This is a genomic window from Gudongella ferriphila, assembly GCF_046224405.1.
GTDB lineage: Bacteria > Bacillota > Clostridia > Tissierellales > Tissierellaceae > Gudongella.
Map to the genome: position 1 here is coordinate 57,672 of NZ_JBJXRK010000004.1, position 115,343 is coordinate 173,014.

Here is a 115,343-nt window from a genome sequence, read left to right on the forward strand (position 1 = left end):
GCAATCTTGTTCTCAAGCATTATTCCAACATAATTCCCTGCCGCAAATCCAAGACAATAGGCAAGAAGGTTCATTGGATTATCAAGTGAGTTTACAACCTTTCCAAGGACAGTGACATATATTCCCACCTCGAAGAATCCGATTAATGCTGACTGAAACTTTCTGCCCTGCATGACCATAAGGGTTCTCACTGTAGCCAAAGACATGTCCAGCATTCTTGCAAAGAATATCAGCAAATATCCCATAAGTAATTCCATCAAATAATTCTCCTTTCAAACAAATGCAAGGGAAGGCTTAACCTTCCCCATTTATCAATACTCTTTAAAATACTGATCAACTGCGTTTACGATTCCTTTGACAACCTGGTTCTGGTAGTGGTCTGAGACCACCAGGGAAAGCTCCTCTGGATTTGTCATATATCCTGTTTCAACCAATACAGCCGGCATTTCTGTTTCCCTTAGAACCACAAGCTCAGGTCTTTTAATTATTCCTCTCCCGGTTCTTCCAGTCTGTTGAAGTATGCTGTTATATATAAATTCAGCAAAGGGGAACTGGTCGTCTATCTTCTTGTCGCTTCCATATGAAGGACAATATAGTATTTCCAGACCCTTTATGGACGTGCTCAGGGTTGCATTTGCATGCATGCTTATAAAGAGGTCTGCATTGTTTTCATTTGCAATTCTAGGTCTGCTGTAAAGATCTATAAATACATCTGTTTCCCTTGTCAAAATTACATTGTAGCCTCTTGCAACCAGAGCGTCCCTCAGCTTGAGGGTTGTTTGAAGGTTTATGTCCTTCTCCTTAGTTGATCCGCTTACTGCTCCAGGATCCTTACCGCCGTGACCGGCATCCAAAACAATTGTTATATTCTGTGGCAGCACTTCCTCGTTTCTTATTGCCTGTATGCTTATGACCTGGTCTCCAGGTCTTGAAAGCACACTATACACAACCCCTCTTCTAAAGCGTATTGTGATTACAGTGTCATTTCTTCCTCTTTCAACGGAAATATCCCTTACAAGCTGGTCTCCAATCTGCAGGGTTCCATCCGGTAGATCTGTTGCCGTTACAGGCAATGTCACTGTAATTTCTTTTCTAAGTTCATGGTAATTCACTTCATACTGTGTTGGGAAAAGATTCCTGAAATCAAAGCTGCTTTCAGTCCCCCTATTCTTGTATTGAAGTGCATCCCAAGCATTCTCCTCAGGCAGGATGACCAATCTGTCCCTTTCTGGCAGGACAATTATTCCAGGATCCCTTGCTCCCTCCATTACATCCAGTACGACTCTGACAACGTCCCTGTCAGGTCCGTAGTTTTTGTCTCCAACATACTGGGAAGCCCTTACTCTCTTGATGAAGCCAAACTGGAAATCGTACTCCTGGTATAGCTCTCCCACTATCTTTGAATCCATTATATCAACCACAAGCCTTGTTGGATCTGTTAACTTTGTGACCTTATAGTCAGTTGGATCTATTCCATATATGACAATTGCATTTCTTCCGTTCACTATCTCCTGTCTTATCATTTTTGGACCCTTATCCACATCATCACGGTCATCTTCATTATCCTCGGGCTTTTCAACTGCTTCAGGCCCTTCAGGGGCTTCCAATCGATCGTCCCCAAATAGGATAAATGCCTCCTTATCCTCTTGAACTAGTCTGAAGTCCTTCTGTTCAACCAAGGTCATCACAATTCGAGTTGTATATGGACTGATTGTAAATTGTGAGTACTGGAGTCTTGTAAGTACCTCTCCATCCACAAAGAAATCTCCGGGACGGTCTCTGCTTCCCTCAACATCCAACCTGGCGTTTTCAATGTCCACCACCAGCTTGTTTGATGCGGGAAGGAACATCGTGGTGTATTTTATGTCTCCATCGGTTTTTATTCTTATTCTATGGTCTCCATTTGTTCCTTTTTCGGCTGAAATGCCTGAAATGGTAACCATATCCTTTCCTTCATTCCCCTTAGGGGTGTTTATCAGGGCAGTGTAGCTTGCTGCATCCCAGCCTACCTCATAGCCCATGATTTCTGAAACAAACCTTACCGGTACCATGGTCTTTGCTTCGTTAAGCGAGGTATAGACAACCAGCTTGGGGATTGAATTCTCCTCAAGACTCATGGGGCTTCCGTTTAATAGAACCACATTGCTGTCAATTGTTAGGTCCAAACGGTTTCCCTGGTGGATTACTGATGCCGTCTTTGTTGCAGCATCCCAGTCAACCTGGGCTCCGAAGCTTTCAGCCACGAATCTTATGGGCACAAGGGTCCTATCACCCATTATAAATGACGGAAACTGCGAATTTGCAGGCCTTCCATCCATCACCACTGCCACCTGAGGTACCGCCATTGGGCTGCCGTTAACGTTTATATCCACTATGCTGTTTCCAAAGGAAATTGAAAACAGGGTTATAAAAAGCATAATCATTATTGCTGTCAAAATAGTCCGTCTCATAAGTATCTCCCCCGCTTCAAAAAATACAACTCTACCTAGGATATTTATATCATTTTAAAGGCTTTCATACAATATCGTCGGGGACAATGTAACCATAATGTAATATGGTCCCTTACACCTCAAGAGCCCTGTAAAGCTCGTCGCTTCCAGGAGATTGTATCTGGGTCCTGCTTCCATTTGAAACACTGTAGATTTCTGCTTCTGTAACCTCTGCAATCACTGTTGCCGGTATCTGAATCTCTTCAAGGGCATGAACCAGTTCATCTGCCCTTTCCCTTGGCACAACCATTATCATACTGCCGCTGGATATAAGCTTTCTCACGTCAATCTCAAGGTGTTCACAGATTCTCCTGGTGATATCCTGGATGGGAAGCCTGTCCTCATAAAGGTCAATCCCCTTGCCTATTGCCTTCCCGGTTTCCCAGATCGCTCCGTAGATTCCACCTTCTGTTATATCATGCATGTATTTCACACCATAGTCCTTGGCAAGGAGTCCCTCCCTTACGACACTCAGGTACCTTCCAAGGTCCAGTGCCTCCTGAATCTCACCTTCTGTGAAATGGTCCAAGAGAATCTCCCTAAGTTCACTGGCAAGGATATGGGTTCCCTCAAGTCCTATCCACTTTGATATGATAACCTTGTCGCCCTTTCTTATGGATTCATAGGTATACAGGTTTTCCCTCTTCATTCTGGCTATTACAGTTGTACTTAGAACCATTCTGTTCACTGCGTCGGTAACTTCCGTGTGGCCTCCTATTATTTCAACGTTCACATCAGCTGCTGCCTTCCCCGCCTGCTTCATAACCTGTTCAAGCTCATCTTCACTTGTCCCCTCGGGGCACAGGATGGTCAACAGCAGCCCCACTGGCTCCGCTCCCTTTGTTGCAGCATCATTGCAGGATACGTGCACAGCCAGGGCTCCAAGCTCCTTTGTTGCCCCTGTTATGGGATCTGTGCTCACTACGCAAAGGTCTCCTCCAAGATCCATTACCCCAGTATCCTCACCTATACTTGCCCTTACAAGGACCTCCTCACGTCTGAGGGATATATTTTCAAAAACAATTTTTTCAAGCAATTCATTTGGTACTTTTCCTATCTCCAACCATCTCGCCTCCCTAACCCTATGGTAACAGATAAATCCCAAAATTAAAAGCCCTGACTTAGGTCAGGGCCTCTTTTCCTAGGAGTTGAAGATTTCCTCGTTCAATCCTCCTTCAGATTTTGCGATAATTGTTGTACAAACGGCATCACCGGTTACGTTGATGGCTGTTCTAGCCATGTCCACAAGTCTGTCTATTCCCATGATCAGTCCGATACCCTCAAGTGGCAGTCCAACTGATTGAAGCACCATTGTAAGCATTATTGCTCCCGCACCAGGAACTCCAGCTGTACCTATGGAAGCCAGGGTAGCTGTCAGAACTATTGTAAGCATCATTGGGAGTGTCATTTCAATCCCATACACCTGTGCTACAAACAGTGACGCAACACCCTGCATTATTGCCGTTCCATCCATGTTTATGGTCGCGCCAAGTGGTACTGTAAATGAAGAAACCTCCTTTGATACTCCCATGTCCCTCTCGGTTATTTCAAGGGTTACAGGAATTGTTGCTCCTGAGCTTGCAGTTGAAAATGCAACTGACATTGCAGGAAGGAACTTCTTGTAGAACTTCCTAAGGCTAAGTCCAGCAAAAATCTTGAACATTGACCCGTATACAACAGTTGCATGGATCAATAGGCCGATGTATACCGTACCTATGTACTTCATTAGGGGTATCATGGCCGAGTAGCCAACTGTGGAGAAGGTCCTTGCTATAAGTCCAAACACACCTATTGGCGCGAATATCATTATAATCTCAACCAGCTTCATGATAAGGTCGTTCAGCTTTTCGAAAAGTGTTGAAAGATACTCTCCCTTTTCACCTAGCAATGAAATTCCAACCCCTGTTAAAAGTGCGAAAACTATGATCTGCAGCATGCTTCCAGCTGCCATTGCACCTACGATGTTGTTTGGAATCATCTCGTAGAATATCTGTACCAGCGGCACTGTCTCCCTTGCAGTTACCTCAACCGCCTCAACAGCTCCCATGTCAAGACCGATTCCCGGCTTTAGAAACACTCCAAGAGTCAGTGCAATCACAATGGCAATTGCTGTTGTCGTCATGTAGAACAGGATCGTCTTTGAGCCTATCCTACCAAGCTTGGTAACATCCCCCATGTTTGCGGCACCATTCACCAGTGAAATAAATACCAGTGGAACTACCAGCATCATTATGCCCCGCAGGAACACCTGTCCAAGGAACAGGAATATTCCATCAACAAGTACTGTGTCCTTCAAGGTTCCCGACGGCATAGAATATACCAAAATACCTACAATAATACCTGCTACCAGTGCCATCAGGACCTTTGTGGTCAGTCCATATTTACCTTTTTGCATATTTTTTCCCCCTTCCATTATATTACATCTATTATATGATTAATACTTTAGAATGTCAAAGCAAAAAACAAGGCAGAGACCAGTCTCTGCCTAAAATCACCAAATTTATGCAATTATCTCTCTTTAATTCTTTCTGTCAGCAGCTTGTTTACCAGCTGTGGATTTGCCTTTCCCTTTGTGGCCTTCATGATTTGTCCAACTAGGAAACCAATGGCTCTGTCCTTTCCGTTCTTGAAGTCCTCAATGGATTGAGGATTCTTGTCCAGGGTCTCCATGACGATCTTCTCAAGCTCCCCTTCGTCTGAAATCTGTATCAGACCCTTCTCCTTGACAATATCCCCCGGTGCCTTTCCGGTTTCAAACATCTCCCTTAAAACCTTCTTGCCCGTATTGTTGTTTATCTTTTCTTCCTTCACAAGGTTTATAAGCTCTCCCAGGTCCCCTGATGAAATTGGCATATCTTCAAAGTCCTTGTCCTCATCCTTAAGTCTCCTGAGGACATCTCCCATCATCCAGTTTCCAAGAAGCTTGGCATCCTTCACATGCTCCAAGGTCTCCTCAAAGAAATGGGCGAGCTCCTGTGATTGGGTGAGGACGCCTGCATCGTACTCACTTAAGCTGTATTCCTCCATAAATCTCATTTTCTTTGCATGGGGAAGCTCAGGTAGACTCTTTCTTATCTCCTCGATCCAATTCCTGTCCACAGGGACTGGAGTTATGTCTGCCTCGTTTGCAAATCGGTAGTCATCAGCTGTATACTTCCTTCTCATGATGATGGTCTCACCAGCTACCTCATCCCATCTCCTGGTTTCCTTTACATTTCCTTCAGCCTCATTGAGAAGCTTCATATGCCTTGCTTCCTCATACTCTATGGCCTTAACCGCGGATCTGAAGGAATTTAGGTTCTTCACCTCTGTCACACTGGTCTTTACGCCCTTTTCCTCATCCACAACGTTGATGTTGATATCACATCTTAAGGAGCCCTCCTCCATCCTGACATCTGATATCCCAATGTATTTAAGGGTATTTCTAAGCTTCTCAAGAAACAGCTTAGCCTCTTCAGCAGAGTTCATGTCAGGGTTTGAGACTATCTCAACCAGGGGAACCCCAGACCTGTTGAAGTCCAAAAGGGATGTTCCATCCTCTGTATGAAGCTGCTTGCCTGTATCCTCCTCAATATGGATCCTATCCAGGGTTATCCTCTTGGGGCCTGCCTCCGGCTCTATCTCAAGATAGCCTCCTGAGCACAGGGGATGGTCTGACTGTGAAATCTGATAGCCTTTTGTAAGGTCCGGATAGAAATAGTTCTTCCTGTCCATTCTTATTGTATCTGCAATTTGGCAGTCAAAAGCAAGACCAGCCTTAAGGGCATACTCAACAGCCTGTTTGTCGATTACAGGCAGTGCTCCTGGGAGACCTAGACAAACCGGGCACACAAGTGTATTAACATCTGCTCCATACTGGTTTTTGCAGTTGCAGAACATCTTCTTTTCCGTTGAAAGCTCCACATGTATCTCTAGACCTATCAAAGTCTTAATAGCCATTATCTCACCACCCTTTCATAGCCAAGGCCGGCTTTGAGTATTGTTGAGTCCCCAAATCTTGGACCTGTTATTTGCAGCCCTACCGGCAGTCCATCAACATCTCCCATGGGCACGGAAATTGCGCAAAGACCTGCAAGGTTTACCGGTACTGTATAAAGGTCCGCCTTGTACATATCCACAGGTGAATTTATCATTGAATCAATCTCAAATGGAAGCATTGGAGCGGTCAAGGACAGAATCACATCGTGATCCCTGAAGGCATTCTCATAATCCTGCTTTATAAGGGTCCTTACCCTCAGTGCCTTCTTGTAGTTTTCAGTCTGGTACCCGGCACTCAAGGAATATGTCCCAAGCATTATCCTTCTCTTTGTTTCCTCACCAAAGGCTTCAGTCCTTGAGTTTGTGTAAAGTTCATCCAGCGTTTCGTAGTTTTCAGTCCTGTATCCAAAACGGATTCCGTCAAATCTTGATAGGTTTGTGCTAACCTCAGAGGACATGATTATATAGTAGGTTTCAAGTGAATATTCAAGGGATGGAAGAGAAACATAGTCGATTATGGCTCCTGCATCCTCAAAAACCTTCACCGTCTCCCTGAATCTTTCCTGGATCTTTTCATCACCTGTGATCCTCAGGTTCCTATACTGCTCAGGCAAAGCAACCCTGAGCCCCTTTAGGGAGTCCACTCCCTCTATGGAAATGTCCCTGTCCGCCTTTTTGGAGGATGTTGCATCCAGGGGATCATACCCTGATACGCTTGTCAGCATCATATGGGCATCCTTAACGTCCCTTCCAAATACTCCAATCTGGTCAAGGGAATTTGACATTGGAACAACCCCATACCTTGATACTATTCCGTAGGTTGGCTTCATCCCAACTATTCCACAAAAGCTGGCCGGCTGCCTTACAGAGCCTCCGGTATCAGATCCAAGGGCCAGTGGTGCCTCATGTCCTGCAACCGCTGCAGCAGATCCTCCTGATGATCCACCTGGAACCCTTGACAGGTCCTTGGGATTTCTGGTGTTGCCATAATAGGAGGTCTCAGTTGACCCTCCCATGGCAAACTCATCCATATTTGTCTTTCCAAGGATTACACCATCTGCTTCCCTGATTTTCTTAACCACTGTCGCATCGTAGGGAGGATTGAAGTTTTCTAGCATCCTGGATCCGCAGGTGGTCCTGAGGTCCTTTGTGAGTATATTGTCCTTAAGCCCCACTGGCAACCCTGCAAGAGCTCCCAGGCTTTCTCCCCTTTGTAGCTTCTCATCAACCCTTTTTGCTGCCTCCCTTGCCCCATCCCTGTCCAGGGTGATAAAGGCATTCAGGTCCTTTTCCATCTTATCTATAACATCCAGATGGGCATTTAGTATCTCCGTAGAGGAAATTTCCTTTTTCAGGAGCCTTTCCTTCATCTCCCATCCTTTTAAGCTGGTTATATCCATATTCTCCCCCCTATTCTACAACCTTAAGTATCTTGAAGTATCCGTACTGGGACTCAACAGTGTTTTCCAGAACCTCTTCCCGCGATAGGGTCTGGCTTTCACCGTTCTCCTTCATGGTTCCCTCTTCGTCATTGATTGTGAAGGTTGGCTCCACATTTTCCGTGTCCACCTCTTTGATCTTTTCAACAAAGCCCATTACCTGTCCGAACTTTTCCTCGAATTCATCAAGCTCCTCGTCCGTGAATTTAAGCTTTGCCATGCCTGCAATATGAACAATCTGGTCTCTGGTAATCACTGCATCTCCTCCTTAGCTCTATTTCAATATATTCTTAAGCTCTTCCTCCCCGATTATTGGGATATTAAGGTCTTGTGCCTTTTTAAGCTTGCTTCCGGCATCTTCTCCAACTATCACATAGTCCGTCTTCTTGCTTACAGATCCCGTGACGGTTCCACCCAGCCGGATTACCTCTTCCTTGATTTCATTCCTGGTCATACCCTCAATAGTCCCTGTTATTACGACGGTCTTTCCGGTGAATACCGATTCCTCCGCCACCTCCATCTGCTGATGATGGGGGGCAACCCCCTCATCAAGGAGCTTATCTATTCCCCTTCTGATCCTTTCATCCTGGAAAAACTCCACAATGGATTTTGCGACTATCTCCCCAATGTCAGGGATTCCCACCAGGTCTTCCTGGGTGGCCTTTATCAGTCCCTGAAGGGAACCGTACTTCTGTGCCAGATCCCTGGCGGTCTTGATTCCAACATTTGGAACTCCAAGGGCATAGATGAATGAATGGAGACTTACACTTTTGCTCTTTTCAATTGCATCCACAAGGTTTCTTGTCTTCTTCTCCTTAAAGCCCTCTAGCTCTATTATATCACTGTATTTCAGCTCGTAAATATCCGGCAGGTCCTTTATGTGGAGCTTTTCAACAAAAAGTTCCGCTGTCTTCTCTGAAAAGCCCTCGATATTCATGGCATCCCTGCTGGCAAAGTGCACAAGCCTTGACACCAGCTGAGGCTTGCAGGACAGTGAGTTTGGACAGAATATATGGACCCCGTTCTGGTACAGCTCACTTCCACAGGCTGGACAATGTGTGGGCTTTTCAATTTCACTCACAGGCTCCTCCGTTGGCATGCTCCCCAGAATCTCTGGTATGACATCGTTGGATCTCCTGATAAGAACTCGTCCGTTCAGCTTGACGCCCTTCCGTTCAATATCATCGTAGTTGTTGAGGGTTGCCCTTTTAACTGTCACACCTCCGATATCAACAGGCTCCAATATGGCTGTCGGAGTTACCTTTGCAGTCCTCCCAACATTCCATTGCACCCCTATTACCCTTGTGGTGCGCTCCTCGGCCTCGAACTTGTAGGCTATTGCCCATCTGGGGAACTTGTTTGTATACCCAAGAATTTCCCTGGTTTTTAGGTCGTTTAGCTTTACAACCATTCCGTCAGTCAAAACGTCCAGGCTTTTTCTGCTTTCCTGCTGGCTATGAATTTCCTCCATCATCCTATCTATGGATCTATAAACCTTAATGTATGGGAAAACTGGAAGCCTGTTTTCCTTGAGGAACTCTATCATTTCAATATGCGTACTGAAGCTTTTTCCCTCGATGTGTCCTGTGTTGTAGAAGAAGGCGGAGAGCCTTCTCTTCTCAGTCACCCTGGGGTCAAGATTTCTCAAGGCTCCAGCTGCTGCATTTCTGGCATTTTTTAAAGGTTCATCGGCGGTTTCATTGTAGCTCTCAAGAACTGACAGGGGCATTACACCCTCTCCCTGAATCTCCACCTTTCCCTTGAAGTCAATCCTCAGTGGGATTGACTTTATTGTCTTGAGCTGGGGAAGAATGGCCTCACCCTGGATACCATTACCCCTTGTGGCACCCTGCACAAGCCTTCCTTCCTGATAGGTCAGGTTTACAGTGAGACCATCAAATTTGAATTCCAGTACAAATTCAGGCTCAGGAAGCTTATCCTCATTGTCCCTGTTGTATTCACTTATTGTCCTTGCTATCTTTTCAGCCCAGGCTCTCAGCTCTTCCTCGCTCTGGCTCTTGTCAAGGCTCCAAAGCCTACCCTGGTGAATGTGCTTCTTAAACCCTGGCAGAACCTCTCCCCCCACACGTTGAGTAGGTGAGTAGTCATACTGTATACCAAGCTCCTTCTCCAGCTGCACCAGCTGGTCATATAGCTTGTCGTACTCTGCATCACTGATTTCCGGACTGTCCAGGGTGTAGTAGCTGTAGTTGTACCGGTCAATGAGCTGAATGAGTTCATCCAGTCTCTCTTTGTCAGCCATGCCAATCTCTCCTTTTATCATATTATTGTTATTGGCGCCATGGACAGCATAAGGGTCTTGAGACCACCGCCATCAAAGGCAATCCTTATCTTCTTGTCGTCATTCATCTCTTCAATGCTCACTATCATTCCACTTCCGAATTTATCGTGCTTGACCTTGGTTCCAACGGCAACTTCAACATTGGAGGTCTTCTTTTTCACCGGTTTTGGTACAAAGTTGTCCTTGTTGTACTCCATGGTCCTCTTTACTTCCAAAGGATCCTTCTTTATCTCCTTTTTCTTTTCCTGTGAGGTATCAATTTCCAATGTATCTCCCATTTCATCCAAAAAGCTTGAGGGAATCGTATAATCGGTTCTGCCGTATATTGTCCTTGCCTTGGCACTGGTTATGAAAAGCTGTTCCTCAGCCCGTGTCACTGCAACATAGCAAAGCCTTCTTTCCTCCTCAAGCTCCTCAAGGGATTCCATGCTCCTGGAGATGGGGAATAGCCCCTCCTCCATGCCCACAAGGAAGACAACGGGAAACTCCAGCCCCTTGGCACTGTGAACGGTCATCATTGATATGACATTTTCATCATCGGTGGTCTTGTCCACATCAGAAAGCAGGGATACGCTGGCCAGGAAATCCTCCAGTGTACCTTCGGGATTCTTGTTCTCAAAATTCAAGGCTACAGACAGGAAGTCCTTGATGTTTTCGATTCTTGTCTTGGCTTCGATTGTACCTTCCTTTTCAAGCTCCGCTATATATCCTGTGGATTCCATGGTCTCCTGGATAAATTCCTTTAATCCCATGAGTTCCTTCTTTGCCATAAGGATATTCATTGAGTCGGCAAAGGGTGAAATGGAGTTTATTGCCCTGGCGGAAAGTCCGGAAACGCTGCTTCTTTCCAAAACTGCACTGTAGAGGGATTCCCCCTTCTCCTCTGCATGGGCCTCCATTTTATCTATTGTCGCCTTTCCGATTCCCCTTTTGGGAGTATTTATGATTCTTTTCAAGGCAATATTGTCATTTGGGTTCTGAATGAACTTAAGGTATGCGATTATGTCCTTGACTTCCTTTCGGTCGTAGAACTTTAGTCCTCCTATGACCTTGTAGGGAAGCTCCTCCGCCATAAATGCCTCCTCAAATGGTCTGGACTGAACATTGGTCCTGTAGAGGATTGCCATATCCTTCAGTTTATAGCCCTTGTAGAGGAGATGGTGAATCTTCCTTGCAACAAAAAAGGCCTCCTCTTCAGAATACTCCAGCCTGGTGTATATGGCAGGATTTCCTTCATTCTTGTCGGTCCACAGATTCTTGTGCTTTCTCTGTGTATTTCTTTTTATAACCTGGTTTGCCACCCTCAGGATTGCTTCGGTTGAACGGTAGTTCTGCTCAAGGAGTATGACCCTGGCTCCTGGAAAGTCCTTCTCGAAATCCAGGATATTGGTTATGTCGGCATGCCTCCAGGAATAGATGGCCTGATCAGAATCACCAACAACGCATATGTTGTTGTGATGTCCTGAAAGGAGCTTTACAAACTGGTATTGGATCTTGTTTGTATCCTGGTACTCGTCAACAAAGATGTGCTTGAACCTCTCCTGGTATTTTTTCAGTATGGGAGGATTGTTCTTAAGAAGGTCTACTCCCTTTATGAGCAGGTCGTCAAAATCAAGGGCATTGTAGAATCGTAGCTTCTTCTGGTAGAGGGCGTATGCCTCTCCGATATTTCTTTCCCTGAAGTCTCCATAGTTGTCATTGATATATTCATCAGGGGATACCTGAGTATTCTTCAGTTCACCGATTTTTGCAAGAAGGCTGTTTTCCTTGTACATCTCCTTGTCAAGATTCAATTCCTTCATGCATTCCTTTATAAGGGTCTTCTGGTCGTCCCTGTCGTATATGGAGAAACTTCTGTCATAACCGATCTTCTCAATGTCACGTCTAAGCATCCTTACGCATATGGAGTGGAAGGTTCCCATCCACATTCTGTCAACATCCACGGCTATAAGGTTTGCCACCCTTTCCTTCATTTCGTTGGCGGCCTTGTTTGTAAAGGTTATCGCCAGTATTTCGTAGGGAGATACCCCTTTCTGGTCCATAAGATAGGCAATTTTGTGGGTTACCACCCTGGTCTTTCCACTGCCTGCACCGGCCATAATAAGTAAAGGTCCTTCCACGTGAAGAACCGCCTCCCTTTGCCTATCGTTAAGTCCTTTTAAATAATCCATTTGTCACCATCCTAACTATTCTCTCTACAATTATATAGTATTGACTGGAAGATTTCCACAAAAAGAACCGGTTCCTGGTCTTAAATGAAAACCCGGCTCCGGTCCCTCTAAAAATGGGTAAGCAATTCTTACTCTCTTCCTGCAATCCTGATCAGGGCATTGACAACCCTTGGATCAAATTGACTTCCTGACCCATTTCTCATTTTCTCAATTGCATCTTTCCTTCTCTGCTCAAGGGGTCCCTCTCCACCGTTCAGGACTCGTTCATATACCTCAGCAACCGCAAGAATCCTTGATAGGAGAGGAATCTGCTCTCCAGCTAGTCCCCTTGGATAGCCTGATCCATCCCAATGCTCATGATGACTGTAGATGTATTCCGCAAGATCAACTGTTTCATCAAACATGTTCAGCAGCCGGTAGCCTACTACCGAGTGCTGCTTGACTATTTCAGCCTCCTCGTCAAGTGCTGCATCAGTGGACAGAACATCCTTGTCCAAGGTTATCTTACCGATGTCATGGAGATAGCCTGCTCTTTTAAGCCTGCTTAGCTCGGCTTCCCTCAAGCCCAACTCCGCGCCGATCTCTGCTGCCAGTCTGCTTACGTTCATGGAGTGGCCCTTTTCCCGTGGATTGCTTGAATACAGTGTTTCCTGAATATTGCTTATCATACCCTTGTTGACAGCTCTTCTATTTATGGTCTTGTCCTTGTACATCATGTTCTCAGCATTTGCCATTATCTCCTCCATGGATTCCTCAGGTGTCGTCTTTGTATCGTATCCAAGGGAGATGCTGCATTTAATTGCCTCCACTGTAGTATTTGAAAACCCTTTTCTTATTCTTGACACAACTTCTCCCGCACTTTTTCTGTCTGTTCTTGGCAGCAGGATTACAAACTCATCCCCGCCAATTCTCGCCACCGTATCCTGGGATCTGGTGGAGTGGACCAAAATCTCAGAGGCCTTCCTGATCAGCCTGTCACCAGCTGTATGTCCGAATATGTCATTGGTCAATTTAAGCCCGTTTATATCGGCAAAAATTATTGAAATGGGAAGCTTGTCCCCAACATCAAGCCAATCCATCACATCCTCAAAGCCAAGTCTATTAAGGAGTCCAGTAAGATTGTCGTGGTAGGTCAGGTGTTTTATCTTGCTCTCCCGTTCCTTCCTTTCTGTTATGTCCATAAAGGTTACTACGGCACCAATCACCCTACCATCCTTTACTTGGGGAAAGGAATGATACTCAACGGGGAAGGATGTTCCGTTCCTCTTCCAGAAGACCTCATCCTCAGAGGTGACGCCCACACCATCCCTAACAGATTTCAGTATTTTGCAATAGTCCATGTGATAGGGCATGCCACCTTGGTGACTGTGGTGAATCTTACTGTGCAGCGTCTGTCCTATGAGGTCCTCCTGGGTCCTGTAGCCTAAAAGCTCAAGGCTGCTTCTGTTGCAGAAGGTGCAGCGTCCCTCAAGGTCGATTCCAAAAATGGCCTCTGCAGTTGAATCCAGTATCAGCTGAAGATGGTCCTTGTTCTCCTCCAAGGATGAGTAGGCACGGTCAAGTTCCACTGTCCTTTCACTGACCGCATCCTCCAGATTGTTTATCAGGTACTGCATCCTGCCTGCAACCATGTTGAAGCTTTCAGATATCCGTCCAATCTCGTCCTTTCTGACTATCTCAACCCTCTGGGTCAGATCCCCTGCAGATAGCTTTTCAGCTGCTGAAAGAAGGTCTTCTACAGGCCTGAACATCCTGTTTGTTATAAGATTATAAATGATTCCTGAAATGACCAATGCCGAAAGTACCAATAACAGGGTCAGGGCCAAGCTCTCGTTTACCCTTTCCATCAGAAGACCTTCCGGAATGGCTGTCATTATGACCCATTCCAGGCCATGGAGGCTCAGTTCCCTGATATTTACAAGGCGGTCTCCCCCCGCTGATTCATAGGCAAAGCTGGCTGTTCCAAGCTCCCTGTATTCCCCATATGCATCAAGGATCTCACTGTTTCCCAGGTCCTCTATTCCAATCCTTTCAAAGCTGCCGTCCTCTAGAACATTAAAATTGTCAGCCCCCATTGAATTGGCAATCAATCTGCCTGACTCCTTTTCAAATATTATTGCATCACCCTGAAACTCCTCCACCGTTCCACTAAGGTAGGAGCCTATTTCACCAAGGAGCATATGTGTTCCCAATACTCCCTCAAAGCCGCCTTGGCTGTTGTATATGGGCCAAGCTGCGGAAATGGAGAGGTCATCCATGACAAAGTGCCTGTAAATTGGAGAGAAGGTTGGAATGCCTGATGCCTCCGACTCCCTGTACCAATCCCTGGTTCTCGGGTCGAAAATCCCAGCCTGGACGACCCTTTCTCCAGGGGTGTAGTCCTCACCTACGGAGTAGTACCAGGACTCACCTCCGGTTGTTGCATTGTTTCTCATGATCTCAATCTCGCCCATCTCATTCCGCCTGGCTCCGTAATACTCACCCTCGGCACTACCATAGCTGAAGCTGTATATGTGTTCGTCATGGGCCTCCAGGACACCTGCAAAAAACCTTTCCCTGGCCCTTGTATCAGCCAGGTCATAGCCGCCGTTTTCAAGATGAAAATGGTTTACTTCATTGACATGATAAGGCCCAATCATAAATGAACCTATCTCATTGTAGATGGAAGTGCTTATGCTGTTTGAAATTCTCTCCGTGATCTCCCTGGCTGAAGCATGCCAGTTGAAATAGACCAGGAATCCAACCAGACCCATGGTTATGGTCATTGAAGCTATGAATAAAAAAATAATTATTCTCTTTACGGAAATATCATCTCTTTTGGACATCACAAGTAAAACCACCCTTTTACCGTATTTGTCACAACAAATGTCAATACTTAAACGTTTTACAAACCCTTTAGGTTATATATACACCTCTTCCCATTAAATTATTGAACTAATTACAATTTCAAAAAAAAAGCCACACCTGTTCAGGTTTGATTCTGAATAGGTACGGCTTGATATATGTCTTCTATTCCACAGCAGGTACTCGTTTCCAGCTGTTTGCTGCAAAACCCATTGCCAGATAGACCACCGAGCCCGCCAGTCCTGCAATTATCGGGGCCTCAACCCATCCAACATCAAATCCCAGGACCAGGATCACGTTGACCGCGAAGCCTGTGAGCATGGAAGAAAAGCATGCTTTCAGGTCAGCCTCCACAATGGTCCGCATAATGATCGGTCCCACAAACATGGAGATCAGTCCACCGGTTCCTATGTAGGCTATCTGGTTGAGCATCCCCTGGGGTGCTACAAATGTAAGGAACAGTCCCCACAGGGCTGTCAGTCCAACAACCACACGATTGATCAGGTCGCTCTTTACCTCCTGCTTTTTTCCCAGGGATACATACATGTCATAGGACAGTGATGATGCCAGTGCCTGAAGAATGGAGCTGATTGTGGAGAGCATTGCAAAGAGAATGAATAATGTTATGATTCCCCCAACTGCAGGTGAAAGAAATGTATTCAAGAATACAGGCATTGCACTGTCTGGATTTACAAGGGTTGGGTCCTTGTAGAACATGTACATCCCCACAAAGGGTATAAGGCTAAGTATGATTCCCATTGGTGCCATGTAAAGTGCCATCTTGTGTATCTTTATATCCTCCTTAAGGGAGAGGAATCTCACTGACATATATGGCAGTGTGGTTGTAAACAGCAAGGCATAAACAAATACAAGGTATACGCTGAACCGGGTATTTCCATAGGGTGCCGAGGTGGTTGGATTTACAAGCTCCGAGTTCATCTGACCAACCGTACGTATCATTTCGGCAAGGGATACATCCTGAAGGATCACACCAAAAACTATCACTGAGGCTATGAGCATTCCTATGCACATTATGGTATCAGTAAGTGCCACGGCAAGAAGTCCTCCCATGATGGTAAAAATTGCCACCACAGTGATCAGCAGTATGGATGCATAAACTTCCGGTATGTCCAGCCACTGGGATGCCACAAGGCCCACTGCCCGGATCTGTCCGATCATGTACACGGAAAGAAATATGAAGGTTGCAAGTCCTGCAAAAAAGTGTACAAGTCTTTTCTGACCGTCAGTCCCTCTGTGGGTTGATGCAAGGTACTCGGGTACGGTCAAGCCACCGCTTTTTTCTGCGTTTTTTCTCATGAAATTAGCGAAGAAAAGGGTTCCAAAGACAATTGCCGGAGCAAAGAAGAAATTGGCAAGAATCTCTATGGAACCAAAGGCATATGCGGTTCCCGGCGAGCCAATGAATCCCCAGCCGCTGTAGCCGGTTGCCATAAGGGTTCCCGCTCCAACAAAGGCACCTATCTGCTTGCCTCCTAGAAGAAAACCCTCTCCTCCCTGGGCTGCCTGTGATTTTATCTTTTTGTTTGACCATACCCCAACACCTATCATCCCTGCGGCTGCCAGGATAAATACCATCCAGTTAAATATCACTTGTATCACCTCGGTTAACCACTACCATCTCTCTGTAAAGGTACACCGCCAAAGGTACCACCATGATTACTATGCATCCAATAAAAAATTCGTTTATTGCCCATGATCCTGTCATAATTCGTTCCTCCTTATCCACAATTTTCATATGGGGATGGGTTAAACACCCATCCCATTATCATCTATTTTCCTTCAAAGGTTACAAGGGTTGGGTCCTCAACCTGATTTGGGAAGTAATCCTGGCATTCCCCTTCTCTGTAGACATCTGCTGTTGCACAGTGGAGTCCTCCACCAAATGCATAGGCATCTCTGAATGGAACTGGGATTACGTTCATTCCAAGCTTGTCCATCTGGTCTTGCTGAGCCTTCTCACTTTCCTCCACAAGCACCGTCTTATGGTCAATCACTAGACAGTTCATTGACAGCCATACGCTCGAGTAGCAAAGCTCTGGTGGCTGCTCGTGGGCAGGCATTGCCGCTTCAACAATCTCCCAGTCATTTGCCTCAAATATCTTTCTTTGCTCCTTGGGAAGCTTTCTGTGTGGATTGTTGAGTATCAATCCTGGCTTCAGGGGAACAAAGGTTGCATCTATATGGATTGGATATGGGTCTCCTGGGAAGTTTACAGCATGCACTCTCATGTCAGGATACATTCTTCTAAGCCACTCCATCCCCTTTCTGTTTGTTGTAAGCCCGTGCTGTACAAAGAGGTCCTTGCCTAATCTCAGAACATCCGCAGCATCAAAGAGAATCTCATGTTCGGTAGTAACCATGTGGAGCTTGGCAGTTCTCTCAAGGAGTATCTCCTCGGTTACCTTGTCATCAAAGTAGTGCATATCATAGCTGGCATCCCCAAGCTCAGGTCTTGGTGCAGCTATCCATTTGAACTCAGGGTCCTTCTCGAAATACTCTCTGAGGTTCTTTGAATAGGCGTAATGCTCAAAGAATCTGGATCTGAAGGACATTGGTGCAGATATGATGTCGCTTCCAATTGTAAGCAGTACGTCTCTTGGTGGCATGCAGCCGAACATGCTTCCTGTCATGAAATGTGGTGTTACAACCGCCTGGTTCCACTGCAGGGCCTCCGGTCTGTCAACCTTGATGCCAAGGCCCTCAAGGACCTTGACAAGGTTCTCAAGCTGCTCATTTGCCTTTTCCACGGTATCAAGTGGTCTTGGGCCCGTCATTCCTCTCATTGGGGAATCAAGGGGCACCTTTGCCTTTGATGCTGGCTCCGATGGAGGTATGCAGCAGTTGTCTGCTCTACCTACAATCACGTGCTTAAGTGGGTCAAAATCGTTCCATGAATTTACAATCTTCATCTTTTCTCCTCCTAAAATTTATGTATTATTATTTTTGGGTAATAAAAAACCCGTTCCAAAGAATATATATATTCCAAGGAACGGGTTATATGCCGTGTTACCATCCTAATTCGCCTATATCTCACGATACAAGCCTCATCAAGTACGCACATGTATAAATGTGTTATACTCTATCACTATAACGGGTGAACCCGTTGCAGCCTACATAAAATCGGTGCAATGCTCTGAGGCCCTCTTCACTTCAGTAATATCCTGTCCCCTTCCACCAACCGGGACTCGCTGAAAGACTTTCTTGAAGCTACTGTTCTCATCAAAGCTATTTGTTGGATATTCAATTATTAGTTGAAATTATATACCATGTTTTTATTCTTGTAAAGGGTTACTTTTAAAAAAACATTTTAACTCAACGGTTCCGGTTCTTTTTGCGTTATTTTAACTTTCCTCTCACAATCATATCCCCAACATCAAGTAGTTTAGCTATATTTCTAGTACTAAGACCTGTCTTTTCATATATTTCATTTATAATATCTTCCAGTAAATCCTTCTTTTTCTTTAACTGATCCAAGGTGTCCAAGCCATGTTTCATAAAATGTTTCTCTATAATAGACTGTGCATGCTTATACATAATTTCCTGCTGCTCTTCTTTAATATCCAGGTATACATTAAAATCACTAACTTGATGAAATTTTTCGAAGCTCGTAATTTTATTTGAAAAAAACTCCATTACTATCTTCTTCTGGGTCTTGCCCAATATGAATGTTTTCTCCCCTGTGTATTCATTATAGCTGCTCCATTGGTATTCCCCAGGGCTTGATACAATGCCAGCCTTTACAGGATTATTGTGTATATATCTGACAACCTGTACAAGATATGTATCATCCTCTACGGGCTCGCTTCTAAACCTGTCTTGAAAAACATGTCCAATTCGATCATTGATAAGATTATAATTGCTGGCATACCTGATATTGATTCTTTTGAAAAAATCTGTCAGGCTATTAATCTCTGTCTTAAGTAGCAGATGAACATGATTGCTCATAATACAATAAGCTACTATGGAGACCTCCTCTTCCGAAGCAATTTCATTTATTGTTTTTATGTACAGCTTCTTGAGGTTGTCGTTCTGAAAAACATTCTCCTTGCTGTTTCCTCTTGCCATTGCGTGGTAATAACCTGTGCTGCTTTGTCTTCTAGGTTTTCTTGGCATCATTTCACCTCCCAAATTTATATTATCATTCAAGTAGAAATAACGCAATGGTTCCGGTTCTTTTTGTGTTATTTTGAAAACCCTGGATAAAGAAATCCAGGGTTTTCAAAGATAGGGGAAACTACTCTATTGTAAGGCTGATATCCTTCTTGTTTTCAAAGGATGCCCTTATTGCAGCTATTATGTCTCCATGTGAATCATTAAGGCTCATTGTTGCCGCTGATGTTACATCCGCAAGCATTGACTTCTCATCATCAGAAAGAGCATCATACTTGGCCTTGTCCTGTGCATCCTCCGATCCATCCTTCAAGGGTCTTCCGTTTCTGTCGGATGTGTACTTTTGGAACCACTCTTCAATTTCATCAATCGTCATTCCAATAAAGGTCTCTTCGAATCTGTCCATATGCTCAACCCATGTTTTTCCGTTACCCATAACATAGGAGTCTCCTCTTTCCCTCTTTGTCATCCATCCATCGATTTCAGCAAAGAAGTTCTCCTCTGTATCAGGAGTCTTTCCATCTACAACCTCGTCATGGTTCTCATCCCAGTTGTAGCCGCCCTGACCTGGGAATCCGCTGAAGTGTGGCATTCCTTCCCCATCGTAGTTAGGTGTTGCAATTTCCATTTGATCGACATGAAGTGCAACAAGCCTTCCTTCATCATCAAACAGCGAATTTGCCACCACCTGGTTTATGCTCCATACCTGTACGCCTTCATTATCAGCACCAGGTCCCTTTCTGCCCATGCTTGCAATTCCTAGACCGTATGCTGAAGCCTCCTGGATCTCAAGCGGCTTTCTGTTCTCATATGCCTTCTCAATGGCCGCTACGATGTCCCCGTGTGAATCATTAAGGCTCATTGTTGCAGCTGATGTAACATCTGCAAGCATTGCCTTCTCATCATCAGTTAGAGCGTCATATTTAGCCTTGTCCTGTGCATCCTCCGATCCAGCCTTCAAGGGTCTTCCGTTTCTGTCGGATGTGTAGTTCTCAAACCAATCCCTGACCTCTTCCACTGTCATACCGGCAAAAGCCTTCTGGAATCCGTTCATATGCTCAGTCCATGTTTTTCCATTGCCCATTACATAGGAGTCTCCTCTTTCCCTCTTTGTCATCCATCCATCGATTTCAGCAAAGAAGTTCTCCTCTGTATCAGGAGTCTTTCCATCTACAACCTCGTCATGGTTCTCATCCCAGTTGTAGCCGCCCTGTCCTGGGAATCCGCTGAAGTGTGGCATTCCTTCTCCATCGTAGTTTGGAGTTGCAACCTCCAGCTGATCAACATTCATCTCTAGTATTCTTCCCTCACCGTCAAAAAGAACACTGGCCAGAACCTGGTTTATACTCCACACCTGAACCTCTTCATTGTCGGCTCCAGGACCCTTTCTCCCAAGGTTGGAAATTCCAAATCCAAGATATACATCTGAAGCTGTAACCTCTCCTGCCTCTTCAGGTTCCTCTTCAACCGGTGCAGGATATGTATCTGGATCAATTGCATTGTTCACAGCGTAGATGATACCATCGCTTGTGTATGTAGCTCCAGAAACAACATCAACCTCGGTGGAGTTTGCCTCCACTATTGCAGCTGGTATCCCCTCGATTGCAGGATCGCTGATTCCAGCAGTTTCGCTGTGTGAAACCACTTCAACACCTGTTATTGTGTCACCTGCCATCATAACCTTGACTTCAATCGGTCCACCAAATCCCTCTCCTACACCTGTAAGAGTAACGGCATCAGCAGGCTCCTCCTCCTGAGGAGTGGATGAACACGCCGCCATGCCAAATGCCATGGCAAATGCCAATAGTAAAACCAACAGCTTTTTCAAATGACTCATCTCCTTTTATTGTAATTAAATTAACGTTATCTTATTATCAAATATATCATATCCTGGTAAAGCGTTCAACTTTTTTTGTGGTTCAAATGTTGATATTTCAACGTATGTGACATATGTTCAAAAGAGATGCCCATATTTCAATGGTTCCATCTGTTTATTTTTTCCATTTAATCTTTAAATTCTGTGAAAAAAGCCGCCACTTAATTTCAAGCGGCGGCAATCTTTTAAATATCCAGAAGATTTTTCTTGTACAGGCTATAAAGCATTCTCAAGTTATCCATTTTAATGTATATATCCTTTTGCAGCTGTGATGCAAGATCGTAGTTTTCCTTATCAAGTGCCTCCTTTATCTGGGTGAACATGGAGGTTCTGTTCAGGCTGTCCTTCATCAGCTCAACCCTCAGGTCACGGATTGCAAGCCAGTTGGATATATCCAGATCCGATGCGTTTGCAGGATCATGAAGAAGCCTATAGCCTCTGATTTCCCTCATCAGGTCCGGCATTATCCTGTGCTGAATCTCTGTAACCCACTTGTTGAGAACCGCCGACTGGTAGCTTTCAATAATGCTGCCCCTAAAGACATCGCCATTCTTGAGAATTGCCAGCTTATCAGGATAGATGTGAAAAGCCTTAATGTTCTCATAGACGGTTGCAGGAACCTTTCCAAAAATCCTGTCCCTTTCCGCATCCGTATAGTCCTCGAATACATTTACCTCACTTCTGTAGGCTCTTCCCTTCTGCAGATAGATTCCATCATCCTCCGGAGTCTTTGACAATTCCTCCAACAGACTGTCCTCATCCCTGTTTTCCTTCAGTACATGATTTATTCCATCGTCCATAGCCATAAGCATTGAGCTCATGCAAAGGAAGGAGTTTGTATGGGGATTTGGACTCCTAAGCTCAAACCTGGTTGCCAGGGGATTGTTTTCATCCCGGATAAGACCTATTAGAATGGTCCTGTTTCTGGAAGGAACATCCACACTTCTTCCCAGGGATGTAACTATGCAAACAGGAGCTTCAAATCCAGGCTTTAGCCTCTTGAATGATTCGTTTGAAGATGTTATGAAGGGGTTCATTATCTCGTAGTTTTTCAATATACCCATCAAGGCTCCGTAGCCAACCGGGCTCATAAAGTGCTTCCTATATGGATGGAAGAGATTTATCCTTTTCCCCGACTTGAGCTCCACGGCAACTCCCATATGGGTGTGCTCTCCACTTCCCGCAACTCCAGGAATGGGCTTTGCCAGAAAGGTTACATCCATTCCATTTGCCCTGAAGATTTCCTTGATGATGTGCTTTATGAATATCTCATTGTCCCCTGTCTGCATGGTTGTGGAATACTTCCAGTCTATTTCAAGCTGCTCCATGATTCCTGAGAAGCTTCCGTCATGCTGAAGTCTTGCCTTGACTCCACCGACCTCCTTGTGTCCCATTTCGGGCTCCATTCCATATAGCTCCATAAGCAGCAGGGAATCCTCAAGAGCTGTTCTGACGGCTCCCCTTGTCTTTGCCCAATATTGCTCATTCAGCTCCTGGGAGGTGGTCAGCTCCTGCAGCTCCCTGTTTGAATCAGGTGTCCTGACCCAGAACTCCAGCTCAGTTGCAGCTGTGACATGAACCTTCTTTATGTCATAGGGGCTGAAGCCATAGGCCTTGGTCTGCTCTGGGTTGTCCTTTAGGAGCTGCTCCATGTGGTCTTCAAAGTATCCCGTGGCATCCTTCAGTATGTGTCGTGAGTCAACAGGTATTCCATCATGGTAGAGAAAGCATGGAATTTTAAGGGTTCCAACAGGCCTTCCTGACTCGAGGTGAACATTCTCGTAATTGTAATCCACAAACCAGTTCGCTTCAACGTCTGATTTCATATCTATCTTTGCATTGTCAAGGGTAGCGATCTCAGGAAGATATACGGAGGAACCATCGGTCTGAACTGCTATTCCGTGAAGGAAAAGCTCGATATCATCCCTGAATACCTTAACTGGAATCTTTTCTTCTGTTTCATGTCCTATCAAGTCCACGCCACCAAGGGAGACGAACCTGATCTGGGGATTGTCTTCAAGAATCTTGAATAAATCCTCCTTGTTGTGGTTTTCCTTCTTAATTACATAGCACAAATCTTCTCTCATTTTATCATCTCCGGTAGACATATTTTAAATACTTCATTATTTTATTACTACACAGTGTGATTGTCAAGATTTTTGCTTTATTATGCGAAAGGACCTCCGAGGAGGTCCTTTTAATATTATTCCAAATCTATTACACTTGTGCTGTTTGTAAGGGTATCGATGTAGAGGATTTTTTTTCTAAGATTCTCTCCTTTTCCCAAAAGCAGCTTCACGGCCTCTGCCACCTGGTAGGAGGCAATCAGCGCCGGAGTGAAGGATGGGTTCCCAAGGTCCTTCTCAACTCCCTTTGCGTCCGGGTCGGAATAGATTGTTGACAGGGTGTCATCTCCTGGCATAACCACGGATACCTGCCCATACCATCCCCCTATTGCACCGTGCACAAGGGGTATCTGGAGCTGCTTGCATATATCCTGGAGTAGAAGCCTGGTCCTTGCATTGTCCACTCCATCAAGAACCAAATCCGCACCATCCAGAAGCTCCCGTCCATTCTCGGCAGAGATCCTGTCATGGACTGCAGTGATTTCAACCTGGGAGTTTATTCTTTCAAGCTCCCTTTTAGCCTCATATGCCTTTGGGTTTCCAAGGTTGTGTTCATTGGAAAATCTCTGTCTGTTAAGGTTGCTCTCCTCAAACACATCTCCATCGATTATGATAAGCCTACCGACTCCAAGCCTTGCGGACAGCTCCGCCAGGTATCCACCCAGACCTCCCGCACCAATGACGGCGACGGTTTTTTTCCCAAGAAGCTCCTGGTCCTCCTGGGAAATCAATGACTTGTTTCTATCGTATCTGTTTTCCAGGTTCAAGCTGCTGACCTCCTTTACTTGTCACCGTAAAGATCCTTAAGAAGATATTCCAGGGCCCCAATTTCTTTCAGGAATTTCTCTGAAGGTAATCCGGTTTCATAATCCCATCCCAGCTCATCAAAAAAGTTCTTCCCAAGAAGCTGGTTGTCAATTTCAACTCCTTCAAGGGGACCTGCCTCCAAAGGCGGTTTTCCCACCGCTCTCTGTGTAATCTCCATATCCTTGGGTGTGATGCCTTCCCTCAGGTTGAATGCGTGTCTCATTGCATATATCCTCAGGCCTGCCTTGAAGCTTTCTGCCTCTCCAAAGGGGAAGCCTCCAATCGCCTCTACATAGCTGTCCACAATTCCCTCAGGTGGTGTTCCAAACCTTGAGAACATGCAGATTCCTGCAACGTTCATAACCTCCCTTTTTGATGTAAGGTCAACGTCCTGGTCACCGGTTCCGGTGTAGTCGTATTTTGGCCTTGTTTCCTTTCCTCCCATCTGAATGTTTCCAAGTCCGCCCTTTACGTGTCTTCCTGGTGTTGGGTCAAACTGGTAGGTTCTGGCAAGACCAGGTGCAAATCTCGGGTCGTGCATGGGCAGCTCAATACCAGATGCGGTTTGAAGGTATTCATGTCCCTTCTTGTACTGGTCAGCTGCATAGGCCGATCCATTTGCAAGTATTTCCCCACAGCCCTCTCCATCAGCGATTTTCTGGGTCAAGGCAACTATGGCCTCTCCGTTTCCCCACTTAAGGTCTATCCCATCAAGCTCCTCTTGTGACAGAACGCCCTCCTCATAGCACTCCATTGCCCAGGCTATTGTCATACCTGTTGAGATGGTGTCAATACCATATCTGTTGCATATGTCATTGGCCTTTATAAGTGCATCCACCTCATCACACAGCAATGTTGAGCCAAAGGCTGATGCAGTTTCATACTCCGGTCTGTCGGTTGTTCCAACGGGCCATCTGCCTTCCCTTACCTCGTACTCCGCTCCGCAGCCCAGTGGACAGCTTGAGCAGGCATACTTCTTGGTCTTGTACTTGTCCATGGCTTCCGCACCAAGTGCCTGTGCAGCTTCCTCACCATAGTCTATTATGCCTACGCCCTTCCAGTTCATGACAGGGCTGTCTCCACTCAGTGCAGCTGCAGGGGTTCCTCCTCCTGTTCCCATGTCGCTGAACCTTTTTGTACCCTTGTTTTCCTTCATTGTCTTAAGGACCAGCTTGTTGACCTCCTTAAGCTTCTCCGGATCTCCCACAGGAACATTGCCGGTACCCTTGACCAGGATGGCCTTCAGGTTCTTTGAACCCATGACGGCTCCTCCACCGCCTCTTCCAGGCGCCCTATGCCCATCGTTTATTGGACATGCAAGAAGGGATTGCCTCTCCCCGGAAGGTCCGATTGCAACAATCTTTGCAGCTGGCTGGTCGTGCTCCTCCTTCAAGGCCTCCCAAACCTCTTTTGTGTCCATTCCCCAAATATGCTTTGCGTCCTTGATTTCCACCTCTCCATCCTTGATCCATATGTATACCGGCTCTTCTGCCTTGCCACTGATAAAAAGTGCATCAAATCCAGCCTTCTTCAGTTCAGGACCGAAAAAGCCTCCTGAGTTTGAGTCGTTCCAGCCTCCTGTCACTGGAGACTTATGGACCATGGTGAACCTGCCACCGTACATTGCACCTGTTCCATTGGTAATTCCGGTGATAAATCCAAGGATGTTCTCCTCTCCAAGTGGATCCGCACCTGCCGGCATCCTGTCATAGAGAATCTTGGCTCCAAAGCCGTAGCCTCCTATGTAGTCCCTGACAAACTTTTCATCAAAGCCTTCTGTGGTAATTTCCTTTTTGCTTAAGTCCACAAATAAAAATTTTCCATTGTAACCATTCATATTTATCACTCTCCATACAATTATTATACAAAATTTGTCCGTTTGTTGCAATTTTCAGTAAGTTTTAGATAGTGGAAGGTGGAAAGTGGAAAGGGATGATGGAGTCTCATTCGCCTTATTATTACCACAGCCCTCAGGTGTTTACACGCAGTTCTAGATTCAAGTCCGATTAAAATCATCAACTCGTTTTCTCCACTGATTCCTATGCCGCTTCGCTTGGAGGAATCAAATCACTACGAAATCCTCTTTGGATTTTAAAGTCGTTCTTTCATATGAACCGCTTTGCAAAGCACCTATCGGGCTAATGACACCCTGTCATAGGTGCCGGCTATTTTCATACTAAGCGTAAGGAAAGTATCTTTGACCCCAGAGCCTGACCTAATCAATTGTGTATTGAGATTTGTGAATTGCCAGTACCCGACAATATAAATATCTAGAAATCCAAGATTTCTAGATATTCCATTGAGAGTGTAAGAATTGTCCTAATCATTCGCTTTCATTGACTCAACCATTTCAATGTTTCTTATCTTCCTTCCCATAAAGAGATTCACTATCAGTGAGAACACCAGAGTTATAGCTGCAGAAAGCACATAGCTCATCAGCCTGATATCCCTACCAAACATGGAATCCGGATCCTCAATGGTCTTGATGATAAACTCATGCATATAGGTACCAAGCAGCAATCCCACAAGAACCCCGATCAGGGTGAGTATTGTAATCTCCCTGAAGATATGGGATGAAACCTCCTCATTGTGGAAACCTAGAACCTTCAAGGTTGCCAGCTCCTTTTTCCTTTCATTAATATTTATATTGGTCAGATTGTACAAAACGATAAATGCAAGCAATCCGGATGCAACGATGATTACAAAGACAATGTAATCCATGCTCCTTATGAGATTGTCAAAGCTCCTTCTGGTCTGGCTCACCAGTTCAGCATTAAGAACTGATTCCTCCAAGAGAAGCATTTCCACAAGGCCGTCTTCCTCCTCAGCAGTCAAATCATCAGTCCTTACAAGGGCACTGTTGACAGGTGAAGCTCCAAAAACAGACTCATACTGGGCTGAATCCACATACATATAGTTGCCCAGGTAGTTCTCTGTAATATGGGTGACCCTTAATTCTCCCAGGTTTTCATCTGAATCCTCATATATAATGGCTTCACCGACGGATATGCCAAGAACCTCAGACAGCTTTTCTGTTATTATCACATACTCTGTTCCTGGTACAATGATTTCCCCTGATTCCCGATTCCTAACAAGGATAAAATCCGATAGCTGCTGTGAGTCGCTAAATACTATGGCATTCGCATCCAGGAGATCATTGCCATACCTTATGGCTCCCTTATCGGAATATATTCCCCCATAGGATTGAACATTCCCAAGATCTAGGACCAACTGATCAAGGGAACCTTCCTTGAAGTCCTCCTCATCAAGCTCCAGCCTTACTTGATACCTGAAGATATGGTCAAATTGTGTGCCTGCAAAATCACGAATTGAGTCCCTCATGCCAAATCCAAGCATCAGCAAGGCTGTACATCCTGATATTCCAACAACTGTCATATAGAAATGCTTCTTATACCTGAATATGTTTCTGGCTGTGGATTTCATATTGAAGCTCATTTTACGCCATACCGGTCCAACCCTTTCCAGGAGAATCCTCTTGCCTGCCTTTGGTGCCCTTGGAAGCATAAGGGTTGCAGGCTTCTCACCAAGAGCTTCATTTGCTGCATAAACGGTGACTGCAACCGTACTCAAAACGGCTATTCCAGATGCCATAAAAGCTATCCTGGCATTGTATTCCGAAACAAAAGGCGGCAAATGGAACATCACTCCGTAGGCATTCCAAATAACCCTTGGAAGCAATCTAAATCCCACCAGTTGGCCTGCGGCACTGCCAAGGATACTCGCCAAACCGCAATAGACAACATATTTTCCGATAATGGACATCTTCCTGAAGCCGAGAGCCTTCAGTATCCCGATTTGAGTTCGTTCCTCCTCCACCATTCTGGTCATTGTCGTCAATGAGACCAGGGCAGCCACAAGGTAGAAAAATATCGGGAAAAATTTGGCGATGGCGGCTACCTTCTCTGCGTTCAATTGGAAGTTTGCAAAGCTCATGTTTGATTCCCTATCCAAAACATACCACTCAGGCACCTCCAGGTCTGCAAGCTCCCTTTCAGCATCTACAAGGTCTGCATATGCCTGGGCAAGCTCCTCATCAGCCTTGTTCTTCTCAGAGAAATATTCCTCTTCCCCGTCCTTGAGCTCTAGAAGTCCATCATTATATTCCTTCCAACCATCCCTTATTTCAATTTCCGCATCAGCTATTTCCCTTTCTGCATCCCTTACCTCCTGTGCAAGGGTCACTCTGGCATCGGCAAGCTCCACCAGTCCATCCTCGTATTCCTTCCAGCCGTCTGAAAGCTCAACCAGGCCTTCGTTATACTCCTTCCAGCCATCATCAAGCTCCATTCTTCCATCGGCCAGCTCCTTCTCTCCCTCTCTTATCTCTTTTTCTGCATCCAAGAGCTCCACCCTTGCATCATCAAGCTCTTTTCTCCCATCTGCAAGCTCCTTTTCACCTTCCTCAATTTCCTTCTGGGCATCCCTTAGCTGGGCTCTTCCATCGTAGTATTTGTCCCAACCGTTATCCAACTGTCTTCTGGCATACTCCAGCTCCCTTTCCCCTGAAAGGATCTGATTCCAGGCTCCAATAAGCTGATCTGGGTTTGGAAGCTGGGCAAGCTGTGCTTCAAGACCCTGAAGCTCTTGTTCCAGAGACCTCAGTTCCTGTTCCATGGCTGCGATTTGTGAATCCAAAGTCCTTATTTCAAGCTCAATGGCTTCAATTGCCTCCTGGTTGCTTTCCGGATCTTCAATTAGAGCCTGTAGCTGCAACTCCAGCTGGCCCTTGCCTGCCCTAGCTTTATCAAGATTGTCCTCAAGTAGTGAACTCCCGATTTTTATCTGCGACATGCCTTCCTCAAGCTGGTCCTTGGCTCCATCAATCGTACCCCTTAGAACAGCTTGTCCGGAAGCCGTACCCACCAACTCCTGGGAGGAGAAGCCCTGTATGCCGAAATTATCTGCAATCTGAGACACTCCTGCAAGCAGCTGGTCCTTACCTTCCTGAAGCTCCACTACCCCGGCTGCGTACTCGTCCTCGCCAGCTTCAAGCTCTCTTCTACCGCGCTGCAGGTCTCTTTCACCCTTGGCAAGTTCTCTTTTTCCATCCTCCAGCTTTTCAAGGCCCTTCTGGTACTCATCTTCCCCATCCTGGTACTTCTTGAGTCCATCCTCGTATTCCCTTTTTCCATCCAGGAATTCCAGATAGCCTTCGTAGTAATCCTTTTCTCCGTCCTGAAGCTCAACAAGGGCATCGGCAAGCTCCTTTTCACCATCCTTAAGCTCAATAAGGGCATCAGCCAACTCCTGGTCTCCATCAGCTATTTCCCTCTCTGCATCCGCAACCTCGTCCCTTAGGGTAATTCTTGCATCGGCGAGCTCATTTTCTCCGTCCTGGAGCTCAATCAATCCATCGGCAAGCTCTTTTCTCCCGTCCAGGATTTCAGCCCATGCATCGGCGAGCTCCTGTTCAGCCTCTGCCTTCCCATCATTATATTCCTCCCAGCCATCGGCAAGCTCCTCCTCTGCCTTCATTAGGACTTCCTCATATCTTACAAGGGATCTCTCTTTAGATATATCCTCAAGCTTTTGGACCAAACGCTTAATCTTAACATCATATTCATTTGAAAATGGACTCATTTGAAGGGCACCCTCCGCTGTGATATATAGGTCCGTCCAGTTTTCCAGTGCATAGCTTGAATGATCTGTGTATATGATTGCCCCCAGTCTACCGCTTCCAACATTGGTCACTTCACGCTCCGTGGAGAAATGGAAGGTGTTTCCCACAACTCCCACAACCTCATAGGTGAGTACCTCAAAGTAGTCCCGGATGTCATCATAGTCCTCATTTTCCGGTGAAATGGCTATTGTTGATCCCAAAGGTATGTCAGCCAGGTATGTCCCGCTTCTTTCCACCAGAACTTCATTGGCCTTTTGGGGCATCCTTCCCTCAAGAAGCTCCAGCCTGTTGATGTTTGCTTCTCCATCCATCAAGGGCAAGCCATAGATTCGGGTAACCAAGGTCCCATTCTGGGATGTATCCATAATCATATCCATTACATATGCGGGCATGACTTCGTTGACCTCCTCCAGGTGTAGAACCCTTTGAAGATCATCATCTGTGATACCCATGGTACCCTTTATGAAGATGTCAGCCATATTGTTGCTGTCATAGTACTCATCCACTGAATTGTGCATATCCGGTGTTGTTACAAGCAGTCCTGACAGAAAGCCCACACCCAGGGCAACTATTCCGAATATGGCTGCAAAGCGTCCGAAGCTTTGAATAAATTCTCTGGATACAATCTTCCCGTAAGCGTTTTTCACTACCATTCAATCCTTTCAATGGGCAAAGGTGAAGGATTGGTGCTCAGTTCAGACACCTTTCCGTTCTTTAGGTGAATAACCCTGTCAGCCATCTGGGATATGGCCTGATTGTGGGTAATAAGGATAACGGTCTTTCCAAACTTCCTGCAGCTGTCCTGAAGAAGCTTCAATATATTCTTTCCTGTTTCATAGTCAAGGGCACCGGTTGGCTCATCACATAGGAGTATCTTGGGATTCTTTGCAAGAGCCCTTGCTATTGAGACCCTTTGCTGTTCCCCACCTGAAAGCTGTGCGGGGAAATTGTCCATGCGCTCCCCTAAACCAACCTGGGACAGCACAGTGGCAGGATCAAGGGGATCCCTGCAAATCTGGGATGCAAGCTCAACATTTTCAAGGGCCGTAAGGTTCTGGACCAGGTTGTAGAACTGAAACACAAACCCCACGTCATACCTTCTGTAGTCAGTGAGCTGGCGTTCATTAAGGCTACTCACAAGGAGACCATCAAGCATTATGGTCCCACCATCACAGGAATCCATCCCACCGAGGATATTCAGCACAGTTGTCTTGCCGGCACCTGAGGGGCCTACGATAACACAGAATTCTCCCTTGTTTATGGTGAAGCTGATATTGTTGGCAGCTTCAATCTTGTGGTTTCCCATGTAATAGTATTTAGATACATTTTCAAGCAATACAAAGTCCTTCATCAGTTGCTCCTCTCAGTCTCCATCAGCCCTGCTGCCTTGTTGATTATTCTTATCAGATGGAGGGCTTCCTCACTTCCGATCCCCTCAATGAAAAGGTCAAGATTATGGTTTACTGCATCCTTCTTCATTTCCAGATGCTCCTTACCCTTCCCAGTTATCATAACATCCACCCTACGCCTGTCCTTTTCGTTTGACCTTGTAACCACAAAGCCCTTTTTCCTTAGAGCTGTAAGTGTCGCTGTAGTCCTTGGCCTTGACATATGTAGCTTTTCGCTTATCTCCGAAGGACTTGTTTCCATTTCGTCACTCCCTGCAAGATAATACAGGACATAGAGCTCCCCTTGCAGGAACTCCACAAGCTGGGAAAAAGCCTCCATGTAGTATACCTTGCCAAGTGCTTCTATAAGCTGGTTCTTAAGTCTGTAATCATCCATCCTCATCCCCCCATAGTTAACCCCATTAATTATTAATGCTATTAATTATATCACGGTCAGTCCATGCTCATGTAAAATATTATGTATTTTTAATAAAATAATTTAAACTCTGTCCTGATACTGTATAATTAGATTATACATTCCTAGGAGGTGCCCACTTGAAGCTCAACAATAAACGTACTTTTTTCATAGGTCTTGCATTTATGTCCATTGCATCATTCTGGCAGCTTTACGATAATATCATCCCACTGATTCTCCAGAACACATTTGGTGTGGGGGAAACCTTTACGGGGACCATCATGGCCCTGGACAATCTGTTGGCACTTTTCCTGCTGCCGTTTTTCGGCGCCCTGTCTGATAGGGTTGACACAAGGTTTGGAAAGAGGACTCCTTTTATTGTCCTGGGCACAATAGGTGCAGTTTCCTTTATGCTCCTGATCCCTATTTCAGATAATCTCCAGAGCTTTCCCCTCTTCTTCATTTCCCTTGGGGCAGTTCTTTTGGCCATGAGCACCTACAGGTCCCCTGCTGTTGCCCTTATGCCTGACCTGACTCCAAAGCCCCTAAGAAGCAAGGCAAACGCCATAATCAACCTTATGGGAGCTGTCGGTGCAATCTTCGCCCTTGCAGTCATTGCCATCCTGGTTCCAGATGATCCAAACCCCAGCTATTTCAGTGTCTTTCTGGTAATAGCACTTTTGATGGTCTTTTCTGTCATTGTTCTTGTAAGGACAATCAATGAGAAGAAGCTGTCAGCAGAGATGAAGGAGTTCAATGATTCACAGGATCTGGAGGATGATGAGGCCAATGGTAAGGGTGGGGATATGCCTCCTGATGTGAAAAGGAGTCTCTATTTCATTCTTGCTTCCATTTTCCTGTGGTTCACGGCATACAATGCTGTCACAACAGCATTTTCAAGATATGCAGGACGTGTTTGGGGGCTTCAGGGTGGAAGCTTTGCAAATGCCCTCTTGGTAGCAACGGGAGCAGCAATTCTTAGCTATATCCCAATCGGTATAATCGCCAGCAGGATAGGGAGAAAAAAGACAATAATTGCAGGCATCCTCTTTATGAGCACTTCATATTTCCTGGGCTTCCTATTTGTAGAGTATTCTCCAGCAATTAACGCCGTGTTTGCCCTAACAGGAATTGGTTGGGCTGCCATAAGCGTGAACTCATACCCAATGGTTGTGGAGATGAGCAAAAGCGCAGATGTTGGCAAGTACACAGGTCTCTACTACACATTTTCCATGTCAGCCCAGATTTTCACTCCAATACTTTCAGGCTTTTTCCTTGAAAATGTTGGCTACAGGACACTGTTTCCATATTCCGTATTCTTTTCCCTGGCATCCCTTGTAACCATGTTGATGGTTAAGCACGGGGATTCAAGACCACCAAAGAAGGGTAGCACACTTGACCATTTCGATGTTGACGATTAAAGGAGGATTCCATGTTGATAGCACTCATAGGGGGATTGCTGGCCTTATACCTTTATGCTATAAAGCCTAATTCTCCCAGCAAGAAAAACCTAAAGCCCTTTCTTGGAAGGTACTATGCCCACAGGGGATTGTTCGACAACAGTTCAGATGCACCTGAAAACTCCCTTAATGCAATCTCCCTTGCAGTGGAACAAGGCTATGGGGTTGAATTTGATGTTAGAATTACAAGGGACAAGATTCTAGTGGTGATACATGACAACAGGCTCCAGAGAGCTGCAGGGATGAATAAACTAGTGACTGAAATGACCTTTGATGAGCTTAGGGAAATTACATTGTTCCACTCCCAGGAGGAAATTCCAACCCTCCATGATGTGCTAAATCTAGTTGATGGAAGGGTTCCCATCATTGTTGAACTAAAGCAGGATGGAGGCGGAGACACAACAATATGTGATGTCGTGTCCCCAGTCCTTGATGATTACAATGGGGACTACATGGTTGAATCCTTTAATCCAGTACTTATGATCTGGTACAAAAAAAATAGACCCTCCGTTATCAGGGGTCAGCTGTCCACAAATCATCTGAAGGAGGGCAAGAAGGGTCTGCTTCTTAACCTGTCCCTTCAGTATCTTCTGTTCAATTTCCTGGTTAAGCCGGATTTTATTGCCTACAATCACATTTATGGAAACAACCTGTCTCTTTTCATAAACACTAGGCTCTTCGGAATAACCACTGTTGCATACACTCTTAAATCCCAGAAGGAGCTGGACAGAAACAGGACTCGCTTTGATATCCTTATATTTGACAGCTTCATTCCAGAATAGGATAAACAGTTATAAATAAAGCATATCAAGATGCATTAAGGGAGCTTTTTATGATACTCATCAACGGAAATTTCTTAATACAAGAATGATACAAAAAAATAGAAATTTCCTATTCGTAATAAACAGGAAAAGGATTTCTCAGCTGAGAAATCCTTTATGATTATTCCTTTTCAATTAGACCAAGCTTTTCAAATACAACCTTGTAGCCGTCTGCTCCATAATTAAGCGACCTGTTGATACGGCTGATTGTTGCGGTGGAAGCGCCTGTTTCCTCTTCAATCTCATTATAGGTCTTGTTGGCCTTCAAGAGCTTAGCAACTTCAAGTCTCTGCGCAATTGCCTGAACTTCCTTTATTGTACAGATATCCTCGAAAAAGCGGTAACATTCGTCCATATTCTCCAGCTGCAATATAGCCTCAAACAAACTGTCTGCCTGCTTACTCTTGATTTTTGAGTTATAGACCATTTTATCCTCTCCTATCTTTGGTTTAATATACTTATATATTACTGTATAAAAGTGGACTTGTAAACAAAAAGCTGGGATTTTCACCCAGCTTTTTTTTATCTAGAACAATCCTACGATCTCACCTGACTCTAGAATATCTATGTTGTCCGCTGAAGGAACCTTTGGAAGTCCTGGCATTGTCATGATATCTCCTGTAAGGGCCACTAGGAATCCTGCTCCCTTTGAGACCTTTATGTCTCTTACAGTTATCTTGAAGCCTGATGGTCTACCCAAAAGTGTCGGGTCATCTGACATTGAGTACTGGGTCTTTGCCATACAGATCGGCATCTTGTCAAAGCCCATCTTTTCGATGTTAGCAATCTGCTTCTGGCATCCCTTTGTAAAGTCAACGCCGTCTGCTCCATAGATTTCTCTTGCAATTGTCTCTATCTTCTCCATTATTGGCGCGTTTACATCATAAAGTGGCTTGAAGTTCGCTTCGCCCCTCTCTACAACCTCAACTACCTTCTTGGCAAGCTCAGCTCCACCTTCTCCACCTTTTGCCCATACCTCTGAAAGAACAGCAGTTGCACCAAGCTCTTCACACTTGTTCAGGACGAAGTCAAGCTCTGCCTGTGTGTCTGTTGGGAAGTTGTTTACTGCAACAACAGCTGGAACTCCAAATTTCTTAACGTTCTCGATGTGCTTTTCAAGGTTTTCAAAGCCCTTTGCAAGCTGGTCAAGATTCTCAGTTCCAAGCTCATCCTTCTTTGCTCCCCCGTGGTGCTTAAGAGCTCTTACAGTTGCTACGATTACTGCTGCATCCGGTTTAAGGTCACCGAATCTGGCCTTGATGTCAAAGAACTTCTCAGCTCCAAGGTCAGCACCGAAGCCAGCCTCTGTAACTGTGTAATCTGCAAGCTTAAGAGCAAGCTTTGTAGCAAGCATTGAGTTACAGCCATGAGCTATGTTTGCAAATGGTCCGCCATGGATCAATGCAGGTGTATTTTCAAGAGTCTGTACAAGGTTTGGAGCTATTGCATCCTTCATAAGAAGTGCTACTGCTCCCTGTGCGTTTAGATCCTTTGCATGTACTGGACTACCGTCGAACTTGTAGGCTACAATTACATCTCCAACTCTTCTCTTAAGGTCCTCAAGGTCCTCTGCAAGACAGAATATGGCCATTATCTCTGATGCAACCGAAATATCAAAGCCGTCTTCCCTTGGCATTCCGTTTGGCTTTCCACCAAGTCCTACAACAACATTTCTCAAAGCTCTGTCATTCATGTCCATAACTCTCTTCCAGACAATCCTTCTTGGATCTATCCCAAGCTTGTTTCCCTGATGTATGTGGTTGTCCAGCAGTGCTGAAATTAGGTTGTTGGCAGTTGTGATTGCGTGGAAGTCACCTGTAAAGTGAAGGTTGATATCCTCCATGGGAACTACCTGTGCGTATCCTCCACCTGCTGCTCCACCCTTAACTCCGAAGCTTGGTCCCAAGGAAGGCTCTCTCAATGTTGTAATTGCCTTTTTTCCGATTTTGTTAAGTCCCATTGAAAGACCAATGTTTGTTGTGGTCTTTCCTTCTCCTGCTGGAGTTGGATTTATTGCGGTAACAAGAATAAGTTTTCCGTTTGGCTTATCCTTCATGCTCTTGAATACATCCAATGAAACCTTAGCCTTGTATTTACCATAGTTTACTATGTCATCTTCTCCAATGCCTAAGTTTGCCGCTACGTCCTTTATTGGAATCATATTGGCCGCCTGTGCTATCTGAACATCTGTTTTCAAAAAAATTCCCCCTCTTAATTGTAGTATGTCCAACTCTTATATTTATACCCACCAGAGCATAAGTTTATAGCTGGAATGTTTTTAATTTGGAATGGAAAAAGCTCATACTACTACTATTATAGCAGATATGAGCTGAATTTGAAATATTTTTAATTGTTAAATAATTTACTAATTACTTGAACAGACCAATGTCCCGTCTATAACCCATGTCCTTGAAGGAGATCCCTTCGATCGCCTGGTATATCTTCTCCCTGGCATGGCTCATTTCTCCAGTGCAGGTAACTGAAAGCACCCTGCCGCCATTGGTTACAAAATGCTCACCTTCTATTTTTGTTCCATTGTGAAATACCATGATATCCTCATCAGGATAAGGCAGGCCATAGATTCTGTAGCCCTTCTTATAGTAGCCCGGATAGCCACCTGATGTCAATACCACAGTCATGCAGGCTTCCTCCTTCCAGGTCATGTGGTCTTCCTTAAGGTCTCCAACTATTGAGTGGATGAAAATCTCCAGCAGGTCTGATTCCAGCCTTGGAAGGACCACCTCTGTCTCTGGGTCTCCGAATCTTACATTGAATTCAAGTACCTTAGGGCCTTCCTGGCTTATCATAAAGCCGATGAAAAGAATCCCCGTGAAGTTGTGCCCATCCGCTTCCAGCCCCTCTTCTATCCTGTCAAGCACCTCCAACCTTATCTTCCTGTTGAACTCCTCATTGAAAAATGGGCTTGGTGAATAGCAGCCCACACCTCCTGTGTTGGGTCCCTTGTCATCCTCGAAGATCTGCTTGTAGTCCTTTGCACTTTCCATTGGAAATAGCCTGTTGTGGGATACAAAGCATAGAAGGGAAGCCTCAGTGCCCTCAAGAAATTCCTCAATTACAACCCTTTGTCCCTCATCTCCGAAAATCCTATCCACCAGTACCTCCTTAAGGGTCTGTTGGGCTATTTCCTTGTTTTCACATATCACAACACCCTTGCCAAGGCAAAGGCCATCAGCCTTAATCACCAAGGGATATGAGAATTCCGAGAGTCCTTCAATTGCCTTGTTGTACTCTGTGAATGTCTTGTACTTTGCCGTGGGTATATTGTGCCTTACCATGAAATCCTTAGCAAAATCCTTGCTTCCCTCAAGCCTTGCACTGAAGGCGTCGGGCCCAAAAACGCTGATACCTTCCTCCTCAAACATGTCAGTTATCCCAAGAACCAAAGGCTCCTCAGGGCCAACCACCACAAGGTCTATTTCAAGGGTCTTTGAAAACTCCAGAAGTCTTTCCAGATCATTGGACTGGATTGGAACATTTGTTGCCACAAGGGAGGTTCCACCATTTCCAGGTGCACAATAAAGCTCCTCAATTTCTCTTGACTGAGCCAGTTTCCAGCAGAGGGCGTGCTCCCTACCTCCGCTTCCTATTACCAATACCTTCATCAAATCCCTCCTAATGTCTGAAATGCCTGATTCCAGTGAATACCATGGCCATCTTGTTCAGATCTGCTTCCTTTACAACCTCCGAATCCCTTACAGAGCCTCCTGGCTGAATTACCGACGAGATTCCAGCCTGGGCCAATGCTTCAATTGAATCCTTGAATGGAAAGAAGCCATCTGAAGCAAGCACCGCTCCCCTTGTCTTCTCTCCAGCCCTTTCTATTGCCTTCTGAACAGCCCAGAACCTGTTGACCTCACCAAGGCCAATTCCCAGGGTTGCTCCATTTTTTGCTATGACAACCCCGTTTGATGATATGTGCTTGGCAATCTTCCATGCGAATACCATGTCGTCAAGCTCATCCTCCTCGGGGAATCTCTTGGTGGTTATCTCCATATCATCCTGGAGAAGAAGCCTGTTTCTATCCTGCAGGAGCATGCCGCCCTCAACCTGCTTTGTCATGGGCTTGGTGTAGCTTGATTCTGACAGCTCCGGTATCTGCAAAAGCCTTACATTCTTTTTTTCCTTAAGTATTTCAAGAGCTTCATCTGAAAATGATGGTGCTATGATTATCTCAAGGAATATTTTCGACAGCCTTTCTGCAAGCTCCCTTGTTACCTCCCTGTTAAGGGCCACTATCCCCCCAAATATGGACTCTGTATCTGATTCATAAGCCTTTTCAAAGGCCTCCACAATTGTTTTTCCAACTCCTGCACCACAGGGATTGCCATGCTTGACCGCAATGGCTGCAGGCTCGTCAAATTCCTTCACAATTGAGATAGCTCCGTTTCCATCATTTATGTTGTTGTAGGACAATTCCTTCCCATGAAGCTGCTCTGCACCTGCAATGGTTCCCTCGGTTTGGTTGTAGTCAGTATAGAAAGCAGCCTTCTGATGTGGATTTTCACCGTATCTTAGCTGATCCTTCTTCTTATATGGCAAGGTAAGGTACTCAGGGAAGGTCTCCTGGCAAAGCTCATTGAAGTACTGGGCTATGAGGGCATCGTAGTAGGCTGTGTAGTTGAAGACCTTCCTTGCCAGCTCCAGTCTTGTTTCAGGCTTTGTGTTGCCCCCTTGCCTAAGCTCAAGGAGTACCTGGTTGTAGTCGGCAGGGTCTATCACAACGGTGACATCCTGGAAATTCTTTGCAGCTGCCCGTATCATGGAAGGTCCTCCTATGTCAATGTTCTCAATGGCCTCCTCCATGCCTACACCCTTTTTTGCAACAGTCTCCTCAAAGGGATAAAGGTTGTTAACAACCATATGGATTGGGAATATTCCCATTTCCTCGATTACCCTTCTGTGCTCTTCCTTGTCCCGCCTAAAAAGAATGCCCCCATGTATTCTGGGATTGAGGGTCTTGACCCTTCCATCAAGTATTTCTGGAAACTTTGTGATCTCATCTATCTCCCTGGCTTCAATCCCGTTCTCCAACAGGAGCTTGTAGGTCCCTCCAGTGGATATTATCTCCCAATCCATCTGGATCAATTTTTCCGCAAATTCGACTATTCCTCTCTTGTCGTATACGCTAATCAATGCTCGCTTCATGGTTACCTCCATTGTTTTCATTTCCAAGCTTAAGGCACATATCTCCAAGGGCCTTAACTAGGATTCTATGTTCCACCTGGAGCACCCTTTTCTTAAGTGTCTCCACAGTATCATCCTTCCTAACGGGAACCACTTCCTGCAAGAGTATGGGCCCTGTATCAGTTCCCTCATCAACAATGTGAACAGTGGCTCCAGTCTCCCTGTCTCCAGATTCAAGAACAGCACTGTGGACCCTTTCTCCATAGAAGCCTTTGCCACAGAATTTAGGAATAAGGGAGGGGTGGATATTAATTATCCTATTTCTGAATCCATCAATAAAAAGTGGTGACAGTACCCTGAGATAGCCTGCAAGAACAACCAGTTGGACCCCCTCTTCCTCAAAAAGCTCCATAAGCCTTCTGTCATAGTCCTCACCCTTAAAGATCGAAGGGCTCACAAACTCGCTCCTTATGCCCCCTTCCGCGGCTCTTTCAATGGCATAGGCATCCTTCTTGTTTGAAATCACAAGAACAATCCTGCCCTTTATGTCACCTTCCTGGCAGGCATCTATTATGGCTTGCAGGTTGGTACCCCCTCCGGAGACCAGAACACCAATCCTTACACCTTCCATATCTCTACTCCCTTTTCTCCTTCAACAACCTCTCCAAGGACATAGAACTCCTCATCCTTTTCCACAAGATGATGTGCTATTCTTTCCGCCTCATCAGGATCTGCCACAAGGACCATGCCAACACCCATGTTGAAGGTCCCATACATCTCCTCCTCTTCAATCTGTCCCCATTCCTGCAGAAGCTTAAAGATTTTCGGAGTCTTGATCACTCCTGTATCCACCTTTGCCATAGTCCCTTCAGGCAGCATCCTTGGAATGTTCTCGAAGAAGCCTCCGCCTGTGATATGACTTAAGCCTTTAATATCAAATTCTTTGAGCAATGGAAGAACCTGTTTACTGTAGATCCTGGTTGGTACAAGAAGCTCCTCACCAATTGTCTTTTCCAGTTCCTCCACATAGGTATCCACTGAATAACCCATCCTGTCAAAGACAATTTTCCTCACAAGTGAAAAACCGTTGCTGTGCAATCCGCTTGAAGGCAGTCCCAGAATCACATCTCCTGGACGGATGGTTTCTCCAGTTATGATTCTGCTCTTGTCAACCGCCCCTACAACAAAGCCTGCAACATCGTATTCCCCTTCCTGGTAGAATCCAGGCATCTCAGCCGTTTCACCACCTACAAGGGCGCAGCCCGCCTTGACGCATCCATTGGCTACGCCTTCAACAATACTGGCCATCTTTTCGGGAAGGAGCTTACCGGTTGCGATATAATCAAGAAAGAACAGTGGCTTGGCTCCTTGACATAGGATGTCGTTGGCACACATTGCAACGCAGTCCTCACCTATGGTATCGTGCCTGTCCATCATAAATGCCAGCTTCAGCTTTGTTCCAACCCCATCTGTACCTGAAACCAAAACCGGCTCCTTCATTTCACTAATATCCAATTGAAACATTCCTGAAAATCCTCCAAGGTGTGAAAGCACCCCCGGTATATGGGTTTTTTCGATAAATTTCTTGATCATCTGGACCTCTTTATATCCAGCTTCCTTGTCAACTCCAGAATCCTTATACGTTAAAGACATGAACAGCCCCTCCTAAAATTTCTATTCCACCTTGGCAACAGGGTAGTTGCCCGAGAAACATCCCCTACAGAATCCGTTTTCTTCACCTGCAGCCTTGATAAGACCTTCCAGGGATATGAAGTATAAGGAATCCGCACCAATCTCTTCCCTGATCTCTTCTACACTCATATAGCTTGCAATAAGATTTTCCTCTGACGGGGTATCCACACCCAGATAACAGCTGTGAGTCACAGGAGGTGAAGAAATCCTCACATGAACCTCCCTGGCCCCTGCATCCTTAAGCATTTTGACCGTCCTTTTGATGGTTGTACCCCTTACTATGGAGTCATCAACTAGCACCAGGCTCTTACCTTTTATATTTTCCCTCAATGCATTCAGCTTGATCCTTACACCCTGCTCCCGTATTTCCTGGGTGGGCTCTATAAAGGTCCTTCCCACGTACCTGTTCTTTATTATCCCTTCAGTGTAGGGAATTCCAGATGCTTCTGCATATCCAATGGCTGCAACAATTCCAGAGTCAGGTGCACCGATAACTATGTCCGCCTTTGTTGGATGCTCCCTGTACAGCTGCTTGCCTGCTTCAGACCTTGAAATATAAACGCTTTTGTCATCGATTATGCTGTCAGGTCTTGCAAGGTATACAAGCTCGAAAATGCAAAGGCTTCTTTTTTGAGAATCCTTATGGATGGTAGTAAGTCCATCCTTGTCTATCATCACAATTTCACCAGGCTCCACATCCCTTACCAGCTCTGCCCCAATGGTGTCAAAGGCAACTGTCTCCGAAGCCACTATGTAGTCATCTCCGATTTTACCTATTGACAGGGGCTTGAGCCCGTGGGGATCCCTTGCGGCCACAAGTCTGTCATTGGTCATTGCAACCAGGGCGTAGGAACCCTCCACATCCTTAAGGGCATCTATCATTGCCTGATTGAAATCATTCTTATGGTACTTGGCTATAAGGGTTGCAATCACCTCAGTATCAAGGTCGGTCTGGAAGATCGCTCCTGCATCCTCCATATCCTCCCTTATCTTCATGAAGTTCACTATGCTTCCGTCAAGGCAAATTCCAAGGGCTCCCCTTCTGTAGCCAACCACTAGGGGCTGGGCGTTGGCCTTGTTCTTGGCCTCGAAATGGGCTGCATATCTTACATGACCGATTGCAATGTTTCCCCTCAGCCTATCTATTGTCTCATTGTTGAATACCTCATTTACAAGCCCAAGTTCCTTAACATAGTCCACAAATCCGTTGTTGTTTACAGCTATACCTGAGCTGATCTGACCCCTGTGCTGGATTGCATAAAGACCGTAGTAGACATAAGGGGATACGTGTTCATTTGTACTGCTGAAAACTCCGACAACACCACTCATCAAGTAACCTCCCCTTATCCGTTAAGCTGCTGATCTGCAGCTATGGTATCCTGAGCCATCTTCACCTTGTAGGCCTTGAATTTTTCTCTCAGCTCCGGATATTTGACAGATAGTATCTGCAACGCCAAAAGACCTCCGTTTTGTCCACCGTCTATTGCAACTGTGGCTACCGGGACTCCCTTGGGCATCTGAACCACTGAAAGAAGTGAATCCAACCCATCCATTGTGGATGACTTTGCAGGTATTCCCACTACAGGAAGGGGTGACAGTCCTGCCAAGACCCCTGCAAGATGTGCAGCCTTGCCTGCAATTGCAACTATTACCTCCGTTCCGTTCTCTTCAGCCTTTTCTGCAAACTCCTTGGCAACATAGGGTGTTCTGTGGGCTGAAATAACCCTTAACTCATGCTCAACACCAAAATCCTCTAGAACCTGGATTACCTTGTCTCCGATTGGCTTATCTGATATGCTTCCCATAATTACGCTTACCTTCATATCCTGAATCCTCCTTTAATTTTCTCGGTTAATTTATACCCAATAAATATAAAAGCCCAGGCGGGTAGGTTTAAGAAACCTACCCGCCTGGGCTTTTCTCCCTTCGGTGTGATGCCATTTTGGCATCTGTACCGCTTGGACCAGCTGAGAATATCTCACGGAACCCTAGGTACACTTTCTCATAGACAATGATTTACGGTCATTGGTAGAAACGTCCTCCCCCTATCAGAGGACATATATGAGTTTAGTCTTTTAGCATTATCTGTTCAAGCTTAAGTGGTTCAATGTACTCATCTCCCATAAAGGCCCTCATATTTCCGCCGGATATCTCATCTATCAGGGCAATATGATTGTCCTCTCCCACTCTGCCGAACTCAAATTTTATATCGTACAACTCAAGATCCTTCTTTGCAAGCTCTTCCTTTACAACAGCTCCTATTTCCTTTGTAAGGTCAACAAGAACCTTGTACTCCTCCTTGGTCATAATACCCAGCATCTCCAGTGCTTCGTCGGTTATTAGAGGATCGTTTCTGTCATCATCCTTAAGTGTGACTTCAACATATGAGTCAAGCTTCTGACCTTCCTCTGCATACATTCCGTATCTTCTCAGGAAGCTTCCCACGGCCCTGTATCTGCAAATAACCTCAACACCCTTACCGAAAAGGCTTGCAGGGAGTACTGTCATGGTGTTGTTGTCTATATCTGAATCCACAAAATGTGTAGGTATCCCCTTTTCATTCATCTTCTTGAAGAAAAATGTGGTCAGTCTAAGTCCAGCCTTGCCTGCACCCTCTATGCTCAATCCAACTGTGTTTGCGCCGGGATCGAATACCCCGTTTTCACCTGTTACATCATCCTTGAACTTCAAAAGGTAGTTCCCATCCTCAAGCTTGTATACATCCTTGGTCTTTCCCTTATAAACAAATTCCATAATTTTTTCCTCCTAGATAAGTGTGAATTTCAGTACGAACAACAGGGCAAGTACCCACATAACCTTTGAAACTTCCTTAGTACGTCCCGTTAACAGCTTAAGTATTACGTATGAAACCATTCCGAATACAATTCCATCTGCAATGCTGTATGCAAACGGCATCATGACAATTGTCAAAAATGCTGGTATGGCCTCTGTAAAATCTATGAAATTGATCTTTGTGATAGGTGTCATCATAAACAATCCAACAATAACCAATGCAGGTGCTGTTGCAGCTGCAGGAATCATTGTGAACAGGGGTGCAAAGAAAAGTGCTATGGCAAACATTCCTGCAGTTGCAAGGGATGTAAGACCAGTTCTACCACCCTCGGCAACTCCGGCTGCACTTTCAACATATGTTGTTACTGTACTCGTTCCAAGACATGCTCCAACGATTGTTCCTACCGCATCGGCCATTAGTGCCTTTCCAACTCTTGGAAGTCTGCCGTTTTCATCCAGCATACCCGCCTTTGAGGATACTCCCGCCAGGGTTCCCACTGTATCGAAGATATCCACGAACAGGAATGTGAACACAACAACCAGCATCTCCAGGGAGAAAATCTCCTCAAATCCAACAAACTTAAAGGCAACATCTGCCACTGATGGCGGAAGGCTAACAATGCTGAATCCCTCTGGAATAACTGTAACTCCCATAGGGATTCCTATTACTGTGGTTGCTATGATACCAATCAGTATAGCTCCACTTACTTTTCTTGATAAAAGATATCCTGTAATGATAATTCCAATGATTGCCACTGCTGCAGGACCTGAAGTCAGTTCTCCAAGGGCGACTATCGTTCCCTCACCTGTCCGTACGATGCCGGCACCGCTTAGTCCGATAAATGCTATGAATAGACCGATTCCAACTGATACTGCATGCTTAAGGTTTAGAGGTATTGAATCGAATATTGCCTCTCTAGCCTTCAATACTGATAATAGTATAAATATTAATCCTTCGATCAAAACTGCTGTCAATGCAAACTGCCATGATTTTCCCATGGGTCCAAGTACGATTGTAAATGCGAAGAATGCGTTCAGACCCATTCCAGATGCAAGGGCAAAGGGGTACTTTGCATAAAGGGCCATTATAAGTGTTGCCACTATTGCTGATACAGTTGTAGCGGTGAATACTCCTCCTGGATCCATTCCCGTAGCCGATAGCATTCCAGGGTTTACTGCCAGGATGTAGGCCATTGTCATGAATGTTGTGATACCCGCTAGAATTTCTGTCTTTACATTAGTGTTGTTCTCTTTGAGCATAAAAAACTTTTCCAACGAAAGTTCCTCCTTAAAATTTTTTCGTGGAAAAAAATATAGCCCAGGTGGGTAGGTCTAGCGAAACCTACCCGCCTGGGCTTTTATCCCTTCGGTGTGACACGCAATGTATCTGTACCGCTCGGACCTGCTGAGAAAATCTCACGGAACCCTAGGTACACTTTCGCTCATAGTGTGGTGATTAACGGTCACCAACTAGAAACATCCCAACCGTATTATGGGACCTATATGAGCCATATTTAATTCACACTTTGAGTTTAACAGTTTGGTCTCCCTGTGTCAACCAGATAATATAAAACATATTCTCCATTCAAATGTCTCCATTTAGCCGTTTACAGCGGCGCTACAAAGCAGTGCCCCGTGTTTCCAAGGCTTCTATGGGTTTCAGACTTTTACTGTCTTATTTCAATCTGAAGGTTGAATATCTGTGATTGTCTGTAAAGATAAAATCCAGGCCTGTCTTGTCTGAAATTACCTCCAAAGTCCTTGGGGTGTAGAAGGATATGTGACTTGCATCCCTTATATAGAACCAGTCCAGGAAGCCTTCCCTGTCCTGTGGATGAAAAAGGGTCATAATGGCAAGTATTCCATCCTCCCTTAACAGCCTCCCAAACAGACTAAAATACTCCAGTGGATCATCTAAATGCTCCACAACTTCAGTTGAGGTTACAAGGTCATAGTTCTTATCCATATACACCCTATGGGTTGAATAGAACTTGTCGTAAATATCCATGTCATAGCCGTAATCCCTTTCCATTATGGCTGAAAGCACGGGCTCTGGACCGCTTCCAAAATCAAGTCCCTTACTTCCCTCACCAATGAAGGGAACTACACTGGCATCAACAAAATCCTTGAGATACCTGACATATTTCCTATCATGTATTGAATTGTTGTGGTTCTCGTAAATCTCAAATTCCTCATCCGGACCTACATGGATTGATGAATCCTTCCATATGAAATCACAGCTTGCACACTGATGGAATATCATTCCGAATTTCTCGTGGTGAAACTCCTCAGTTTGGCTATGGCAAATTTTACATCCTTTATCCATTTATCCTCCCTGTTTCTTATTTGGTCTTTTTGATCCTTCTAAGAGCAATGGTCTTCAATTGTGGTTTATTGAACATCCTGTCCATCTGCCCTGCCGTGTAGGCCAGCTTAATTGTGTGAACATCTATGGATTTTGAAGCGAGAAGTCCTATCTCCTCCCAGGATTCCTGGACAAGGTCAACCTCCTCTTCCCTCACGCTCAATTCTTCCACCGTAAGAAGATGTGAGATTATACAGGTTGTCATAATATCTATTGCATATGAATAATCCTCAAAGAAATCCTTAAGTACCACCAAGGCGTGAAGTCCTGTTATGCAGTGAAGGACAACTATACTGTCAGTATCCCTGTAGGCAGGAACCAGAAGGTCCAAAAGGGCTCTGATCTTTTCCTGGGGTTCACCTTCCACCAAAAAACCTAGCTTGTTATACATGGGGTCCGAATAGAGGGCCTTGAGCTTCTTTCCCATGGTCTTCTCTTCCTTGAGAAGCCTTCCAATGTTGGGGTTGTTCAACAGATTCTCCATTTCATGGATGATCCTCTCCCCCTCAATGGAAACCTCAAAGGCTCCGGCACCCTTGTATCCTGTGATGTAATATGCGATTGCCCTTCTCAGTTCATGGATGTACTCCTTATCCTCCTGCATCCCTTCCACGGCATATGCAGTTCTTATAAGTGTATGGAAAAGCCCAGATGACATACCAAACTTGAGCTTGTCCAAAATCCTGAAGGTATATTCCCTCCAGTTATCCAGGGTAAGCTCCTCTTTCACAAGAGCCAGGCATGCCTCATAACCCTCTCTGTTCTCTACACATTTCCATATATCATCGGACTTCTGAAAGTCCTCCTGTACAGGGTTGATGGAGGCTCTCTGAATGTATGTCCTGGTGAATTCATCAGCTCCCTTAAGATCTCCAGTCAACTTGAAGTAGGCCAGCTGACCCATAGGCAGATGATTCACAAGATTTCCCTGATATGGAGAATATTTCTCCCCGTGACGATTTACTACTTCAGCGATACTCATATGGCTCCTCCTTACACTTGATACTCCATATTAAAATTTCTCTCCTATTCTATTTTACCAAATTAAAGCCCTTTAGTAAACTTTACCCAATTTTGACGTGTTTAGGGCTTTTGAATATATTTTCAAATAAAGCTTGCATTATACGCCGGCATGTGGTAATCTTAAGTAGAACTTGAATTGAGAGTAATAGCAACACAATAGATATTTCCTGCGGCAGTGCCTTGAGGTACACCTGTAACGAAATTATATTAGTTAGTTATTTACGATGATTCAACAAAAAATTTCGGAGGTGCATTATGCAAGGTACAGTAAAATGGTTTAACGCAGAAAAAGGATTTGGATTTATCACAGGACAAGACGGAAAAGATGTTTTCGCACACTTTTCACAAATTCAAAAAGATGGATTCAAAACACTTGAAGAAGGACAAGAAGTAGAGTTTGACGTAGTAGAAGGTCAAAAAGGACTTCAAGCAGAGAATATCGTAACTCTTTAATCAACGATAATCAATCCCTGAGCCAACGGCTCAGGGATTTCTTTTTTTTGTCTCAATATTTTATTGGTTCCATTTCTTCAATATTATATGGTGTCTCCTGATACACGCAGTAGTTCAGCCAATTGGAGAAGAGGAGCTGTGAATGGCTCTTCCACTTGACCTCTATCTCACCCTGCGGGTCGTCATTGTCGAAATAGTTAACAGGCAGCTGATCCTTACCCTTTAAGAGATCCCTTTCGTATTCCTTCTTAAGTGTTTCCCTGTCGTATTCTCCATGACCCTGTACAAAGATCTGTCTCCTGTCAGCTATAGAGGAGATGTGAACCCCTGCCTCCTTTGACTGGGCAAGGATTCTCATTCCGGGAACCTTCTCAAACTCCTCCCTATCTATCTGGGTAAACCTTGAGTGCGGGGCATAGAAGGTATCGTCAAATCCTCTCATTAGCCTTCCTCCCACTGGAGTTACATCATGCTTGAAAACTCCGAAGAGCTTATTATCCATACGGTGCCTTTCAAGGCCGAAATGGTGGTAAAGTGCTGCCTGGGCACCCCAGCAAATATGCATGGTGCTAAACACATTCGCCTTTGAGTATTCCATCAGCTGAACCAGCTCCTCCCAATAGTCCACCTCCTCGTATGGAAGGTTCTCAACAGGTGCACCAGTTATTATCATTCCATCGAATTTTCTGTTCCTGATGTCCCGGAAGGTCAGATAGAAGTTATCAAGGTGGTCCTGTCTGGTGTTCCTTGATTCATGGGTTCTCATGTGCACAAGATGGATGTTTATCTGAAGCGGGGTGTTTGCCAGCATCCTTATGAGCTGGGTCTCAGTCTCTATCTTTGTGGGCATCAGATTGACTATGCACACCTCAAGGGGCCTTATGTCCTGCCCGTAGGCTCTGGCATCCTCCATTACGAATATTTTCTCATTTTTTAGTATTTCAAAGGCCGGGAGAGTCCCCGGTATTACAACTGGCATATGTCAACCTCCTCCCTCTAATTGATTTCTGCAACCTGGGTAATGGCGTTATCAAAGTCTGCGATGATATCATCTATGTTCTCGATTCCAACTGATACCCTTATAAGGTCCGGGCTCACCCCTGCAGCTATCTGCTGGTCCTCTGTAAGCTGCCTGTGGGTTGTGCTTGCAGGATGCAGTATGCTGGTTCTAAGATCTCCCAGATGTACCACAAGGGCTGTAAGGTCCAGATGCTTAACAAGCTCCTTTCCAGCCTGGGCTCCACCCTTGATGCCAAAGGTAAGGATTCCGCTTCCACCCTTGAGGTATTTCTTGGCGGTTTGGTAGGTTTTGTGGGTCTCAAGGTAAGGATAGCTTACCCACTCAACTCCAGGATGGCCTTGAAGGTACCTTGCAAGAGCCAGTGCATTTTCACTGTGTCTTTCCATTCTAAGATGAAGGGTTTCCAGTCCCAGGTGGAAGAGGAATGCACTGAAGGGGCTTAGGGTCATTCCAAAGTCCCTCAGGAGCTGGACTCTTGCCTTTGTAATATAAGCAGCTGGTCCAAAGTCTTTTACATAGCTTATTCCATGATAGCTTGGATCCGGTTCCACCAGCTCGGGGAATTTCCCGTTGTCCCAGTTGAAGCTTCCTCCGTCTATCACAATCCCTCCCACGCTTGTGGCATGACCATCGGTATACTTTGTCGCTGAGTGAATGATTATATCCACCCCGTGCTCAAAGGGTCTGCACAATACTGGCGTTGCCAATGTATTATCCACAATGAAGGGAACATCCAGGGCCTTGGCAACCCTTCCAAACTTATCAAAGTCCAGGATGTTCAGGCCTGGATTTCCTATTGTCTCTCCAAAGACCGCCTTGGTGTTATCCTTTCCGGCTGCCCTGATCTCCTCCTCTGAAGCCTCCGGGTCCACAAAGGTAACCTGGATTCCAAGCTTTTTCAATGTCACTCCAAGAAGATTGAAGGTCCCTCCATATATGGTTGAAGCGGCGATTATATGGTCTCCCGCACTGCAGATGTTAAGGATGGCCAATGTTGTTGCAGCCTGTCCCGAAGATGCGGCCACTGCCCCCACGCCACCCTCCAGAAGGGCCATCTTGCTTTCAAATTCAGCAACTGTGGGGTTGCTGATTCTGGAGTACATATGCTCGGCACTCTTCAGGTCAAAAAGGTCTGCCACATCATCCGAGTCATAGTACTGGTAGGTCGTACTTTGAACAATCGGCAGCACCCTTGGCTGTCCTGTTTTAGGTTTGTAGGTTCCCTGTACGCATTGTGTTTCTGTTGAATATTTTTTCATGTCTTCCTCCTTCTAACTGTAACTTGTCAAACAAAAAAGAAAACCGCTTCAATAAGAAGCGGCAATTACCTTTTCTCCTTATCTTCCAGTATTAACTGTTGGAATTGGCACCTTGCGCATTTGCGTAGGTTGCCGAAGCTTCACAGGGCCATTCCCTCCACTTCTCTTGATAAGCTACAATTATTAATTTTTAGTATTTCATTCGATTCTATACCCTTTTGTTTTCCTTGTCAAGGATATTTTTTAGGCGTGTCTCAAAACCCTCATGGCATTAAGGACCGCTATAAGGGCAACACCCACATCAGCAAAAACCGCCTCCCACATGGTTGCAATTCCAAAGGCTCCCATTATAAGGACGATTCCCTTAACTCCCAGTGCAAAGAAGATATTCTGCCATACGATTCTCCTGGTCCAGGAAGCGATGTCAAGGGCCAAGGGTAGCTTCAAAAGCTCATCGGTCATAAGGACTATGTCCGCAGCCTCAATTGCCGCATCAGATCCAAGGGCTCCCATTGCCACCCCTATGTCCGCCCTGGCAAGGACTGGAGCATCGTTTATCCCGTCCCCCACAAAAATAAGTTTCTTGTTCTTCCCTAGACCTGCTGTCAGTTCCTCTATGACAGCCACCTTATCCTGGGGCAGCAGCTCCGAATACACACTGTCTATGCCAAGGTCTTCAGCAACCTGGAGGGCCACCTGGTCTCTGTCTCCAGTTAGCATTACAACATTCTCAACCCCACGGTCCTTGAGTCCTTGAATGGCCAGCTTTGATTTTTCCTTGATCTTGTCGGCTATGAGTATATAGCCCTGGTATTCCTTATCTATGGAAATATGGATTATGGTCTTGCCGTTATCCTCTGCTTCAGTCCCGATCCCCTTCTCCTTGAAAAGGGACGAATTCCCCAGAAGCAACTCCCTTCCATCAACATGTGCAAGTATCCCAAGCCCTGCCAGCTCCTTGTAATCCTGCAAAAGACCCCGGTCCAGCTCCAGCTTGTTTGCCTTCAGTACAGATTGTGCGATTGGATGGGAGGAGTGACTTTCTCCCAGGGCTGCCAGCTGGAGGAGCTCCTCTTCTGTCATCCTGCCTTTTGAAACCACCTGGACCACCTGGAACTCTCCCTCTGTCAGGGTCCCAGTCTTGTCAAACACCACGGTGGATACCGAGTTCAAGGCCTCAAGATAGTTTCCTCCCTTGACAAGTATCCCATGTCTTGAAGCTCCTCCTATCCCTCCAAAGAATCCCAGGGGAATGGATATCACAAGTGCACATGGACAGGATACCACAAGGAAAATCAAAGCTCTGTATATCCAGTCGGAAAACAGCGCCCCCTCAATTGCAAGTGGCGGGATAATGGCCAACCCCAAAGCAAAGAATACCACAGCAGGTGTGTAATACCGGGCAAATCTGGTGATGAAGTTTTCAGTTGGAGCCTTCTTGGAGGCTGCATTTTCAACCAGGTCAAGAATTTTTGAAACAGTTGATTCATTGTATTCCTTCTCCACCCTTACCTTCAACAATCCCTGTCTGTTTATGAAGCCACTCAGGACGGAATCCCCTGCTACTACATCCCTTGGAATAGATTCCCCTGTAAGGGCTGCAGTATCCATTGACGAGGAGCCCTCCATTACAAGTCCGTCAAGGGGCACCTTTTCCCCTGGACGAATCACAATTAGGTCGTCCTTTTTAACCTTTTTCGGATCCACCTTCCTGACTTCACCACCATCCACCAGATTTGCATAGTCCGGTCTGATATCCATCAGCTGGGCAATGGATCTTCTTGATTTGTTTACCGCATAGTCCTGGAAAAATTCTCCCACCTGATAGAATATCATAACTGCAACTCCCTCAGGATATTCGTTTATGGCAAAGGCTCCCATTGTAGCAATTGTCATCAGGAAGTTCTCATCGAAAACCTGACCCCTGGCAAGATTTCTGAACGCCCTAAGGATTACCTCCCCACCGATGAGAAGGTAGGCACCAAGGTATAGCATCAGTATTGGAATCCCTTCCAGCGGAAGCAGCAGGGCAGCCGCAAATAGGACTGTTCCAATCATAACCCCCCGCATATCCTTCGAACCCTGGTGCTTGTGACCATGGCTCTTTCCAGGTCCCTCTCCATTGTCAAGGCTATGGTCACGATCATCCTCCCTTCCCAAAACTCTCACATGAGGCTCAAAGAAGAGTACGATTTTTTTGACTTGATCCCCCATCTCATGGGAATCACCTTCATGGTCAACCTTCAGTGTCTTATTGATAAAGTTAAGGGAGGCATCAGAAACCCCCGGTAACTGCTTTATTTTTGCCTCTATCCTAGAAGCACAGTTGGCTCAGTCCATGCCCTCCAGGTAAAATTCAATTCTGTTCATATCTATGCCTCCACCTATTTATGTCCTACATGGACCAATCCCTGATCCAATATGTTCATTACGTGCTCGTCATCCAGGGAATAGAAAACTATCTTTCCCTCTCTTCTGTACTTGACCAGCCCTGCCTGCTTAAGTACCCTGAGCTGATGGGAAATTGCCGACTGGTTCATTTCCAGAAGGACAGCTATATCGCACACACACATCTCCGATTGGAACAATGCGTGAAGAATCCGTATCCTGGTTCTGTCTCCCACAACCTTGAAGAAATCCGCAGACCTGTCCAGAAGCTGGTCATCAGGCATTTCCTTCTTGACCCTGTTTACTGTTTCCTCATGTATAACCGTACAGTCACACACTGCAATATTCTTATCTGCACTCATCTGTTCAACTCCTTTCATATGAATACCTGTTCATATGTTCAAGTATATTCTACTACCTGAAAGGGCATATTGCAAGATAATTTTGCACAAAAAAACCGCCTCCCATTGGAGACGGTTCTTTAATTAAATTATTCTACTGTTTCTTCCAGTAGCTCCTCAAAAGCAGGCTCAGGCATTTCAACATAAACCTCAATCATTCTCAGCTGCTCGTTCCACTTAATGTCAAAACCGTGGTTGTCAAGCTCCCTGATATGCATCAGTTCATCTGATGGCTCCATTTCAACACCGAATATCTCAACAGCATCCTTTATGCTCATGTATGAAAGACCTTCCTGGGAAATTGTTATTTCAACCTCGCCCTGAATGACCTCTGTTTCCGTTATAATCATGTACATATCCTGGTCAACATCAAGCATCGCTGCTAGATTTCCGCCTTCTACAGGAAGACCCATGCTCCCCATAAGAAGGTTTGTCAAATCCTCCTGAGTGTAAATCTTGACGGACTCAGGCAGTTCCAGTGTATAGTCATCAAGTCTCACTGTTGTGGAAACCATCTCCACAATGATTTCTCCCATTGGAGTTGTAACATACAGCTTCGCCTCTTCGTCGTATTCTTCATCGGTTATTGTGGTAACCTGATTGTAGTAGCTTCCCTTTATTGCTTCCCTTGCAGTCTCAAGCATCGGTGCGAAAACTTCCTCATACATTGCCAAGGCTTCCTGGATTTCCTCCTCTGTCAGCTCCATTTCCATTTCCTGACCGGAAAGCTCCATCAGCTCTGCAGAGTTCTCAAGGGAGAACTTCATGTAGGTATCGAATAGGTCCACCAATTGATCTGAGTCAATGTTAAGTGTGTAGGTGTTTCCTTCCTTTGTCATGTCCAGTTCAAAATCAAGCTCCATGTTCTCAACAAATTCCAGAACATCCATCAGGTATTGCTTGTTGAACTGAGGTACCTCTTCTCCCCCTTGGAGCATAACATAATCCTCTTCAATCTGGACCATTTCTTCCATTTCCATCTTCTCTGCAATGAACTTTATGATTTCAGTGTTAAGGTATATGTCACCTCCCACAGTCATCATATGAATCAAAGGAATCTGAAGCTCTGGATCCTCAGTTGTAACCACGATTTCCATTGAAGTCGTCATGTTTTCCATGTTCCCAACGGACTTTACATTGACATCAAACACCATTGGCTCCTCTTCAGGAACTGCTATGGTTATCTTCATGTCTGATTCGCCTTCCATTGCTGTCCATTCTTCATACATTGCCTTCAGGTCCGCCCAGTACTCTCCTGCCGGAGTCTCTGGAGCAGCCGATGCTATGGTTGTAGAGAACATTGCCAATACTAGAATCAATGCCACCAATACTCTTTTCATATGTATCTCCCCTTTTCTTTTGTAGTTCTTATGACCCATCCCATAGAATTACTGGAATCCATCACACTTCTACATTCGTTTTTATTTTAACACATTTTATTGTAATATTGTGACAAATTTTGATATTTGTGTAATTTTAACCGTTTTGTAACCAAATGAAATCAATTCACAATGCACAATTCACAATGCACAATTGTTGGAGTTGAATTTTGAGGTCGCGGACCCCGTCACAGGGCAGGATAAGGTATCCTTAAGTATTTTTAATTGTGAACTGTGATCTGTGAATTGTGAATTATCATTTCTGCCCATATTTCCTGAATTTCTCCCTCATCCTGACCATTTCCTCCTGTCCGATTACAACCGGCTCACCCATGGATCTGGTCCTGTAATAAAGCTCGCAGCAAAACTCAATATCCTCAGCTATTTTAAAGGCCTGCTCCACTGTTGTTGCTCCAGCAAGCATTCCATGGTTTGCAAGGAGTACTGCCTTTCTGTCTTCCATGGCCCTAAAGGCATTCTCTGCAAGCTCCTTTGTGCCAAATGTTGCATAATCCGCGCATCTTACATTGTCTCCCGCCACTGCTACCATATAGTGAACAGGTGGCAGATCCCAGTTCATGCATGATATTGTTGTGGCATATATTGAGTGGGTATGGACCAGTGCCGATAGGTCATCCCTGTTCTGGTAGAAAATCCTGTGTAGCTCATACTCAGAGGATGGCTTTCTGTCTCCATCAATCACAGCCCCATCCAAATTCATGACAACAACATCATTTGCTCTGGTTTCCATATAGTCAAGACCTGATGGACTAATAACCACAAGACCTGATTCCCTGTGAAAAATGCTTATGTTTCCACCTGTGCCTGTGGTAAGATCCCTTTCCAACAGCATTTTTCCGTATTCTACAACCTTTTCCCTAAGCTCTCCAAGCAGCATGACATTCCCTCCCCTTCCCTTATAAGTCCATAGTAGCAATACCTGAATAGTCTGTCAATTGCCGCGTTTCTGTAACCTGATTGTTACACACTGCAACTCTTTTTTTTATATAATGAATACTAGAAAGGAGCAATATCATGAACAAGAAAATAAATTATCTCCTGCTTCTTACAATCATTGTTGGGCTTGTCCTATCAGGCTGTGGAAGCTCCAGCAGGGAGATGAAGACAATGTCTATGGAGGATTTTTCCATAGAAGACTTCTTTCCCTTCGACCAGTCCTTGCTGGAATCGGATTTTACAAGAAAAAAAATTGAAGACTATCTTCTCAGCATAAATCCAGAGGTTAATATTCAGGAAGGCCATTATGCAATAGGTGATCTGACAGGGGATGAAATTCCTGAAATAGCCATGTACATCCAAAGAGATCCTCAGGATATTGATGATCAGGGATCCTTGCAGATATACACCTACGACTCCACCTCATATGTCTTGGAGGACAAGGTACCGATGAACTATGACAATACAAACTATATCCTAAAGATTGGACATATAGCTGAAAATACTAAAGGGATACTTCTAAGCAACCAGGTTGGTTCCAAGGCTGGAGTGACCTATGGCTATGTCCTTGAGGATGGGGCTCTAAAAAGTGTTCTTAATCCAAAGAAGGTCAACCTTTTTTCTGTCACCACCTCCAACAGCATAGAGGACATTGACGGGGATGGAATCCTTGAGTTTAGCATTCACTCAATCGATCCGGAAACCAGTGCGGATAATCCCTCTGAAGCAGCCACCATTGAATTGTGGTACAGGTGGAATGGCAGAGACAGCGCCCAAGTAGTTTCAACAGCTGACGACATGGTCGAAAGCAGCATGATAATGGCTGCCCCAAGGGAATCACAGCCGGTTGAAGCCGCTGATGGTTTCGGGATAATGAGCGTTCCAGAGGAATCAGAGGCAATCCAGCCTGAAACCATGGAGCCTTCCCCTGGCACCTTGGAATATATTGATTATCTGACCCAGACAAAGGATGGTTATAGCAACAGGGAAATGACAGATAGGCTAAAGGAGCACATCGTCTCACTCAAGGTGAGCAAAAGCTACCGAAGCCTTGACATAGCAACCATGTTTTCCAAATATATGAAGGAATACTCCTTTGATTCATTCTTTGAAAAGTATGGACTTTCCCAGGAACGACTAAATGATCTGGAGTATCTTCAAAGAGACAGGATTCTCCAGTCTGAGCCTGACCTGAAGGAAATGCTTATCCGAAACAGGAGAATGGGATACATGCTGACTGTTGAAAAAGGTAGATACAATTACGAGATTGACTACGGGATGATCATTGATGACTTTGGGGGCAATCTGACAAATGAATTCAGAAAGTACCTGAGGATCATATCCAAGGAAGGCTCTCTCGCTCACATCAAAGACGGTGTTCTTAATATTCCCAAGAGGGAATTGGCTGCAAGGATCGTTGAAATCGAAAGCTTCAGGCTGACCTTCAGCTATTCCGAGTTTCTGGATGAAACCCTCCAGCTTTACCAGGAGTATATGGATTCCATGCTGTACCTCACTGGAGATGGAAAGGTCTTTAATGAGGAAACAGGAATCTTCCAGGGAAGTTCCAGACAGGAGCTTCAGGATATAGTAAATGATTTTCCTGATTCCAACATGGCGGATGTAATCAACTCAATGCTTCAGAAAGTGAAGAGCAGCAATGGCGCAATGACACCTGCAATAAGGGACGAAATTTCGATGATGATACCCTAGACAATATTTAAATCCTGCCCTTGGGGCAGGATTTTTGTGTTCTAATACTCAATTGAAGCTTCCTGGCTTCTTTCACTTATGTAGTGCTCAAACAATTTAGCCACAGTTGCTTCATGATAGGGTCTTACAAATATGCTTCCTATCCCAAAGAATAGAAGCCCCAGCAGATACCAGCCCAAAAAGGACAGGTCCAAAACAAATATATCTCCCTTTTGCCCGTCTGTCATTCTTGTGCTTATGTCTATTGCATCCCTTAAGGGCATGTCAGGATCCTCCGACAATATGTAGGGTACCATTCTGTACTGGTAATACTTGATTATACCTGGAATTATAAGAAGCAATGTCCACAGGAGAATGTATATATCCAGAAGAAAAATTTTCCCAGCCAAGGGCATCCACTGTCCCTTCCTGAAGGTGGTGAAAAGATTTCCGATGCTCACATCTCCCTCAAAGGCCCTCAAGAAAAATCTCTTCTCTCCTACAGTCAAGGCGTTTCCGATGATTATTCCTATTATGATTGAAAAGACAATAAAGGCGGCAAATATTCCAAATGTGGTGTTGAAAACAAATGGATTACCTGGACCTATGCCGTTTGTTGAAATGTTGAAAATATCATTGCCTGGTGAGAAATCAACTATATACTCCCTTTCAACGTTATACATTCCGTTATTAAACTCACTTCTGGACTCGCTTCGCCCGGAGCCACCTGTAACAATCGCAACAATTAGGCACACCACAAATGCCTTCCAATAGTTATTCCTTAGAAAATCCTTTGCCTGCTGCTTCAAACCCGCTCGTGACCACATTTTATCCACCTCCAGCTCTATATTAACAATTTGTTAACCATCTGTCAATAAAAGGGTCTGATCACACATCAGACCCTTCTTTTAAGTCATCTTGACTGTCTGTGAATCCCTTGAAGATTCCTTAAGTGATTCCTCCATTCTGTTCACCGCACTATTCTTTACCCCATCCAGCTTTTCCCTTGCAACCGAGAGCATCAGCTTGATCCTGTTTTCCTGATTGACCCTGGTTGCCCCCGGGTCATAGTCAATTGGTACAATGTTTGCTGTTGGATGTATCTTCTTTATGTTTGCCACAACTCCCTTGCCGACTATGTGGTTTGGAAGGCACCCAAAGGGCTGTGTCACAACTATGTTCTCATAACCCTTTGCCACAAGCTCCATCATTTCAGCAGGCAGAAGCCAACCCTCTCCCATCTTGCAGCCCAGTCCCACTACATCATCAACCATTGATTTCAGATGTTTGAAGGGGGAAGGTGCAGTAAATCTGCTGTTTTTCTGGACAGCCTGAATCATTATATTCTCAAGGCCTCCAAGGTAACGGTTTATCCTGTCCATGATCACGCTTCTCCAGAACTTCCCTCCATAGAGCTGCTGGTCAATTACCCCGTTTTCAACTGTATACATTATGAATCCCATCAGACCCGGGACCATCACTTCACAATCCTCCCTGTGGAGAAACTCTTCAAGCTGGTTGTTGCCAAGACTTGAGAACTTAACATATATCTCACCCACAACTCCTACCCTGACCTTGCTCCTCTCCTCCCTCTGAATTCCCTCAAAGGAAAGGACTATCTCCTTCATCAAGGCCTTCATTTCCCTTTGCTTTATGGTTCTTCCCGACTGAAATTCCTCTCCTAATCTTTCTATCCACATGTCCAGATTTCTCCTGCTCTCTCCCTGGGCCCTTTCATATGGCCTTGTCTGATTGTAAAGAAGCATCAGAAGGTCTCCATAGATCAGACTGGCCATGGATTGCTTTAGCATTGGGAAGGACACCTTGAACCCGCTGTTTTTTTCCATCCCTCCAGCGTTTAGGGAAATTACCGGAACATGACCATAGCCTGCCTTTATCAGAGCCTTTCTCAAGAGGTGTATGTAGTTTGATGCTCTACAGCCACCACCTGTCTGGGTTATGAGAAGGGCTACCCTATCTGTGTCGTATTCTCCTGAATTAAGGGCATCAATCATCTGCCCGATTACAAGAAGGGCCGGATAACAGGTGTCATTATGGACATTCCTCAAACCCTGGTCAACCACTGAAGGTCCTGTGTTCTTGAGAACCGTCATTTTGTAGCCAAAATTCCTGAATACCTTCTCCAGCAAGGAGAAGTGGATCGGAGCCATATCCGGGCATAGAATGGTGTAGTCCTCTTTCATTTCCCTTGTGAACTCGATTCTCCTAACTCTTATGCCCATGTCCCTTCTCCTCCTTATCCTTCTGCTCTATTGCAGATAGCAGGCTTCGTATTCTGATTCTAACTGCTCCCAGATTCGTTATTTCGTCTATCTTCAGCTGAGTATAGATTTTTCCTTTTCCCTCAAGTATTGCCTTTATTTCATCGCTTGTGATTGCATCCAGACCGCAGCCAAAGGATACAAGCTGAACCAGTTCCATATCCTCCTGGTTTCCTACATAGTCAGCAACAGAATACAGCCTGGAGTGATAGGTCCATTGATTTAGAACATCAACAGGAGTCTTGGTTGCAAGGTTGCTTATTGAGTCCTCGCTTAACACAACCACTCCATACTCTGTAATCAGCTTTGATATTCCATGATTCGTCTCAGGATCCACATGGTAGGGTCTTCCAGCTAGAACTATTATTCTCTTGCCATTTTCTCTAGCTTTTTCAAGAAATTCCTGGCCCTTGGACTGCACCTTTCTAATGTATGTCCTATATTCCTTTATTCCCCTATCAACGGCAAACCTAACCTCATTTATCTTAATATCCTTATGGGTTCTTTGCAGTATTTCCAAGAGCTTCCTGGAAAGCACCTTCTTGTTCTTGAGCCCCATGTAGTCAAATATGAAGTTTGTACCTTCCAGTCTCTCAATATTGGCAGCTATCACCTCAGGATAATATGCCACAACTGGACAGTTGAAATAATTGTCCCCCATTTTTTCATCTATGTTGTAGGTCAGGCAGGGATAGAATATTGTATCCACATCCCTGTCGATCAGGTATTCTATATGGCCATGGACAAGCTTTGCAGGAAAGCATACGGTATCTGACGGAATTGTGTGCTGACCCCTAATGAACAGCTCCCTTGAAGAAAATGGTGAACGGATCACCTCAAAATCCAAGAGGGAGAAGACTGTATGCCAGAAGGGCAGCATCTCATACATGTTAAGTGCCATCGGAATTCCTATTGATCCCCTTCGTCCCTTGATTGACTTGTACTCCCTAAGTAGCTTTAGCTTCTCTTCATACATGTCAAAGCGCTCTTCAGAATTTCTGCTCTTAAGTGGCCTGTCACATCTGTTTCCACCGATGAACCTCCTGTTGTCTCCAAAGCTGTTAACCGTCAAGCTGCAGTTGTTCTCACAAAGCCCGCACATTACAACCTTTACCTGATGGTTAAACATCTGGAGCTGATTCTCATTGAGTATGGAGGTTTCTTCATTACCCATGTCCCTTGCATAAATGGCAGCACCGTATGCACCCATCAGTCCTGAGATGTTTGGTCTTATGACCTTCTGATCCAGCTCATCCTCAAATGCCTTGAGTACGGTATCGTTATAGAAGGTTCCTCCCTGAACAACAATATTCTCTCCCAGATCCCTTGCGCTGGAGGCCCTGATAACCTTGTAAAGTGCATTTTTTATTACACTTATTGAAAGTCCCGCTGATATGTCTGCCATGCTTGCTCCGTCCTTCTGAGCCTGTTTAACAGAGGAATTCATAAATACAGTGCATCTGGAGCCAAGGTCAACGGGATCCGTTGAGTATATCCCAAGATTTGCAAACTCACCTATGTCATAGCCCAGAGCTTCAGCAAAGGTCTGCAAAAATGACCCACAGCCCGAGGAGCATGCCTCGTTGAGGAATATGCTGTCAATCACTCCATCCCTTATCTTGAAGCATTTTATGTCCTGTCCGCCTATATCTATAATAAAATCAACATCCGGCTTGTACTTCTTGGCAGCAGTATAATGAGCTATGGTTTCCACAACCCCATAATCCAATGAGAATGCGTTCTTTAGCAACTCCTCTCCATAGCCTGTCACAGCTGATGACCTTATGTTTATGTTTGGATACTTCCTATAGAAGTCCAATAGAAAGTCCCTGATCAGTGGAACCGGATTCCCCTGATTTGATCTGTATATGCTGTGAAGAATCCTATCCTCACTGTCCATGATAACAGCCTTTATTGTGGTTGAACCTGCATCTATTCCCAGATAGGCATCACCCTTGTATGTAAAGGGGTCTGAATAGGTTACCTGCTCCATTTCATGTCGACTTTTAAACACCATGTATTCCTCTTCATCCCTGAATAGTCTTTTAAGACCACCGTATGACGACTTCTTGACCTGGTTGTTTTCAAGTCTTGTCACAAGGTCAGGTAGGTTTACAGGCGTTTCAAAATCGCTTAATGCCGCTCCCATTGCAACAAAATACAGTGAATTTTCCGGACATATTCCGTTGACTCCAAGAGTCCTGTTAAAGGTCTCCCTAAGCTGTGAAAAGAAGGTCAATGGTCCTCCAAGATATACCACCTTTCCCTTGATGGGCCTTCCCTGGGCCAGACCTCCGATTGTCTGATTGACAACAGCCTGAAATATGCTTGCAGACATGTCGCTTTTACTGGCTCCCTGATTTAGGAGTGGCTGAATATCAGACTTGGCAAACACCCCACATCTTGAGGCTATTGTATACTGTTTTTCATGACTCTTTGACAGCTCGTTCATTTCAGTAAGGCTTATACCCATGAGGGTTGCCATCTGGTCTATAAAGGCACCCGTACCCCCTGCACAGGATCCATTCATCCTTACCTCAAGCCCATTGGACAGAAAAAGGATCTTTGCATCCTCCCCTCCAAGCTCAATGACAACATCAGTTCCCTCCACCTCTCTCATAACAGCCAATCTAGTGGCATATACCTCCTGAATAAAGGGTATGTCATGCTTCTCGGCAAGTCCCATTCCAGCGGACCCGGAGATAGAGAGGCTTGCCTTCTTTTCAGATGGAAACCTTCCCATTATTTCATTCAGCAGTACAATAGTCTTCTCCCTGATTTGAGAAAAGTGCCGCTCATAGGAATGAAAGATCAGGTTATCCTTCTCATCCAGCACGACACATTTCAAGGTAGTTGAACCGACATCCAAGCCAATTTTCATTATGATCACCTTATTCTTCAGATTATGCCATCATTTTACTACATTTATCGATAAAAGTCTATCTGGGAAAACGAGTGGAAAGTGAACAATGAACAGTGAACAGTGAACAAAGAACAATGTAAAGAAGTAAGAGATAAGAAACTAAAGATAATAAGAGGGTCAAGACTCTTCGCACAGCTCAGAGTGACAAAAATGTTGTCATAAGTACCCGGCAATAGAAATATCCAAAATCTTTGATTTTGATATATTTCATTGAGAGGGTAGCTGAGGCTGGCCGAAGGATCTTGGTCTACAAAGCTAGACCCATATAATCAATTGTGAATTGTGAATTGAGATCTGTGAATTAAAAAACCAGGCTCTCGCCTGGTTTTAAAACTATCCTCTCTGATAGTTTGGTGATTCCTTTGTTATTGTAATATGGTGTGGGTGGTTTTCAACAAGAGATGCTCCAGAAATCTTTATCATCTTAGCCTTCTCCTGAAGCTCTGGAATATCCTTAGCACCAACATAGCCCATACCTGATTTCAATCCACCTACCAGCTGATAAACCACATCTCCAAGCTTACCCTTGTAGTGGACCCTTCCTTCAACCCCTTCAGGTACATATTTCTTGGTATCCTCCTGGAAGTATCTGTCCTTGCTTCCGGAATCCATAGCTCCCATGGAGCCCATGCCCCTGTATTCCTTGTATCTTCTTCCTTCAAAAAGAACCTCTTCTCCAGGGCTCTCCTCTGTTCCAGCAAACATTGACCCTGCCATCACAACATTGGCTCCAGCTGCTATTGCCTTTGTAATATCTCCAGAATACTTGATCCCGCCGTCAGCTATTATGGGAATTTCGTGCTCTGCAGCAGCCTTGGCGCAGTTCATAACTGCAGTTACCTGGGGAACCCCAATCCCTGTAACTACCCTCGTGGTACAGATTGAACCAGGTCCAATTCCAACCTTAACCGCATCCGCTCCAGCTTTTATAAGGTCCAGGGTTGCTTCTGCAGTTGCCACATTACCTGCAATAACCTGAAGGTCAGGGTAGTTGGCCTTGATCTTTGAAACCGCCTCAAGCACTCCCTTTGAATGGCCATGGGCTGTGTCAACCACCACTACATCAACCTGGCTTTTCACAAGGGCAGCGACCCTTTCCATCATATCAGCAGTAACTCCAACGGCTGCACCTGCAAGCAGTCTATCCTTCTTGTCCCTTGCGGAGTTAGGAAACTCAATTGACTTCTCTATGTCCTTGATTGTAATAAGACCCCTCAATTTGAAATCATCATCCACCAAAGGCAGCTTCTCGAACTTATGCTGCTTCATTATTTCAAGGGCCTCATCCATGGTTATGTCAATCTGTGCCGTAACAAGGTTTTCCTTTGTCATCACCTCGTCGATCTTTCTTGTGATGTCCTTCTCAAATCTTATGTCCCTGTTTGTAAGTATCCCCACAAGGGTGTTGTCCTCTTCAACAATGGGAACTCCTGAAATCCTGTATCTTTCCATTAGCTCCAAAGCATCGGAGACTGCATGTTCCTTTGAAAGGGAAAAAGGATCTGTAATTATTCCATGCTCTGATCTTTTGACCCTATCAACTTCAAGGGCTTGCTTTTCAATGGACATATTCTTGTGAATTATACCTATTCCACCTTCCCTTGCTATTGCTATGGCCATCTTGGATTCAGTTACAGTGTCCATTCCAGCTGTCATCAATGGAATATTAAGCTTTATCTTTCTTGTAAGCTGTGTGCCTACATTGGTGTTTCTTGGCAGTACCTCAGATTTCCCCGGCAAGAGAAGCACATCATCAAAGGTCAAACCCTCTCCAACAAATTCCAAATTAATTCCTCCTTTTTCAAACCCAGTTTATATTTCTTTATAATGTAACAAAACCAATGGGTAATGTCAAGGAAAGAAAATAGGAGCATCAAGCTCCTATCTTAAAATATCTATCCCGGCTTGAGCAAGCTCCATTGCTTCTTCAAGCAGCTCCAATGCCAGCCTGTTGTTGTGATATCCTTCGCTGTTCTCCACAAAAACAAAGTCCCACTTAAATTGTGCCTGACGGTGATAATTTCTCGCTTCCTGGAGAACCTCATCGCTTACGGTCTGGTTGTTTGTCTCTTCTGTCAACATACCTATGAGGTCCATCAATACTCTTGAAGATTCGTTCATCTTTTCCTCTACATTTCCTTGGATATCCTCAACCCACGCTATCAAAGATTCTGGTGTCTGGTCACTGTGACAGCCCATGCAGGATGCTTCAAGTGTCTTTAAAGGACTTGTCCAGTGATGTGACCTGAAGGCATCCCCTTGGGGACTTTCCTCTGAAGGCATGTGACAGTCAATACACGTCAGTCCAAAACGCGAATGGAGGCTTCCCTGGAAGGTCTCAAACTCAGGGTGTTGAACCTTTAGCAGTTGTGTACCAGTTGAAGGGTGCTCCCAGTCATAGTAGCCTATCTCATCAAAGTACTGAATCATGCCATCGGTGCCGAATCCGTTGTGCCATGGCAAAGTAACCACCTTGGTCTCAGGGTCCTGGTAGTATTCCACATGACATTGACCACAAACCATTTCCCTCGGCTCAAATTCCTCCCCGAGATTTTCAACTCCTGTCATGAAATGTCCTCTGTTGATGTTGATAACACCTGGAGTGTTCTCATGGCAGTCATAGCAGGATATGGTATTGACCATATTCTCTGTTGCCTCCTCAAATGTCATGGAATGGGCTGTTATACCTTCCTCCTCAACCATCTTCAGGTAGTCTGGAGACTTGCAGGCGAAGCAGCTGGCAGCAGCCTTTGGTCTCTCTGTATGTATGACATCCTCCAATGCATAGGTGTGACCCCTTGCCCTCAGGTATTCAATGCTGAATCCATAGCCTTCATAGAAGGTCTTCAACTCAGGATACTTTTCAAGGTAATCAATCGGCACTGATCCGCCAAAGGTTGTCTCTACCATTTCGTTGTTTCTCAGGTAGGTCTCATACACAAGCGGATGCTCATCCTCCCACTCCGAAGCTGGTATAATATCTTCAGCTCCATTTCCGCAACCTGTGGCAAAGGACAGTAAAACAGCCAACAAGAAGGCCGATTTCTTCTTCATTTTACTCACCTCCTTCCCTCGGTTATATTATACCCGTTTATCACTCCCTTACTTCCATCAGCTTCAGGCAGGCAAGAACCATTGTCCTTGTACAGAACTTTATCCACCTTTCGTCTACATCGAATGTGGGACTGTGTCCAGGTCCATAGTTTCCTGTTCCCACCTTATAGTAGAGGGACTCCACCCTCTGGGATATGAATCCAAAATCCTCTGCTGCCATCACCGGCTGGGCATCCTGGATAACACACCCTTCCAGGCAGGTCTCCCCAGGGGAATCCATGTCGATGTCACTAACAAGTTCATTGTAGCTGTCCTTCAGCAGTCCTCCCACAATCCTTGCAGCCTCCTTGCTGTTGCTTACAGAAGGATAACCATCTTTGAACACGCACTCGCATTCCCCTCCAAAGGCCTTGGCAATCCCCGAGGATATCTTAGCTATCTGGTCCCTAATCACCTCCCTGGATCTGCCATCAAGTGACCGTATGATCCCCTTCAACTGGACCATGTCCGCTATTACATTGGTGGCATTTCCCCCAGAGACCATCCCCACAGATAAGGTGGCTGTGGAAAACGGGTCAAGGTTCCTGCCCTGTATTGAATTCAAAGCCACAATAATATGGCCCGCAATGTTAATTGCATCTATACCCTGCTGCGGCTTTCTTGAGTGTGCAGACTTTCCCCTAATGGTTAATGTGAACCCATCTGAACAGGCTGTTATGATCCCTTGGTTCAAATGCACCAACCCTTTGTCCATGGGCATTACGTGAAGTGCCAGGGCCAGGTCCACATCTGGGTCCAAAAGTACTCCTCCTTCTATCATCCTCCTTGCACCTGCTCCCCTTTCCTCGCCAGGCTGATACAGGAACTTGACAATGCCACTCCATTCACCTCTCAAGCGGCTCATTACCCTTGCCACGGCAACAAGATTAGCGGTGTGGACATCGTGACCACAGGCATGCATGATCCCCTTGTTCCTGGATTTGAACTCCGATTCCACCTGCTCCTCAATGGGCAGTGCGTCCATGTCAGCCCTTAAAAGCACAGTCTTGTATTTTTGACCCGGCTCCGGTGCCTTTCCACCTTCCATGGTGAATAAAATTCCTGTATCACCTACAAGTTCAAGGTTTCCGTCAAGTTTGGACAAACTTTCTGCAACAAGCCTTGAGGTCTGGTATTCCACGTGGGACAGCTCGGGGTTCTGGTGGATTTTTCTTCTCAGCTCCACTGTATCATTTTCATATTCATTTGTGAGATTCAATATCTTATCAATCATAAGCTTCACCTGGTCATAATATACCCTATATCATACAGGTTTATAGCACACAAAAAAGTGCGGCCTTCAAACATCCACCATAGAATGTTTGAAGGCCGCACTTTTATTTCGCTGAAGAAACCTATCTCATCTTCATTGGTATTCCAATTTTATCTTCCCATGCCTTGGCCATGGGCCTTATTATCTGAGGCCCAATTTTTGATATGACAACCAGCTGCTCCTCTTCTCTTGGCTCCGTGTTTTTAATGTCCAGCCTGTTGCCGACAACATCAATCTGGCTCCAACCCTTTTCCAGTCTTGCAAAGCCCTTTATTCTGTATGCATCCTTCTTGATTTCATCAATGAAACTGGAAAGCTCCTTTTCCCCAAGAGGGCTTTCAAAGCTTATTGTCAGAGTCTTTGGCTTGTTCTCCGGAGCATTGGTTGAATCTTCCCCTTCGGTCCATTTGTATTTCATAAGGTCCTCACCCAGAAAATTGTAATCCAATCTCCCATGGCTTGATGTTTCAATTGGAACTATTGGATTTATCTCCTTGATCTTCTCTATTGTCCTTGTGAGACTGCTCTCATCCACCAGGTCAGTCTTGCTAAGCACGGCAAGGTGGCAATGCTTTATCTGTCTTTCAACTGTTTCAAGGTCTTCAAGCTGATCCATAAAATTAAGTGCATCCGTTACGCAGATAGCTCCCCTGTAGTCATAAACACTTCCCTTTACAGACTCAACACCTTCCATTATCTCTCCGATGTTTGAAGGATCTGCAAGCCCTGATGACTCAACAAACAGATACCTTATATCCCTGTCAGCCATTTCAACCATTGCCTGAGCAAAATTCAACTTCAGACATGAGCAAAAGATGGATCCCCTGTTTATTTCAGTAAGCTCCAGACCATCCTTCCTTATGATGTCACCGTCTATTCCAATCCTTCCGAATTCATTCATTATGACGCCAACCTTCTCATGGGAAAGGTCCTCAAGAATATTCCTGAGGAAGGTTGTCTTTCCCGCTCCAAGAAAGCCAGTCAACAGATACAGGTCAATTTTTCTATCCACTACTTACTCTCCTCTTCCTTAGCTCTCTTTATCAAATCCTCAACCTTTTCCTTTATTATATCCCTGGTCTCCCTGTAATCCTCAATAGGTCCACCGGAGGGATCGTCCAAGCCCCAGTCCTCCATAAATCTGTTTGGGACAAAAGGACAAACCACATTACACCCCATTGTTATGAGATAATCCACTTCGTCAGGTACTGCATCCATTAGCTTGGGATAATGACCGGACATGTCAACGCCGGCTTCCTCCATTACTTCCTTTGCCAAAGGCTTTACCTCAGGGTACTCCTCGGTACCTGCAGAATATACCTCAAAATCGTCTCCTCCCAGGTGCTTGAGCCAACCTTCAGCCATCTGAGACCTGCAAGAATTGTGCACACACACAAACGCAACTTTAGTTCCCATCTAACCACTCCTTAAAGTTTACATATTCTTGTCTTTCTATGACATATGCAGTTTTCCTTCGGATTGGTCAGATACTCAAGATAACCCGAAAGATCCTCCACGACATCATGATTTATACTGTAATTCATCCATTTTCCTGCTTTTTTCCCTTCAACAACCCCTGATTTCACAAGTATTTTCATATGATGAGATATTGTAGGCTGAGTCAGCTCCAAACCCTCCATAATGTCACAAGCGCACATATCTCCGCATGATAGCATATCGAGAATCAAAAGCCTGTTTTTGTCAGCCAGTGCCTTTAAAACATCTACTCTACGATCCATACATACCCACACCCCTTTGCTTCTTTTACATTTAAATTTATCTATCTATATGTTAAAAGAATAACCCACTTTCGTGGGCTTGTCAATACTTTATCAATGATTTTGCAATAATTTTACAATAATTCAACAATCATTGCCTAAAGGGTATGGATCCATGGCTACTTTTCTAAAATAATCCTTTTGAAATCCTCAACACTTGGTATCCTGCCTGTTGTCAGGACCTTTTCATCAACTACAATTCCTGGAGTTGTAAGGATTCCATACTTCATCATGGTTACCAGGTCTTCAACCTTTTCCAACTGTACCTCCTGCCCAAGCTCATCAATGGCCTTTTGGGCATTTGCATATGACTTGTCACATTTGTCACAGCCTGTTCCCAGAATCTTGATTACCATATGTCACCTCCGTTCAATGAATATCTTACCCAGCAACTGCAACTTTAAGCTGACTATGTCCATAATTTCTTAAATATCCCGAATATATAAGTTCCAGACCTTCATACTCAATTATGTCCATAGGTGAAGTAAGACCTGGATGCTTGCTTGATAGGTCGATTCCACTCTTAAGGAAAACCTCCGAAACAAATTGGGAGCAGAAGTACTTATATTTTCTACTTAGTGGATAATTTAAGGATGCTGTTATAATTCCAAGAAAGCTGTATGTATACTTATGGCCTTCTGCTCTGAACCTGTCAATTTCATTTTTTATGCTTCTGTATTGCTTCCCGGTAACCTTAAGTTCATAAAGTGAACAGGTCGTATTTGGGAATCTGCTGAATGTTCCGTGATGAATGTCCTCCCTTACGAATCCAGCGAAGAATGGGTTGTATGGATTGAGCCTTCCAAAGCTGTAAACCTGGTCAAGATTTTCATCCAAAGCAATGGATACATGTGTATAAGGATGGTCAGTAAAGAAATTGATCGTCCTTGAAAACATGGAACCACTATGGGATAAAAGTAGATAAACTGAATATTCTTTTTTCATATGTTCTCTCCATCTATATTATTATCTTCTAATGATACTCCTTTTTTTGCATATTTACAATAAAAAAATCTGGATCGAGGATTGCTCCAGATTAGGTTACATCAAAGTTCCATCATTCTCGGACATCAGATAAAATCCCCACCTGTAATCAGGTGGGGATAAATGTCCTTAAGTTATTGGTGGCTACATCATGCCGCCCATGCCACCCATACCGCCCATGCCTCCCATGCCGGCCATTGGGTCCTCTTTTTCAATGTCAACTACTGCACTCTCGGTAGTCAATACCATTGCAGCAACACTTGCAGCATTTTGAAGGGCTGATCTTGTAACCTTGGTTGGGTCTACTATTCCCTTTTCAACCATGTTTACATACTGCTCGCTTAGAGCATCAAATCCAATTCCCTCATCAGCTACCTTAACCTTTTCAACGATGATCGAACCTTCGATTCCAGCGTTTGCCGCAATCTGTCTTACAGGCTCCTCCAAGGATCTCAAAATAATGCTGATTCCTGTCTTCTCATCGCCATCTGTCTCATCCAACAGATATGCAATCTTTGCTATTACATTCAACAGAACAGTTCCTCCTCCAGGAACGATTCCCTCTTCAACAGCTGCCCTGGTGGCTGCCAATGCATCCTCAATTCTCAGCTTTCTTTCCTTCAGCTCGGTCTCTGTTGCTGCACCTACCTGAATGACCGCAACTCCACCGGATAGCTTTGCAAGCCTCTCCATAAGCTTTTCCTTGTCGAACTCTGACTCAGAAGCATCTGCCAGGTTCTTGATCTGATTGATTCTTGCGTGTATGTCTTCCTGGCTTCCTTCACCATTTACAATCACTGTGTTTTCCTTGTCTATCTTTACCTTGGCGGCTCTACCAAGCATTTCTATCTTTGTTTCCTTAAGGTCGTGTCCCAGCTCCTCGGAGATTACCTCTCCGCCAGTAAGGATCGCGATATCCTTAAGCATCTCTTTTCTTCTATCTCCAAATCCTGGTGCCTTTACAGCAACACAGTTGAAGGTTCCCCTAAGCTTATTCACAACAAGAGTGGCCATTGCCTCTCCTTCAATGTCTTCAGCGATTATTACCAGAGGCTTGCTCTGCTGTACAATCTGCTCAAGAATTGGAAGTATCTCCTGGATATTGGAAATTTTCTTATCAGTCAACAGGATATATGGGTTTTCATACTCTGCTATCATCTTCTCAGTGTCAGTCACCATATATGCTGATACATAGCCTCTGTCAAACTGCATTCCCTCAACAACATCAAGGGTTGTACCCATTGACTTGGATTCCTCAACAGTTATTACTCCATCGTTTCCAACCTTCTCCATTGCATCTGCTATCAACTGACCGATTTCCTCATCAGCAGCGGAAATTGATGCGACCTGAGCTATTGCTTCCTTGGATTCAACAGGTACTGATGCCTTCTTGATCTCCCCGACAGCTGCATCCACAGCCTTTCTGATACCCTTCTGGATTATCATTGGGTTTGCTCCTGCTGCAACATTCTTAAGTCCTTCCCTAATTATTGCCTGTGCAAGCAAGGTTGCTGTAGTTGTTCCGTCACCTGCAACATCGTTTGTCCTTGTTGCAACTTCCTTTACAAGCTGAGCTCCCATATTCTCGTATTTATCCTCAAGCTCAATCTCCCTGGCAATTGTAACACCGTCATTTGTAATCAGGGGAGCACCGAATTTCTTATCAAGCACTACGTTTCTTCCCTTAGGTCCAAGTGTCACCTTAACGGTATCTGCAAGCTTGTTAATTCCTCTTTCCATTGATCGACGAGCTTCCTCGCCGAATTTGATCTCTTTAGCCATATTGTATTCACTCCTTTTTATTAATTCTCAATTCTCAATTCACAATTCACAATTGATTATTCAAGTCGAGCTATGTGGTCTAAGATCCTTCGTTTCACTCAGGAAGACAAAATAATTGTCACTCTGAGCTGTGCGAAGAGTCTTAAATCTTCTTATTATCATAAGTTTTCTAACTCTTAATTCTTACTTCTTAAATATTAACTAAATCTTTCAACTTTCAACTGACCACTTTCTGCTGTTTAGTCTTCAACCACCGCAAGTATATCCATTAGCTTAAGGATTGTAAGCTCCTCTGCGTCAACCTTCACTTCAGTTCCCGCATACTTTGAGAAGATAACTTTATCTCCCACCTTTACCTGATCTTTTCTCTTTTCGTCATTAAGAATTTCATCCCCAATGGCAACTATTTCCGCCATCAAAGGCTGCTCTTTGGCTGTGGATGGCAATACGATTCCACTCTTGGTCTTTTCTTCAACCTCCATCTTCTTTATGATTATTCTGTCTCCTAAAGGCTTAAGGTTCATTCATACTCCTCCTCGATATATAGTCTTTTTTTGTTAGCACTCATCTCATCTGAGTGCTAACATCTATTTATAATAATACTCTAAAACAAGGAGCTAATCAAGTCCATTTTTGCCTTAAAAATAAATTTTAAAGGGAAATTTTAAGATTTATCTGCCCATTGCTTTAGAATACTATGATTTCCTTGTTATTTCTTTCATTTACTTTAAAATAAAGCCACAATTGAATAATATACAATGGGAATAAATATGGCAGGCAGCATATTTGCTATCTTTATTTTCTTTATTCCAAGTATGTTAATGCCTATTGCCATTATAAGTATGCCACCGATAGAGGACATTTCATTGATGACCTCAGGGGTCAAAAAATCCTTGACTGAGCTGGCCAAAAGGGTTATGGCCCCTTGATACAGAAAAACTGCCACTGCTGAAAATGCAACCCCTATTCCAAAGGTGGACGCGAATATAACTGCAGATACTCCGTCTAGTACCGATTTGGCGTAGAGGGTCTCATGATTTCCTGTAAGTCCGGATTCCAGAGCCCCAAGAATGGACATCGCACCTATGCAATACACAAGGGATGCCATGATAAAGCCCTTTGAGAAGTCAGAGTCACCCTTTCCAAACCTCTTTTCCATGTTGGTTCCCAGATTCTCCAGTCTCTTGTCCAGATCCAATTTCTCGCCTATTATTCCACCAACCACTATGCTTGCAAGTACAACAATCAGATTGTTCATTTCAAAGGCTCCCATAATTCCTATGATAACAACCGCAAGAGCCATTCCATCCATGATTGTGCTGGTATACTGCTCCTTGATTCCCTTTCTCAGAAAAACTCCCAAAAGCGCACCTGCAACTACCGCTATACTGTTGACAATAGTCCCCATCATAATTATCACCTACCCATTTTTTTGTCTGCTATACTAAATGATAACGCAAAATCCTAAAATTATCCAGAAAAAAATGGGAAATCGAATCATCGGTTCCCCATTTTTCCAAATCTACCGTTCAATAAAGCTCTCAGTCCATTCTGGCATTGGAGGATTTGTGCCCTCCCTTATCATTTCCTGCCACTTCTCATCTGTTAGCCTTTCCTGTGATACGAACTCATAAAAGCTCATAACAGCTCCCCTTGTCAGGTAAAGTTTCCCATCGATTGGTGCCAGCACGTATATTTCATATGCCGGTCCCACGCCAGCCTCCATCACACCATCCCTTCCGATTGTGTGATAGTCAGAGATTACAGCCATGTTCTTGTCTGTCTCAGATGTAATTTCATGCCATCTGGTTCCCTCACCTGTAAAGGAGCTTGTCAAATCCTCCAAAATCCCTCCATATATTTTAAGCCTGTCATGTTCCTCCTGGGTCAAAGGGACTCCTTCAAGCTGCTTATTTGAGGCATCTATAAGAAAGTCAAGAAGCCACTGGAACCTTTCCAGCTTAACATCAATTTCCTCCACCTGCAGATCCCATTCCAGCAGATAGTCCCGAGTTTGGTTTGTCAACCATAAAAGTCTTTGGTATACGTCAAGGTTTGGCTCCACATAACCTTTAATCTCAACGTATTCCGCCCCTCCCATTTCAGCGCCGGAGGGCTTTCCGTAAAGTACAGTATCATGCTTAAGCTCAGCCCAGGACCCAAGTGCAGTGTTAAGGTTCTTGTCCTCCCAAGCCTGATTTTTCATAAATGTAGGCATGGTGGCATCCGCTGGCCCTAGAAGACCATCAAGGACCCACATCCATCCGGTGTATAGGTTTCTTTTCCAATCCACCTCAGTATAAAGGGAGAATTCCTCCCTGAGTCTTCCCATTTCAACTGGATACTTATCCCACTGCTGGTTCTCCGGCTTTTGGAGCTGAATCTCCTTGGCTCTGTCAGAACCCAGCACCGCCATTACATCAAGCCCTGAAGGGATTGGCCTAAGTATTGGATATACCAGTTCCTGAATGATCTGGGAATCAAAGACATACCTCTGGCCCATAAACCTGAACTGCTTGTCTACAGGGGTGTTTGTTGATATATACCTTCCCACAATCCTGGGCTCTGGAAATTCCTCAGCCCTTTCGTAGAATTTGTCAAGAAGGGTTGGATTTGAGTAATCATCATATTCTGCACCCTTACCATAGATTTCATCTATTGCACCGGAATAATCAGCAATGCCCAAATCGTCTGAGGAGCCTACAAAGAAGTCTGTCGGTTCATATATCTTTTCCCATTTTTGGAGAAGGTCTTCATCCTCCCAAATCATCCTGGTGATCATAATACCCTGAAGGGTCTGCTCCTGGTTTCTTACATCCTCGCTCTCATAAAGAGGAAATGGAACCTGTCCGTACCACATCATGGCCAGGAAGTATCTCTCAAGGTCCTCTGACCGTGTGTAATGACCTCTGGGTACATACTGGCTGTAGTCCATCTGAAAAGGGAAAATGGCAGAATCGGTAAAGCCAGCCTTATCCTCTATAAGGGCAAGCTCCCTTGATGCCATTTCCAATGACTCAGCAGGAATCCCATCTGGCAACTCATTCTCCAACAGCAGCTGGGCAACAGTAAAATATGAAATGTTCTTTCCCTGAGCCACCTTCAGCTCCCCTTCATCCAGACCTTCATAGGCTGCTATGGATTTAAGGAGCATCTCTTCAGTGAGCTCCTCGGTCAATTGAAGGAGCTTTTCATTTTCAAGTGTCCTTAAAAGATAATCATAGAATATATGATAGGTGTGTAGCACAGAATCCGTTGTGATAAAATTGGGCACTTTCTGATACTCATTCAGCTCATAAACATAGAAGAGCTGCGCCTGGTCCGATGGTGATACAAAGAACCTGTTTTGCAACAGCATTTCCTTCTGGGCAGCTGACAATTCTGGGAAATCAGACATATTTAAGACATTTGAAAAATCGGTCTCCGGTACTATGTCCTCAGGTCCCCCGGGCTGCTCCTCTGGCTGCTGGGCGGTCTCATCCACTTCAGATGGCTCCTGGGGAACCTTTTCATCCACCATTCCCCTGCAACCTGTAAATATCAACATAAGAGCTAGAAAATATGAAAGCATTACAACACTATTCTTCCTTTTCATGGTACTCCCTCCATTCCAATCCCTCTTCCGCCTCTTCAACAAAATACCTTGTATTAACCAAATCCTCACCTATTATTGCGTGCAGCTGATCATTGAATATGAAGACCTTCTGGATGGACTTGACAGCATCGGTCTCCTTATATCCTTCAAAGCCAAACTCCCTCCATTTGTAGCTGTTGAGGACCTGAGTTCCATCCTCCAGATACTCCACGCTAACAACCTCCATAATCCGGTCCTTATCAAGGTCAAAAAGGATATAGTCCTCAAATGGCCTTGACAGTCGCGAGCCCCTCCACTTGGGAACCAGGTCTTCACCATTGAAATTATAAAAGAAGGGTCGTTTTGCCATCACCGGATGCAACGGGGACTCCTTGTATACCCCTATGGAAATCTCATCCAGGCCATCACCATCCACATCCCCCACCATGAGCTTCCACGGGTTCAGGTCTGATATGTCCTTTCTGAAGACTTCTCTCTTGCCACTCCTGGTGTCATATATTATCAGATCCTTCAGATACTCCTTACCATCCTCTCCCGTCAGGACTACCAGAAACTCCCCCTCACCGGTCAGGTCACCTCTGGCATGGAACAGGGCCTTATCCTGTCTGCATCCTGTTAGAAGAAGCATTAGGACCGTAAGGATCAATATTGACATGTGTCCTAGCAGCTTCATTCTTCCACCTCACTTGTGTATCTGACTAAAGTATAACAATATGGTCCCCTACATAGTTTACGATAAAGTAACAATGTGTTGACAAAAAAGTTAAACCACCGTCTCATGACGATGGCACATATCACTTGCCTATTCCCAGTTCCCTGGCATAGTAGAAGAGGTATTGCTGGGCATAGCCTGCAAGCTTTCCAAATATTCTTTCGCCTGATTCCTCCAGCTCTCTCCTCTTTGCGGGTCTCTTGAAATAGAAGTGCTCCATGACCCTCTTGACCCAAACGTCCACTGGAAATGCCTCTGACTTGTCATAGGCAAAAAGCAGGATGCATCCGCTTACCTTTGGACCTACACCTGGAAGGGTTGTTAGAATGTCAACCGCATCTCCATAATCTGTGTCATAGATGCAAAGGGTGTCAAACTCGCCCTCTGCAATTCTTCTGCTGACCTCTCTTATCCTGTCTCCCCTAAAGCCCACTCTGTAATTCTCCATTATATACTGGGTGCTTTTTGATGCCAGCTTCTCCGGCTCTGGAAAGCTATAGTAATCTCTTCCTCTGTAGGTTCCGACATAATCCCCAAGGTCATTGGAGATTGCCTCCACTGCATTCTTGATTCTGGGTATCTGGTTGTTTGCAGAAATGATGAAGGAAATAATGGTTTCATAGGGATCCTGGTTAAGCAATCTCAATCCTTCCCCGAACTGGATAGCCTCCTTGAGGATCGGATCTCTTGAAAGCTCCCTCTTTATTTCACCGTAGTCCCTGTCCAGATCAAAATAGTTGTGCCAGTATTCTCTCCAGCTTTTTTCATCAGCTCCATTGACAATTATCCTGACCCCATCCTTCAGGATGTTGATCAGTCTGCCTCCTGCTACTGTTGTATAGCTTCCGTCATCTTCCTTGTGCCACCTGAAGCACTGGCCGTTCTCGAATATATGTGTAGGATTGAAGTCCTTCAATCCATGAATTACTAGCCTGTTTTCAGACCCCTCTATTGTGTAGTCCATTATTTGTCTCCTTAGATTTGTTTTGCTTTATTATACTACATTTATATAACAACTCTCAATTCTCAGTTCACATTTCATACCCTGTCAATGAATGATCTAACCAGGACAATGGCTATCGCCATGGGTAATTTTCAAAATCCAAGAAGTAAAATGGATAGAGGTTAAAGATGCCAGGCGGAAAGGGGAAGCGAAAAGTACAAACAAGAGGCAAGGATTTCTCCTTGCCTCCTAATTTATAATTATGTTATTTTACAGCTTGGGGCTGATTAGTACCATCCTCTAAGCTTCATAACATCAGCAACCTTCTTGACTGAGTGCATGTAAGCTGATCTTCTCATTGGTACATTGTATTCTTCCTTGATCTTCCAAAGTGCGTTGAAGGCATTAACCATAGCGATCTCTTCCTTCTCCTCAACTTCCTTCTCGTTCCAGTAGTATCCGTAAAGGTTCTGTACCCACTCGAAGTATGAAACTGTTACTCCACCTGCATTTGCAAGGATGTCAGGAGCAACTACGATACCCTTCTTCTCAAGTATTTCGTCAGCTTCTGGTGTTATTGGACCATTTGCTGCTTCAATTACCAATTTAGCCTTTATCTTGTCTGCATTGTGAAGAGTTATTGCATTTTCAAGAGCAGCAGGTACCATTATGTCAACGTCAAGCTCCCAGAACTCGTCAAGTGTGATCATCTTTGCTTTTGGATAGTTTGCAATTGTCTTGTGCTCTGCTTGGTAAGCAGCAAGGTCAGCATAGTCAAGTCCATCTTCATTGTAGATTGCGAATGTACCGATTTCCCTGTTCCACTCACCTATTGCAATGATATTTCCACCTTGTCTCTCAATATTCTTAACTGAGAAGCTTCCAACATTTCCAAATCCCTGGATTGCAATCTTTGCTTCCTTGATATCGATACCAAGCTTCTTGGCTGCCTCTCTGGTTACTACGGCAACTCCAAATCCAGTAGCTTCGTTTCTTCCAAGTGAACCGCCCCACTCAACTGGCTTACCTGTAATAACTCCAGTGTTCATAGTTCCAGTCAGCTTGCAATACTCGTCAACCATCCAAGCCATTATCTGACCATTGGTGTTAACATCTGGTGCAGGGATATCTATTTTCTCGCCTAAGTACTTGTAAAGGCCTTGGATATATCCTCTTGACAGTCTCTCAAGCTCTCCTTGTGAAAGAGTTGATGGGTCAACAGTTATTCCACCTTTACCTCCACCATAAGGGATTCCTGTTACACAACACTTGAATGTCATCCATACTGAAAGTGCTTTTACTTCATCAGGGTTTACATCGGGATGAAAACGTATTCCACCTTTGCCTGGTCCAACAGCGTCACTGTGCATTGATCTGTAGCCTTTAAATACCTTTACTGAACCGTCATCCATCTTAACTGGAATGGAAATCTCAATAAATCTCTTTGGCTCTTTTAGAAGCTCGTACACAGATTCTCCGTAACCCAATGCCTCACAAGCATCTTTTACCTGTTTCTGAGCACTTTCCAACGGATTTAGTATTTCTTTTGACATGGTAAAACTACCCCCTTTAATTTAGCTGTGAAAAAAACTCACAATAACTATTAATCTCGATAAAATTATATCATACCGCCCAAGGTCTGGCAACCTTAAAACAAAAGGAGCATTTTCCTTTTGTCTAAGGGCGGACAGCTATAATTCAATCGAGATCATCCTGCTCTACTTTTCAGTTGACGCCTTAAGAAAGTATGAAAGAATAAACAAACTTTCGTTTAGTCTTACATTCTCTATGATCATGTTCTCAGGTACATTGATGTCTGTGGGCGCAAAATTCCAAATTCCTCTTACTCCAGCCTTCACATAGATATCAGCTACGGCCTGCGCGCTTTCCTTTGGCGTGGTTATGATACCTATCTCCACGTTGTTGTCCTTGATGAACTCCTCAATGTTTTCCATATCCCTGATTTCAATATCACGGATTTTTAGACCAATTACTCTAGGATTTCTGTCAAACATGGAAAGAACTCTAAAACCTGCATCCTCGAAGCCTCTGTAATTGGCTATTGCCTGTCCAAGGTTTCCAGCACCAACAATAACCGCGTTGTATTTCTGGTCCAGTCCCAGTATCTTGCCAAGCTCCCTTTGAAGGTCCTCAACATTGTATCCGTATCCCTGCTGTCCGAAACCACCGAAATTATTCAGGTCCTGCCTGATCTGCGAAGCAGTAAAACCCGTCAATACGCTTAGCTCCTGTGAGGATATCCTGCTGATTCCCTTATCCATAAGGTCACTGAGATAACGATGATACTTGGGTAATCTTCTTATAACCGTTAATGATACCTTATTATCTTTGCCCAATAAACTCACCACCCATCTTGAATTCTGGGATAATTATATCATTGACAAAAGCATATGTCAATTTATTCACAGGCCTTTAACAATCTTTTTTGTCTCCCCTGAAGCCATTGATTTAACTTTTAAAGAGATGTTTTTTCTGTTAGAATGGTCATAGGAATCATGGAGGGATAAAAATGCCAGTACTAACAGCTAACCATATATATAAAACCTATGTTGTCGACCCAATCCTTGAGGATATCAGCTTCCATGTGGAAATTGGGGATAAAATCGGTGTTCTGGGCCTGAACGGAACTGGAAAGACAACACTTTTTCAGATACTCTCAGGAAAGCTTCCTATGGACCAGGGACAGGTTCAGGTGCAGCGTGGAACAAGAATTGGATATCTTGAGCAGCATACAAAAATAGACAGCAGGCTAAATGTTTTCGAGGAATGCCTGACGGTTTTTGAAGACCTTATAATTATGGAGAACCGCTTAAGGGAAATGGAAATCGAGATTTCAAGGGCGGGTGAGAACGCGGATGAAAATCTGGAGAGGCTCATGGATGAATACGGCCATATGCTGGAGGAGTTTACTGCCCTTAAGGGCTATGGGTACAAGTCGGAAATTAGGGGGGTCCTCAAGGGTCTCGGTTTTGTTGAGGAGGATTTTGAAAGGCAAGTGGAAATCCTCAGCGGTGGACAGAAATCGAGATTGTCCCTTGCAAAGCTTCTATTGGAAAAACCGGACCTTCTTCTATTGGACGAACCTACTAACCATCTGGATATAGATGCCATCACCTGGCTGGAAAAGTTTCTAAGGGACTATAGGGGTTCAAGTCTTATCATTTCCCATGACAGGTACTTTCTGGACAATGTGGCAAACCGGATCTTCCACATGGAAAACAGGAGCCTCAGAAGCTACAATACTGATTATACAGGCTTTATGGTACAAAGGAAAAAGGAACTGGAAATAATGAAACGTCAATATGAAAACCAGCAAAGGGAAGTAAAGCGGCAGGAGGAGATTATCCAGAGATTTATGAACTATGGCGGTGAAAGGTATGTCAAGCAGGCTCGCAGCCGTCAGAAGATGCTGGATAAGATCAAGCTGTTGCCAAAGCTTAATGAATCGAAGAAGGCATCCTTCCATTTTGATCCTGAAACCAGATCTGGAAGGGACGTGCTCCATGCAGAGGGAATCTGCAAGAGTTTTGGCGACCTTAAGCTACTTAAGGATATCTCACTTGACATCTACAGGGGAGAAAAGGTCGGTCTTATAGGTGCAAATGGAATCGGCAAGACAACCCTTTTCAGAATACTGCTTGGACAGGTTGAGTTGGACGAGGGCTTTGTAAAGCTCGGTCAGCATGTATACCCAGGCTATTTCGACCAGGAGATGAGTGACCTTAGTCTCGATAAGACAGTTCTGGATGAAATCTGGGATGAATATCCTCTCCTTGACCATTATCAGATACGGACCTACCTTAGCCAATTTCTTTTTGTAGGTGATGATATTTTCAAGGAGATAAACGAGCTCAGCGGCGGAGAAAAGGCAAGGGTTGCCCTTCTGAAACTTATGCTTTCAAAGTCAAACTTCCTTCTTATGGATGAGCCCACAAACCATCTGGATATTGACTCCAAGGAGGTCCTTGAGGATGCTCTGAAAAACTACTCCGGAACTATTTTTGTTATATCACACGACAGATACTTCCTGAATCAGGTTACCACTAAGCTATTGGAGCTGACTGAAGAGGGTGTAACCGAATTTATGGGCAACTACGATTATTATGTAGAGAAAAAGGCCTTCCTCTCACTGGACTTGGAGGAGGAGGAAGAGGAGAAAACCAAAACTCAGCTCAAGCAGGAAAAAAGGAAGGAAAAGGAAGAGCTTCGAAGGGAGAGGGAAAGAAAAAAGACCATCAATAAGCTGGAGGAAGATATCTCAAGACTAGAGGAAAAAATTGAAAGGATAGATGAAAAGCTTTCCGACCCTGAGATATATAACAACCATCAGGAGGTACTTAAGCTTTCCAAGGACAGGGACGATCTTCACAAGATGCTGGAGGTGATTTATGCACAGTGGATGGAGTTTGGAGAGTAATCATTACAACATATCCACATTGTCCACAGGTTTACACCTAGTTATCCACTGTATATCAGTAACTTTCCTTCTTTTTCCCACATTATCCACAGGCAAATGAAAAACCATCCCCATATGTTGTGGACATCCTGGGGATGGTTTTTAGTCTAGAAACCCTAGATTGGGCATTACCTTCATGTTAAGGTCCGAGACCTTGCCGTTGATGAAATTATAGTAGCCTGCGGAACCAATCATAGCAGCATTGTCTGTGCATAACTGAATGGATGGATAAAAGATATCCACATTCTCTTTCCTCCCTCGATTCTCCATCATTTCCCTTAAGCCCTTATTGGCGGCAACTCCTCCGGCAATTACTATCCTGTCCCTTCCGGTTTCCCTTGCCAGCCTAAAGGATTTTTCCACCATTACCTCAAGAACCGACTGCTGAAAGCTTGCAGCCACATCTGCTACAACAGGCTCCTCATCCTTCTGCTTCAACTGGTTCAGGTAGTTAAGAACTGCAGTTTTAAGCCCACTGAAGCTGAAATCATAGCTGTCATCCTCCAAAAACACCCTTGGAAAATCTATTGCAGACCCATCTCCATCCATGGCCAACCTGTCGATGAATGGCCCGCCGGGATATGGCAGACCCAATGCCCTTGCAACCTTGTCAAAGGCCTCTCCAGCCGCATCGTCCCTGGTCCTTCCATAAAGCTTGTAGCTGCTGTAATCAAGAACGTCAATAAGATATGAATGACCTCCTGACACTATAAGGCAGGTAAAGGGTGGCTCAAGGTCCTTGTGCTCAATATAGTTGGCACAGATATGTCCTTCTATGTGGTTAACTCCAACTATGGGGATATCAAGTCCATATGCCATTGCCTTAGCCGTTGACAGTCCCACCAGAAGAGCACCCACAAGTCCTGGACCCTGAGTTACACTTATGAAGTCTATATCCTCAAAGCCGACCTGGGCCTTATCCAGGGCTTCCTGAACTATTACATCTATCCCCTCGATGTGCTTTCTGGATGCAATCTCAGGCACCACACCTCCGTATTCCCTGTGAATTTCTATCTGTGAGGAGATTATATTCGATAGTACCTCTCTCCCATCCCTAACGACTCCACAGGACGTCTCATCGCAGGATGTCTCTATTGCCAATGTTAACATCATATTCACCTCAAGCTCTTCTTTCTCCACATTATTATTGCATCCTCATTGTTGTCGGAATAATAACCCGGCCTCTTGCCGGCATCCCTAAAACCATGCTTCCGGTAAAGATTTCTGGCCACCAAGTTGGATTCCCTGACTTCAAGGGTGATATCCGGTATCCCCGTCCTGTCACAATAATCCACGATTCCCATTACAAGGGCATCTCCAATCCCCTTGCCCCTGAACTCCTTCTTTACGGCAACATTGGTTATGTGCCCTTCATCAAGAATCTTCCACAATCCTCCATATCCCGTAACCTTGTTGTCGACCTCTGCCACAATGTAGACCGCAAGGACATTCTCAACAATCTCCTTCTGAAAGGATTCTCTGGACCATGGCGTACTAAAGGAAGCCTTCTCAATTTCCAATACATCATCGATGTCCTTCTCAGTCATTTCTCTCAATATGATTTTCATAATTACCTCATCTTTTTCTGCATTCTCTGAGCCTGGGAATCCCGCAGGTATTCAGGTGCCATTGTAAACATGTCATCAAACTGTCCACTTCTAAGCTTTATCATGCCTAGTCTGCAGACGCTGGCAGCTCGGCTTAGGTTTAGGCTGCCCGGTGCAAATAGTGCCTTATTTCCCAGACCTTCATTAAACTCATTTTTATATCTGACCGCTCCGTCTCCAACCAGTATTGCCTTGTCATGGTCCCTGTTGATTATATGGATCAGTTCCTCCACAGGTAGGGCATCAGGCTTGAGCACTGGAATCCACCGATCGTTTTCCATGGTGTATATTGCAGTAAAGACCCTGTCCCTTCTGGCATCCATCATTGGGACAACAATTTCATGTCCGTACATGTTATCGGCCAAAACCTCCAAGGAGGATACCCCAACGATGGGTTTGTCAGTTACATGGGCGAAACCCTTTGCTGTTGCAAGGCCTATCCTAAGGCCTGTAAATGACCCTGGTCCCTTTGATACCGCAAATCCATCCATATCCCTTATCTTCATCCCCAGATTATCCATCAGCTCGCCTATCATGGGCACAAGTGCCTCTGAATGACTCATATCAAGGCTTAGGGAAAACTCTCCAAGCAATGTTTCATCCTCCATAACGGCGCAGGTGGTCATCATTGTGGAGGTATCCAGTCCCAGTATTTTCATTTGATCAGCTCCTTAGCAAGAAACTCACTTCTATTTCCAAATGCTTTCAACTCAACAATTCTTTCATCGGGATTTTCTGTCCTGTAAATCCAAAGCTCAAGTCTGTCATCAGGAAGGTACTCCTGTATGTTTTCGGCCCATTCAATCAGACAGACTCCCTTTCCGTAGAAATAATCCTCTACCCCAAGATCATAAAGGTCTTCCCCATCATTAAGTCTGTACACGTCAAAATGATACAGGGGAAGTCTCCCTTGGTACTCATTTATTATTGTAAAGGTTGGGCTTGTGATGTAATCCTCCACTCCAAGTCCCAATCCAACGGACTTGCTTATAGTGGTCTTTCCGGCTCCAAGATCACCGTTTAGGCATATTACATCACCAGCTTCCACCAGCTCACCCAGTCTTTTGCCAAATGTATCTGTTTCTTCTATTCCCTTAAGCTCTATTCTCATGCTTTACCTTCCCATTTCTAACTACTGTTACCCAATCACGTCAATACTCAATTATACCAAATGAAAATCCACTAGACAAATATTTTGGGCAATATATTAGAAAAACCCTAGTTTTGGAGAATCTCACCAATTTCTTCCTTGGTTGATTTGAGGTCTTCCTCAAGACCTGCCAGTCTATTTTCAAGCTCCCGCACTATGTTTTCGATACTTCCATTTGCGTCCTCAACGTGGCTTATTGAGTCGTTTATTCTGGATTGAACGAACCAGTCTGCAATCAAACCATCCAGGAAGAAGTCTGCAAAGGAAGCGAAGGCTGAAATATTTACCTCTATGTCTGTAAACTCATTGACATCTGACAGCTCTTTCCTGAAGGCCTTCAGCTGGTGCTGGACCTGCCTGGCCCTTCTGTTTGCTTCATCTATTGCAGAATGCTTCGCAAGGTTTGAGACAAGTCCTCCCCCGAGCAGGTCCCAGGTACCCCAGCCTTTTGCAGAATCCAATTTCTCCCTTACACCCTCTAGTGATTCAAGAGTGGACCTGCCCGCTGCAATTGCCTCCTTGACTTCCTTGATGTCTACCTCCAGCTCATCAGCCCTGATCAGCCTTTCACCTAGGGCTTTCCCCTGAATTCCTCCAGACTCAATGAGGAGCTCTTCCTTTTCCTTAAGTAGCTGCTTATAATTGCCCTCAACGTCTCCAAATTGGGATAGAAGCATATCTGCCTCGGCCAGGTCCTTTTCAAGGTCCTGGATGTTTGTCTGGCATTCTTCATAGCTGGCCTTTGCCCGCAGGAGCTCCTCCTTTTCCTTTTCAAGGTACTCCTCCCTTTTTCCTGTTATTGATAGAAAAAGGGATTTTACTCCCGACTTCTCCAGATTTTCTACATCCTTAAGCTCCTTTTCATGCCGTTGGAGCAGGTCTCCTCTGGATTGTACGAGCTGGCTCAGCTCATCCTGCATTGCTTCTCTAAGAGATTTCAACTTGTTGTACTCCCTCAGTCTTTTTTTTATTTCAAATATCTCTTCATTCAACCTATCAAGCATACGACACCTCTCAATTGTATTTTTCAAAGCACCTACCTTCTAAGCTTAACACAGCACATTCTCAATTTCCATATGAGCCTTGAATTCCAACAAAAAACAAGGACTCCAGGTCCTTGTTCATGTTTTGCTATCTAGTTGTGAAGAAGGGGTGATACCTTCTTATAGAGCAAAATTGTTATGGCGGTCAGCATGCTTCCCTTCAGCAGGTTAAAAGGCACAATGGAGTATAGCATCATTGTTTTCAAGTCAACAATATTGCTGTTCACTGCAGTACCCATTTCAACCAGGCTCTCAATTGGCCACCCAAACAGCTTTGCATAGAACGGGAACATCACATAGTAGTTTGCCACTGTAATGACAATGGTCATCACAACTGTTCCAAGCAGTAGTCCTGCAACTGCCCTTCCAAATGTCTTCTTCTTGAAATATACAAATCCAGCGGTGTAGGCAAATGCACTTCCAACCACGAAGTTTGCCAGCTCACCGATTCCTCCGGTTGTGGTTCCTTCAATTACAAGATTAAGTACGTTCTTAAGCAATTGAATTATGACCCCAACCATTGGTCCCATTGCAAATGCCCCAATAAGTGACGGTAAATCTGATATGTCGATCTTGATAAACGGTGGCGCAAGCCAAACCAGGGGTATCTCGAAGAACATCAATATAAAGGAGATCACTCCCAATACCGATATCTTAACCATCATTCTGGTGTTCCATGCTTCCTTGCTAAGTGTATACATAATATCCCTCCATGTTTTTTTATTACTTCGGGAATATAAAAAGCCCCAAAGCAATCTTCGGGGCATAAATACTAAAGATAATATCATCTTCTTCCATCCAGACTTTAACTGTCGGCTCTGGAATCTAACCAGATCAACCTTTCGGCTCGCGGGCTTTACCGCCGGTGAGGACTTGCACCTCGCCCTGAAGATATATCTACTATTATAATATCGAAGGTTATCTATTATGTCAAGCAGATTTTTTCAATCTTGATAATAAAATATCAAGATTGAACTCACAATTCACAGATCACAATTCACAATTACCTGATTTAACCAGGACATGGGTAACACTTTTGATTCAAGACATGGGTTACACATGTCCCTTCTTTTTATCTCTAGATGATAGGTAAAGTATAGAACGAAGATGAGGTCAAGTCAATTTCACCTATCAGAAAATCACTGAACCATACCTTTAGAGTGTGTTCATCTTCGTATGTTATTCCTACATGATATCCATAAAAAGCACTAGATATCCTTATCGGACGGTTCTCCCAGATTATGCAGCCTGTTTTGTTGACTTTTCTTCTTTCAAATCCATTTGGATACTCTATTTCGTCTATATAACCTGTGAATTTTCTAGGTGACACTGTGTATACAGTTGACGGTGTAACCATCCCTAGAGCTTCATGTGGCCTGATATTGTTGTAATCATATCGCCATTCATCCAACTGGTTTTGATAATACTGAACATCGCCCATTTTACTTTTCTGAATATCAGCTTTAAGGTCTCTGTGCATTCGCTCATGTGAGCCGTTCTGATAGGGTTTACCGGGTGCTATTCTATCTGGAAGTATTCCTAATGCCATCCATGTAGCTGAGAGCTTGCTTATTCCCAACGGACTGTTGTATGCAGCGAATGGACTTCCGTTGTCACTTCGGATTACCTTTGGTAACCCGTACTCTCTAAAGGCCCTTTCCATTACAGCTTTGACCGATGCCATGTCTTGACGCTCTGTCAATCTGATATCAAGGTTGTACCTACTTTTGAGATCCCTTATAGTCAATGGATTGCACCTTTTTATGTCTTCGCTCATCCACCAGCCTTTGTAATCTATAGTCCATACATCGTTTGGTTCTACTGGGTCTATCAGCCTATGGAGACTTTCCCTGTAGGTTGGTTCTGTATTGTGGACCCTTTTCTTCTTCAGAAGGTTTGCTTTACCCAAGATCCTGTAGACGCTACTTATTGATGGGGATTCACCAGGACCTTCCGTGTTTTCTATTATCTTTGCTATTTTCTTTGCTCCCCATGATGGATGCTGATGTCTTATTTGTATGATTTTTATTACTACATCTTCACTCAGCTCATTAGGGGATGAATGTGGTTTCTTGCTCTGATCGAAAAGCTCAGGCTTCCCCTGGTTCAGAAACCTTTCCTTCCACTTGTACCCAGTCTTTCTACTTATTCCGTATTCATCGCAGAGTTGGGTAAATGACATTTCTTCACTTAATGCTCTCAGGACAAATTCTTCTCGTTGATCCATAACGCTTCTCTCCCTCCAAGGCATCAGATGAACACTCCCTTACTCAAGTTTTCACCTGTAATTTTATTAGAAAGTGTTACCTATGTCTTGAAGTTTTTTGTTACCTATGTCCTGAACTCGTACCCCTAGGTCCAGCTTAAGGGTCTGAGATTCTTCCTTTCACTGAGGATGACCAGATAATTATCACTCGAGCGGTACTTTGCCAAGCGGTTCATATGAAAGAACGACTGAAAAATCCAGCAAGGATTTTGGAATGCCTTGATTCCTCCAAGCGAAGCGGCATAGGAATCAATGGAAAAAACGAGCTGATGATTTTTCTCGGACTTGAATCGAGAACTGCGGGCAAATACCTGAGAGTGAAAAAATACTTTCCACTTTCTTACTTCTTACCTATTACTTCTTAGATATTAACTCTTACTTCTTACCTAAAAAGCTAGATTCCTCGACAAGCTCGGAATGACAACTTCTTTCAATTGTTCATTATTCAATGTTCATTGACCAATGCTGGTTGCCCTATAGTCCCTTCACATCCTGAAGGCTCTCAGTGTAGTAATCATACACAACCTTGATGTATCCGTTCATCATATTGTTGACCTCCTCATCTCCAGTATCCACCAGAAGCGGTCTTCCCTGGAGTGAGAATATCTTGCTTCTTGGAGCTGCAACTATTATGTTCTTTTTGCCAACCTTCCTGATCACTTCAGCACTTATCTGTTGATTTCCCCGTCCAAAGATATATCCCTGCCCACCGATGACAGTGACGATGATCTTTGCAGGTTCATCCCCTATTGTGTCAAGAATCTGCTTTTCGTTGACATCAGAAGCCACAAGTTTCTTGTCCTTGATGATATCAATTCCAAGTAGTGTATTGGGAAGTCCAAGCTCCTCCATGATAGGCCTTATGGTTGTTCCTGAGCCCATGATGTAGTAGACTCCATCCCTCATCTCCTCGATTATCTTCTCGGCAATACCTGCGATGGCTTCCTTCTCATCGGCAAATCCACTGGATTTCTGAACCTGGGTTAGGTCGGGCATATGGGGGATCCTCATGTAGCCATAGAGCTTGGCGGTTACAACGCCCTCTCTGAAGGCCTCCTCATCAATGTCCATTACCTCGGCTTCCTTTGTTCCGATCTCCATGTCCTGAAGATAATTGAAGGCAATTTCTCCCGCTGCACCTGGATGATTGGCAAAAACCCCTGAATGGATCTTGACACCTGCCGGAATTCCAATGACAGGAACCTCCTCACCAATTGCATTATAGACATTTCTTGCTGTTCCATCTCCACCGGCAAAGATTATAAGGTCAACACCCTTTTCCACCATCATTCTGGCGGCCCTTTCCGTATCCTCAGGGGTGGTGTTCTCCTCCAGATGATTCAATACAAGAGGCTCAAAGCCTAGATTCCTCATTTCATTTTCACCCATGTCCCCTGGGAAGGTAAGAATTTCTAGCCTATCCTTAAGAGGCACGAGAGTCCTGAGTGCCTTTTCGGCTTTTCCGGGTGATTCAGGCTTTGCTCCCATCTTTCTTGCCATTTCAAGGACCTCCGGGCCGTCTGTCCCCTTTAATCCAACTCTTCCACCCATTCCTGCGATTGGGTTTACTATTACGCCAAGCTTCATCCTTCAGTCCTCCTATCCACTTATGTTCTTCATGCTCAGGGAAATTCTGCCCTTGTTCTTGTCAACCTGAATTATTCTTACCTTGACTATGTCCCCCACCTTGACAATCTCCTTGGGATGCTTGATAAACTTATCAGCAAGTTCAGATATGTGTACAAGCCCGTCCTGCTTAACACCTATATTCACAAATGCACCAAAATCAACAACATTTCTCACTGTTCCATTAAGCACCATATCAGGTGAAAGGTCCTCAAGCTTCAATATGTCCTCCCTTAGGAGCGGCTTTGGCATCTCATCCCTTGGGTCCCTGCCTGGTTTCTTAAGCTCCTTTATTATGTCCTCCAGGGTTGGAAGTCCAACCTGCAGCTTGTCTGAAAGTTCCTTAAGATTAATTGAATCCAGTTCCTTGCCCATAATGTCCTTGGCTATGTGGTATGACTCGGGATGGACTCCAGTGTTGTCCAGGGGATCCTTTCCACCTGGAATCCTTAAAAAACCTGCACATTGCTTAAAGGTTTTCTCTCCTAGCCCCTTCACCTTCAACAGCTGCTTTCTGCTGTTGAACTTTCCATTTTCCTCCCTGTGTGCAACAATACCATTGGCAACCTTTGTGGATATTCCAGATACGTATCTCAAAAGGGAGGGGCTTGCAGTATTAAGGTCTACGCCCACCCTGTTTACCGAGTCCTCAACCACAGCTGTCAATGCACCATCCAGCTTGCCCTGATTCAGGTCATGCTGGTACTGTCCAACTCCTATATGCTTTGGATCTATCTTCACAAGCTCAGCAAGAGGATCCTGAAGCCTTCTTCCTATTGATGCTGCACCCCTTACAGTTACATCGTGATCCGGAAAGTCCTTCTGACCGACCTCCGATGCGGAATAAACTGATGCCCCTGCCTCGTTTACGATTGCGTAGGCAACCTTTTGGGGAATCTCCTTCATCAGCTCTGCAACTACTGCCTCAGTCTCCCTTGATCCAGTCCCATTTCCAATGGAAATCAGCTCTACATTGTACTTCTCAATGAGAGCAGCCAAGGTCTTTTTTGTGGCTTCAATCTTCTTCTGTGGTTCAGTTGGAAACACCGTAGTATTATCCAGAAGCTTCCCGGTGTCATCCACAACCGCTACCTTGCAGCCTGTCCTGAAGCCAGGGTCGATTGCCAGAACCGTTTTGCCCTTTATGGGTGCCTGCATAAGCAGGGGTTCAAGATTCAGGGCAAACACCTTGATTGCCTCATCCTCTGCCCTCTCTGTAAGGTCATTTCTGATTTCCCTTTCTACTGATGGGTAAAGAAGCCTCTTGTAGCCATCCTGGATGGCGGAATCAACATACCCTGTGCATATGTTTGGAGGATTCTTAAGCAGCCTGTCCCTTATTATCTTGACGCCGTCATCCCCCTCTATGTGGAGAGAGGCCTTAAGTACCTTTTCCTTTTCCCCTCTGTTGATTGCAAGAACTCTATGATTTAGAACCTTGTTTACAGGCTCCTTGAAATCGTAATACATCTCATATACTGAATCCGCATCCTTCTCCACAGCCTCTGTCTGTATAAGGGCGTTTCTCCAAAGGTAGTTCTTCACTGACCTTCTGAAGTCCGGATCGTCTGCAATGTCCTCTGCAAGGATATCCATTGCTCCCTGAACGGCAGCCTCCCAGTCGGCAACCTCCTTCTCCTCATCAACAAAGGTGGTTGCAAGGGCAACCAGGTCCTTCTTGTCCATTCCCTGGAGCATAAGCTCCTTTGCCAAAGGCTCCAGTCCTTTCTCCTTTGCCATGGTGGCCCTGGTTCTTCTTTTGGGTCTGAAGGGTCTGTAAAGGTCGTCAACCCTCTGGAGGGTGTCGGAATTGAGTATTTCCTTCTCCAGCTCAGGAGTAAGCTTCTCCTGTTCGGCAACAAGTCTTATTACCTCCTCTTTCCTGGCCTCCAAATTTCTGAGGTAAACCAATCTGTTATGAAGATCCCTAAGTGTCACATCGGTCATTTCCCCTGTCTGTTCCTTCCTATACCTGGCGATAAAGGGAATTGTGTCCCCGGCATCAATCATCTGGATTACATTCTCTATGTGCTTTTTCTTAAGTTTAAGCTCTTCAGCCAACCTTGATACTATATCCATGTGAAACCAACCTTTCTAGACTTACTTTTGTGTAAAGGCCCTTCTACTGAAGGGCCTTTTGTTTCAAATATTCGTTGATGAAGTAGTCGATATCGCCATCCATTACACGGCTTACATCACCCACCTCTGCATCAGTCCTGTGATCCTTGACCATGCTGTAGGGATGGAATACGTAGGATCTGATCTGTGATCCCCATGCTATCTGGGAATAGGAGCCCTGAAGGTCCTCTATCTTTTCCTTGTTCTCCTCCTGCTGCAATTGTATCAGCTTAGCCTTGAGCATATTCATTGCCGTTGCCTTGTTTGAATGCTGGGACCTTTCCGACTGACACTGGACCACAATTCCAGTTGGGACATGTGTTATCCTTATGGCGGAGTCAGTTGTGTTTACGTGCTGTCCACCAGCACCTGAAGCCCTGTAGGTGTCAATTTTCAGATCCTTTTCACTGATTTCCACCTCAACATCATCATCCACCTCTGGATACACGTCAATGCTTGCAAAGGATGTATGCCTCTTCCCGGAGGAGTCGAAGGGGGAAATCCTCACAAGTCTGTGGACTCCCTTCTCACTTCGTAGATATCCGTATGCATTGAAGCCTTCTATTAGAAGTGTAACAGATTTTATTCCACCCTCGGTGTCCGCTTGAAGATCCAATGTTTCGACCCTGTACTCCTTGCCTTCTGCCCAACGTCTGTACATGCGCAAAAGCATTTCAGCCCAGTCCTGAGCCTCCAGACCGCCTGCACCTGAATGGATTGACAGTATGGCGCTCCTCTGATCAAACTCTCCGCTTAGGAGGGTTGCAATCTTGAACTTATCAGTTCGTCTTTCCAGAATATCGATGTTTTTCCGGACATCCTTGTAGTGGGAGAAGTCGTCCTCTTCAATTATAAGCTCAATCATGGTCTCCGTGTCCTCGATGTCCTCCATGAGCTTTTCATAAAGTTCAACTTCATTGTTAATGGCCTTTACTTCCTGCATTATCCCTTGAGCCCTTTTTACATCGTTCCAGAAGTCCTCCTTGTAGGATTCCTCCTGAAGCTCCTTTACCCTGCTTCTTAGTGTAGGCAGGTCAAAGTGAAACACCCAATTCTTTGACCGTCTCCTTTATCTCCGAAAGGCGGTCCCTGTCAAGATATATGCTCTCCACAATCTCACATCCCTTCTAATTTAACCAATTTACTGCTGTCTCGTAGGGTCTCCATGACACTTCTTGTACTTCTTTCCACTGCCACATGGGCAGGGGTCGTTTCTTCCTATCTTCTTCTCCTTGTTGACTACAGTCCTGTTTTCCTGCTGCTGACCTGGTGCCACTGCATTCACCGGTTGGGCAACCCTTTTTCTCTCAATGTTTTCATTCTTAACCACGTGATAGAGAAGTCCGACCGTATCCTCCCAAATGCTTCTTGTCATCTCCTCGAACATGTCAAAGCCCTCAATCTGATATGCCCTGACCGGATCCTGCTGCCCGTAGGCTCTAAGACCAATTCCCTGTCTAAGCTGATCCATTGCATCTATGTGGTCCATCCATTTCTTGTCAACAACCTGAAGGAGTACAACCCTTTCAATTTCTCTGAACTGGTCCTCTCCAAACTCGGATTCCTTGACCTTGTAGGCCTCTTCCGCCTTTTTCATGATCCTATCTATCAAATCTTCCTTTGTCAGGGACTCAATGTCCATGCCGGTGAAGATTCCCTGCTTGAATCCAAACTGCTTCATCAGGTAGGTTTCAAGGCCTTCAAAATCCCACTGCTCCGGATACTTCTCGCCTCTGGTGTAAAGCTCAACATTATCCACAACCAGGCCCCTGACCATTTCCTGTATGTGGTCCTTGAGGTTTTCACCCTCCAGAACCTTCCTTCTCTCCCCATACATGATTTCTCTTTGCTTGTTCATTACATCGTCATACTGGAGGACATGCTTACGTATTGAGAAGTTGTTTCCCTCAACCTTCTTCTGTGCACCCTCGATTGTCTTTGTAAGGAGGGCATGCTCAAGGGGCTCGTCCTCAGGCATGTTCATGCCGTCGATTATTCCCTTGATCCTATCTCCTGCAAATAGCCTCATAAGGTCATCCTCAAGTGAGATGTAGAACCTGGAGCTTCCCGGGTCACCCTGACGTCCGGATCTACCCCTAAGCTGATTGTCAATACGTCGCGACTCGTGTCTTTCAGTTCCTATTATATGAAGTCCGCCAGCCTGGACCACCTTCTCGTGCTCGCTTCTGGTTTCCTCCTCATGCCTTTTCACAAGATCCTGGTAGACCTTTCTTGCTTCCTTTATCTCCTGGTCATCAGTATCAAAGAATCCATCCACATATGCCAGCACTTCCTCGTCATAGCCCTTTTTCTTCATTTCATCCTTGGCCATATGGTCCGGATTTCCTCCAAGGACGATGTCTGTACCTCTACCAGCCATGTTTGTTGCAATGGTGACAGATCCAAACCTACCTGCCTGTGCTACTATTTCAGCTTCCCTTTCATGCTGCTTTGCATTGAGGACCTCATGTTTGATTCCCTCTTTCTTAAGCATCTTTGAAAGAAGCTCTGATCTTTCAATAGTTATTGTACCAACCAGAATCGGCTGTCCCAGCTGGTGCTTTTCCTTAATTTCATCCACAACAGCCCTGAATTTCCCAGGTTCTGTCTTGTATACGCTGTCTGGGTTGTCAACCCTTACCACTGGCTTGTTTGTCGGGATCTCAACAACGTCCATGTTATAGATTTCCCTGAATTCCTCCTCTTCAGTCTTTGCAGTACCTGTCATACCGGAAAGCTTCTCATACATCCTGAAGTAATTCTGGAAGGTTATTGTTGCAAGGGTCTTGGATTCACTCCGTACATCCAGACCTTCCTTTGCTTCAATCGCCTGGTGAAGTCCGTTTGAGTACCTTCTTCCATACATGAGTCTCCCTGTGAACTCATCAACGATTATAACCTCGCCATCCTGCACAACATAGTCTATGTCCCTTTTCATTATGCTTCTTGCCTTAATTGCCTGGTTGATATGGTGTGCTATCTCCATGTTATCAACATCCGCCAGGTTTTCGATTCCGAAGAAGCTTTCTGCCTTAGCGGTTCCCTTGTCTGTAAGGGCAATGCTCTTGGCTTTTTCATCTATCAGGTAATCAACCGTCTCTTCCTTTATCTCCCTGTTGAAGGGGTCCGACTTGGTCTCCTCAGGATCAAGCTTCCTTGATGAAAGTGACCTTGCGAAGTTGTCCGCCATACCATAAAGGCTGGTGGACTTGTCTCCTTTTCCTGAAATTATCAGTGGTGTTCTTGCCTCATCAACAAGTATGGAGTCAACCTCGTCCACTATTGCATAGTAGAGATTTCTCTGAACCATCTCTTCCTTGTAGATGACCATGTTGTCCCTTAGGTAGTCAAATCCGAACTCGTTGTTTGTACCGTAGGTTATGTCCGCCTCGTAGGCTTCCTTCTTTTCCTTGTTGTTCATCCCATGCACCACGCAACCCACAGTCAGTCCAAGAAATTCAAAAACCTTGCCCATCCACTGTCTGTCACGCTTTGCAAGGTAGTCGTTCACAGTTATCACGTGGACTCCAAGCTCAGTTATGGCGTTAAGATATGCAGGCAATGTAGCTACAAGGGTCTTACCTTCACCTGTCTTCATCTCGGCTATACGACCCTGGTGAAGTATTATCCCACCGTAAATCTGCACAGGAAAGTGCTTCATTCCAAGAACCCTCCAGGATGCCTCCCTAACAACCGCAAAGGCCTCTGGCATTATTTCGTTAAGGCCTTCGCCGTTTCTGAATCTATCCTTGAACTCATTTGTCTTATTCTTAAGTGCCTCGTCACTAAGGCTCTGGATCTCCGTCTCCAGGGAAAGAATCTGCTCCACCGTTTTGTCAAGCTTCTTAAGCTCCCTTTCGCTATAGGTCCCGAAAACCTTGTCAAATAGTCCCATCAAAATCATCCTCTCAAAATTAACATCATTTAATTATACCATTTATCATTGAGAGTGCCAAATCAAAAAAGCAGGGCCTAGGCCCTGCTTGAAATCTCCATTATGTTAGTTGAAATCTGGTTCGATCAGACCGTAGTTTCCATCCTTTCTTTTATAAACAACTGATACTTCCTCAGTTTCAGCATCCATGTACACGAAGAAATTGTGTCTTAAAAGCTCCATCTGAAGTATTGCCTCTTCTGATGACATCGGCTTCAAACCGAATCTCTTTCTTCTTACCAGCTTAGGTTTGTCCTCTTCCTCTTCCTTGGTCAGTGAAGGTACATTGTCGAATCTAATGGTGTCATTGTTCCTGTACCTTTTCTGTAGTTTTGTCTTGTGCTTTCTTACCTGTCTCTCCAGGATATCAACAGTCTTGTCTATTGATGCGTACATATCATCACTGGATTCCTCTGCCCTTAGGATAGTGCCGGGAAGGTTTATGGTAACTTCTATGATCTTCCTGTTCTTTTCAGTGCTGAATGTAACGTTACCTGAGATATCAGATTGAAAATATTTTTCAAGCTTGCTCAGTTTCTTTTCCGTTACGTCCCTTAGTGCGTCAGTTACCTCCATGTTTTTTCCAGTATAGTTCATTTTCATAAACCCAGCTCCTTTCATGTAGTATAATCTCTTATACTATTTGTCTCTATTATACCCTCAGGGAGCCGGTGACTAAACACTGTTTTCCTGTCAGTATTTTCCATGCCTGCTTTTATCAGAAGTACAGCCTTGTGGATAACATTGCCCTATTTATGTGGATAAGTTGACAAGTCTCTGTGGATATTGTGGGCAACTCTGTGGAAAACGCAACATAATGGGCTTTATTTTGTGGATTACCCTCTTGATAATTTTTAAGCATTGGGGTAGAGTATAATGAAGAATATGTTGAAGGAGAATAGTCATGGTTATCAAGAAATACAAGATAGGAATGCGGACAATAAAAACTGCAATAGCAGTGTCAATAGGACTATTCATTGCCGAAGTATTTAATCTGCAAAGTCCCCTTTTTGTTGGTATAGGTGCCATACACGCCATGCAGGCAACGGTTTCGGAATCCTTTGAAACCGGCAAGAACCGGATCCTGGGTACTGTCATGGGTGGTATTGTTGCTGTCATTTTTGCATTGTACCTTCCCAGAAACCAAATTTTCATGGGCCTTGGAATTATCCTTGTCATCCATATACTTAATCTTGTTGGGTGGAAAAAAGCTATTTCTCTATCCGCAATAGTATTTATAGCTGTTTCCCTGAACCATGATTTTGAGATAATTCCCTATGCACTCAGCAGGATTCTGGATACTTTTGTGGGAATAGCCATAGGTGTCCTAGTAAATTACTTTGTGGCTGCACCAAGCAGCAATAAGATGTTTGAAAAGTACGCAGAGAGGATGATCCATGGAGCCAAGGATTATGCCTATAAGCTTGTCGTTGGACGTCACAAGGTGGACCTTAAGGATTTCAAGTCAGAACTGACCAAGATCGAAAAGATATTTGAGCTTATTCAAAGTGAAACTAAAATAAATCTTGTTAAGAAAAAGGGTCTACCGGAATCTGAAATTACCCTGAAGATAATATATGACGTTTACAGCGACCTTTCAGCCCTTCAGATGATGCAGCACATTGCCATCATCAGCCCGGACAATCTTGACCTTCTTGAAAGGCTCTATTCCTTCACTCCCATATGGGAGAAGAAGGCCATCATCGCTGAAAACGACATAATCTTCAACTATCATCTCCAGAGATTGCTGAAAAACCTTATCTATCTCCTGGACCATGAGAATTAATTTGCTTTAAATCAAAAACCACCTGAAGGTGGTTTTTTCATTGTTTTCTTCTCTTAAATCTCCTTATGTTCAATGTTCTCAAGAAAATTCTTTACAGGCTCCAAGGCGTAGTGGACGGTTCCGTCCTTAAATGGATCCTTCAATCCTGCCAGACGGACAAGCTCTGTAAATGCCATGCTTCCTCCCGCCTTGCATAGTTCCAGATAATCCTTCCAGGCCTCTTCCCTATCCTCCAGGCTCCTTCTCCAGAACTGGAATGCACAAACCTGAGCCAGACAATAGTCTATATAGTAGAAGGGGTTTGAGAATATGTGTCCCTGTCTCATCCAGTAGCCTCCGCTTTCAAGAAAGTCGTTGCCGCGGTAATCCTTAAATGGTAGGTACTTTCTTTCAAGCTCCCTCCATGTATCCTTCCTCTCCTTTGGTGTCATACCAGGATTTTCATACACCAGGTGCTGAAACTCGTCCACGGTCACACCATAGGGCAGAAAGCTCACAGCACCATCAAGGTGACTGTACTTGTACTTGTCCACACCCTCTCCAAAGAAGTTTTCCATCCATGGCCAGGTTAAAAACTCCATGCTCATGGAGTGGATTTCACAGGCTTCAAGGGTTGGAAACTTGTATTCTGGAAGCTCGTGGTCCATGCTCATATAGGTTTGGAAGGCATGCCCCGCCTCATGGGTAAGCACGTCTATGTCGCCGCTCGTTCCATTGAAGTTTGAAAAGATAAAGGGTGCATTGTAATCTGGAATTACAGTACAGTAGCCTCCGCTCCTTTTTCCCTCCTTGGATAGAAGGTCCAGAAGGTCCCGCTGGACCATGAAATTGAAAAATTCTCCTGTTTCCCTTGAAAGCTCATTGTACATTCTAATTCCATTCTGGAGGATCCATTCGGGACCTCCCTTGGGGTTGGCATTGCCGCTTAAAAACTGAAGTGGTTCATCGTAATAATAAAGCTCATCAAGCCCCAATCGTCTCTTCTGTCTTTCCTTCAACTCCCCTACAACAGGGACCACACTCCCTAGAACCTGATTTCTGAAGTTCTCCACCATCCTATGGTCATAATCCGACCTGGACATTCTGTCATAGCCCATCTGTACAAAAGTCCCATATCCAAGCTTCCTTGCCATTTTGTCCCTGACCTTTACCAGCTGGTCATATATTCCCCCGATCTCCTCCTCCTTCTCCTCAAAGTATGAGGTGTAGGCCTCATAGGCCCTCTTTCTCATTTCCCTGTCGGGAGATTCCATAAAGGGTCGCAGCTGGCTGAGATTTCTTGTCTTTCCTTCAAATTGGATTGCAGCAGCTGCCACAAGCTTGTCATACCTTGTGGATAGCTTGTTTTCCATAACAAGATCATCCATAATCTCCTCGCTGAAGGTTTTTATCTGAAGGTGGGCAAGTCTGAAAAGCTGCTCACCCCACTTTTGTGAAAGCTCCTCCTTGAAAGGAGACTGGACAAGGGCACTGTAAAACTTTGTGACCATATTTGTATACCTTGGGGAGTTTTCATCCATAAACTCCTGTTCCTTTTCATAGTACTGGTCCCTTGTGTCAATGGAATGCCTTATGCTTACCAGTGTGTACATGGTCTCAAATCGGTTTCTTATATCTGTTATCCTCTTGATCACCTCACTTTGTTCCTGTGGTCCCTCCGCTAGCTTGAACCTTTCAAGAAGGTTCCCTATCTCCTTTTCCATCCCCTCCAGGTCAGGTCGTTCATATCTGTAATCTCCAAATTTCATCTATGCACCTCCGTTATTTTTCCTAATTACAATATACCAGAATCCCGGTTGACATTACCAGCGAATGTTTTCACTTGCCCTAAGGTAAATTGAACATTTCTGTAAATATTTCAGAATTGTTTTGATTTCACCCCCTTTATTGTATATGTGATTCTCTTAGGGTATAATGTTTTAAGAATTATTAAGGAGGATTTTATGCATACAAAGGAATATGATAGACTTCAGCTCCTTGAAAGCAAGGCGACTGAGAAGCTTATAAAATACATCAACAAGCAGGATGAAATTAAATACATCTACGACAGGATGCTGGGATTGCATCCATTCTTGCAGGAGGAAAGCGCAAAGCTTCCATTTAACATATGGCTTTGCTGCGATTACAGGGACAAGGAAGGCATGACCTTTGGCGAGAGGCTGATTCTCGAGGATGACTCCCTTTCTGAAGATGAGATTGAAATACTAAGGGAGAAATCGGCATCATATGTTTCCCTGTTCCAGATCAAGGAATTCCAGGAGCCATACGTTGTTGTATCCGATGTTTTGACCGGGGAGGAGCACAGACTGCTTGAGCCCCAGGTTTCCTATGTCCTGAAGGAGGGAGACTACCTCCTGTCCAGATTGGGAACGGTTCTTGGGAACAGCAGGATGATTGGCGAGGTGAGCTTTGTTCCTAAATCTGTTATCCACTCATTTATCAGAATCCTGATTAAGGACTTCAACAAGCTTGACCAGGAAAGGCGGTCAGAAGGCACGAAGATCTATCTGAAAAATGATGCCCTTAAAATCTATGATCTTTTTTACCAAAGCGCCTACAAATTTTTTGATCCCCAGAACGAGGACCTGATTCCAATTTACCAGGAGCTGGATGAATTTGAGGAGTATCTCTCAACAAAGAAAAGCTCTACCCAGATAGAAAAGCATCTGACAAATATGATTGAGCTCTATGAATACTACCTGAGCGAGGAAGGATACAGCTTCAAGGATCTTGACAAGATTTCGGTGAAGGATATGCTTGGAGACGCCATATACGAGAAATTCATCACATCAGGTCTTGTATTCAACAGCTATATCAATACCCTCAAGGTTTACTTGAGCTACAAGTCAAGGATTTCAAGCAAGTACAAGGATGCCCATGAGGAAATCCTTCAAATCAGCAAGGAGAGATTTCATTATCTGAAGGAAATAATCAGGAGAAACTCCCTGGCACAGGTAGATCCTCTACTTTCCCTGCAGTTAAGGGACCAGGAATCGGAGGATGTTAAAAGCTACTTGAATGATTTTGACAGATTCCTTCTCTACGTATTTGACTATCCACTTGCTCTTACGGAGAAAAGGCAGCATGTTAAAAAGGCGGACCAGGACAACATAATGGATTTTCTCGAAGGAGATTATCCCCTTTATTTCAGCAGGCCGGGACAGATGAAGACGCCAATAGTTCATTTCTTTTTTCATATGGGGCTTAGACTGAAGCTTCTAAAAATAAGAAAAAACATACTTTCTGTTACTGCCAATGCCTCTGAGTACCTTAGCATGTCCAGAGAAGACCAGTACACCCTCCACCTGAGAGGGTTTTGGAGTCAGGAAACCCTTAAGGTACTACTTCAAGGGGATTCAAGAAGCTCCAAGCAGATGATGAAGCTGCTTCTCAATTTTGTCAAGGATCTTAAGGAAGGCCCTGTACTCAGCAATTACCTTGCTGATCTGGACGCTTCAGGCGAGGATGACCTGTATTTGTTGGTAAGATACATGACATTTATGGGTATATTAACAAATAGGGGCTTTGATAAGCTTGTATCAATGACTTCAACTGGCAGGGTTGTGGCTGCACACCTTGAGGAATGGAGCAAGCCCAGAAAAAATATTGTCATTAACATTGGCCAATACACTAAAGGCAACAAGGAGGAAGGCTATGGAGAATCTAAAGCGGGAGGACTTGACGAGATTTAAATTCCTCTCAGGCACTGAAATTTCACCGGACGGAAGAACCTGTGGCTTCGTCTTGCACACTGCGGATGAAGAGGAAAACAAGTACCTATCAAACATCTACCTATGGGACGAGATAGATGGCACAAGACAGCTTACTGCTTCTGACTCAGAAGGTTCCTTCATATGGAAGGGAAGGGACAGGATACTTTTCTCCTCCCTCAGGGACAAGAATGACAAGGAGAAAAAGGACAAGGGATATCCCATCACAAGCTTCTATGAAATCTCCACCAGGGGAGGAGAGGCAAAAAAAGCTTTTCAGGTCTATCTGAACGTTTCAAAAATAGAGCATATAAGGGACACCAAATACCTTCTATTGGGCTCCTTCGACAGAAGACTGGGTGAAATCCAGGGACTTGATGAGAAAAAGATAGAAGAGAAAATTGAAGAGATGAAGAAGGAGAACGAATTCCAGGTCCTGGATGAAATACCCTACTGGTCCGATGGCGGAGACTATACAAACAAAAATAGAACCAGGTGCTACATATTTGACAGCAGCACAGAAGGGCTAACCCCCATAACGGATGAGTTCACCAATGTTGAAAGCATTTCCGTGCATCCTTCCAAGGAGAAGGCCTTGCTTGTGACATCCTCATACACAGACAAGATGAGCTCCTACAATCAGATCTATCAGCTCGACCTTATGAGCGGGAGCTGTGAAAAAATTTCTCCCATATCGGATTTCAACTACTACTATGCAGACTATATTGACGATAGGATCATTTTTGCCGGAACAGACATGGCGGAATATGGAGTAAATGAGAATCCCCGTATTTTCGTAACAGAGGATGAAGGTCTAACCTATGTCCGAATTGCAGAACCCGACCTATCCCTGTGGAGCTCAGTGAATTCAGACTGCAGGTATGGCTCAGGCAGAGGCTTCAAGGTTGCTGGCAATCATCTTTACTTCCTTAGTACAAAGGAATACAGCTGTCACCTGTACCGGATCTCCCTGGATGGGCAATTGGAGCAAATATCCACGGAGGAAGGGTCCGTGGACGACTTCGATGTCATGGATGACACCATATACTTTATTGGCATGAGAGATCTCTACCTTCAGGAACTGTATGGGCTGGATCATCAGGAGCAGAGATTGACAAGCTTCAACGATTGGGTGGTTCAGGACAGAAAGCTTTCAACCCCCATGGTTCTTTCATTCAACAACGGGGAAACAAGCCTAACGGGATGGATTCTTAAGCCTGTTGACTTTGACAAGCACAGAAAATACCCTGCCATCCTTCATATCCATGGAGGACCAAAGACCGTATTTGGTGGGGTATTCCACCATGAAATGCAGCTTTGGGCGAATCTTGGCTACTTTGTCTTATACATGAATCCAAGGGGTAGTGACGGCTATGGAAATGAATTCTCTGATATTCGCGGCAAATATGGACTCATGGACTACGAAGACATCATGCTATTTACAGACAAGGTCCTGGAGACCTGTCCGTCCATAGACCGGGAAAACCTGGGTGTGACAGGAGGCTCATACGGAGGGTACATGACCAACTGGATCATCGGTCACACCAAGAGATTCAAGGCGGCAGTGTCCCAAAGGAGCATTTCAAACTGGTTCTCTTTCTTTGGAACCTCAGATATAGGATATTATTTTGCAGCTGACCAGGTTGGGGCCACTCCCTGGAAGGACTATTCATCACTTTGGGACAATTCACCCCTTAAGTACGCTGACCAGGTTGAGACTCCTACCCTATTCATACATTCAGACAAGGACTATCGCTGCTGGATTCCGGAGGGACTTCAGATGTATACCGCCCTTAAGTACCATGGGGTCGATTCAAGGATGGTTGTTTTCAAGAATGAAAGCCATGGACTTTCAAGAGGTGGAAGACCTCAGGGAAGAATTCGCAGACTGAAGGAGATAACAGATTGGTTCGATAGGCATTTGGATAAGTAAGGTACAGCTTTCAAGGCAGGTGATTTTATGGAAAACAACATAAAAAAATACATGAAGAAACGTTCTGTGATTTTCCTGGATCAGCTGGCTTACAGGTTCACTGAGAACAACGTGGTCGGAACAGGGGCACAGCTGACATATTTTCTGATCCTATCCCTGTTTCCATTTCTTATGGTTCTCCTTAATATAATAAGCTACACTCCCCTGGGCCGTGAGGATGTTATATTGGACCTTATCCAGTACATGCCAACAGACATTCAGGAAATCATTCAGACATTCCACGATGATGTAGTGAGTGCAAGCTCACAAAGCTTCTTGTCAATTGCAGCAATTGCTGGACTTTGGACCGCATCTTCCGGTGTCAAGGCCGTAATAAGGGCCATCAACAAGGCATACGATTACTCCGAGAACAGGTCCTTCCTTAAAATGAAGGGCTTGAGCCTTCTTTTTACAGTGATCCTGATCTTAATGATTTTGGTTGTCTTCATTTCCCTGGTTGCAGGAAGGCAGATAGGGATTCTGGTTTCAAACTTCCTGGGGATTGAGGATCTGTTTGTTACAATGTGGAATTACCTTAGATTCATAATACCAATACTTTTTATGATCCTATCATTTGCACTCCTTTACAAGTATAGCCCAAACATCAAGCACAGGCACTCTGTTCCCCTTAGAACCACCCTGCCTGGCGCTATCTTCACCACAATCAGTTGGATAGTCCTCTCGCTTCTTTTTTCATTCTACGTTTCCAACTTTGGAAACTATGCACTGACCTACGGAAGCCTTGGAGGGGTTATAGTGCTTCTGGTCTGGCTCTTCATAAGCAGCATAGTCATTGTACTTGGCGGAGAGATCAATGCAACACTGGAGCTATTGAGGACCAATGGCTACAGAGCACTGGAGGGTAAAAGCGTATTGTTGGGATTCCTCGAAAAAAACAAGGATAATGACACAGCCTAGGCTGTGTCATTCCATTTTTGTGGAGGTCAGGGTCAGGGCTGTTACACTACCGGCGCCTGCCTTTATTAAAGCCTCGCTGCAGGCCTTAAGGGTGCTTCCCGTTGTGAATATGTCATCTATAAGGAGAATCCTCTTGCCCAGGATTCTTTCTCTATTTCTTACCTTGAAGGAGCCCAAAAGGTTTCTTTTTCTCTCATAAGCCGACAGTGTGTTCTGCTCCCTAGTCCATTTGGACTTCACAAGACAGTCCTTCAGAATTGGTTTGTTGACCTTCATAGCCAGTGGCTTTGCAAGCAGATAGGCTTGATTGTAGCCCCTTATGGCTTCCTTTCTCCAATGTACGGGCACAGGGATTATAACGTCGTAATCCGCAATATTGTTATTTTCAACCGTCTTTAGCATATAGGAGTGGAAGGTCCTGTACAGGTAGCTCTTATCCTCGAACTTAAACCTGTGTATTGCATCCTTGGTGAAATTGTTGTAAAAAAGCGACGAATGGCACCTGTTTATATATGGACTGTCAAGCTTAAATTCCATGTGTATCTCCTCTATCCTGGATCTGCATTCCATACACAGGGCATGATCCAGGTTTCTTGATTCGTCTCTGCAAATATAGCAGAACTTATCCTTGGGATAAAGCAGCCTGTCAATCAATGAAGGTTCCCCCCTCCGACTCCATTTTAAGAAGAAGATGCAGGTATTCCCTGATCTTATTGTCCAATGAGGAATGCCTTTCAGTTATAAGGTTGTTTCGTATCATCTGATTTAGGTATCTGTGATGTCCGACCAAGACCACCAGGTCCCTCGCCCTTGTAATTGCAGTGTAGAGCAGATTTCTGGTCAGAAGCATTGGAGGCCCTGAAAACACTGGAATAACAACACAAGGGAACTCACTTCCCTGAGACTTGTGGATAGTGGTGGCATAGGCAAGTCTCAGTTCATCCAGCTGATTGAAGGAGTATTCCACCTCCCTGTCATCATCGAATATCACTGTGATGGTACCCTCGTCGTTGTCAATGTGCTCCACATATCCGAAGTCTCCATTGAACACACCCTCTCCTTCATCTACCGTAATACCTCCCCTGTTGATGGTCCAGGCAGCCTTGTAATTGTTTTTTATCTGCATGACCTTGTCGCCCTCCCTGAAGAGCTCCTCTCCCATGGACTTTTCGTTTTTCTTTTTAGATGGTGGATTAATGGCCTCCTGCAGTGCCTTGTTCAAGGCAGCAACACCTGTATCTCCCTTTCTCATTGGGGAGAGCACCTGGATGTCCCTTATCGGGTCCAGACCGTAGAAATCCGGTAGCCTCTGGAGGCACAGCTGGACTATGGTATCCCTTACCTCGGCCCCAGTATCCTTGTACACAAAAAAGAAATCCTTGTCCCTTTCATTGAGAAGTGGTTTTTCACCCCTGTTCACCAGGTGGGCATTAACTATTATCATGCTCTCCTCCCCCTGACGGAAGATCTCATCCAGTCTCACCACCTTGATAACACCTGAGTCAATTATGTCCCGAAGCACATTCCCTGCTCCCACAGATGGAAGCTGATCAACATCTCCCACAAGAACAAGCCTGGTTTCTGGTTTTATGGCCTTTAGAAGCTGATTCATCAGCAAAATATCCACCATGGACATCTCATCTACAATTACAACATCTGCATTAAGGGGCTCCTCCTCGTTCTTGTTGAACTGAAGACTTTCATCCTGGTAGGAAATCTCAAGGAGCCTGTGGATTGTCCTTGCCTCCCGGCCGGTGGTCTCTGTTATCCTTTTTGCAGCCCTCCCTGTGGGAGCTGCAAGTAGTATCTCCTTGCCCTCAGCTTCCATCAGGGCAATAATTGCATTTATTATAGTGGTCTTTCCTGTTCCTGGACCACCGGTTATTACAGTTACGCCATTGTCTAGAACACTCTTTACTGCTTCCCTTTGCTTACTACCAAACGTAAAGTCCTGTTCCCTTTCAAAATTGTCCAGGGCCTTCTCCACATCCCCCACAATCTCATCCTGTTCAACCAGACTAAGCTCCACAAGAGCCTTGGCTACACTGTTTTCCGCCATATGATAGGGCATATGGTAAACTATCTTTTCATCCCCGCTTTGGACCAGATGAAAGCTCTTGCCAAGGACAAGGGCAGTCAGGGAATCATCCAGGTTATCCTTGCCTACCTGAAGCAGTCCCGCCGCCTTTTCAAGAAGCTCATCCTCAGGAAGGTAGCAATGTCCCTCTCCGGCGGCCCTTGTAAGGACATACTTTAGTCCAGCCTGCAGCCTGTGTGGGGAGCTCTTCTCCAGCCCAACCTTTTCAGCTATCTCATCCGCTGTCCTAAAGCCCATTCCATGTATATCCTCAGCTATCCTGTAGGGATTTTCCCTGATGACCTTTAGGGTATCGTTCCCATATTCCCTGTAGATTTTCATGCTCTGATTTGGGCTGATATTGAATTCCTGCAAGGCCACCATAACCTCCCGGACCTCCCTTTGCTCGTCAAAGGATTCCATTATGACCTTAAGCTTTTTCTTGCCTATGCCCTCAATTTCAAGAAGCCTTTCCGGATAATACTGAATTATATCAAGTGATTTCTCACCAAATTTGTCCACAATTCTCTTTGCTGTTTTTGGGCCGATATGTGGAATCAATCCCGAGCCCAGATAGTTCTCTATTCCCTTGGTGGTCGTTGGCATGATTGTCTCCATGGACTGGAACTGGAACTGCTCGCCAAACTTATTGTGGTATATCCATTCTCCCTTTAGAAGGACTGCCTGATCAGTCTGAATGTATGGAACCTGCCCCACAAATGTTATGCTGCCCTCTGATGTGTACAGTTTACCAACCGTATAGCCATTGGACTCGTTTCTGTATATTATATCCTCAACAATTCCCTGAATCTCCACATTCTCACCCCATTTCTCTTCACTATTCCCATTATAGCAAGAAATCCCGTCAATATACAATAATGTATACTGACGGGATTTTTATTACTTCAATGCTTCCTTTAGTACTTCAACCTTGTCTGTCTTTTCCCAGTTCAATTCAACATCTGTTCTCCCCATGTGGCCATAGGCAGCAATCTGTCTGTAGATTGGCTTTCTAAGGTCAAGGTCTCTGATGATTGCAGCAGGTCTTAGGTCAAAGTGCTTTTTAACCAATTCGGTTATTTCCTCATCACTTATCTTACCTGTTCCGAAGGTGTCCACAAATATTGACAATGGATGTGCAACTCCGATTGCATAGGCAAGTCCTACCTCACACTTGTCAGCCAGTCCGGCTGCCACTATGTTCTTTGCAACGTACCTTGATGCATATGCTCCTGATCTGTCAACCTTTGTGGCATCCTTACCTGAAAATGCTCCTCCACCGTGCCTTGCATATCCACCATAGGTGTCAACAATGATTTTTCTTCCGGTCAGTCCTGCATCTCCCATTGGTCCACCAACAACAAATCTTCCAGTCGGGTTGACATATATCTTGGTGTTCTCATCCATCATCTTTGCAGGGATAATTTCATTGATAACATACTTCTCGATATCCTCCCTGATTTGCTCCAATGATACCACTGGGCTGTGCTGGGTTGATACTACAACGTTTTCAATCCTTACAGGCTTATCATCGTGGTACTCAACAGTAACCTGAGTCTTTCCGTCAGGTCTCAGATAGTTAAGGGTGTCGTTCTTCCTTACCTCTGAAAGTCTTCTTGACAGCTTGTGGGCAAGTGATATTGGAAGTGGCATCAGCTCATCAGTCTCATTGCAGGCAAATCCAAACATCATTCCCTGGTCACCGGCACCGATCTTGTCAAGCTCGTCCTCACTCATTTCCTTCTGCTCAAGCGCCTTGTCAACTCCAAGAGCAATGTCTGGAGATTGCTCGTTTATTGATGTCAGAACCGCACAGGTATCCGCATCAAAGCCATATTTGGCCCTTACATATCCGATGTCTGAAATTGTCTTTCTTACTATCTTTGGAATGTCAGCATAGCAGGTGGTTGTGATCTCACCTGAAACAAGGACCATCCCAGTTGTTACCATTGTTTCACATGCAACCCTGGCTTCAGGGTCCTGCTCAAGAATCGCATCAAGTATAGCATCTGATATCTGATCGCATACTTTATCAGGGTGTCCCTCAGTTACGGACTCTGATGTAAATAACCATTTTTTCATCTTTTTCCTCCTTAAAATTAAAAAAACCTTGTCGTCAAGACAGGGTGAGTTTGCACTACACCTCATCTTCCAGAATAACATTCTGTAGGATTTAGCACCTGCTAAACAGGTTGCCGGGCTTCATAGGGCCTATCCCTCCACCACTCTTGATAAGGTAATCAAGATATTAATTTTCACTAAAAAGAATGATAGCACAACGGGGTATGGTAGTCAATTGTTTTTTGAGTTATTTTTCTTCTGACCATGTTGACATTAGCCCTTTGTATCTATATAATAATGTTTACAGCTTCAAAATTGAAGGAAAATAATTTTGGAAAAAGCACTTGCTTTTTAATCTGTTTTACCTTATAATAAAGAAGTTGACAAAAAACGTCGGGGTGTAGCGCAGTTTGGTAGCGCACGTGGTTTGGGACCATGGGGCCGGGGGTTCAAATCCTCTCACCCCGACCAACAGAGAACGCAGTGATCTTAATGATTGCTGCGTTTTTACTTTTTTTGTTTCTATTCACTAAATCCTCATTTTACCGACTTTTTATTGTTTGTTTTTATCTAAATTATCATGTGCAAATTGTTATACTAAACATCTTTCACTTTCTTTTGTATAGACTCAAATAATTTGGTATAATGTGCTTTAAGAGTACTATTGGGCTATTGGTAAGAAATATCTGGGGAATATTCATTTCTGTATTCTTTCACAGTAAATTGGGTAAATAGCCTAATGAGGACATTACTAGAAAAGGGGGATTCAACAATGAGTAAGTATCTGATAATGTATAGACACGGAATTGCAGAGGATAAAGAGTCCGGTGAAGACGACGACCTGAGATCACTATCTCCTCGAGGCAAAATTTTGCTGAAGAAAAGTGTTTCGGGCTTTAAGACTATGGTCGACAATTATGATGCCTTAAAGATTTTTTCAAGTCCTACGGTGAGGGCAAAGGAAACTGCTGAAATGCTAGCAGAGGAGCTAGGACTGGACGAACCAACTTACCTGGAATTCCTTGGTACTGGAAGTGGAGTTAGTAGACTTAGAGAGCTTCTAAATGAAATTGAACCTGGCGAAGCTGCAATCGTAGTTGGTCAGCAGCCCTACCTCTCATTGTGGAGCCAAGAGATTTCAGGAACCTTCCTTCGTTTCAAAAAGGGAAGCGCAGCCTGTTTCAGATTTCCTGATGAGGAATTGGGAGAGACAAAGGCTGAACTGAGATGGTTTTTGCAGACCCGTGGTTTTGCGAAGATTGACGATAAATAGAAATATATTTAGAACGATGGGATTTAATTACCCATCGTTCTTATTCTTTCTCCTTTATTTTAATACCAACAACAAACAACAGGCTTCCCAGGATATAATACAATCCTGCTGGAACGACTCCAGTTCTAGGTAGAATCGGAATCATAAGAGGTATTTCCTCCTCTGCTTCAATAATTTCAAGCTGTTCAGGCTCTAAAATGTTTTGTGGAATCTCTTCTCTGATTTCCAGAATTTCACCTCTGTTTACTGACTCAACCGGATTGTCTGGTCTATCCGGTCTGTTGGGCCTATCTGGATCATCTGGAGGGTTATCCGGTCTATGCTCCGCTAAGAAAATCCATCTAACCTCTACAGATGTTCCCTGAAACTCATTGCCGGTTTCAGCTCCCGGCAGGTGAACAATTGCCTTTAACTCCTTGTCATCACCTGGGTGCAAAATACCAAGACTTATATTGGATTGTGCAAAATCAGACATTGGACCTCTATAGATCTCATCCCCATCATAGTTGATGATTAGGATCATCTGTCTGAAGAGGTCCGCTTCACCTTCTGTCGGTGCTTTACTTGCTCTCTCTGTTCTCATAAACAGCTCAAACCTGTATTCCAGTGTGTTACTTATATCAACCTTGGCTTCGTTTGTATCTCCTGGATTCATATTTGTAAGATTGAACAGACTAGTTCCACTTGGATCAACTTCAAGGCCAAGATTGTTGCCAATAATCTTAAGGTTATCAGCATAGGAGGGATTTATTCCAAAGGTTGTCATCGCTCCCATAATCAATGCGAAAACGCCCAGAAAAATTATGGATTTAGATAAAAGCCTTTTCATTAATATCCCTCCCTTTGTTCAATTTGTAATAGTATGCACTTATATAAAGGCGGATGACCCGCCTTCATATAAGTGTTGCCTTAATCTTAAATTCTACAGATCAGAATTAAATAGCCTATCTTACTTCTTCTTCAATTACATCAGCTATTTCTACTGCACCAACTTCACCTATTGGAGCACCTTCTGCTTCCAATATAGCTGCCATTTCAGCTTCTGTAGCTTCTGTAACTAGACCTTCTACTACTTCATCTCCTCTTACTGCAGGATAATAAACTTTAACTCCCCAACCATTCAACCAAGGTGCATTGTTAGATGCCTGAATTCCTTCTGCCTTTACCTTGATGTCAAATGTCTTTCCTTGATAAGTGTTGTCCATTAAAGGTCCGCTGAAGCAAATCTTATTCATCGCAAACAGACCTGTTGTACTTTGACCAGGATTCAAAACTTTTTTGTAAACATAATATCCATTTTTTTCAAACCAGTCTGAACTAATTGAAGCACTTACAGGAGCAAGGCTTAAACCGCCTTCAAATGCCATATCTTTCTTGATTCTAACTACTGCTTTCTTAGATCCATCATTCCTTACATACACTTCCTTGAAGTAGCAGTCACCAGGGTTAACATTTTGTGCCAAATCTGGACAGAATCTGTCTATTAATGTAATGTCCAATGTTCCAGCTTTGAATTTGTTAATTTTCAGTGGTGTTACATCAGTGAACCAAGCAAATGTTCCTCCTGCTATAAGTAATACCACCAACAACATACTGGTTACAAAAACCATGTTACGCTTTTTCACTTTCTTCTCCTCCTTCTTGATATAATTATGGTTGCCGCAGCCAGGCTGCCATGACATAGAGGCCCTGTGGCTTTGCGTCCTTAGCTTTCGCTAAGTTTGCTGAACGATCTATATTAACGGAATCCTATGTAGATCTGGATTAAAAAGGTAGGCTATCAATGCTCCATACTTCTTTCCAGGCCTCGTTTGCACTTTGGACTCCCTCTGCAACAACTTTAATACTCAGACTCTCCCCTTCATATTCAGGTGTCAACTCCCCAATGTCTACACTCTTGATTATATTGGTGGTTATCCCATTTACTTCCAGAGAGTCTTTATAGTAGTGGAAACCCTCCATTTCTGTCCAGTCGGAATCATTTATATCCATATCAAGATTTGACACTGACAGACTTTGATCACTCCATTGGGGAATCAGTCTTACTCTTATATAACAATCACTCTTTCCAAGATTCTTGATACATATATTGCCTAAGCCATCACTGATTACCTCTACCTTGACAATCCCCATTTCACCATTTGTCAAGGTAGGGTCTGGGCTGGATGAAAACCAAGCAACTGTCCCGCCAGCTACCATTATTGCCGACAACAGTATAATTGAGAAAATAATTAATTTGCTTTTCATATACACCCATCCTTTCCTTAGGCTTCTTTCGGTCTCCTTTTAATTAGAAGTGGTGCAATATAAGCTATTATGCCTACAGATACAATAAATATGATTCCCTGGGTGCTGCTCAGAAACCTGAATGCAAATCCCACATATGGTATTGAAAGAGCAACTATTCCTATGACCTTTTCTCTTTCCACAGGCATTGCATCCTCTGCATTGTTTGCATCGCCCTGTGTTATAAAGTACTCGTTTCCAGGACCAATTCCTACAACCCTGTGTGTTACTCTTGTTCTAGATTCTGGACCATAATAGGTTAAAATATCACCCATTTCTATCTGGTCTGGTGTCCTTTCGTTTACCACAATAAGTGAGTTTATCCTTAGTGCAGGTTCCATGCTCCCGCTATCAACAACATACAGCCTGTTTCCAAATAACGATGGCTCCATACCGGTCAATCTCGATTGTGCCGTAATAAATATCAGAAACGCCATTATCAGCATGAATATTGCAAACAGTATGTCAGACAATATTTTTAGGGATTTGTTTTCTTTCATCTCTGTCATATCCATACCTCCAATCTAGACTGAATCCGTTGGTTCTTCTTCTGGCTCTAATGGGACGGAGAGTTCTTCCAAAGGATCCTCAGGTATTATAGCCTCTTGTTCTTCATTATAAATCTGATTAATATCCTCTTCTTCACCAGGAGATACCGGTTCCTCTACAACAACATTCTCATCTTCATTTTCACTTTCCAATACAGGACTTTCCTCTACTTCCTGCTCTGTTTCCTCAGTTCCTTCTGCGGCATCCGGTTCAGTGACTTCCTCCTGAAGACCAGCTTCAACAGGCTCGGAAGTCACCTCCTGGACCGGATCTGCCACTGATGATGATTCTTCCCCTTCTGGTTGCTGCAAAGCCTCCACCTGTACCTCAACCAGAACAATTAATGGCTCCAGATCTAAATATATTTCATCGCTTCGTATGTCCATATCACTGGACTGAAGCTCAATCTTACTATAATCAATATCTTCTCCATCAACATCCATCACTTCTATAGTCTGAGAATCAGAGTCAGAGAACCATCCTGTGTTTTCTAGACTGTACTCCACAGATACTTCCTTATTTAGACTTTTTTCTGTAATGCTTATTGTCCCATCAGAGATTATTGAACTGCAGTTCATGCACTCAAGGGGTGTAACTGCATAATCACCTATAAAAAGATTCCTTATTGTTACATTGTCTGAATCCCCCAGCTGGACGTAATTGATGTAATTGTTAGGTCCTTCAACAAGAATTGTGAATTCATTATTCAAGCCACTTACACCAATTACGTTATTGGTTATGGAAATTGAACCTTGTGGGATTTCAATTGAAACAACATAACCCACTTGGCCACTAACCCTTTCTCCATCGCATACTGCAGAAACACTGACAGTATTACCTATACTTTCCATCCTGTTATAGTCATCGATTTCATAGCTCCCAGTTACAAGGACCCTTTCACCCGAATCAAGACAACCGATTTTCTCATTCACACCCATATCATCCGATACATCCAAGCCCTCTATTGGATCAGTACCATTGTTCTCAATTGATATATCATATTGGATAAGTTCGCCATTTGTATACTTCCCCCTGTCGGGTTCAACACTTATACGTAAGGATACATATCGCGGAATGATTTCTTCAACGAATACCGGCTCTTCTTCCACTACCGGTTCCTCCTGGATTTGAGTGTCTTCTTGGATGCCCCCGTCTGTTTCTTCAATTACTTCTTCAAATATGATTTCAACCTCTGCTTTTTCCTGTATTTCCTCTTCCTCTTCAGGGATGATTCCATCATCCTGGGTTTCAGCTGCCGCAGGATCCTCCCTTACCTGAAATTCTTCTGCCTCCTCAATTACTGTTGCTTCAGGTGTATGGTCCTCCGGATGAAGCTCCTCACCCAATGAGCTGGTTCCCACAAAAAGCACCATGGCCATTACCACTAGCATCACAAATATTTTGTTCTTTCCGATTCTCATGACCATCCACCTCTCTTTGTAACGGATTTGTAATACTTTGTTCCACTCAATATATACCTGCTGTGATTTCAATGAAATTACACCCCGATTACAAGTTGATTTCAAGAAATCAAAGCATAGAAAAAGAATCCTTGAATGTTTGATTTTCAAGGATTCTCAAGAGAAATGGAACTAGATTATTTTTTTTATTTTTATGTTTAAGGATAGTTTATTGTGTTCTTCTAGGTTAACGAAGCAATTCTGTATTCTTTTCACCAGACAATTGACTCCGCATTCATCCGATATCTTTGATAGCAGCAATGCCTGGTTGGAATTCCACTGTGCTATTGCATCTCCTTTCCTAAGGTTGCATTGAATAGACCCCATAAGCTGCCTTGTATTCTTCTCTACATCAACCCCTTCATTTCTTATGAGTCCGGACTGGTCCAGGGTTAAAACACCAAGGTAAAATGCTGTGTTTTCCCTTTCCATCAAAGCCCTTTCATAGCCGTATATAAATTCAAATTGCCTGGGCTCACAAATCAAGGCACCATTTCTATCAACATTCTGGTTAATGTTCCTATCAATATTTTCCAGTTGCAATACCGGCTTTTGATTGCTGCTGTCATTGCCATTCTTGATCCTCTTGTATACATCCTTCATCCTGTCACTGGGTGTCTCCCCCAGCTCCCTGTAAAGCTTGGTGGTACAAAAGCTATAGTGATTTACGGCATACTTGTTCTCACCAAGTGCATCCAAAGCTTCCATGAAGCTTATATGTATTGACTCCTCATATGGCTTGTACCTCAATGCTTCCTCGCAGACTGTTAGAATTCTGCTGTATTCACCCTTATCCATAAGCTGCTGAAGATATTTTGAAAGGCTCTTCACATACATCCTGTCAAACATGCTCCTGACTGGTACAAGCCATTCCTCATCTCCCAGTTCACCCAGGAACTCCCCTTTGTAAATGCAGACCACATCCTTGCAGCTTTTATTGCTACCCTCATAATCGATGTCATCAATACATTTCTGCATATGTATAAAATCAACATAGCACTCCTCATTAAGATTGAAAACATAATACCCATCAATGAATTCAATGCTAAAAAAGGGCGCAAAACCACATACCTCCTCAGGGAACATCTTCCTTACCCTGGAGATTTGAGTTCTCAGCGCCTTTAGCGGTTCTATGTATTCATCCTGCCATAAATCTTCGATGATTCTTTCAGGAAGCAGTTTTTTTCCTTGAAAGGTCAGTAGATACTTGAATAATTTTATCAACTTGTGCTTTTTACCTACGATATGCAAAATAGAAATGTCTCCCAATTTAATGTCGAAATTACCCAAGGTATATATTTCGACCATACCCCACACCTCTAACCTAACAATACCCTTGTCGTTAATTAATAAACATATGTCATCAATCTTATTCCCGGATATTTAATATATTCGTAACAGGTTTGTAACCTACCAGAAGAAGCCTCACTATATAATGGAACTAACGATGCATAAAGAAAGGGGATATTCCATGAACATAAGAAATACTTTGGCCATTGGCCTAATTGGGGCGTCACTGGCACTGACAAGCACTGCTGCAATCGCAGCCGCCATGCCTGCAACAATTCACGAAAAGATTGAAACCACTCCTGTTTCCTCGGGGGTTTTACATGAAAGGATAGAAAAATTTACCGTAGGTGGCTGGTACAACATCAATGTACTTAGAATCGACCTGAAGGATGAATACACATCATTGGGACCCCTATACCATAATGAGGGTTTATCATCCCGTAGTACCGTCAAAGGCCTTGTGGAGCAAAGAAGTGCTGTGGCAGGTATAAATGGTGACTTCTACAACACCAATCCAATACCCACTTCACTGGGAGCCCTTGTGGATAATGGAAGGATCCTATCCTCCCCAAACCATCTCCCAACCTTCTTCACTACCGTTGATAACAGGGCATATATCGATTACTTGAAAAAGGAAATGACAATCACAAACTACAACACCGGTAATGTACTCAATATCGATACAGTAAACAAGCTCCATTCGGAGTTTATAACCATTACCATGCTGAACTCAGATTGGGGTACAAAATCCATCGGTGCCAGGTTCAGAAATGACCTTCACGAGGTTCTTGTGGTGGATGGAATGGTAATGGAGAGAAGAACAGGTGGCGAAGCCTTTGATATTCCAAAGTCAGGGGATTCCTATGTCCTGACCTCAAAAAGCTCCAACCTGCTTCTCTTCAATCCTGGGGACAGGGTTCAGACGGATATCAGAATCATACCGGATATGGAATCCATAAAGTTTGCTATCGGATCCGGAAGCATAGTCTTAAAGGATGGAAATATAACAAATACTGATATTAACATTGCAGGCAATCAGCCACGAACAGGTCTTGGAATTTCAAGGGATCAAAATGAAATCATAATGGTTACAGTTGATGGAAGGGACACCTATTTCAAGGGCACCACACAGGAAACCTTGGGAAGCATCCTAAGGGACTTGGGGGCATATAACGGGGTGAACCTTGACGGTGGTGGCTCAACTGCCATGGCCATAAGGCCCGCAAACCAGACAGTGGCTGAATTTGTTAACAAGCCCACAGAGCAGAGAAATGTTGTAAACGGAATAGGCGTTTTCTCCACTGCACCCAAGGGGAGCATGGAAAGACTCCTCTTAACAGTTGACTCAGACTTCGTGTTTCCAGGAAGCTCAACCAGCCTGAAGCTTAAGGGCTTCGATAGAAGCAGCAACCTGTATCATATTGACCCCTCAACGGTTAAATGGTCTGTAACCAATGGCATAGGCCGAATTGAAAATGGAAGATTTATCGGTACATCTTCAGGAGTTGGAGAAATTGTGGCCTCCTATGACGGTGTAAACGCCACAGCAACAATCAGGGTTCTGAATCCACCTGTGGAGTTGAGAACAGGCCTTGACAGCATCTCCCTTACTCCAGGGGGCACCAGGAGCATTGGCTCTGTTGTTGGAGTAGATGAAATTGGAAGAGAGAGTGTGCTCAACTCCTCCCAAATTACCTTCAGGACAACTGGAGATATTGGATCTGTTCAGGATGGAGTCTTCAAGGCAGCCTCAAAGCCTGCCTCAGGAGCACTTATCATCTCTGCAGGCAATGCAACCAAGGCAATTCCCGTATCCGTAGGAGTGGTCCTAAAGCCTGTGACATCCTTTGAAGAAAGCCTGGCAATAGGATTCTCCGGCTATCCTTCAACCGTAAAGGGTTCGGTTTCCTTTACCGATG

The 115,343-nt window shown here is 44.5% G+C and carries 90 protein-coding genes, 1 tRNA gene, 1 pseudogene, 6 riboswitches and 1 other annotated feature (2 of these 99 cut by a window edge); of the genes and pseudogenes, 12 read left to right on the forward strand and 80 right to left on the reverse strand.

Annotation, left to right across the window (positions count from 1 at the left end):
• From ACKVDP_RS04475 to ACKVDP_RS04575, 21 genes are all read right to left on the reverse strand, one after another.
• On the reverse strand, positions 1-257 hold the 5' portion of the coding sequence (locus ACKVDP_RS04475; RefSeq protein WP_409227609.1) for a DUF2179 domain-containing protein. The gene continues 265 nt to the left of window position 1, outside the view; 257 of the gene's 522 nt are visible here — the first part of the coding sequence; its start codon is at positions 255-257; its stop codon lies off the left edge, out of view.
• Positions 258-311: 54 nt separating this feature from the next.
• On the reverse strand, positions 312-2,450 hold the full coding sequence (locus ACKVDP_RS04480; RefSeq protein ID WP_409227610.1) for an N-acetylmuramoyl-L-alanine amidase: 2,139 nt from the start codon (positions 2,448-2,450) through the stop codon (positions 312-314).
• A gap of 112 nt (positions 2,451-2,562) precedes the next feature.
• On the reverse strand, positions 2,563-3,552 hold the full coding sequence (locus tag ACKVDP_RS04485) for an AIR synthase family protein (protein ID WP_409227611.1): 990 nt from the start codon (positions 3,550-3,552) through the stop codon (positions 2,563-2,565).
• 78 nt (positions 3,553-3,630) lie between these two features.
• On the reverse strand, positions 3,631-4,884 hold the full coding sequence (locus ACKVDP_RS04490) for a dicarboxylate/amino acid:cation symporter (protein WP_409227612.1): 1,254 nt from the start codon (positions 4,882-4,884) through the stop codon (positions 3,631-3,633).
• A 113-nt stretch (positions 4,885-4,997) separates the two neighbouring features.
• Positions 4,998-6,428, reverse strand: coding sequence for an Asp-tRNA(Asn)/Glu-tRNA(Gln) amidotransferase subunit GatB (gatB, locus tag ACKVDP_RS04495; protein ID WP_409227613.1), 1,431 nt, complete (start codon positions 6,426-6,428; stop codon positions 4,998-5,000).
• Positions 6,428-7,867: an Asp-tRNA(Asn)/Glu-tRNA(Gln) amidotransferase subunit GatA gene (gene gatA / locus ACKVDP_RS04500; protein ID WP_409227614.1), complete on the reverse strand. Its 1,440-nt coding sequence runs from the start codon at positions 7,865-7,867 to the stop codon at positions 6,428-6,430. The genes gatB and gatA overlap by 1 nt, the downstream gene beginning before the upstream one ends.
• A 10-nt stretch (positions 7,868-7,877) precedes the next feature.
• Positions 7,878-8,162 (reverse strand): Asp-tRNA(Asn)/Glu-tRNA(Gln) amidotransferase subunit GatC, encoded by a 285-nt coding sequence (gene gatC, locus ACKVDP_RS04505; protein ID WP_409227615.1) that lies wholly within the window; start codon positions 8,160-8,162, stop codon positions 7,878-7,880.
• 18 nt (positions 8,163-8,180) lie between these two features.
• Positions 8,181-10,169: an NAD-dependent DNA ligase LigA gene (gene ligA, locus ACKVDP_RS04510; protein WP_409227616.1), complete on the reverse strand. Its 1,989-nt coding sequence runs from the start codon at positions 10,167-10,169 to the stop codon at positions 8,181-8,183.
• Positions 10,170-10,186: 17 nt separating this feature from the next.
• A complete protein-coding gene (pcrA, locus tag ACKVDP_RS04515) occupies positions 10,187-12,379 on the reverse strand; it encodes a DNA helicase PcrA (protein ID WP_409227617.1) in 2,193 nt (730 codons plus the stop codon).
• A gap of 128 nt (positions 12,380-12,507) precedes the next feature.
• Positions 12,508-15,204 (reverse strand): HD domain-containing phosphohydrolase, encoded by a 2,697-nt coding sequence (locus tag ACKVDP_RS04520; RefSeq protein WP_409227706.1) that lies wholly within the window; start codon positions 15,202-15,204, stop codon positions 12,508-12,510.
• Between the two features lie 184 nt (positions 15,205-15,388).
• Positions 15,389-16,834, reverse strand: coding sequence for a sodium:solute symporter family protein (locus tag ACKVDP_RS04525; RefSeq protein ID WP_409227618.1), 1,446 nt, complete (start codon positions 16,832-16,834; stop codon positions 15,389-15,391).
• Positions 16,824-16,949: a hypothetical protein gene (locus ACKVDP_RS04530; protein WP_409227619.1), complete on the reverse strand. Its 126-nt coding sequence runs from the start codon at positions 16,947-16,949 to the stop codon at positions 16,824-16,826. Before ACKVDP_RS04530 ends, ACKVDP_RS04525 begins: the two co-directional genes overlap by 11 nt.
• A 64-nt stretch (positions 16,950-17,013) precedes the next feature.
• Positions 17,014-18,153: a serine/threonine protein kinase gene (locus tag ACKVDP_RS04535; protein ID WP_409227620.1), complete on the reverse strand. Its 1,140-nt coding sequence runs from the start codon at positions 18,151-18,153 to the stop codon at positions 17,014-17,016.
• A 73-nt stretch (positions 18,154-18,226) separates the two neighbouring features.
• Positions 18,227-18,476, reverse strand: a binding site (T-box leader).
• A gap of 104 nt (positions 18,477-18,580) precedes the next feature.
• Positions 18,581-19,357 (reverse strand): REP-associated tyrosine transposase, encoded by a 777-nt coding sequence (locus ACKVDP_RS04540; RefSeq protein WP_409227621.1) that lies wholly within the window; start codon positions 19,355-19,357, stop codon positions 18,581-18,583.
• A gap of 121 nt (positions 19,358-19,478) precedes the next feature.
• The gene (locus ACKVDP_RS04545; RefSeq protein WP_409227622.1) at positions 19,479-21,182 is read right to left on the reverse strand and encodes an FMN-binding protein; all 1,704 of its coding nucleotides are present in this window, start codon (positions 21,180-21,182) and stop codon (positions 19,479-19,481) included.
• Between the two features lie 233 nt (positions 21,183-21,415).
• Positions 21,416-23,317 carry a type I glutamate--ammonia ligase gene (locus tag ACKVDP_RS04550; RefSeq protein WP_409227623.1) on the reverse strand — a complete coding sequence of 634 codons (1,902 nt, stop codon included), beginning with the start codon at positions 23,315-23,317 and terminating at the stop codon, positions 21,416-21,418.
• 116 nt (positions 23,318-23,433) lie between these two features.
• Positions 23,434-24,123, reverse strand: coding sequence for a HesA/MoeB/ThiF family protein (locus ACKVDP_RS04555; RefSeq protein ID WP_409227624.1), 690 nt, complete (start codon positions 24,121-24,123; stop codon positions 23,434-23,436).
• 14 nt (positions 24,124-24,137) lie between these two features.
• Entirely contained in the window at positions 24,138-26,000 is a 1,863-nt protein-coding gene (locus ACKVDP_RS04560) for an aldehyde ferredoxin oxidoreductase family protein (protein ID WP_409227625.1), read from the reverse strand.
• 482 nt (positions 26,001-26,482) lie between these two features.
• A complete protein-coding gene (locus ACKVDP_RS04565; RefSeq protein ID WP_409227626.1) occupies positions 26,483-30,451 on the reverse strand; it encodes an ABC transporter permease in 3,969 nt (1,322 codons plus the stop codon).
• Positions 30,451-31,155 carry an ABC transporter ATP-binding protein gene (locus ACKVDP_RS04570; protein WP_409227627.1) on the reverse strand — a complete coding sequence of 235 codons (705 nt, stop codon included), beginning with the start codon at positions 31,153-31,155 and terminating at the stop codon, positions 30,451-30,453. Before ACKVDP_RS04570 ends, ACKVDP_RS04565 begins: the two co-directional genes overlap by 1 nt.
• Entirely contained in the window at positions 31,155-31,589 is a 435-nt protein-coding gene (locus ACKVDP_RS04575) for a MarR family winged helix-turn-helix transcriptional regulator (protein ID WP_409227628.1), read from the reverse strand. The genes ACKVDP_RS04570 and ACKVDP_RS04575 overlap by 1 nt, the downstream gene beginning before the upstream one ends.
• Before the next feature lie 158 nt (positions 31,590-31,747).
• Here ACKVDP_RS04575 and ACKVDP_RS04580 point away from each other — a divergent pair, with 158 nt between their 5' ends.
• Together ACKVDP_RS04580 and ACKVDP_RS04585 are read left to right on the forward strand one after the other, a co-directional pair.
• Positions 31,748-33,028 (forward strand): MFS transporter, encoded by a 1,281-nt coding sequence (locus ACKVDP_RS04580; RefSeq protein WP_409227629.1) that lies wholly within the window; start codon positions 31,748-31,750, stop codon positions 33,026-33,028.
• Positions 33,029-33,039: 11 nt separating this feature from the next.
• Positions 33,040-33,849 carry a glycerophosphodiester phosphodiesterase family protein gene (locus ACKVDP_RS04585; RefSeq protein WP_409227630.1) on the forward strand — a complete coding sequence of 270 codons (810 nt, stop codon included), beginning with the start codon at positions 33,040-33,042 and terminating at the stop codon, positions 33,847-33,849.
• Between the two features lie 160 nt (positions 33,850-34,009).
• Here the strand turns inward: ACKVDP_RS04585 and ACKVDP_RS04590 are convergent, their stop codons facing one another.
• The 12 genes from ACKVDP_RS04590 to ACKVDP_RS04645 form a co-directional block, all read right to left on the reverse strand.
• Entirely contained in the window at positions 34,010-34,315 is a 306-nt protein-coding gene (locus ACKVDP_RS04590) for a YerC/YecD family TrpR-related protein (protein ID WP_409227631.1), read from the reverse strand.
• Between the two features lie 99 nt (positions 34,316-34,414).
• On the reverse strand, positions 34,415-36,085 hold the full coding sequence (locus ACKVDP_RS04595; protein ID WP_409227632.1) for a formate--tetrahydrofolate ligase: 1,671 nt from the start codon (positions 36,083-36,085) through the stop codon (positions 34,415-34,417).
• A gap of 172 nt (positions 36,086-36,257) precedes the next feature.
• Positions 36,258-37,511 carry a phosphoribosylamine--glycine ligase gene (gene purD / locus ACKVDP_RS04600; RefSeq protein ID WP_409227633.1) on the reverse strand — a complete coding sequence of 418 codons (1,254 nt, stop codon included), beginning with the start codon at positions 37,509-37,511 and terminating at the stop codon, positions 36,258-36,260.
• 10 nt (positions 37,512-37,521) lie between these two features.
• Positions 37,522-39,054, reverse strand: a complete 1,533-nt coding sequence (gene purH / locus ACKVDP_RS04605; protein ID WP_409227634.1) for a bifunctional phosphoribosylaminoimidazolecarboxamide formyltransferase/IMP cyclohydrolase — start codon at positions 39,052-39,054, stop codon at positions 37,522-37,524.
• Positions 39,035-39,664, reverse strand: coding sequence for a phosphoribosylglycinamide formyltransferase (gene purN, locus ACKVDP_RS04610; protein ID WP_409227635.1), 630 nt, complete (start codon positions 39,662-39,664; stop codon positions 39,035-39,037). Before purN ends, purH begins: the two co-directional genes overlap by 20 nt.
• Complete coding sequence (gene purM / locus ACKVDP_RS04615) at positions 39,652-40,686, reverse strand: phosphoribosylformylglycinamidine cyclo-ligase (RefSeq protein WP_409227636.1); 1,035 nt, start codon at positions 40,684-40,686, stop codon at positions 39,652-39,654. The genes purN and purM overlap by 13 nt, the downstream gene beginning before the upstream one ends.
• 21 nt (positions 40,687-40,707) lie before the next feature.
• Positions 40,708-42,054 carry an amidophosphoribosyltransferase gene (gene purF / locus ACKVDP_RS04620; protein WP_409227637.1) on the reverse strand — a complete coding sequence of 449 codons (1,347 nt, stop codon included), beginning with the start codon at positions 42,052-42,054 and terminating at the stop codon, positions 40,708-40,710.
• 14 nt (positions 42,055-42,068) lie between these two features.
• On the reverse strand, positions 42,069-42,548 hold the full coding sequence (gene purE / locus ACKVDP_RS04625; RefSeq protein WP_409227638.1) for a 5-(carboxyamino)imidazole ribonucleotide mutase: 480 nt from the start codon (positions 42,546-42,548) through the stop codon (positions 42,069-42,071).
• 162 nt (positions 42,549-42,710) lie between these two features.
• Positions 42,711-42,810: riboswitch (purine riboswitch) on the reverse strand.
• Positions 42,793-43,479: a phosphoribosylaminoimidazolesuccinocarboxamide synthase gene (locus ACKVDP_RS04630; protein WP_409227639.1), complete on the reverse strand. Its 687-nt coding sequence runs from the start codon at positions 43,477-43,479 to the stop codon at positions 42,793-42,795. Its footprint overlaps the riboswitch before it by 18 nt.
• A gap of 12 nt (positions 43,480-43,491) precedes the next feature.
• Positions 43,492-44,778, reverse strand: a complete 1,287-nt coding sequence (locus ACKVDP_RS04635; protein ID WP_409227707.1) for an NCS2 family permease — start codon at positions 44,776-44,778, stop codon at positions 43,492-43,494.
• Positions 44,779-44,943: 165 nt separating this feature from the next.
• Positions 44,944-45,045, reverse strand: a riboswitch (purine riboswitch).
• Between the two features lie 148 nt (positions 45,046-45,193).
• Positions 45,194-45,844, reverse strand: coding sequence for a class I SAM-dependent methyltransferase (locus tag ACKVDP_RS04640; RefSeq protein ID WP_409227640.1), 651 nt, complete (start codon positions 45,842-45,844; stop codon positions 45,194-45,196).
• Positions 45,845-45,860: 16 nt separating this feature from the next.
• The gene (locus ACKVDP_RS04645; RefSeq protein WP_409227641.1) at positions 45,861-46,865 is read right to left on the reverse strand and encodes a hypothetical protein; all 1,005 of its coding nucleotides are present in this window, start codon (positions 46,863-46,865) and stop codon (positions 45,861-45,863) included.
• A gap of 296 nt (positions 46,866-47,161) precedes the next feature.
• Here ACKVDP_RS04645 and ACKVDP_RS04650 point away from each other — a divergent pair, with 296 nt between their 5' ends.
• Positions 47,162-47,359, forward strand: coding sequence for a cold shock domain-containing protein (locus ACKVDP_RS04650; protein WP_409227642.1), 198 nt, complete (start codon positions 47,162-47,164; stop codon positions 47,357-47,359).
• A 52-nt stretch (positions 47,360-47,411) separates the two neighbouring features.
• Here the strand turns inward: ACKVDP_RS04650 and metA are convergent, their stop codons facing one another.
• The 6 genes and pseudogenes from metA to ACKVDP_RS04680 form a co-directional block, all read right to left on the reverse strand.
• A complete protein-coding gene (gene metA, locus ACKVDP_RS04655; protein ID WP_409227643.1) occupies positions 47,412-48,338 on the reverse strand; it encodes a homoserine O-acetyltransferase MetA in 927 nt (308 codons plus the stop codon).
• A gap of 17 nt (positions 48,339-48,355) precedes the next feature.
• Complete coding sequence (locus ACKVDP_RS04660) at positions 48,356-49,639, reverse strand: O-acetylhomoserine aminocarboxypropyltransferase/cysteine synthase family protein (protein ID WP_409227644.1); 1,284 nt, start codon at positions 49,637-49,639, stop codon at positions 48,356-48,358.
• 75 nt (positions 49,640-49,714) lie between these two features.
• Positions 49,715-49,815: riboswitch (SAM riboswitch) on the reverse strand.
• A 67-nt stretch (positions 49,816-49,882) separates the two neighbouring features.
• Positions 49,883-51,970 (reverse strand): annotated as a pseudogene (locus tag ACKVDP_RS04665) (heavy metal translocating P-type ATPase); the annotation flags it as partial.
• A 53-nt stretch (positions 51,971-52,023) separates the two neighbouring features.
• Positions 52,024-52,389: an ArsR/SmtB family transcription factor gene (locus ACKVDP_RS04670; protein ID WP_409227645.1), complete on the reverse strand. Its 366-nt coding sequence runs from the start codon at positions 52,387-52,389 to the stop codon at positions 52,024-52,026.
• Between the two features lie 128 nt (positions 52,390-52,517).
• Positions 52,518-53,768, reverse strand: coding sequence for a hypothetical protein (locus tag ACKVDP_RS04675; RefSeq protein ID WP_409227646.1), 1,251 nt, complete (start codon positions 53,766-53,768; stop codon positions 52,518-52,520).
• 295 nt (positions 53,769-54,063) lie between these two features.
• The gene (locus ACKVDP_RS04680) at positions 54,064-54,705 is read right to left on the reverse strand and encodes an L-fuculose-phosphate aldolase (RefSeq protein WP_409227647.1); all 642 of its coding nucleotides are present in this window, start codon (positions 54,703-54,705) and stop codon (positions 54,064-54,066) included.
• 137 nt (positions 54,706-54,842) lie between these two features.
• On the opposite strand from ACKVDP_RS04680, the gene ACKVDP_RS04685 reads away from it, so the two are divergent.
• Positions 54,843-56,477 carry a hypothetical protein gene (locus ACKVDP_RS04685; protein ID WP_409227648.1) on the forward strand — a complete coding sequence of 545 codons (1,635 nt, stop codon included), beginning with the start codon at positions 54,843-54,845 and terminating at the stop codon, positions 56,475-56,477.
• A gap of 41 nt (positions 56,478-56,518) precedes the next feature.
• Here ACKVDP_RS04685 and ACKVDP_RS04690 read toward each other — a convergent pair whose 3' ends face one another.
• The 19 genes from ACKVDP_RS04690 to ACKVDP_RS04780 all read right to left on the reverse strand — a co-directional run bounded on the left by ACKVDP_RS04690 (position 56,519) and on the right by ACKVDP_RS04780 (position 78,178).
• Complete coding sequence (locus tag ACKVDP_RS04690) at positions 56,519-57,283, reverse strand: DUF975 family protein (protein ID WP_409227649.1); 765 nt, start codon at positions 57,281-57,283, stop codon at positions 56,519-56,521.
• 81 nt (positions 57,284-57,364) lie between these two features.
• On the reverse strand, positions 57,365-58,699 hold the full coding sequence (locus ACKVDP_RS04695) for a hypothetical protein (RefSeq protein ID WP_409227650.1): 1,335 nt from the start codon (positions 58,697-58,699) through the stop codon (positions 57,365-57,367).
• Complete coding sequence (locus ACKVDP_RS04700) at positions 58,683-61,619, reverse strand: acyl-CoA dehydratase activase-related protein (RefSeq protein ID WP_409227651.1); 2,937 nt, start codon at positions 61,617-61,619, stop codon at positions 58,683-58,685. Before ACKVDP_RS04700 ends, ACKVDP_RS04695 begins: the two co-directional genes overlap by 17 nt.
• A 375-nt stretch (positions 61,620-61,994) precedes the next feature.
• Positions 61,995-63,446 (reverse strand): IMP dehydrogenase, encoded by a 1,452-nt coding sequence (guaB, locus tag ACKVDP_RS04705; RefSeq protein ID WP_409227652.1) that lies wholly within the window; start codon positions 63,444-63,446, stop codon positions 61,995-61,997.
• Between the two features lie 96 nt (positions 63,447-63,542).
• Positions 63,543-64,715 (reverse strand): ammonia-forming cytochrome c nitrite reductase subunit c552, encoded by a 1,173-nt coding sequence (locus ACKVDP_RS04710; protein WP_409227653.1) that lies wholly within the window; start codon positions 64,713-64,715, stop codon positions 63,543-63,545.
• Between the two features lie 40 nt (positions 64,716-64,755).
• Positions 64,756-65,988 (reverse strand): M20 metallopeptidase family protein, encoded by a 1,233-nt coding sequence (locus tag ACKVDP_RS04715; RefSeq protein WP_409227654.1) that lies wholly within the window; start codon positions 65,986-65,988, stop codon positions 64,756-64,758.
• A 121-nt stretch (positions 65,989-66,109) separates the two neighbouring features.
• Positions 66,110-67,039 (reverse strand): CobW family GTP-binding protein, encoded by a 930-nt coding sequence (locus ACKVDP_RS04720; protein ID WP_409227655.1) that lies wholly within the window; start codon positions 67,037-67,039, stop codon positions 66,110-66,112.
• Positions 67,039-67,443: an arsenate reductase ArsC gene (locus ACKVDP_RS04725; RefSeq protein WP_409227656.1), complete on the reverse strand. Its 405-nt coding sequence runs from the start codon at positions 67,441-67,443 to the stop codon at positions 67,039-67,041. The genes ACKVDP_RS04720 and ACKVDP_RS04725 overlap by 1 nt, the downstream gene beginning before the upstream one ends.
• An 11-nt stretch (positions 67,444-67,454) precedes the next feature.
• Positions 67,455-67,766 (reverse strand): ArsR/SmtB family transcription factor, encoded by a 312-nt coding sequence (locus ACKVDP_RS04730; protein WP_409227657.1) that lies wholly within the window; start codon positions 67,764-67,766, stop codon positions 67,455-67,457.
• 158 nt (positions 67,767-67,924) lie between these two features.
• Positions 67,925-68,161 (reverse strand): thioredoxin family protein, encoded by a 237-nt coding sequence (locus ACKVDP_RS04735; protein ID WP_409227658.1) that lies wholly within the window; start codon positions 68,159-68,161, stop codon positions 67,925-67,927.
• Positions 68,162-68,186: 25 nt separating this feature from the next.
• Positions 68,187-68,750 carry a hypothetical protein gene (locus tag ACKVDP_RS04740; RefSeq protein WP_409227659.1) on the reverse strand — a complete coding sequence of 188 codons (564 nt, stop codon included), beginning with the start codon at positions 68,748-68,750 and terminating at the stop codon, positions 68,187-68,189.
• Positions 68,751-68,933: 183 nt separating this feature from the next.
• On the reverse strand, positions 68,934-70,571 hold the full coding sequence (groL, locus tag ACKVDP_RS04745; RefSeq protein ID WP_409227660.1) for a chaperonin GroEL: 1,638 nt from the start codon (positions 70,569-70,571) through the stop codon (positions 68,934-68,936).
• Positions 70,572-70,810: 239 nt separating this feature from the next.
• Positions 70,811-71,095 carry a co-chaperone GroES gene (locus ACKVDP_RS04750; RefSeq protein WP_409227661.1) on the reverse strand — a complete coding sequence of 95 codons (285 nt, stop codon included), beginning with the start codon at positions 71,093-71,095 and terminating at the stop codon, positions 70,811-70,813.
• Between the two features lie 203 nt (positions 71,096-71,298).
• Entirely contained in the window at positions 71,299-71,982 is a 684-nt protein-coding gene (locus ACKVDP_RS04755; protein WP_409227662.1) for a DUF554 domain-containing protein, read from the reverse strand.
• A gap of 111 nt (positions 71,983-72,093) precedes the next feature.
• Positions 72,094-74,166, reverse strand: coding sequence for a DUF3160 domain-containing protein (locus tag ACKVDP_RS04760; RefSeq protein WP_409227663.1), 2,073 nt, complete (start codon positions 74,164-74,166; stop codon positions 72,094-72,096).
• Positions 74,150-74,839 (reverse strand): hypothetical protein, encoded by a 690-nt coding sequence (locus ACKVDP_RS04765; RefSeq protein WP_409227664.1) that lies wholly within the window; start codon positions 74,837-74,839, stop codon positions 74,150-74,152. Before ACKVDP_RS04765 ends, ACKVDP_RS04760 begins: the two co-directional genes overlap by 17 nt.
• A gap of 121 nt (positions 74,840-74,960) precedes the next feature.
• Positions 74,961-75,842: a DNA-3-methyladenine glycosylase family protein gene (locus ACKVDP_RS04770; protein WP_409227665.1), complete on the reverse strand. Its 882-nt coding sequence runs from the start codon at positions 75,840-75,842 to the stop codon at positions 74,961-74,963.
• A 266-nt stretch (positions 75,843-76,108) separates the two neighbouring features.
• Positions 76,109-77,374 (reverse strand): Glu/Leu/Phe/Val family dehydrogenase, encoded by a 1,266-nt coding sequence (locus tag ACKVDP_RS04775; protein ID WP_409227666.1) that lies wholly within the window; start codon positions 77,372-77,374, stop codon positions 76,109-76,111.
• A 165-nt stretch (positions 77,375-77,539) separates the two neighbouring features.
• The gene (locus ACKVDP_RS04780) at positions 77,540-78,178 is read right to left on the reverse strand and encodes a redox-sensing transcriptional repressor Rex (RefSeq protein ID WP_409227667.1); all 639 of its coding nucleotides are present in this window, start codon (positions 78,176-78,178) and stop codon (positions 77,540-77,542) included.
• A gap of 173 nt (positions 78,179-78,351) precedes the next feature.
• Here ACKVDP_RS04780 and ACKVDP_RS04785 point away from each other — a divergent pair, with 173 nt between their 5' ends.
• A complete protein-coding gene (locus ACKVDP_RS04785) occupies positions 78,352-80,259 on the forward strand; it encodes an ABC-F family ATP-binding cassette domain-containing protein (protein ID WP_409227668.1) in 1,908 nt (635 codons plus the stop codon).
• Positions 80,260-80,400: 141 nt separating this feature from the next.
• On the opposite strand, the gene tsaD is transcribed toward ACKVDP_RS04785, so the two are convergent.
• The 12 genes from tsaD to hpf all read right to left on the reverse strand — a co-directional run bounded on the left by tsaD (position 80,401) and on the right by hpf (position 94,645).
• On the reverse strand, positions 80,401-81,408 hold the full coding sequence (tsaD, locus tag ACKVDP_RS04790) for a tRNA (adenosine(37)-N6)-threonylcarbamoyltransferase complex transferase subunit TsaD (protein WP_409227708.1): 1,008 nt from the start codon (positions 81,406-81,408) through the stop codon (positions 80,401-80,403).
• Between the two features lie 5 nt (positions 81,409-81,413).
• On the reverse strand, positions 81,414-81,866 hold the full coding sequence (gene rimI, locus ACKVDP_RS04795) for a ribosomal protein S18-alanine N-acetyltransferase (RefSeq protein WP_409227669.1): 453 nt from the start codon (positions 81,864-81,866) through the stop codon (positions 81,414-81,416).
• 2 nt (positions 81,867-81,868) lie between these two features.
• Positions 81,869-82,564: a tRNA (adenosine(37)-N6)-threonylcarbamoyltransferase complex dimerization subunit type 1 TsaB gene (tsaB, locus tag ACKVDP_RS04800; RefSeq protein ID WP_409227670.1), complete on the reverse strand. Its 696-nt coding sequence runs from the start codon at positions 82,562-82,564 to the stop codon at positions 81,869-81,871.
• A complete protein-coding gene (gene tsaE, locus ACKVDP_RS04805) occupies positions 82,561-83,016 on the reverse strand; it encodes a tRNA (adenosine(37)-N6)-threonylcarbamoyltransferase complex ATPase subunit type 1 TsaE (protein WP_409227671.1) in 456 nt (151 codons plus the stop codon). Before tsaE ends, tsaB begins: the two co-directional genes overlap by 4 nt.
• A gap of 107 nt (positions 83,017-83,123) precedes the next feature.
• Positions 83,124-84,059: a hypothetical protein gene (locus ACKVDP_RS04810; protein ID WP_409227672.1), complete on the reverse strand. Its 936-nt coding sequence runs from the start codon at positions 84,057-84,059 to the stop codon at positions 83,124-83,126.
• 131 nt (positions 84,060-84,190) lie between these two features.
• The gene (locus tag ACKVDP_RS04815) at positions 84,191-84,799 is read right to left on the reverse strand and encodes an ECF transporter S component (RefSeq protein WP_409227673.1); all 609 of its coding nucleotides are present in this window, start codon (positions 84,797-84,799) and stop codon (positions 84,191-84,193) included.
• A gap of 81 nt (positions 84,800-84,880) precedes the next feature.
• A riboswitch (FMN riboswitch) is annotated at positions 84,881-84,995 on the reverse strand.
• 181 nt (positions 84,996-85,176) lie between these two features.
• Positions 85,177-86,325, reverse strand: a complete 1,149-nt coding sequence (locus tag ACKVDP_RS04820; protein ID WP_409227674.1) for an integrase core domain-containing protein — start codon at positions 86,323-86,325, stop codon at positions 85,177-85,179.
• Between the two features lie 513 nt (positions 86,326-86,838).
• Positions 86,839-87,951, reverse strand: a complete 1,113-nt coding sequence (locus ACKVDP_RS04825; protein WP_409227675.1) for an ATP-NAD kinase family protein — start codon at positions 87,949-87,951, stop codon at positions 86,839-86,841.
• 12 nt (positions 87,952-87,963) lie between these two features.
• A complete protein-coding gene (locus tag ACKVDP_RS04830; RefSeq protein ID WP_409227676.1) occupies positions 87,964-90,069 on the reverse strand; it encodes a Tex family protein in 2,106 nt (701 codons plus the stop codon).
• 43 nt (positions 90,070-90,112) lie between these two features.
• A protein-coding gene (prfB, locus tag ACKVDP_RS04835) for a peptide chain release factor 2 (protein WP_409227677.1) occupies positions 90,113-91,220 on the reverse strand; the annotation gives its coding sequence in 2 pieces (ribosomal slippage) (positions 90,113-91,144 and positions 91,146-91,220; 1,107 coding nt in all).
• Between the two features lie 29 nt (positions 91,221-91,249).
• On the reverse strand, positions 91,250-94,003 hold the full coding sequence (gene secA, locus ACKVDP_RS04840; protein WP_409227678.1) for a preprotein translocase subunit SecA: 2,754 nt from the start codon (positions 94,001-94,003) through the stop codon (positions 91,250-91,252).
• 105 nt (positions 94,004-94,108) lie between these two features.
• Positions 94,109-94,645 carry a ribosome hibernation-promoting factor, HPF/YfiA family gene (hpf, locus tag ACKVDP_RS04845; protein ID WP_409227679.1) on the reverse strand — a complete coding sequence of 179 codons (537 nt, stop codon included), beginning with the start codon at positions 94,643-94,645 and terminating at the stop codon, positions 94,109-94,111.
• A gap of 301 nt (positions 94,646-94,946) precedes the next feature.
• Here hpf and ACKVDP_RS04850 point away from each other — a divergent pair, with 301 nt between their 5' ends.
• A complete protein-coding gene (locus ACKVDP_RS04850) occupies positions 94,947-95,828 on the forward strand; it encodes an FUSC family protein (protein WP_409227680.1) in 882 nt (293 codons plus the stop codon).
• Between the two features lie 53 nt (positions 95,829-95,881).
• Here the strand turns inward: ACKVDP_RS04850 and ACKVDP_RS04855 are convergent, their stop codons facing one another.
• Positions 95,882-97,576 (reverse strand): M3 family oligoendopeptidase, encoded by a 1,695-nt coding sequence (locus ACKVDP_RS04855; protein WP_409227681.1) that lies wholly within the window; start codon positions 97,574-97,576, stop codon positions 95,882-95,884.
• Between the two features lie 195 nt (positions 97,577-97,771).
• Between ACKVDP_RS04855 and ACKVDP_RS04860 the strand changes: the two genes are divergently transcribed.
• Genes ACKVDP_RS04860 through ACKVDP_RS04870 form a run of 3 tightly spaced genes read left to right on the forward strand, consistent with a single transcriptional unit; the run spans position 97,772 to position 102,428 of the window.
• Positions 97,772-99,520: a hypothetical protein gene (locus tag ACKVDP_RS04860; protein ID WP_409227682.1), complete on the forward strand. Its 1,749-nt coding sequence runs from the start codon at positions 97,772-97,774 to the stop codon at positions 99,518-99,520.
• On the forward strand, positions 99,483-101,471 hold the full coding sequence (locus ACKVDP_RS04865; protein WP_409227683.1) for a S9 family peptidase: 1,989 nt from the start codon (positions 99,483-99,485) through the stop codon (positions 101,469-101,471). Before ACKVDP_RS04860 ends, ACKVDP_RS04865 begins: the two co-directional genes overlap by 38 nt.
• A 27-nt stretch (positions 101,472-101,498) precedes the next feature.
• Positions 101,499-102,428, forward strand: a complete 930-nt coding sequence (locus tag ACKVDP_RS04870) for a YihY/virulence factor BrkB family protein (protein WP_409227684.1) — start codon at positions 101,499-101,501, stop codon at positions 102,426-102,428.
• Between the two features lie 6 nt (positions 102,429-102,434).
• On the opposite strand, the gene ACKVDP_RS04875 is transcribed toward ACKVDP_RS04870, so the two are convergent.
• The 3 genes from ACKVDP_RS04875 to metK form a co-directional block, all read right to left on the reverse strand.
• On the reverse strand, positions 102,435-103,082 hold the full coding sequence (locus ACKVDP_RS04875; protein WP_409227685.1) for a ComF family protein: 648 nt from the start codon (positions 103,080-103,082) through the stop codon (positions 102,435-102,437).
• Positions 103,075-105,321 carry an SF1B family DNA helicase RecD2 gene (recD2, locus tag ACKVDP_RS04880; RefSeq protein WP_409227686.1) on the reverse strand — a complete coding sequence of 749 codons (2,247 nt, stop codon included), beginning with the start codon at positions 105,319-105,321 and terminating at the stop codon, positions 103,075-103,077. Before recD2 ends, ACKVDP_RS04875 begins: the two co-directional genes overlap by 8 nt.
• Positions 105,322-105,405: 84 nt before the next feature.
• Positions 105,406-106,587, reverse strand: a complete 1,182-nt coding sequence (gene metK, locus ACKVDP_RS04885; RefSeq protein ID WP_409227687.1) for a methionine adenosyltransferase — start codon at positions 106,585-106,587, stop codon at positions 105,406-105,408.
• Between the two features lie 59 nt (positions 106,588-106,646).
• A riboswitch (SAM riboswitch) is annotated at positions 106,647-106,743 on the reverse strand.
• Positions 106,744-106,960: 217 nt separating this feature from the next.
• Between metK and ACKVDP_RS04890 the strand changes: the two genes are divergently transcribed.
• Both ACKVDP_RS04890 and ACKVDP_RS04895 read left to right on the forward strand, forming a co-directional pair.
• Positions 106,961-107,037 (forward strand) — tRNA-Pro (locus ACKVDP_RS04890).
• A 301-nt stretch (positions 107,038-107,338) separates the two neighbouring features.
• Positions 107,339-107,839: a SixA phosphatase family protein gene (locus tag ACKVDP_RS04895; protein ID WP_409227688.1), complete on the forward strand. Its 501-nt coding sequence runs from the start codon at positions 107,339-107,341 to the stop codon at positions 107,837-107,839.
• Positions 107,840-107,879: 40 nt separating this feature from the next.
• Here ACKVDP_RS04895 and ACKVDP_RS04900 read toward each other — a convergent pair whose 3' ends face one another.
• The 6 genes from ACKVDP_RS04900 to ACKVDP_RS04925 form a co-directional block, all read right to left on the reverse strand.
• Positions 107,880-108,668 carry a hypothetical protein gene (locus ACKVDP_RS04900; RefSeq protein WP_409227689.1) on the reverse strand — a complete coding sequence of 263 codons (789 nt, stop codon included), beginning with the start codon at positions 108,666-108,668 and terminating at the stop codon, positions 107,880-107,882.
• Between the two features lie 115 nt (positions 108,669-108,783).
• The gene (locus ACKVDP_RS04905; protein WP_409227690.1) at positions 108,784-109,464 is read right to left on the reverse strand and encodes a TasA family protein; all 681 of its coding nucleotides are present in this window, start codon (positions 109,462-109,464) and stop codon (positions 108,784-108,786) included.
• A 32-nt stretch (positions 109,465-109,496) separates the two neighbouring features.
• Positions 109,497-109,575: riboswitch (cyclic di-GMP riboswitch) on the reverse strand.
• Between the two features lie 28 nt (positions 109,576-109,603).
• Positions 109,604-110,086 (reverse strand): hypothetical protein, encoded by a 483-nt coding sequence (locus ACKVDP_RS04910; RefSeq protein WP_409227691.1) that lies wholly within the window; start codon positions 110,084-110,086, stop codon positions 109,604-109,606.
• A gap of 17 nt (positions 110,087-110,103) precedes the next feature.
• Positions 110,104-110,634 (reverse strand): signal peptidase I, encoded by a 531-nt coding sequence (locus ACKVDP_RS04915; protein WP_409227692.1) that lies wholly within the window; start codon positions 110,632-110,634, stop codon positions 110,104-110,106.
• A 15-nt stretch (positions 110,635-110,649) separates the two neighbouring features.
• Complete coding sequence (locus ACKVDP_RS04920; RefSeq protein ID WP_409227693.1) at positions 110,650-112,095, reverse strand: hypothetical protein; 1,446 nt, start codon at positions 112,093-112,095, stop codon at positions 110,650-110,652.
• A 171-nt stretch (positions 112,096-112,266) separates the two neighbouring features.
• Positions 112,267-113,442 carry an AfsR/SARP family transcriptional regulator gene (locus ACKVDP_RS04925; protein WP_409227694.1) on the reverse strand — a complete coding sequence of 392 codons (1,176 nt, stop codon included), beginning with the start codon at positions 113,440-113,442 and terminating at the stop codon, positions 112,267-112,269.
• A gap of 163 nt (positions 113,443-113,605) precedes the next feature.
• Here ACKVDP_RS04925 and ACKVDP_RS04930 point away from each other — a divergent pair, with 163 nt between their 5' ends.
• Positions 113,606-115,343 carry the 5' portion of a phosphodiester glycosidase family protein gene (locus tag ACKVDP_RS04930; protein ID WP_409227695.1) on the forward strand. 1,073 nt of this gene lie beyond the right edge of the window, so only the first 1,738 of its 2,811 coding nucleotides appear in the window; its start codon is at positions 113,606-113,608; the stop codon falls past the right edge of the window.

Excerpts from the sequence above, each read along its gene's own strand:
- ACKVDP_RS04480 (WP_409227610.1), bottom strand. The coding sequence starts at position 2,450 with ATGAGACGGACTATTTTGACAGCAATAATGATTATGCTTTTTATAACC.
- ACKVDP_RS04490 (WP_409227612.1), bottom strand. The coding sequence starts at position 4,884 with ATGCAAAAAGGTAAATATGGACTGACCACAAAGGTCCTGATGGCACTG.
- gatB (WP_409227613.1), bottom strand. The coding sequence starts at position 6,428 with ATGGCTATTAAGACTTTGATAGGTCTAGAGATACATGTGGAGCTTTCA.
- gatA (WP_409227614.1), bottom strand. The coding sequence starts at position 7,867 with ATGGATATAACCAGCTTAAAAGGATGGGAGATGAAGGAAAGGCTCCTG.
- ligA (WP_409227616.1), bottom strand. The coding sequence starts at position 10,169 with ATGGCTGACAAAGAGAGACTGGATGAACTCATTCAGCTCATTGACCGG.
- pcrA (WP_409227617.1), bottom strand. The coding sequence starts at position 12,379 with ATGGATTATTTAAAAGGACTTAACGATAGGCAAAGGGAGGCGGTTCTT.
- ACKVDP_RS04520 (WP_409227706.1), bottom strand. The coding sequence starts at position 15,204 with ATGTCCAAAAGAGATGATATTTCCGTAAAGAGAATAATTATTTTTTTA.
- ACKVDP_RS04530 (WP_409227619.1), bottom strand. The coding sequence starts at position 16,949 with ATGACAGGATCATGGGCAATAAACGAATTTTTTATTGGATGCATAGTA.
- ACKVDP_RS04535 (WP_409227620.1), bottom strand. The coding sequence starts at position 18,153 with ATGAAGATTGTAAATTCATGGAACGATTTTGACCCACTTAAGCACGTG.
- ACKVDP_RS04540 (WP_409227621.1), bottom strand. The coding sequence starts at position 19,357 with ATGCCAAGAAAACCTAGAAGACAAAGCAGCACAGGTTATTACCACGCA.
- ACKVDP_RS04550 (WP_409227623.1), bottom strand. The coding sequence starts at position 23,317 with ATGAGAGAAGATTTGTGCTATGTAATTAAGAAGGAAAACCACAACAAG.
- ACKVDP_RS04560 (WP_409227625.1), bottom strand. The coding sequence starts at position 26,000 with ATGAATGGTTACAATGGAAAATTTTTATTTGTGGACTTAAGCAAAAAG.
- ACKVDP_RS04570 (WP_409227627.1), bottom strand. The coding sequence starts at position 31,155 with ATGAAGGACTTTGTATTGCTTGAAAATGTATCTAAATACTATTACATG.
- ACKVDP_RS04575 (WP_409227628.1), bottom strand. The coding sequence starts at position 31,589 with ATGGATGATTACAGACTTAAGAACCAGCTTATAGAAGCACTTGGCAAG.
- ACKVDP_RS04585 (WP_409227630.1), top strand. The coding sequence starts at position 33,040 with ATGTTGATAGCACTCATAGGGGGATTGCTGGCCTTATACCTTTATGCT.
- ACKVDP_RS04590 (WP_409227631.1), bottom strand. The coding sequence starts at position 34,315 with ATGGTCTATAACTCAAAAATCAAGAGTAAGCAGGCAGACAGTTTGTTT.
- purD (WP_409227633.1), bottom strand. The coding sequence starts at position 37,511 with ATGAAGGTATTGGTAATAGGAAGCGGAGGTAGGGAGCACGCCCTCTGC.
- purH (WP_409227634.1), bottom strand. The coding sequence starts at position 39,054 with ATGAAGCGAGCATTGATTAGCGTATACGACAAGAGAGGAATAGTCGAA.
- purN (WP_409227635.1), bottom strand. The coding sequence starts at position 39,664 with ATGGAAGGTGTAAGGATTGGTGTTCTGGTCTCCGGAGGGGGTACCAAC.
- purM (WP_409227636.1), bottom strand. The coding sequence starts at position 40,686 with ATGTCTTTAACGTATAAGGATTCTGGAGTTGACAAGGAAGCTGGATAT.
- purF (WP_409227637.1), bottom strand. The coding sequence starts at position 42,054 with ATGAGTGGTGTTGTCGGAGTTTTCAGCAGTACAAATGAACACGTATCC.
- purE (WP_409227638.1), bottom strand. The coding sequence starts at position 42,548 with ATGAAGGTAAGCGTAATTATGGGAAGCATATCAGATAAGCCAATCGGA.
- ACKVDP_RS04630 (WP_409227639.1), bottom strand. The coding sequence starts at position 43,479 with ATGGAATTTGTTTATAAGGGAAAGACCAAGGATGTATACAAGCTTGAG.
- ACKVDP_RS04635 (WP_409227707.1), bottom strand. The coding sequence starts at position 44,778 with ATGCTCAAAGAGAACAACACTAATGTAAAGACAGAAATTCTAGCGGGT.
- ACKVDP_RS04640 (WP_409227640.1), bottom strand. The coding sequence starts at position 45,844 with ATGGATAAAGGATGTAAAATTTGCCATAGCCAAACTGAGGAGTTTCAC.
- ACKVDP_RS04645 (WP_409227641.1), bottom strand. The coding sequence starts at position 46,865 with ATGAGTATCGCTGAAGTAGTAAATCGTCACGGGGAGAAATATTCTCCA.
- ACKVDP_RS04650 (WP_409227642.1), top strand. The coding sequence starts at position 47,162 with ATGCAAGGTACAGTAAAATGGTTTAACGCAGAAAAAGGATTTGGATTT.
- metA (WP_409227643.1), bottom strand. The coding sequence starts at position 48,338 with ATGCCAGTTGTAATACCGGGGACTCTCCCGGCCTTTGAAATACTAAAA.
- ACKVDP_RS04660 (WP_409227644.1), bottom strand. The coding sequence starts at position 49,639 with ATGAAAAAATATTCAACAGAAACACAATGCGTACAGGGAACCTACAAA.
- ACKVDP_RS04670 (WP_409227645.1), bottom strand. The coding sequence starts at position 52,389 with ATGAGTGCAGATAAGAATATTGCAGTGTGTGACTGTACGGTTATACAT.
- ACKVDP_RS04675 (WP_409227646.1), bottom strand. The coding sequence starts at position 53,768 with ATGAAAAGAGTATTGGTGGCATTGATTCTAGTATTGGCAATGTTCTCT.
- ACKVDP_RS04680 (WP_409227647.1), bottom strand. The coding sequence starts at position 54,705 with ATGCTGCTTGGAGAGCTTAGGGAAAAGGTTGTAGAATACGGAAAAATG.
- ACKVDP_RS04685 (WP_409227648.1), top strand. The coding sequence starts at position 54,843 with ATGAACAAGAAAATAAATTATCTCCTGCTTCTTACAATCATTGTTGGG.
- ACKVDP_RS04690 (WP_409227649.1), bottom strand. The coding sequence starts at position 57,283 with ATGTGGTCACGAGCGGGTTTGAAGCAGCAGGCAAAGGATTTTCTAAGG.
- ACKVDP_RS04695 (WP_409227650.1), bottom strand. The coding sequence starts at position 58,699 with ATGGGCATAAGAGTTAGGAGAATCGAGTTCACAAGGGAAATGAAAGAG.
- ACKVDP_RS04700 (WP_409227651.1), bottom strand. The coding sequence starts at position 61,619 with ATGAAAATTGGCTTGGATGTCGGTTCAACTACCTTGAAATGTGTCGTG.
- ACKVDP_RS04710 (WP_409227653.1), bottom strand. The coding sequence starts at position 64,715 with ATGAAGAAGAAATCGGCCTTCTTGTTGGCTGTTTTACTGTCCTTTGCC.
- ACKVDP_RS04715 (WP_409227654.1), bottom strand. The coding sequence starts at position 65,988 with ATGATTGATAAGATATTGAATCTCACAAATGAATATGAAAATGATACA.
- ACKVDP_RS04725 (WP_409227656.1), bottom strand. The coding sequence starts at position 67,443 with ATGGGAACTAAAGTTGCGTTTGTGTGTGTGCACAATTCTTGCAGGTCT.
- ACKVDP_RS04730 (WP_409227657.1), bottom strand. The coding sequence starts at position 67,766 with ATGGATCGTAGAGTAGATGTTTTAAAGGCACTGGCTGACAAAAACAGG.
- ACKVDP_RS04735 (WP_409227658.1), bottom strand. The coding sequence starts at position 68,161 with ATGGTAATCAAGATTCTGGGAACAGGCTGTGACAAATGTGACAAGTCA.
- ACKVDP_RS04740 (WP_409227659.1), bottom strand. The coding sequence starts at position 68,750 with ATGAAAAAAGAATATTCAGTTTATCTACTTTTATCCCATAGTGGTTCC.
- groL (WP_409227660.1), bottom strand. The coding sequence starts at position 70,571 with ATGGCTAAAGAGATCAAATTCGGCGAGGAAGCTCGTCGATCAATGGAA.
- ACKVDP_RS04750 (WP_409227661.1), bottom strand. The coding sequence starts at position 71,095 with ATGAACCTTAAGCCTTTAGGAGACAGAATAATCATAAAGAAGATGGAG.
- ACKVDP_RS04755 (WP_409227662.1), bottom strand. The coding sequence starts at position 71,982 with ATGATGGGGACTATTGTCAACAGTATAGCGGTAGTTGCAGGTGCGCTT.
- ACKVDP_RS04760 (WP_409227663.1), bottom strand. The coding sequence starts at position 74,166 with ATGAAAAGGAAGAATAGTGTTGTAATGCTTTCATATTTTCTAGCTCTT.
- ACKVDP_RS04765 (WP_409227664.1), bottom strand. The coding sequence starts at position 74,839 with ATGAAGCTGCTAGGACACATGTCAATATTGATCCTTACGGTCCTAATG.
- ACKVDP_RS04770 (WP_409227665.1), bottom strand. The coding sequence starts at position 75,842 with ATGGACTACACAATAGAGGGGTCTGAAAACAGGCTAGTAATTCATGGA.
- ACKVDP_RS04775 (WP_409227666.1), bottom strand. The coding sequence starts at position 77,374 with ATGTCAAAAGAAATACTAAATCCGTTGGAAAGTGCTCAGAAACAGGTA.
- ACKVDP_RS04785 (WP_409227668.1), top strand. The coding sequence starts at position 78,352 with ATGCCAGTACTAACAGCTAACCATATATATAAAACCTATGTTGTCGAC.
- tsaD (WP_409227708.1), bottom strand. The coding sequence starts at position 81,408 with ATGTTAACATTGGCAATAGAGACATCCTGCGATGAGACGTCCTGTGGA.
- rimI (WP_409227669.1), bottom strand. The coding sequence starts at position 81,866 with ATGAAAATCATATTGAGAGAAATGACTGAGAAGGACATCGATGATGTA.
- tsaB (WP_409227670.1), bottom strand. The coding sequence starts at position 82,564 with ATGAAAATACTGGGACTGGATACCTCCACAATGATGACCACCTGCGCC.
- tsaE (WP_409227671.1), bottom strand. The coding sequence starts at position 83,016 with ATGAGAATAGAGCTTAAGGGAATAGAAGAAACAGATACATTTGGCAAA.
- ACKVDP_RS04810 (WP_409227672.1), bottom strand. The coding sequence starts at position 84,059 with ATGCTTGATAGGTTGAATGAAGAGATATTTGAAATAAAAAAAAGACTG.
- ACKVDP_RS04815 (WP_409227673.1), bottom strand. The coding sequence starts at position 84,799 with ATGTATACACTTAGCAAGGAAGCATGGAACACCAGAATGATGGTTAAG.
- ACKVDP_RS04820 (WP_409227674.1), bottom strand. The coding sequence starts at position 86,325 with ATGGATCAACGAGAAGAATTTGTCCTGAGAGCATTAAGTGAAGAAATG.
- ACKVDP_RS04825 (WP_409227675.1), bottom strand. The coding sequence starts at position 87,951 with ATGAAGCTTGGCGTAATAGTAAACCCAATCGCAGGAATGGGTGGAAGA.
- ACKVDP_RS04830 (WP_409227676.1), bottom strand. The coding sequence starts at position 90,069 with ATGGATATAGTATCAAGGTTGGCTGAAGAGCTTAAACTTAAGAAAAAG.
- secA (WP_409227678.1), bottom strand. The coding sequence starts at position 94,003 with ATGGGACTATTTGACAAGGTTTTCGGGACCTATAGCGAAAGGGAGCTT.
- hpf (WP_409227679.1), bottom strand. The coding sequence starts at position 94,645 with ATGAAAATGAACTATACTGGAAAAAACATGGAGGTAACTGACGCACTA.
- ACKVDP_RS04850 (WP_409227680.1), top strand. The coding sequence starts at position 94,947 with ATGGTTATCAAGAAATACAAGATAGGAATGCGGACAATAAAAACTGCA.
- ACKVDP_RS04855 (WP_409227681.1), bottom strand. The coding sequence starts at position 97,576 with ATGAAATTTGGAGATTACAGATATGAACGACCTGACCTGGAGGGGATG.
- ACKVDP_RS04860 (WP_409227682.1), top strand. The coding sequence starts at position 97,772 with ATGCATACAAAGGAATATGATAGACTTCAGCTCCTTGAAAGCAAGGCG.
- ACKVDP_RS04865 (WP_409227683.1), top strand. The coding sequence starts at position 99,483 with ATGGAGAATCTAAAGCGGGAGGACTTGACGAGATTTAAATTCCTCTCA.
- ACKVDP_RS04870 (WP_409227684.1), top strand. The coding sequence starts at position 101,499 with ATGGAAAACAACATAAAAAAATACATGAAGAAACGTTCTGTGATTTTC.
- metK (WP_409227687.1), bottom strand. The coding sequence starts at position 106,587 with ATGAAAAAATGGTTATTTACATCAGAGTCCGTAACTGAGGGACACCCT.
- ACKVDP_RS04895 (WP_409227688.1), top strand. The coding sequence starts at position 107,339 with ATGAGTAAGTATCTGATAATGTATAGACACGGAATTGCAGAGGATAAA.
- ACKVDP_RS04900 (WP_409227689.1), bottom strand. The coding sequence starts at position 108,668 with ATGAAAAGGCTTTTATCTAAATCCATAATTTTTCTGGGCGTTTTCGCA.
- ACKVDP_RS04910 (WP_409227691.1), bottom strand. The coding sequence starts at position 110,086 with ATGAAAAGCAAATTAATTATTTTCTCAATTATACTGTTGTCGGCAATA.
- ACKVDP_RS04915 (WP_409227692.1), bottom strand. The coding sequence starts at position 110,634 with ATGACAGAGATGAAAGAAAACAAATCCCTAAAAATATTGTCTGACATA.
- ACKVDP_RS04920 (WP_409227693.1), bottom strand. The coding sequence starts at position 112,095 with ATGAGAATCGGAAAGAACAAAATATTTGTGATGCTAGTGGTAATGGCC.
- ACKVDP_RS04925 (WP_409227694.1), bottom strand. The coding sequence starts at position 113,442 with ATGGTCGAAATATATACCTTGGGTAATTTCGACATTAAATTGGGAGAC.